This window comes from Komarekiella delphini-convector SJRDD-AB1, assembly GCF_014831675.1.
Taxonomy (GTDB): Bacteria; Cyanobacteriota; Cyanobacteriia; order Cyanobacteriales; family Nostocaceae; genus Komarekiella.
Genome location: NZ_VJXY01000032.1, coordinates 3,301 through 89,097 on the forward strand (window position 1 = coordinate 3,301; position 85,797 = coordinate 89,097).

Here is an 85,797-nt window from a genome sequence, read left to right on the forward strand (position 1 = left end):
TTTTGATTAGTCGGCTTGATGATATCTGGAGTATTTTGATTAGTCGGCTTGATGATATCTGGAGTATTTTGATTAGTCGGCTTGATGATATCTGGAGTATTTTGATTAGTCGGCTTGATGATATCTGGAGTATTTTGATTAGTCGGCTTGATGATATCTGTTGGTGTTGGCTCTTGTGTAGGCTGCCCCAATACTATTCGTGGGTGAATAGCAAAGCTGAAAGAAGAAGTGAAAAAGAGAAAATAAACTACGTTCGATATAAAATTGGATTTTTTAGATGACTTATGTTTCATTTTACCTTGTTCCTTGAGCATTTCATGTTTTGCAGTTAGTTTATCATTAAAATGAGATCTACTATTTTAAAAATATAAAAGTTACAGAATATATTTATATTTATTTCTAATCACATGATATTATCTTTTCTGCTAACAAATTACCTTTTTGCCAAACTCCACTCTTAGAAGAACCATTAGCAAATTCAAATACCCCGTATCCCTCACATTTACCATCTTTAAAATCCCCTCTATATTCATTACCATTTTTCCACCTTAATCTTCCTCGACCTTCAGGCTTATCGTTTACGTATTGACCTATATAATATTGATGTGAGATAGTTTCAGCCAGAAATGAATATCTTCCACAACCATCACGCTGACCGTTTTTTAATTCTCCATCATATCTATTACCGCTTTTAAATAGTAAAGTTCCCTTGCCAGTTAGTTTCTGATTCTGAACAAGATAGCCATGATATTTACTACCATCTATATGCATTGTGTATGCTTCGTCTGGTAATGCAGGTAAAGAGAATAAAGATGGTTCAGCATCGCAAGGTAGTTGAGTAAAGTTTTCGGTCGTTTTGATAGACAACAGAGTAAAAGAAGCTAACACAAGCATTCCTGCTCCTACTCCAGTTACAACTAAAACTTTTCTACGATATGGGAATTTCCACCAAGTTATTGACTTTGATAGTACTGGAGATATGGAATTCAGTGCTTGCAAAGCCTCGCTTGCTGTTTGATATCGCTGGCTAAAGTTGTAACGCACCATTTTGGTTAAAACATTAGCCAGTTTATTGCTGACATTTGCCTCATTTCGCCAAATTATTTCTCCATTGCTGGGGTCTTCTTGGAAATCTTTAGGTAATTTACCTGTCAAGGCTTGAATACCAATAACTCCCACTGCATAGATGTCACTACACAGTCTTGGTTTAGAATTAGCTTGCTCATTTGGCATATAACCATTTGAGCCAATAACAATAGTTGAAGTAACTTGACCTTGAATATTTGCTGCTAAACCTTTAATCTCTTTGACTGCTCCAAAGTCAATTAGTACAATCTTGCCATCCTCACGACGTCGCATCAAGTTTTGAGGCTTGATATCTCGATGGATGATATTTTGCTGATGAACCACAGCTAAAACTTCTAGAATTTCTTGCAAAAGTTTAATGACCTCGCCTTCACTCCATTTGTTACCAGGAATGATTTCTGCGGCCAAGTTATCCCCGTCTACAAATTCCTGTACTAAATAAAATTCGTCATTTTCCTCAAAATGAGCAAATAGTTTAGGAATTTGCTTACTAAGCTGACCTAAGCGGTATAAAAATTCTGCTTCACTCTCGAATAGTCGTCTAGCAACCAGCAAAACTTCCTGCTCGGATGTTTTTGGCTTAAGTTGTTTCACAACACATTTGGGATAGCTAGGCAAATCTAAATCTTCAGCTAAATAGGTGTCGCCAAACGCACCACTTCCCAAAAACCTTACAATTCTATAGCGTTTACGGATAACTGTGTATATTAGTCTATCAGCATCCATTTTATTCCAAAACCCTTAATTCTTCATTCTGCGTCTACTAACTGTAAAGTACCTGCATTACAGTTGAAGGCTTTCTTTGTAATCTTACGATCTAATTTAACTTCATAGAATTTGACTGGTTTTTCCTCTATATTTGCGTCAAGAAAAGGCTCTTGAATATAATTAAATTCACTTGTTGAAACAAACCTTTCTATCCTACCTGTTTTTGTTGGTTTCCATATAATCTCTTCATTGTTAACACTCGTTTTTGCATGTAAAAATACTCCAGCATATATTGTCGCTCCACCGGGAGTTCTATCCAAGCCCCCTGGCTCAACATTAATCCAACCTCTAGTTTCTGATACATCATCTAAAGCAGTGAAACTAATAGCTACTCGTACAGTATTAGGACAACTATCATTAGTTTTTAGAGTTAATTGATTGTAAAATTCCTTTTTTTGCCTCATTGTTTCTTTAATTTCTCTAACTTTTTGCCTATGATCACTAAATTTCTGGTTGTATAGCTTTTGTTTCTCAATTTTAAACTCTTCTTGTTGCTTTAGTTTATCAGCTTTTAGCTGAACATCCTGCTTAATTTTTTCAGTTTCCTGGCTCATTTTATTTGCATTTAAAGTAAGTATTGAACCAACAAGTGTTACTATTGCGCCTATTATCGCTACCTGTATTGTTGGCTCTTGCCACCAATGTTTTGGTTTATTGGAAGTTGAATCGGGATTAACCGGACTTGAATTTGGATTGGGATTAACCGAACTTGAATTTTTACTGGAATTAACCGGATTTGAATTTGGATTAGGATTAACCGAACTTGAATTTGGATTGGAAAATTTTAAACCCGAATAATTTGTCGATTCAAGTTCATAAATTTGAATATCAATAATTTCAATTTTTTGCGTTCCTAACACAATTTTACTGTTTAGTTTTAATGGTAATTCTTTACCAATAGCTAAGTCTTCATCATCCAATTTAGGAATATTAGTATCTCGCAAATTCTTAATAATAAATCTTCTTACTTGTTCGTCACAATATATTTTAACGTGTTCTTTTGATACACTACTGTCATTTATAACGATATCGCATACTACATTGTCACGACCAATAATAATGGCATGGTTATGTTTAGATACTTGTTGTTTAGAAATTTGCTGAGTTTTTAAGTTGCCAGTGCTAACGTCGTTCCACTGGAAGGTGATTGCCCACTGTAAAGTAGATACATTCATGATTATGTCCTTCTAACTCTTTGTAAATTAATACAAATTTTCAGAAGATGATTCCTGAAAAAACCTATATAAGAGTGAGCAACTTTTTACTTGATAATTGCACAATATTATGTTTGAGGTTTGCAATAAACATAGTATTTCTTATCATCACATAAAAAAAGGATAGGGGATGAAAAAAATAGTTATTATAAGTAAGACTTACGCACTGTACAAATTTTCTATGTTATGCATTCACGGAAATAAGTCGTTTCAGGCTTTGAGCAATTATCCTTTGAAAAATAGCGTAGGCGTAGCCCGCACTTCTCTACCAGAGGCTGCGCCTTAGTCTGTGAAGGCAGGCTTTGTTTGTATAGTCCTAGACTTTCAGTCTTAGGTGTTTTTTAGGGTAGACTTTTCAGCCCACCCCACAAACCTAGTTTGCAAATTAAGCAGTCACTATATAAGGCGAGTTAATCGCCGCTACACGGCCAGCATCTACTAAAGCTTGATACACCATTACCGCTACCTCAGCGCGTGTAGCATCGCGGGTAGGGTTGAGTTGTTTGAGGTTCGGGTGATTGACGATAATCTGCTTTTCTATAGCTTTTGCTACTTCATCTTTGGCATAATCAGGAATTTTTGCTTGGTCATCGAAAACTTTGATGCTGGTATTATTACCAGATAATCCTAGTCCATTGACTAGAGAGACTATAACTTGCACGCGCTGGATATTCTGGTTAGGGCGGAAGGTGTTATCGGGAAAACCAGAGAGAAATAAACCTTGATACGCCTGCTGAATTACCTTGAATGCCCAGAAATTATCTGGCACATCTTTGAATTTGCTTACAGCACGGTTTGATGATGGATTGAAAGCTTTTACAAGTAAGGCTGCATATTGCGATCGCGTCATTGTAGCATCAGGTTTAAATGTGCGATCGGGAAAACCGTTGACTATTCCCTGTTTAACTAATTCTCGAATAAATGCAACTGCCCAATGATTACCAATATCGCTTAAATCAATAGGACTGGGTATTGGCGTGGGTGTAGGGGTTGGTGCAGGTGTGGGTAGAGGTATGGGTACAAGTATCGGTGGTGTGGGTGTGGTAGATATCGGGGATGGTGTGGGTGTTGGTATGGTGGATATCGGGGATGGTGTTGGTGATGGTGTAGGAGTAGGTGCGGGTGTTGGTGTCAAGATAGGAACCGAACTATCTGCAAACTCTAAGTTTCCCGCAGCTTTAGCCGGATTTATTTGGTTTCCTACTAAAACCAGCTTATTAGAACTAGCATTTTGCAAATCAAATTTACCGTTATTGCGTAGGATGTTCCCGCCTGGATTATTGGTATTACCTAGATCAGGAAAGGCAGTTGCAATTATTGTTAGACCATCGTCAGTATTATTTTCGCTGAGATTATTACGTAACACCGGACGCGCACTACCTGAGATGACTATCCCAGAACGGTTTTCGTAAATTTTGTTTTCTAGAAGTGTGGGTGATGCTGTATCACTAATTGCTATGCCATAGCCTGTTTTGACGCAGATGTTCCCTTGAATTTGACCTTTGGAATTTCTAGCGATCGCAATTCCATTAGCTACATTCTCACTAAAAACATTACCTAGAATAACTGGGTTAGCATCACCTGTAGCAAATACTCCCTCACGCTTGCACTGGGTGAAGGTACAATTAGCTACTGTGGGAGCAGTTGATTCAATCCAAACACCACTACCACGACTAGCTAAATTTGTCACAGTTATCCCCCGCAGTTCGGCACTAGTCAGCAGTACAAAAGTAACGTTTTGACCGGCAAAAGTGCGGCTGAGGTAGTTACCACTACCTTCAATCACAATGCCTCTGCCTTTATTGGCTTCATTACCTACCACTGTTACACCAGATGGAACTGTTAGGGGAAAAACTTCACCACTGGCGGCATTGTAATTTCCTTCTGTCAGTTGAATTTTAGTGCCGAGTGTGGCAACTTTGAGAGCTTGCGTAATCGTTTTAAACGGAGCTTGTTGGCTACCAGAGTTGACATCACTCCCTGCTGATGGATTTACGTAAAATAATTGAGTCATATTTATACTGTCAAAAAATACATAGCCATCCTAGCGCTAACTGTTGAAGTAGGTAGCGATCGCTAAAATTAATTTGCAATATTAATTGAGGGCTGGGGACTAGAGTTGACTGTAGAGACGTTGCAGTGCAACGTCTCTACGAAACAATCGGTTTTTTCGCCCCTATCTTGAATACTGAATCGGTGTTTTAGGAGACGTAGCCCCGCAGCGAATTGGTTTGACCCTTGACTCAGCAATCATTACAAGACAATAGAAACTCTTGTAACAGCATTACCAGCTATGGCTTCGCTATATTAACAGTTAACGGTTAAAAGGAGTTGAAGAGATGGAAACTAAGCCAACTGACCCATCGCTAGCACTCACAGAAATTCCCCCTGGCTATCTCAACATTATGGGTTACGTTGATCAATCAGAAGTCAACGGGCCTGGTTGTCGTGCTGTTGTTTGGGTGCAGGGTTGTCCTCGTGAATGTCCTGGCTGCTTTAATCCTGACTCCTGGTCATTTGAGACTAACCAACTGATAGCTATTGATATCCTTGCAAAGAATATTCTCAGCAATCCCCACAATACAGGTTTGACATTTTCTGGTGGAGAACCCTTTTGGCAAGCGCCTGCATTAGCGTCTTTAGCTAAGAAAGTAAAAGCTGCGGGATTAAATATAATGTCTTTTACTGGATTTACCCTTGAGCAACTACAGTCTGAATCTGCACCGCCAGGTTCCCAAGCATTGTTAGAACAACTAGATATCCTGATTGATGGGCCTTTTGTACAAAATCTGGCCATTAATTCTCCCAATTCCCCTGTTTCTTCTAGCAATCAACGTGTTCATGTACTTAACCCAGCCTTCCAAGACCAAATTACCTGGGCAAGTGACCAGATAGAAGTTCACATCCTCAAGAATGGTGGCCGCATTGTTACTGGCTATCAAGGTGGGCTAGAGCTCACTTAGGAGGGAAGTAAAGGAGTGTAGGAGATATTTTTTGGAATATAAATATTAAGTTAATGGATGATAGATGCTATGCGCCATAGCCAGACCAAATAAGCTAGAGCTAATTGCTAAAACCGATCGGCATTTTCTCAACCTTTTGCTTTTTCTTACCAATGACTTGATATCATGTCAATCGCTATTTGGCTGTCCTTGACTCGTACCATGTAGTTTCATAAAACTATCAAAGGCATACCATGCTAATACGTACCAGGGAATAATTTCAAATTGCAGACCCCTAGCTATTAACTGCCTAGCAGCAAGAATACTAAGTCCTAGAGGAAACAGAAAGCGCAAATCAACTGCACCGTTTGTTGCTAGTTCGACTTTTTTATTTAGGTCTACAACTGCATTCGTGACGCCCATTGCTGCCTCAGAGTCGCTTTGGGTAATACCGCCGAAAATAAGCCCTATATCTTGTAGAGTGGCAAAAACATTTTCTAAACTGCCATCTTTCCCATCGTGGTTGATAAGAATACTACCATGATAAATATTAGTCCGTACCTGACTAATGTTCGGTTTTGCTTCTAATGCACTAGCAATGCGTTGCATTTCCTTCGCTTGACAATATGGTCGAGCAATTCTTATCCGTAGTCTACCTGGGGTATTGCTGACAATTTTTGTATGTATATGTTTGGCTGGAGTTTTTGTTGTTTTTGAGGTTGTTTGCTTTATAACTCTAGACATTTTGGTAAGATGACCGTGATTTATCAACACACAGCCGCCCTCCTGTAATTAGATTTTGAATTAATGACAAAGAAAAACTATTGAGGGAGCAGGGAAAGATGAGGGAGATACAGCAGATTTCAGGTAAGTGAAGTACATCAATAAAACCCGAAACCCTGTAGAGACGTTACATGTAACGTCTCTACATGTAACGTCTTTTACGCACCATTATCTGCTGTAGTGTCAACAGGGGTGCTAACAGTTTCAAAAGCTGGAGTTTGTTTGTCTTCAGCAATTTCTGCCTTGGCCTCGGCTACAATGTCTTCCCAAGTTTCGCCCAATTCTGCAAAAGCTCCTTTGCTCTTTTCGTAAGCAACAAGTCCGCCTTTGATCATTGACTTGGCTAGGGGTTTGCCAATTCCAGCGACAACGGGAACTATTACAGGGGCTAGTAGAACTGCTCCAATACCAGCTATAATTCCGACTGGGCCTGCATCTTCAACGAAATCAGTAATTTTAGGTGCCATTGTTAAATTTCCTCCTGTAAATTAGGAAAATTGTTGTAAAGCTTTGAAGCATACTCTGCTCAAGATGGTGATTTCATCTTGCTAGTGATGGAGTTGTGTTTGATGAAGGTTTAAGAATTGGACGCAGACCGTTTACTCCTGCAACTACTGTTGAGCCATTGTTAACTACTGTTGCTGCTAAGGGGTTAAGACCAAACACCACTGCGATCGCCATAGCGGCTAAATTAGGAATGGCAACAATACTGGTATTTTGGTGAATTAATTGCTTGGCTTTACGAGCTATCGCGATCGCTTCTAATAAACCATACAAGTCATTCTGCATTAACACCACGTCTGCTGTCTCGCGGGCAATATCAGAACTATTAGCGAAGGAGACTGAAACATCAGCATAAGCTAAAGCTGGTGAATCATTAATTCCATCACCTACAAATGCAACTGTTTTACCTTGTTCGTGTAGTTTGCGGACAACTGTTGCTTTTTGTTCGGGAAAAGCTTCTGCATGAGTATGCGTTGGCGGAATGCTCAGCTTAGCAGCTACAGCGTTAGCTGTTCGCTTGTTATCTCCGGTGAGCATGTGAACTTCCACACCTTCGACCGTCAACAATTGAGCAACTACTTTTTGACTTTCTGGACGGAGAACGTCACTATATTTTATCTTACCTTGAAGTTGCCCATTACTAGCTACATAAATCGCTGAACTTGCCCCTTTTTGATGACCATTTAATTGTTCCATTTCAACGCCTTGCTGACGCAAAAAGCGATCGCTGCCTACATAAACAATCTCTTTGTCAATCTCTGCTTGCACACCCAAACCCAGTTGGTAGTTCCACTTATCACGATTAGGAATTATCACCTGCTGTGCTTCGGCGTAGCGCATCACCGCCTCGGCTACTGGGTGTGTCAAACGTTGTTCAGCCGCCGCAGCTAATGCCAGCACCCGTGAGCTTGGCGTTGAGGAATTGAGACTCTCAACACCAACAACCGCCACTTCCCCTTTCGTCAGCGTCCCTGTCTTATCAAACACAATTGTGTCAACTGCTGCTAGTTGTTCTAGAGCGCGTCCACTACGGATGAGAATGCCGTGTTTTGCCGCATAAGTTAATGCTGCTAAAACTGTTGTTGGAATAGATACCCGAATTCCTGTACATAAGTCGAGAGTAAGGACGCTGGCTACTCGTGCTGGGTTGCGGGTTGTGGCAAACACTGCCCCACCTAGTAATAAAGTTGGTATAACAGCTTTTTCGGCAATTTTTGTAGCATAGTTCTCCATGCGCGTATCGTGAACAGGAGCTTCTTGCATTAACTTGATACTTTGTCCAGCACGGGTGTCATTACCTACCCGTTCCGCCAAGATATAAATCCGTCCCTCGCGCATTAAAGTGGAGGCAAAAACAGCTTGTCCCTTTTTTTTCAAAACTGGCATAGACTCGCCAGTGAGTTTTTGTTCATCCAGCAGTGCTTTACCCCGCAGGATACTACCATCAACTGGAACCTGTTCGCCGGGATAAACAATAACTGTATCACCGCGCCGCACTTCTTGCAGAGAAATTTGTTGCTTGATGCCATCGCGCTCAACCCAGACAAACTGTCCCAAGGAATTGAGTAAATCCAAAGTTTGCAATTGAGAAGAACGAGCAGTGCGATCGCGAATATTTTCGCCAATTTCAATTAAACTCAACATTAGCGATGGTGTGAGAAATTGACCTTGGACAGTAGTAATAGCGATCGCAATAAAATCCAAAAAGTCAATGTTTAGTTTGCGCTGCGTTGTGATGCCATCCAAAGCTCTTTGAAAAACAGGCAATGTGGCTAAGGCAATGGTTCCCACCACCATAATTGGTGGAATGGGCAACCCTAACGGCCCTCCCAGCAAAGCTAAACTGGTAGCCATAGCCGAAAGTTGCATACCAGGCCAGGATTTATTAGCATCGTCGTCTGCTGATGATGTATTAGCAGCAGGAGTTATTGCTACGTCATTCGCCGCTAGGATCAGATAACTCAAACGCGATCGCATTTTAGCATCTGCAACTAAATCGCATTTATAAGTAACGACTAGCGACGCTGCCACCGGATTTATCCGTACACTTGTAACCAGAGGATCGGCTTGAACTAATCCTTGCAGCCTGTGAGCGTAGTTTGTATCATGGCGTAGTCGGGGCACATGAAACCGTACTCTTCCCCGAATTGCATGGATGACACTGTAGGTAACTTGAGAAAGTTGCTGCTGGGAATGTCCATTGCTATCAGCTAGACGAACTTTCCCATTCCGTTCTCCTGCAATCTCGTGAGCAATTATAGTTGGGGGCGATGCTAATTGAACCGTAACTTTTGCCATTCCCTTCACTCATGTAGGTTTGTTACACTTGGTTTCTCTCCCGTCACGCAGATTAAGATAGCGCCAAGAGAGCAAAATAGCCCCAATCTTGCGGCGAGATTGGTTAGCTGATGGCAGTGCTGTTATATCAAATTCTGTTAGAGGCGTTCTCGCTTGCCATCCCTACTGTTACATCGCTGGCAGATTCAATTAGACTAGCTAAATGTGATACTGCCGTTTCCAAGACGCTTTGAACTTGCTTTTTGGAATCTTGGAGCATTCCAGTTTTATAAGTAATCACAATTGATACTGCATCTTTGTTAACGCGCTCACTTGTGACTACCGGATCTTCTTTGAGTAAAACCTCTAAACGTTGGATGTATTTTGGATTTGAAGCAATTTGAGGTACGCGAAACCGCACTCTTCCAGGAATCGCATGAACAATGTTATATGCAACTTTTGTAGGCTGTTGAGCTAGTTGACGAGCTTCCTGGAAATGGGTAACAAGCTCCGGCTGTGATTTTGTAGACTGTTGAGCTAGTTGACGAGCTTCTTGGGGATAGGTAATAAGCTCCGACTCTGAGTTTGAAATAGCTGGTTCTGCGATTGTTCGCTCAACCGCCACTTCTGCATCGCTAGCAGTCTGAAGAAGGTTAATCAAATGCCATCGCATCTCAATATCTGACATTACCCCTGGCATATAGGTAATGACAACAGATCCGGCAATAGGATTAATTTGCTCATTAATTACGCAAGGTTCAGCTTGCAGCAACTTTAGCAGGCGTTGCCGATATTTGGAATTTTCGCTAATTTGAGGTACATAAAATCCTACTTGTCCGGCAACTGCATAAGTAATGCTATAAACTACCTTGGTCGGTTGCGTGCAAGTATGAATGGTAGATTTTGGAACTGAGTATGATGTAGAGTCCTCCATTTTTTCCTCCAGTGTTCCTGATAGAACTCGTCTATAAAGGAAGGTTTGCCATCAAGGCTAAGGAATAAGACAGAGATGCAGGCTTTAAATCAGCCCATAAACTCGATATATCTAGAGTTTGTCCTTCCAAAACCGTTGTGGTTTTCATCGGTTTAGTTGACTGATTAACTGGCTCTGGAGATAGTTGCTGCTCTGTTATTTTAATGAGATTATTCGGCGGGTTCGTTTGCAAAGCCAACTCTATCAAACTCACCCAATGGGTTATGTTAATGTCACTAGGCTGATAAGCGATCGCGATCGATGCTGCATCACAATTCACACGCACACTCAACACATGGGCATCACTTTTCACTAACCTCTCTAGTCGCTTCGCGTAGGCACGATCTTCAGCAAGTCGAGGCACATTAAACCTGATACGTCCCTCAATTGCATGGACTACTCTATAAGCAATTTTTGCTAGTGCTGTAAAGCCAATATTTTTGTTAACAAAAACAGATTTGCTCTCCTCTTTTAATGAGGGTTGCGAAGCATTCTTATCCTCTCTTGCAGATTTACCCTTTCTATTTGATAAGGAAAATTGCCGAGGTATTGTATCAGTTGTTTGAGAAGTTTTGCTGATTTTTGCTCCTGAAATTTGCGGCTCTAGATAATCAATCACCCGACGGGTTGCATCTGCTGTAATCATGTAGACTGGAATCGCTGCTAAACCGCTGACTCCCATTCCTCCGGTTACTGCAAACCCTGTCATTAAGGGAATAAATGAAATAGACTGCTCTTTCCAAAAATCAAGGGATTTCCATGCAGCAAAGGCATCCATCTCACTGACAGACTCAGACAAAGCTTGAGGCTGGTGAATACCAAATTCTTGCAGTAGCTCCAACACCTGCGGCAATGACAGCTGATTTTCGTCATAAGTGACAATCATACTGCCCGTTTGCTGATTGATTACAACTTCCCTCACCCCACACTGTTGCTGTAAATGTTGGGATATACTTTCTAGTCTTGAGTTAAAACTATCTTCACTAGCGCGGATTCTTACACGCCCAGTTGTAGCATGAATGATTTGCAGTCCATCTGGAGATAGGTGTACTTGTGATTGTGCGACTGCTTCACTTGTATTCTGATTAACTTTTACTTCGTTGCTTTGGTGTTCAGAAGAAACTAAGTCAGAAGAGATTTTGGGCTGCGAACTTAACCCGTTGTGACTAACAGTATTGGTCATTTGCTCGATAGCTAACCCAAACCATAGGTTAACACTAGGTTAAATGTAGCCTAAGCTTGAATAGAAAGTATCATTCTTGAGAGCTATTCCGAATTAAGTATTGTTAACTACTCGTTGTTGGTATTCCTGTTCTGTGATCATATCGAGAGTACTCTCTAGGCGATCTACAAATACAACACCGTCAAGATGATCGTACTCATGTTGAAAGATACGAGCAACAAAATCAGTTAATTCTTGCTTTTGTAACTTGCCATTACGATCAGTGTATTCCACTTCAATTGCCTGATATCTGGGAATTAACCCCCTAATCCCTGGAACACTTAAACAACCTTCCCAACCTTTGACAACTTCAGTTGAATGAGCAATGATTTTAGGATTAATCATCGCAGTCGGTTCCATTTCCGGGGCATTGGGATATCTAGGATTAGGCCGAGAAGCGACAATCAATAAACGATAAGATTCTGCTACTTGAGGTGCAGCAATTCCTACACCGTTAGCCTTAGCAACGGTAGTAATTAAATCTTCAATTAATTTTTGAATGTGTTCATCTTGAATATTGTCAACCCCAACAGCTTTTTGACGCAGTATGGGATTGCCTAATTGAATAATTGGAACTAATTCAGCCATGAGAAGAACTCCTTTTGGTAATGGGGGGCTGCACTTCTCTACTTTGAGGCTGCACCCTAAGCGTAGCTATGCCGCAGGCTTTACGGCTCCGTGGCAGTTGAGTTTCGACTTCGCTCAATTGCCGCGTAGTCGAAACTCAGTGACCGAGGGCAGAGGGTCAGAGGAGAGAATAATTAATGACTTTTGACAGACGCGATTAATCGTGTCTCTACTCTTGACCTTTGTACAGACGCGATTAATCGCGTCTCTACTCTTGACATCAGCCCTCACGTTGTACTGGCAAAGGAGCCGGCCGGACTCCTAGTTGTGAACTTTGTCCATCGCGCTCTACTTGTATTTGCAACGTACTACCGATTTTGCTATTTTCTACGAGCTTTTGTACTTCCTCAATTTTTGTAACAGGCTGGTTATTAATGCTTTTAATTACATCACCAGATTGTAGTCCAGCGACAGATGCGGGCGATCGCGGTACAACAGCAACTACTAAAACGCCCTGATCAGCTCTAAGATTAAGGCGATCGCCAACTCTATTTTGGATTCTTTCTTTAACTTCTGGTGTCAGTGTCACCATCTGAACGCCTAAATAAGGATGCTCGACTTTGCCGTTAGCAATTAATTCCTGAGCAATTCTTTGCACTGTGTTGATGGGAATGGCAAATCCCAAGCCTTGAGCGCCTCGGATAATGGCTGTGTTCATCCCAATCGCCTGACCACGAGCATTTAACAGTGGCCCACCAGAGTTACCAGGGTTAATTGCAGCATCGGTTTGAATATAATCAACCCGCTTGTCGCTAGCACCGATATCGCTACCAGAGCGACCTGTAGCACTAATAATCCCAGAAGTAACGGTATTGTTTAAACCTAAAGGATTACCGATAGCAATTACTGCTTCTCCAGGTTGCAGTCCATCGGAGTTACCTACGGCTAAAGTTGGCAGATTATTGGCGTCAATGTTGATTACAGCTACATCAGTTACCGGGTCTTCACCCAGTACTTTGCCATCAAAAGTTCGGCCATCTTTGAGTGTAACGGTGACTCTATCAGCACCATCTACCACGTGTGAATTGGTCAAAATTTGACCTGAAGAATTAATAATCCATCCAGAGCCACTACCCCGTTCTACCCGTTGTCTAGGCTGTGATGGTACGCGTTCTCCAAAAAATCGCCGGAAAAATGGATCGTTAAATTCGTCTGGTACACGAGAAGTGATTGTTCTAGCAGAATCAATCCGAACTACCGCAGGCCCAACCTTTTGCACTACTGCAACTACAAAGTTGGGATCTCCAGAGGACGAGATAATTGCCGGGGGAGCAATTATCGGATTGGAGACAGTAGTATTTTGAGGCTGAGTATCGTTTTGTTGAGTCTCTAATGACTTGGTAGGTAGAAAAGAGCAGCTTCCCAAAAATACCACTGCTACCCCTTTTAGCAGCATCAATAAAACACTGTTGACTCTGCATTTGTACGGCAAATTCTTGGTATCAATATTTTTAGGCGTTAAGTAATAGTCTATGTTTTTCATGTATTTTTACTTCTCCGTGCTAGTCAGGGGGTGGTAGGATATTGCCTACCGGGTATATCCCAGAATAATTTCAAGTTGAAAGCTTGTTTTAGGTCTTGAGTGTCTCAATGCTAAATTGGTGCTTGCTCATATCTTCTATTGTGACGATTAGCAGCAAAGGTAGTAGATAATGGAAATTCCCATAGAAAGTCTGTGGAGTCAGGTATTAGAGCGTTTACAGCTAGAATTATCCCGACCCACCTTTGAAACTTGGATCAAAACTGCTAGTGCGGAGCGATTAGAAAATAATTGTTTAGTTATACGTACTCCTAACCCGTTTGCTCGCAATTGGTTACAAAAATATTACATCAATACAATCGCCCATGTAGTGCAAGATATTCTGGGGCATCCTGTGGAAATTTATATTACTGTTATCAAAGGGGATGAATCTCATCTTAGTACACAAGATGTTACCGAGTTGCCAGCTTCCAACAGTATTGCCCAGAGTGTTAATACAAACAAACAAAAAGCTACAGAATTAAATTCTAAGTACATATTTTCCCGATTTGTAGTTGGGGCTAACAACCGTATGGCCCATGCTGCGTCTTTAGCTGTTGCGGAATCTCCAGGTAGGGAATTTAATCCCTTATTTTTATGCGGTGGCGTAGGCTTAGGTAAAACTCATTTAATGCAGGCTATTGGTCACTATCGCTGTGAAATTTGTCCTGATTGCAAAATATTTTATGTTTCTACTGAGCAGTTTACTAATGATTTAATTACAGCAATCCGTAAGGATAGTATGCAAAGTTTTCGAGAGCATTACCGGGCTGCTGATGTTTTGTTAGTAGATGATATTCAGTTTTTAGAAGGTAAAGAATATACGCAAGAAGAATTTTTTCATACTTTTAATACTTTACACGAAGCTGGAAAACAAGTTGTAATAGCTTCTGACCGCCCTCCTAACCATATTCCTAGCTTACAAGAACGTCTTTGCTCTCGTTTCTCTATGGGGTTAATCGCAGATATTCAACCACCAGATTTAGAAACTAGAATGGCAATTTTACAAAAAAAATCTGAGTATGAAAATATTCGTCTTCCCAAAGATGTGATTGAGTATATTGCTTCTAACTATACCTCTAATATTCGAGAATTAGAGGGAGCTTTAATTCGGGCATTGGCCTATATTTCGATTTGGGGTTTACCCATGACTTTGGGAAATATCGCACCAGTTTTAGAGCCATCTAGTGAAAAAGTGGCAGCTACTCCAGAAGCAATTTTGAAAGTTGTGGCGGATACTTTTGATGTTTCAGTTGAAGACCTCAAAAGCAACTCACGCCGTCGAGAAATTAGCTGGGCACGTCAAATAGGAATGTATCTAATGCGGCAACATACGGCTCTAAGTTTGCCTAGAATTGGCGAAGAGTTTGGTGGTAAAGATCATACAACGGTAATCTACAGTTGTGATAAAATCACCCAACTTCGGGAAAGCGATCGCACCTTAGCACAAACACTACGTCAACTGAGCGATCGCATTAATATGACTAGTCGCTCCCAATAAGGGGACTAGGGAACTCTAGAAGCAGGGGAAGCAGGGGAAGTCGAGGGGCAGGGGAAGCAGGGGAAGCAGGGGAAGCAGGGGAAGCAGGGGAAGTCGAGGGGCAGGGGAAGCGAAAGAATAATTCTCTTTCCCCATTCCCCATTCCCCAGTCCCCATTCCCCAGTCCCCAGTCCCATAGTTTTTGATTTTTTATTTCACCGGAACTACTACAATTACTATTGATGCTAGATAATGGGAAAGCTTTGACATTTTCTTGCCAATCTAGCCCGGAAAAACAGACCTAACATTTATGCGAACTCACTATTGCGGCGAACTCCGAAAAGAACATATTGGAGAAACTGTTACCTTGTACGGATGGGTAGACCGTCGCCGCGATCATGGGGGTGTGATATTTTTAGATTTACGCGATCGCTCTGGAATCCTCCAAATTGTCAGCGATCCGCAACGCACCCCGGATTCCTACGAGCAGGCAAACGCCCTGCGAAATGAATACGTTGTTGAAATCACTGGTAGGGTAACGCAACGTCCTAAAGAATCTTTGAATACCCGCATACCTACAGGTGAAGTTGAAATCTACGCCGATAAAATTTTACTGCTCAACGGTGTCCGCAAACAGTTACCCTTTCAAGTTTCTACTGCTGACACCGAGACGGTGCGGGAAGACTTGCGACTGAAGTATCGTTATTTGGATTTGCGACGCGATCGCATGGCGCAAAACATACAACTACGTCATCAAATTGTCAAAGCCATGCGTCGCTATCTGGAAGATTTGGCAGGTTTCATTGAAGTCGAAACCCCAATCCTTACCCGTTCCACTCCTGAAGGTGCGCGGGACTATATTTTACCCAGTCGCGTTAACGCTGGTGAGTGGTTTGCCTTACCACAATCACCCCAGCTATTCAAACAATTACTGATGGTATCTGGCTTAGATAGATATTATCAGATTGCCCGCTGCTTCCGCGATGAAGATTTACGCGCCGATAGACAACCGGAATTCACTCAGTTAGACATGGAAATGAGTTTCATGTCCCAAGAAGAAATAATCGAACTAAATGAAAAGTTAGTTTGTCATATTTTCAAAACGGTTAAAGGCATTGAGTTACACCGCCCTTTCCCTCGTCTGACTTATGCTGAAGGGATGGAACGTTACGGCAGTGATAAACCAGATACTCGTTATGGATTGGAGTTAGTCAATGTCTCGGATGTGCTCAAAGACTCTGGTTTTAAAGTCTTTCGGGACGCCGTTGGTAATGGTGGTGTCGTCAAAATTTTACCAATTCCCAACGGTAATGATGTAATTTCTAACGTCCGCATCAAACCAGGCGGAGATTTATTCAAAGAAGCCAACGAAGCTGGTGCTAAAGGTTTAGCCTACATCCGGGTAAGGGATGATGGTGAAATCGATACTATTGGCGCTATTAAAGACAATTTGTCAGCAGAACAAAAACAGGAAATTTTACGCCGCACAGGTGCAAAAGCTGGACATCTGCTGTTATTTGGAGCTGGTGATACTGCTACAGTTAATAAAACCTTAGATAGACTGCGGCAAGTTATCGCAAAAGAGTTTAGGTTAATTGATCCAGAAAAAATCAACCTGCTCTGGATTACAGATTTTCCCATGTTTGAGTGGAATGCTGACGAAAAACGCCTAGAAGCACTGCACCATCCATTTACTGCACCGCATCCTGATGATTTGAGTGACTTGAAAACTGCACGCGCCCAAGCTTATGATTTAGTGCTCAACGGCATGGAAGTAGGCGGTGGAAGTCTGCGGATTTATCAAAGGGAAATTCAACAGCAGGTATTTGAAGCGATCGGTTTGTCTCCTGAAGAAGCACAAAATAAATTTGGCTTTCTCTTAGAAGCATTTGAATATGGTACACCGCCTCATGGTGGTATTGCCTACGGTTTAGATCGTTTGGTGATGCTATTAGCTGGAGAAGAATCTATTCGAGATGTAATTGCTTTTCCAAAGACGCAACAAGCACGGTGTTTATTAACTGACGCGCCTTCGGGAGTAGATGCCAAGCAATTGAAAGAACTGCATGTTGCTTCGACTTATAAACCAAAGTCTTAGCTTAGTCAAAGGGAATCTATTTTCAATCAATAGTAGGGTGGGCATTGCAATCCCCGCCCTTTCAAAGCGAACAAATGAACTAGTGATTTGTATCATCATAAGACCTCTTGCATGAATCAGATTTGAACAGCCGTAAGACCATTTATTTGTGAGGCTGCACCAAATTTTCTTAACTTTTTCTTTCTTTGTGTCCTACTCTGCGGGTTCGCTCTTAGCGTTCTCGTAGAGTAGCCGCTTTGCGTCTATGCGCCTTTGCGGTTTGTTCCTCTTTTCAAATATTCGTGCGGTCTATTGAATATTTGTGTGATTGGAAAAAATAGAGGAGCGATCGCTTATTCCTAGTTCTTTTATCCTTGGCAATTTCATAAGTTGAAGCGTAAGCTCAAGGATTCAGAATGGGGGTTAGATCCAGGATAAATCTAGGTAGCACATCTTCGCCAGAAAGCGTCGGTGGTTTGTCAACAGAGAAATTTAGAGTTTCTACATCAATAGAAGTCCGATAAATTTCAACTAAGGGTGTTTTAGGGTCAATCAGCCAGCCTAAGCGAGTGCCGTTAGCCTGATATTCTCGCATTTTTGAGCGCAATTTTGCTAAGGAATCAGTTTCAGAACGAAGTTCAATTACAAAATCTGGACACAATGGAGGAAAGCGCCGCCTTTGCTCAGAGGATAACACTTTCCAGCGTTCTAGTAGCACCCAGGAAGCATCAAAAGAACGATAAGCACCATTAGGCAAACGAAATTCAGTTGAAGAGTCAAAGACTTTTCCCAGCTTTGTTTCACGATTCCAAAAACCAAGTTGCAGGTTGATATCCGAATTCCTAATGCCGCTTTCGCCGCCAGTTGGGGGCATGATTATTAATTCTCCTTCAGCAGTTAGTTCCAATCGCCATTCTTCATTGGCTATGCAGAGTTGATAAAACTGCTCGTCTGTCAGTCCTACGGCTGGGGGTACATTCTGGGAGAGAGCTTTCATAGGCGTTTTGCCAATAGTGTTAATTTTATTATGAGCGAGGCTCCTAGTTTAAGGTGTTTTGGGGCGATCGCAGATTCACCAGATTTGTATGCAATATTAGAGCCTAATACAATTCAGCTAAGCATTTCTTCCTTCTCTTTGCGTCCTTTGCGGTTCGTTAAAAAATTGAATTTGACAAAAAATTTTAGCCTTAACTGAACCGTATTGTATTAGAGCCGGATGACTGTTCAGCTTTATCACTCTGCGGCGGACAGAAGAGAAAAAATAAAGAAGTGCATTATTTGAGTTTTTACTGCGTTCATTTACTTAAGTATCGTAACTTTTTTTGCTGCACGGAGGTTGCTACTGGTAAGAGACGGCATTTTTTACCTGAGACAACGTTGATTGATGCTGAGACTATGCCGTTATGATTAAATTTAGAGCTAAGTCAATCAATTTTGGATTGACTCCGACTACAAGGGTACGGAGTTTGAGGATTTTGGATTGACTCTAATAGGATTTGTTCCGCACACTCACTATGGACGGAGCATGTAGCTTGCTTCTTTGCAGGAGTACCAAAAAAATCTAAAATTTAAAATCTAAAATCTAAAATTGGAACGGTCAAACGCACTACACAATACCTCAAAGCTGAGGTTGGTGAAGGTAAATAATGGTAATAGTAGTTGTCGTAATTAACACTCTAATTTCGCTGATGCTACTTTATGCAGCTTGGCGAGTCTGGCAACTCAAGCGGCAGTTAGCATACATAGCAGATAGATTAATTGACTATGAACGTTGTAGCCATGCGGCACTCTATAAAGCACCCGAAAATATTTATATGAGCCAGCAGAATATTCATAACTTACGTCAGGGAAATCAAGGGCTACGGGTACAAATTCAACAAGTGCGACAAATTGTCAGTCTGCTATTTCTAGGACGCCAAGCTTGGCAGCGAAATTTTCCAAGAGTAAAGTTCACACCTGGAAAAAAGACAGTTGCAAAAAGAGTTTAATAAATAAAAGCAACATTTCTGGGTGATATATTGTCACGATAGATTAAATGAATAAAATCCTTTGGGTCTTGCAAGGAGAGAAAACCCACCTAAAATGAGTGTAAGGAGAGAAACAATAAGATGTCTAATAACCGTTCTGGAGTATTTATTGGCGGGTTGATGTTGGGAGCTACCATCGGTGCTTTAACCGGGTTGCTAGCAGCTCCACGTACAGGGCGTGAAACACGTAAATTATTGAAAAAATCTGCCAATGCTATCCCAGAATTGGCAGAAGATTTATCAACAAGTGTACAAATCCAAGCAGATCGTCTTTCTGCTAGCGCATTGCGAAACTGGGATGATACTTTAGATAGGTTAAAGGAAGCGATCGCAGCTGGTGTAGATGCTAGTCAGCGAGAAAGCCAAGTCTTAAAACGGCAAACAGCTGCACAAGACTCAGATCCGGTTCCCCAGCAATTAGAACGCTCATAGATGGCATAACTGTGATTGATCCCCTGTTTTGGTTGGGACTGTCTATCCTCTTAGTCGCTACCAGTTTGACTGCGGTTTTGGTAGCGGCGATACCAGCTTTGCAGGAGCTAGCACGCGCTGCTCGCAGTGCAGAAAAACTATTTGATACCCTCTCACGAGAATTACCACCTACTCTAGACGCTATCCGCATGACTGGCTTAGAAATCACTGACTTGACCGATGATGTCAGTGAAGGTGTCAAAAGCGCCGGTCAAGTCGTTAAACAAGTTGATCAAAGCCTCGATAGTGCAAAAAAACAAGCTCAAAATCTACAAGTAGGCACACGTAGCGTTTTTGTTGGCGTCAAAGCCGCTTGGAAAAATTTCACGCGCCAAAAACCTGCGAGGCGAACAGTAGAACGTCTGTCAATTAATGAGACACCGCTAACGTTGCGCGAACGAGAAGCGCTCAGACAAGAAAATCGCCGGACAAAAACAGAAGTTTACCGCACTGAGGACGGTTACAATGACCCTGCTAGCTGGGAAGCTAGTTTTGAGGACGAAGATTTACTTTCCAAGCCCACAGCCTCCGATGATTGGTATAACCAAGACTAGAAAGCATCAAGGGTACTGGCGACTGGCGACTGGCGAAAACTGTTTCCTAATTCTTAATCCTTAGTCCCAGCTTGTAGGTAGGTTATTGCAATGCCCACTCTACTTCTGCACCCCCAGTTCTTAATCCCCATCGCCCCTTATCTCCAGAGGGCCCCCACCTTGCCCAATCCCCAATCCCTAATCCCCATCCTTTTGCTTTGATCCCTTAGATTAGAGTAAAGTAAACAAGTGTAAAGAAGTATCACTTTTCCAGTACTCTTTTAAAACAACTTGTTCACTTCTACTGTTGATATTTGTATAAAAACGTCCATGCAGTCTTGTTTTTGGCGACGAATCCTGGTATCTATTGCGGTATTTTTCCTGGCTGGGTCAATTTGGGCTATGCATTCTCCCCCAGCTCTGGCGTATGACAATCCTGAATTACTACCTGACACCTTTACTCCAGTTGTAGACTTAGCTAAAACTCTTCCTGAATTGCAAGAAGAAAAGCTTGTCACAGATTTAGAGCAATTTGAAGCTGATACTGGCTGGAAATTACGAGTATTGACTCAGTATGACCGTACTCCAGGTCGGGCAGTCATCAAATATTGGGGTTTAGATGACAAAAGTATTTTATTAGTTGCCGATTCTCGCGGCGGTAACATCCTCAGCTTTAGTGTTGGCGATGCTGTTTATGAACTTTTACCTCGGACTTTCTGGATAGAATTGCAAACACGCTTTGGTAATTTGTACTTTGTACGAGAACAAGGTGAAGACCAAGCAATTTTGCAAGCCTTAGAATCGGTTAAAGGTTGTTTGCTAAAGGGTGGTTGTAATGTTGTTCCTGGGCTACCACGGGAGCAGTGGATTCTCACCCTGATTACCTCAATTATTGGTGGGGTAATTTGTGGATTTGCAGCTCAACCTCACCGTGAAGGACAAGTTTTTGCTTGGCAATGGGCTTTAATTTTCTCTCCTTTATGGGGAATATTATTTATTGCCTTCGGAATTGGGCCAGTGGTGACGCGTACGAGTGAATGGCTACCTCTAGTTCGCAATATCGCTGGTTTTCTGATTGGTGTTTTGGTTGCGTACCTATCTCCTATTTTCAGTCGGCCTTCTTCTAGTACTGAGTCCTGACTTAACAAAGTTCAGTTCGGCGGGAGCTGCCGCTCTGACTTCTCCCTGAGTCCTGAGTAAAAATAAAATAAAAATACTCAGCACTCAGTGCTCTCTGAAGCTGATAAGCTGAAAGCTGATATCTGAGAAGCTCAACAACAATGGAATGGCACGTAACTGATGCTCAAAGTTTAGCAATCATTGATAGTGAAATTGGTGATCATGTCTTTTCACCCGCAGAGTATGAGATTGTCCGGCGTGTGGTGTATGCCACAGCCGACTTTGAGTATAAGTCTTTGATTCGCTTTTCTGAGCGTGCCTTGCAAGCTGGTGCAGCAGCCTTAGCGGCGCGTACCACGATTGTGGTAGATGTACCGATGGTACAAGTAGGTATTGCATACGATATTCAAAATACCTTCGCCAATCCTGTGTATTGCAGCATGGAAGCTTTGACGCGTCCCCAAAAAGAAAAAACTCGTACAGCGTGGGGAATAGAAACCCTCGCTAAGCGTTATCCAGAGGGCATTTTTGTGGTAGGTCAAGCACAGACAGCACTGACAGCATTGGTTGATTTAATTGAAGCTGAGGAAATTAGACCCGCTTTGATAATTGCTACTCCAGTGGGATTTGTGAATGTGGATGCTGCTAAGACGTGCTTACAAGACTCTCTAGTACCTCACATTACAATAGACAGTCGCAAAGGTAATGCAGTTGTAGCAGCTGCAATTCTTGATGGATTGGTAGACTTGGCTTGGCAAGCCTACGGACAAGATGGAAATGGGAGGAATTGAAAAAGCAAGTAAGCGAACAGTGAAGAATTAATATCCATAATCTCCTTCGTTCCCCTGCTCCTCTGCCTCCCTGTCCCGCATTGGGGGTTCCTGCCGTAGACCTCTGCCCCTCTGCTCCTCTGAGCGGCGACGCCGACGCGGCCTTTCCTGCTGGTCTTCACGCAAGCGGCGACCGACTTCATTAAAGAAATCTCTTCGTAGATAAGGATAATCGCTGACCCAGAGGTTGCGATTGGGAAAGTATATATCGCTGAATTCTTCAATACTGCTCAAATCTGCGCGATTTGACATTAATACCATTTCTGCAACTTGACCGCGAGCAATGGCTTTGTGGGCAGGACGCAGTGGTGCGGTAAACTCAATGCTAAATCCTGTGTCATCACCTATCTCTAAGTTAATCTGTTTTTCTCGGTTTTCGACAATCACCAATTCGCCTTTGCTATTGACGGTTTCCTGTTTACCAATTAACTGGTCTGTAATCCACCAATCCAGTACTCGCCCACGGAAAAAGCCGCTGTACTTGTAACGGCGACATTGTGAATTCCGCATACTTGCCTGAAATACTGGATACCACAGCCAAAAAAAAGCGCTAATTACCCCCAACACAAATACTATTGAACCAAACTCAAGCCCAAACAAGGCTTTCACAAGTAGAATCACAACTACAGCAACTACAGAAATTAATAGCCGTTGCAAAAAATTTGAAAACTTCCCCCAGTAGTACTTGTACTGTAAACCAGTGGCAATGAGGGGGACGAGTTGTTCAAATTTCTGGCGAGTCAGTGGAACAAGCATGAGTGCTAAGGTTTAGAGTATCTTTTCTAATCCATATACTAACGACTTTAGCGCCAAGACTTTGCGAATCGCCAATAGTACTCCTGGCATATAGCAAGCGCGATCGCTCGTGTCATGTCGTAAAGTATAAATCTGACCTGCTGCGCCAAAAATCACTTCTTGATGGGCAACCAACCCCGGCAAGCGCACGCTGTGAATCCGAATGCCTTCGTCTGCCTGACTACCCCTGGCTCCTGGCAACTTCTCCGTTTCTTCCACAAGAGCCGGGTTAAAAGTTTTACCCAATTCTCCTAATAACTGTGCTGTTTGAATCGCCGTACCACTGGGAGCATCAGCTTTTTGATTATGATGCAGTTCAATAATTTCCACGTGGTCAAAATATTGGGAGGCTGCAATTGCTGCTTGTTGCAACAACACCATACCAATAGAGAAGTTAGGAATAATCAGGCATCCAGTACTAGCTTTATCGGCAAAGTCTGCCAAATCTTGAATTTGTTCGGGACTTAACCCCGTAGTGCCAACTACCGGACGAATCCCGTAGGCGATCGCACTACGAATATTGTCATAAACTGCATCAGGATGGGTAAAGTCTACAATTACCCCCGGAGGCGACTGTCTATCGCCAGCCACATACCCTAACATCGGTTCTAATTGATTGGTAATCGGCACTTCCAGCGGTTCGCTTAAACCAGCCAGTTCTCCAGCATCTTTATCTTGATGTTCCAGACTGTGGTCAATTGCACCCACTAGGTTCAAGTCAGGCGCTTGCGCCACCGCTTTAACCACCTCACGGCCCATCTTACCAGCAGCACCGTTGACAATAACTGGGATAGGAGCTTGATTCGTCATAGGTCGAGAAATACTTTTTGAGTCAACAAGGGAATTGTAGAGACTTTGGTGATCTAGTGGCTAGCTCCTCAAATTTCTGGTTCAATTCCGGCTGCTCTTAGTTGTGCAGCTAATCGTGCAGTTTTTTCCACTCCCCAAAGCAAGAGTTTGCCATTTTCATCCCACCACCTAAGCCAGTAACCTATTCTATTTTCCCTGTTTCCTTGCCACACTCCTAAAAATAACCCCATTTCGGCAATCCAATAAAGATGATTATTATCACAACTCCTGAGTTGATATTGCCCGGAACCATCCAACTGATAAACCTCTAAATCTCCTATTTTTGGCTCGAAAATTACATAATTGGGAACCTGGAGAACTTGTTCATAAAAAAACCACTTACCAGGAGGATAGGTAGGTTTGCTGGAATACTCGCCCCCTTCTGTATCAAAGAGAAATTCCATCACGATAGTAGGAATTTCACCTTGTAGTTGAGGAGTATAACTGCGTATCACTTCTTCGCTAGGAACTGTAATTACTGGTATATAAGCCCAATCTGGAGCTTTAATAATAAACTTTCGATTTAATGTTGCACATATACCATAGTTAGTGGTGGTTAACGCATTTGTTGGTAGCTTTCCAGCAATTTCTAAGCTTTCAGTTAACGCAGCAGCCAATGATGGCTGATTGATATTGTCCACTGGCTGATCATCCAATACAAAGTCATCTGGTAGCTTTTCCCAGGTTATTTCGTAATGTGGTGTAATGGCTAACATAGTTTGCTTTACTAGTTGAGTTTTTCATGCTTGGTGGTAAACTGCTCAAACACTGGCGACCACACATCATCAACCACTAATTCCCAGCCAGGGAGTAAGTCTGGGAGAGTCAGCACGTCACTGTTCTGCAATGTCACTTTTTCACCAGGACGGTAGACCTCTATAATTCTAGTTCTGGGGTCAATCAAAATTCCGATTTTAGTACGCAGGCTGATAAACTCCTGAATCTTCTGGCAGAGTTTATCGAGAGAATCAGTCTTAGATTTAACTTCGACCACTAAGTCAGGAACTAATTCTGCATAGTCTTCGGTGCAACGTTTAAGCCTATCTGCCTGAACAAATTATACATCAGGAGCGCGTAAGTTTGTGTTAGGCAGTCTAAAGCCAGCGCTGGAACCAGCTACATGTCCAAGTTTGCGCGGTCTAACCCAGTTACCCAAAAGTCGGGCAAACTCAGTTCCTACTTCTTCAGACTCATAACCTGATGGACTCATGACAACTATGTTTCCGTCAACCAATTCCATGCGATAGTCAGGATAAGCTGCCTGCATTTTCTCCAGGTCTTTGACACTTAGGGACATAAGACCTCCTGAAACATCTAAATCTATATTGGCATTTCTAGTAAAAGTCTAAAAGCCAAGGTAAGCTGTAGGCTACCCTGAGCAAAGGTATCTAAATTTATAACCTAGTAGCGTGACACACCTAAATTGTTGCAAAAAAATTGTAGGTTGGGTTTCCTGAAGTCAACCCAATATCGATAAGGGTGTTGGGTTGAGAGACGCGAAACCCAACCTATGTCTAATGTACAACTTTAGACTTGCGACGCTAGTAATTCGCGCAAGCAAACTACTAGTGTTATGGACGAAACAATTTTAAAGCGGTGGAGCTGGAAGCGGCTTCGCGGGGGCTGACAGCGGGTCTATGCCACCTGACCCTACTTTAAACTGACTCATCATGTCGTGGTCTTCGTGAACCATATTGTGGCAGTGGTACATATACTTTCCTATATTGGGTCTAAACTTGCCAATCACCCTTACTGTTTCGTTTTCACCAACGTAAAAGACATCTTTCAAACCACGCTCATAGGGCAAAGGCGGTTGACCATTACGGTCGAGGATTTGAGCATCAATGAGGTGAAGATGAACCGGATGAAACCACAAACCTGAGTTGTTGTGCAGTCTCCAAATTTCCACTTCTTCGAGTTGGGGATTAGCATCAACTCGGTTTCGGTTCCATCCATTACCGTTGATCACCCACAATCGATTATTCTGCTGGAATGTGAAGTCGCGCGATCGCACAGCTGAAGATTCTGGTAAGAATTGAATATTGCGTAGTGTGCTAGGAATAGAGCTATCATCGCTCTCTTGACGCACCACATCAAAGCGCATGATCTTATCTGTATTGCCAAAATTATCGTTATTAGCAGGCCCAAGATTTTGCAGTACTATCTGAGTCCCTAGAGAATACTTAGAAAAATCAATGAGCAACTCATAGCGCTCTGCCATCCCGATACGCATATCTTTAGTACTCACTGGTGCAGACAGCAACCCAGCATCAGTACCAATCACAGTCAAATTATCGCCCGTACTTAGAGCAAGTTTGTAAGAGCGGGAAACTGATGCATTTAAAATGCGGAAGCGATACTTGCGGTTTGCTACCTCCATGCGAGGCCAAGGAACGCCATTGACTGTAATCACATCGCCCATCAGACCGTGTTGAGCTTGATCATCAAAAACTTGTGAACCATCAGACGCGAATTTCTTATCGTGAATAATTAACGGGATATCATAATTATCTTTGGGAAGTGGCAGACTAAGCTCATTTTCATCTTGGACAATATACATCCCAGCCATCCCCATGTACACGTTTAGAGAAGTCTTACCGAGCGCGTGGTCGTGGTACCACAAAGTAGCGGCGGTGTTGTTGGGATATATGTAGTCTTTGTAGTACCTGTGAGGAATTAAATCTTCAGCGTAGCCATCGTACTGGGGTTGCGATGCCATTCCATGCAGGTGAACCGACATGGGTTTACCAATATTATTTATATACCGTACAATTGATTGCCGATTTCTACGTTGTTTAATTGTGGGGCCCGGAAATATACCGTTGTAGCCCCAAATCTCGGTATTTAGACCTGGCAGAATTTCGACAGTAGCCCTTTGCATCGTCAGCCTGTAATAATCCGTTGTTGCATCGCTACGTACAGGACTCAACACTGGCGGCTTACGGAAGAAAAGTGTAAACGGCTCGACTCTCTCATCGGTTCTCTGAGCATATCCGCGATGCTGAAGTACTACTGGTAGCAAAACACACCCACCTGCAAACGCTGCTAATTTCAGCGCTTCACGTCTGCTAATTCTCTTCATAGTATTATTCTCTATCTAAAAAATTATGTAAATCTGGCTTGTTTAATAGTAGGCAAAAAATTATTCCTGCACATTATGTCAGCTAAAAAAACTATTCCAGCAAAGGTTTTAGCTATTTTTCTTCTTGTGACAGCTTTGCTATATCTACCTAAATAAATTATTTCAAAAAATATATAACGGAACGCTAAACTTTGTTTAAGTAATAGTTATAAATGTTAATTACTGACATTAAAATTAAGTACAAAAAATTTTATTAATAGTTATATTTTTATCTTGATTTTTATTTGCTTATTATAGTCATTGTAACACTATGCGCTTAAAAGCTTTGGTAAATATGTAAATGTTATTTACCTCGTATAAGCGTAATTATTAACCTCTTAAGTATGAGGTATTTACTTATACCCTTAAAGCAAGTTTACGTTTTATTACCAAGCCGCAACTGATGAAAATTGCTGTAAAAATGCCTAGTGATTCTAATAGATGACCCGACTTATGTTTGTATGAGATGAAGGGAATAGAAAATGGGAATGGGAGAAAAGAAGAAAAGGAAGAATTGCTTTATCTTTTCCTAATAGTTAATATCTGATGCTCAATTTTTAATCTAAAATCTAAAATATAAAATTATACCAATTAAAAAAAAGAATGTGACAGATAGACCATGTAGAGAGGTTGCATTACAACGTTTCTAGCAAAGGATTTTTTGCAATCATTAATTGAATCGGTATAAAGAAGACTGAGAAAGGGTTTTAGTCCACAAAGCGTGGAGTTGGGCTATGAAGCCCAGAATTTGAATCGTAGGCAGACTATGGGTTTGACGACAATTTGACAGTAGCAAAAATGTGGGAATGACAAAGCTGGAAAGCACGGAGCTTTCAACTCGCTTTTCGGTAATAATTATGAATTATTTTGACTCTTTCCCATCAACGTTGCAATGATTTTGATCAGCGCTTCTGGTTCAATTGGCTTTGCTACATGCTGTTGAAATCCCGCTGCCAATGCTTGCTGCTGATTAAAATCTCCGGCGTAGGCAGTCAGGGCGATCGCGGGAATTTGCCCACCTTGTTCTGGCGGTAATGCTCTAATTTGTTGCATTAGCATATAGCCATCCATATTGGGCATTCCAATATCACTGAGCAATACATCGGGCTGATATTGTATTAATGTTGCAAATCCTTCGTCTGCGGTCGTGGCAGTTATTACCCTCGCTCCCGCCTGCTCCAGGACAAACGCCACAAACTCGCGGGAATCCATTTCATCATCAATGACTAAAACTTGAATTTCATTCAAATCAAGCGATGGCTCAGAAGCAGAATGATCGAGGTTAATGGCGGTAGGGACGGGAATCAACGGCAGTTTTACGGTAAAGGTTGCTCCTAACCCTTCACCAGGACTGTCTGCCTGAACTGTGCCACCGTGCAGTTCAACCAAATGACGGACGATCGCTAGACCTAATCCTAATCCCCCAAACTTGCGCGTCGTCGTGCCATCCTGCTGCCGGAAATAGTCAAACACAAATGGTAGAAAGTCAGGATGAATACCCTTGCCGGTGTCGCTAACGGTAATCTGAGCCTGGTTGCCCACCTGCTCTAAGCGTACCGCCACTCGCCCACCAGCGGCAGTAAATTTGACCGCGTTGGAAAGCAGATTCCAGAACACTTGCTGTAAACGAGTTGCATCGCCGGAAACCTGGCCAATTTCCGGGTCAAGGGTTGCTTCTACTGTAATGGACTTGGCTTCTGCTGCCAGATGCACCGTTTCGATCGCGGCTTTAATCGTCGCGGCTGGATTGACTGGACTTACATTTAGGCTAAGTTTACCTTGTAGAATGCGGGAAACATTTAGCAAATCTTCAATCAGTTCGGATTGTAATTTAGCGTTCCGTTCAATGGTGGCAAGCCCTTGAGCGGTCTTGGTTTTGTCCAGCTTGCCGTTTTGGAGAAGTTTTGACCAACCTAGAATCGGGTTCAGGGGCGATCGCAACTCATGTGAAAGTACTGCTAAAAACTCATCCTTGATGCGATTTGCCTGTCTTAACTGCTTTGCTTGCTGCTGGAGTGAAGCCGTCAGGTTTGCCCGTTCCAGAGCGATCGCGATCTGATCGCAAGTAGATTGCAACAGTTCAATTTCTGCTGGCGTGAAATCTGTCCGGGTGCGGCTGGCAAATGAGAGTGTGCCCAGTAACCGCCCTTGAGCAATCAGCGGTTGACCTGCATAAGCTGTAATGCCCATTGCACAAACGGCTTGAGCATTGGGATGGGGAGAGAGTTGGGCTTGACTGAGGACAATTTGCTGCCGCGATTGTGCTACTAATCCACAGAGATATTCACCAAAGTTGATCCACTTGATCGCCTGTGCTGCTTCCTCAGAAAGACCCTCATGGTTAACCAGATGTAGCATCTGCTGGCTGTCTTTTTCTTCCACCATAAAGTTGTAATAACAGTGCAACTCTAGTTGAGCGGAGAGCTTGCTGAATAGATTGTGCATCAGCGCGAGAGGCTGGTCTGTCGAAAGGAGATCGCGGGTGGCTTCATAAAGCAATTGCAGCCGCTCACCTGCCTGCCGTTGTGCGGTCTTGTCCTGTAAAATTTTGACAAATCCCTGCGGATGATCGGCTTCATCGAGCAGGGGCATCATCAACCCACTCGCCCAAAAGCGGCTCCCATCCTTACGGACATGCCAGCGTTCGTTTTCTGCCCGTCCTTGCGTCAGAGCAGTTTGCATTTCCCAATCGGGTCGTCCCTGTTCGTTATCTTCCGGTGTGAAGATCATTCGACCGGGGCAGCCGATCGCTTCGGCTTCTGTGTAGCCCAGAAGTCTCTCTGCGCCAGAATTCCAACTCGCAATGATGCCGTTAAAATCGAGGGTAAAGATCGCGTAATCTTTTGCACTCTCAAAAATCAGACGGAGCCGGGATTCATTCTGGGACAGGGCAAAGTTCGAGCGATCGCGCTCAAACACGATGCTAGCAACTTTGGTGCCAAACTCAGCCAGTTGGTATTCCCAATCGGTCGGCAGCCGAGCCTCGTTGAAGCACAGCATCAGCGATCCCAAGGGCAGATTATCGATGCCCAGCACGGGCGCAGAATAACATGCCCGAATGCCCTGAGCCACGCATAATTCTCGCCATTCTGGCGACCAGCGATCATCATTGGCAATGTCAGCGCAGGTCATGGGCTGACCGCGATACACTGCCTCGCCGCAGGTGCCGATGCACAGGTCATTAATCGGGGCATCTTTAAGCCCTTGACCAAAGGACGGCGGAAAGTCTGGGGTAATGGATCTCTTAAACCTCTGCCGTTGAGCATCAGTGAGCAAGAAGCAGGCGCGTGTGCCCGGATTTAGCCTGGACACTGAGTCACACAAAGCTGAGAGACATTCGTCCAAAGGTTGCCCCGATGCAGTCAACTCTAGCACTCGCTTCTGCTCGACCATTAGGAGTTCTGCCTGCTTGCGATGGGTGATGTCTTGCTGCACGGTCACAAAATAGGTGTTGCCCTCAATGTTCAAGGTAGAAACATAGGCTGCGGTGAGGAAGGAAGTGCCGTCTTTCTTGCGATTCCGCACTTCCCCAGACCAAACTTGCTCCTGTTGTAATGTGGTAATTACCTCGTTGACAAACTGTCGATTCTCATCTGGAGGCAAGTCATTCAGCACTACTGCCGGTTGACCCAGAAGTTCGCCCCGTTCATAGCCGAACATAGTATCGAATGCCGCATTGGTGAACTGAATGATGCCTGTCGCATCCATCCTAACTACGCTTTCAGTCATGCTTTCCAGCACCCGTGCTTGAATTCGCAGCGCTTCATCTGTCCGCTGACGCTCGCTGATGTCTTGGAAGATCAGTATAATTTCCTTGACGCGGCCACGCTCGTCATAAACCGGGGCAGCCGAGATACTAACGCCGATCCTGGAACAATCCAACTTACAGCGATAGGTTTCTACCCCAAAAAATGTCTCTCCCTTGGCAAGTGCCTCTCGCAGCCGGAGACATTCTTCCAGCTTGTCTGTTGGGACAATGGGGATGGGTTGTCCCAGCACTTCTGCTTCACTCCAGCCGAACAACCGCACCGCCGCAGGATTCCAGAGCCGGACTGTGCCATCCGGTTCAATGAGTGCGATCGCTAAAGGAGACGATTCAATTAACGTTTTCAGGGTTTGATGTGTTTGCTGTAGCTCCTGCTCTGCCCGTTGCCGTTCGCGGCGTTCTTGAGTTTCTCGCAATGCCCGTTGCACCGATGGCACTAGCCGCCCTAGCCGTTGCTTCAGCACATAATCTGTGGCTCCATTTTTGAGCGTTTCGATCGCCAATTCCTCGCCCAAACTACCGGAGACAAAAATAAATGGCACATCAGGACAAAGCTTGCGGGCAATTTCCAGCGCCGAGATGCCATCAAAATCAGGCAGCGCATAATCTGCCAAAATCAAGTCAAATTGATGAATTTCTAGCGCCGTCACAAACTTAGTGCGAGTTTCTACCCTCATCAGTTTGTAGTCGATGTTGCCATTTGATAGTGCGACTTGAACGATTTCTGCATCCAGTGGGTTATCTTCGAGCAAGAGAAACTGGAGTGATGCCATTATAGTGCCTGCTGTTTCGGTAGCGAAAAGTAGAACGTTGCGCCGCGATCAATTTCGCCTTCAGCCCAAGTGTAACCGCCATGCCGATGAATGATGCGCTGGACATTGGTAAGTCCTACCCCTGTTCCGGCAAACTCCTCTTGGGGATGCAGGCGTTGAAAAACTTGGAACGGTCGCTCGCGGTCTTTTATGTCGAACCCCGCCCCATTGTCTTGCACAAATAATACCACTTCATCAGAAGTCGGCGCTGCCGATGGTAATTTCGGCTTGTGAGCGATCGCAGGTGTATATAAGTTTGAGTCAAGCTTTTTCTGAAGCAGTTTACCAAAGCTATAGATGCAGCCCAAGGGCGATCGCAAGTCATGAGACATCGTAAAGGAAAATGCCTCCAGTTCTTGGTTGATGGCTTTGAGTTGAACTATGCGCTGTTTGACTCGCTGTTCTCAAGTCTCGTTCAGTTCACGCAGTGCTATTCGGCCTGTTTACGTACAGTATCACCCTGCAAATAAACGAACAATCCTTCTTCAGAAGTGTAAATATGGGTTTCCAGCCAAGTGTTAAGCATTGGTGTCAACTTAACGTGAAAATTATTTCCCGCAAGGAACTGAAGTTCCTTGCTAATAGTAAAAGTCATCTGAAGATGACTAAAAATATCCCCAAAAATCTTTAGTCTACTTCAGTAGACTTTAGCTTTTAGCCTGGAACTTTAGTTCCAGGCGGGTGACTATTTAAAACTCAGTATTCAACAAAAAAAGAGCCAGAAAATTAATTTTCTGACTCTTAGTTGGAGACAAAAGAATCATCAAATCAAGGCTGATGGTAACAACTAGATTCTCCCTAAGTTATGTAGCCCTAAAATAATGCCCGTTCCTAAGATATGACCAAAGGCGGTTGTTGCTAATAATGCAGGTACACCAAACCCACCAAGTGGATTGGGTAAGGGTAGGGCTGGTTCTGCATTAGGATACTTGATTGTGGATTTGCCAAAGGCAATAGCAGCGAGATTCGCTAGAATCATGATTATCCCAACTGTAGGACTCCATGATAGGGGTGTGGTTGCAGCAGCTAGTAAGGTCGAAGTTAACACCTGATTTGCTCCTGAAATTTATTAATGATTGAAAATATAATCTGAATATTTCAGAGCTTAATTCCAGAAAACTCCTAATTTTGCATTAATATTTAACAGTTATTCTAACTACTTAATACAACTAGCCTCCTACTCTAGCTTTTTCGCTGCTAGAGACTAATTGAGTCTTGCTTGCGATCGCCCATATAGTCCATCCTGAAAAAAGATGGGGGCAAAACCTTCATCAAGCGAGTTGGAGACTTGGACGCGTTAAAATAGAGAGTAGTGGGTAAACAGCCTCATTAATAGCAAATCTAAACATCAATTATCTGAGAAACGCTATAGTATATTTTTTTCAGATAATAAGAGTCATCGTATTAATTATTAGATAAGTTTAGAGCACTCAGACGCTTATGTAACTGCGTTAAGTCTATGCTGAACTGATTGGAGCTTTTATGTAATTGCAGCAAAGGATGGCTAAGAAAAGAACTAAGTTTTTATAATTGTACCGATTCAAAATCATAACTGATATTTATGCGATCGCATTAATTATCTAAATTTGACAATTTATAGCCAATAACTACTGTTATGGTTAGCTTAGATGCCAAAGTAAACTGAAAGCGCGATCGCTTTAAAGATAATTTACACTCAAAGTGATAACGATTAATTGCAGCTTCTGTTATGTCCTCAACTCTAGATTCTTTGCCACCTGCACTCACTAAAATTGTCCAGCGCTTTCAACGCGCTTCCGAACCTAAGCGACGCTATGAACAGCTAATCTGGTATGCTCAGAAGCTCAATGAGTTTCCAGAATCGGATAAAATACCCGAAAACAAAGTCCCTGGTTGCGTTTCTCAAGTTTATGTCACAGCATCTCTTGATGATGGCAAAGTTGCCTTTCAGGGCGATTCTGATTCCCAATTAACTAAAGGATTAGTCGGGCTGTTGGTTGAAGGATTGAATGGATTAACGCCAACTGAAATTGTCCAACTAACTCCAGATTTTATTCAAGCAACAGGTTTAAATGTCAGCCTAACACCTTCCCGCGCCAATGGATTTTACAATATTTTTAAAACTATGCAAAAAAAGGCGTTGGAATGTAAGTTAGATCTGCCAAACTAAACTTATTTCGTTAGGACTATCATTGGTCATTATAGCGTTTCTTAATCGGCTGAGGTACAATTTTCTTGGTGTTTATCCGTGTTCACACCGAAGTTGATCTCGGCAGAAGCCGCCGCTCCGACTTCTCTGTGTGGTTAATTATTTCTTCTTGTACTTCACTCAAGTGAGAACCGCTATAGTTAAATCAAAAATAACAAATAACAAATAACAAATAACAAATAACAAAATTTAATCTGATGTCTACCAACTTATTATCAACTTCTAATACTGTTGGCTTTGGTGGAGTAGTTCAAGAATATCTCTGGAACTGGGACAATCAGCAATTGCGCGTTGTTTATGAAACTCTTGGCAAAGGTTCACCACTATTGCTACTCCCAGCTTTCAGCACTGTTTCCACACGTTTAGAAATGGGTGAACTTGCCAGGTTATTAGCTCCGCACTTTCAAGTTGTAGCGGTTGATTGGCCTGGTTTTGGGGAATCTTCTCGACCCAGTTTAGATTATAACCCAGCTTTATATCACCAATTTTTAGCAGATTTTGTCAAATCTGTGTTTAATAATACCATTACAGTAATTGCCGCTGGTCATGCTGCTAGTTACGTGTTGCAACTAGTCCAAAGAGAGCCTGCTGTTTTTGAGCGGATTGTGTTGGTAGCTCCCACTTGGCGTGGGCCTTTACCAACAATGGGAGCAACTCAGCAGACAGCTGGCATGGTAAAAGAATTAGTGCGATCGCCTATTTTCGGTCAAGCTCTCTACAAACTCAATACCACTCCATCTTTTTTAAGTTTTATGTATCGCCGCCATGTCTTTACCGACGCGGCTAAACTTACACCCAACTTTATAGAGAAGAAGTGGCAAACAACTCAAAAACCAGGAGCGCGATTTGCTCCTGCTGCCTTTGTGACTGGTAATCTAGATGCTGTGCGCGAGCAATCTGATTTTCTGGCACTTGTGCGATCGTTATCCGTGCCGCTCATGGTAGTAATTGGAGAATCTAGCCCTCCCAAATCACGAGCAGAAATGGACGCTTTAGCAGCCTTGCCAGGAGTCAAAAGCGTCGTGGTTCCTGGTTCCTTGGGACTCCATGAAGAATACCCTGACGCTGTGCTAGAGGCAATTGGAGATTTTTTATTACCCTCATAAAATTAAATCCTGACACCAAAATTCAGATCGCTGGCAACACTCCTGGGCATAAAACTCTACAACCATGCCGTAAGAGTTATTTAACAAGGGAAAGCTTTTGCACCTGTAGATTCAGACATTTCAACATCTTGCTTGTACATTGCGTATGCTTGATGATACTCCATTGTGCGAGCAACTTCAGTAAGAAATTGGTCATCATATCCAGCTCGTTGCAATAGATAGAATCCTAGCTCCATTCCCGAACTGATACCTCCTGCTGTAACGATCCGACCTGCATCCACTACCCGCGCCCGACTCACCCGACACGCAGGTGCAATTTCTGCTAAGCGCTCGATAGGAACTTTGCCCATTAAAGAAGCTTCCAGTCGGTCTGGTTCCTTACGATTAGTAGCAGGTAAACCATTCAGCAATCCCATCTTGCCGTAAATCCAAGAACCTGTACACACACTTGTCAATAAGCAAGTTTCAGGTAAAGAATTAATAAATGCGTACAAGTTGCGGTTGTGTAGTTCTTGGCGTGTACCAAAGCCCCCTGGAATGAGGAAAGCATCCATTGCAGGCTGATCGTTAAATGAGTAGTTTGGCAGAACAGTAAATCCTGCTTGGGTTTGAACAGGACGCATACTTTCTGCAACCAGAAATACATCGAGTTCTGGATCAAAACGGCGAGCAACGGAAAATACTCCATAGGGAGCAGCAAAATCAATGACTTCAGCATCTTTGAAAACGTAAATGCCCAAGCGAAACCCGGTAATGCGATGAGTTGACATAAGCTAATTTTTTGTGTGAATTCTTAGTATTATTGAGCAGCGATAAGTTGTTCTAGTTCAGTAATTCTGGCTTGCAATACCGCCACTTCCTGTTCGGAATAGCGGACGGGAATATGTTGCGGACAATTCCAATCCCAGGCTTCAACTTGAAACAAAATTACTCGTTCAATCTCCGCTTCATAGTTGGGAACCTTCAGACGTTCTATTAGTTGGTCATCTTTCTCTATATACCTAGCTCGTCCCCAAATTTTCAATCGCTTGCGATCGCGATAATCCATTAAAAATAAGAAGGCTTTGTCGTTCTCTGAAAGATTGCCAACAGATACATACTGGACATTTCCTTTAAAGTCAGCAAATCCCAGGGTCTTGTCATCTAATACTTTTAAAAAACCAGGTTGTCCACCGCGAAACTGAATGTAAGGATAACCATTAGAACTGACAGTTCCCAAGTAGAAACCATCCATTTGAGCAATAAATTCTCCGATTTGTGGCGTGATAGTATCGTTATCGAGGCCATTTTTTTCAAATCGAGCGTAGGTTTGTCGGGAACCGCGTTGTTCTTGAGCTGCTTTGACGGCAGGAGTGAAGGCGAGTTGTGTAAATTTACGTGGCATAACTTCATCTTATGAGATAGCAATATGAGTCTAGTCAAGGGAGCATTTTCTAGAGCTTTACCATAGGGATGTAACCTGGTAATTGTTTGATTCGAGCCATCCAGTTTTGGATGTGAGGATAGGGGTCAAGGGCAATCTTGCCATCAGGTGCTAAAGCGACGTAGGGGAAAACTGCCACATCTGCGATGGTTGGTCGCTCGAACTCTAACCATTTGCGATCGCGCAAATGTTGATCGAGTTGTGTAAGAATGAATTCTGCTTTCTGGTTAGCTCGGTCGATATTAATGCTCGTGGCGTTGAACAAGTAGTATAGGCGAGCAGATTCAGGGCCCTGACGGACTTCGCCTGCGGCGGTAGATAACCAGCGCACAATCTGGCTAAGGGACACCGCATCTAAAGGAAGCCATTGCTCGCCGCCATAGCAACGAGCCAAATAAACCAAAATCGCTTGAGCGTCTGCAATAGTTATGTTGCCATCCACTAGTACAGGAACTTGACCAAATGAATTGAGCGATAAAAACTCAGATGATTTATGTTCTCCCTTCATCAAATCGACTTTAATCCACTCATATTCAAGATTTAAAAGTGATAGCAACAGAAGGGCTTTATAACTGTTACCAGATAATTCGTAACCGTAGAGCTTAATCATAGAGTTAGTCCTCAATCATGTGTAAATATGAACAGTTTGTTGATAATAAGTCACGTTTTAGTCCAAAGAAGAATGTAAGCATCCTTCATCATGACAAGTCAATTTGTTTAACAAACAGCATTGTTTTGTTTGCCGCAGTTCACAAAGATTCCTTACTTCAAACTGATAAATTTTTGTACCGTTCGTTCGGTATAGAAATACTGTACCGATTGTTCGGTATAATGTCAAGAGATAAAGTTTCGATTGGTGCAAATGCCAAAAGACACATACATTCCATGCCTGCTAAATCTGTTTCGACAATATGGTTACGATGGAGCTACCTTATCTAAGATCTCTCAACAGACAGGTCTAGGAAAAGCGAGCCTTTATCATCACTTTCCCGGTGGTAAAGACGACATGGTGAATGCCGTATTAAATTTTCTCGAAAGTTACTTGGAGGAACACATCCTACAGGCGCTTCGCAGTGAAGGAACTGCACTGACTCGATTGCAGAAAATGTGCGCTCAGCTCAGTGAGCTATATGAAGGTGGGCAACAACCGTGCCTGTTCGCCATATTGCTTATGGGTTCGGCACGAGACATCTTTCATACCAAAATACAAGCTCTATTACGTACATGGATTGATGAGATTGCAACTGTACTGATTGAGGCAGGATTAGACAAATCGCTGGCAAGACAGCGAGGGGAAGATGCAGTCATTGCAATTCAAGGCTCTCTAATACTGGCGCAAGGCTTAAACGATCTTGCTCCCTTTCAACGTGTAGTGAAACGATTACCGCAAGAACTTTGCCGAGATATAGATATATAACAGTGTTTCTAACTTAAACTACGCGGTTATTTTTCTGAAACCCGAATCAATGCCAAGTTCGCACAAAAATATAAAAAGTCTTATCATGGGTGATAATGATTATCCATAAGGTGAGACAAGAGGCATTTAGAGTATGGTGGCTGACGTAATTACACATTCAGTTCCCGTTACTGTTCTGACTGGCTATTTGGGAGCAGGTAAAACGACTCTCCTCAATCACATCCTCACCTACGAACACGGCAAAAAAGTTGCTGTGATTGTGAATGAATTTGGGGAAGTGGGCATTGATAATCAACTGGTTATCGATGCAGATGAAGAAATATTTGAGATGAACAACGGCTGCATCTGTTGTACAGTTCGCGGCGACTTAATTCGCATCATCGGCAATTTGATGAAGCGGCGCGATAAGTTTGACCATTTAGTAATAGAAACAACTGGAATAGCTGACCCTGCACCAGTGATTCAGACATTCTTTGTGGATGAAGATATGCAAAGCCAACTGTCTCTAGATGCTGTAGTGACAGTTGTGGATGCCAAGCACATCTGGCAGCACTGGGATGCGGACGAAGCACAAGAACAGATTGCCTTTGCCGATGTAATTTTACTTAATAAAACTGATTTAGTCGCACCAGAAGAGTTAGATGAATTAGAAAAACGGATTCGGGCGATGAATGCGATCGCTAAAATCTACCGTACTCGCAACTCTGAACTAGAAATGGATGCTTTGTTGGGTGTGAAAGCTTTTGATTTAGACCGCGCGTTGGAAATTGATCCGAATTTCTTAGGCGAAGATGCCCATGTACATGATGAAAGCGTCTTTTCTGTAGCGTTAGTGGACAAAGGTGAACTTGATGGGGAAAAATTAAACGCTTGGCTTTCTGAGTTACTGCGTACCCAAGGCCCAGATATCTTCAGAATGAAAGGTATCTTAAATATTGCTGGGGAAGATAATCGATTTGTGTTCCAAGGGGTACACATGATATTCGATGGTAGACCTGATCGCGCCTGGAAACCAAGCGAAACCCGTAAAAACGAACTAGTCTTTATCGGTCGCAACCTTGATGCAGACCAACTCAAACAAGATTTCCTCGCCTGTCTGGCGTAAATAGGGAATAGGGAACAGGGAACAGAAAAGAATTTTCCCATTCCCCATTCCCCATTGCCCAATCCTCAGTCCCCAATCCCCAGGAAATATGAACTCCACAACTAACAAATCTAAGGAATTTGAAGAACACTATTCGGGGACACTCTCAGATTATGTAACTGCGATCGCATGGTCGCCACAAGGTAAAACCCTAGCAGCAACTTCCGCAGCGGGGGAAGTAGTATTGTGGAACGATGGCGATTTAACAACTTTGCAGACTGGTGATGGTAAATCAGTTGATTGCGTTGCTTTTTCCCCAGACGGAAAATTTTTAGCGGTTGGGGGACAAGATGGACAGGTCAAAATTTGGCAGGACACTGAACTAATCGCCACTTTGAAAAATGCCCCTGCATGGGTTGACAAGCTAGCTTGGAGTCACACTGGTAATCAACTAGCTTTTAGTTTGGGGCGTTACGTGCAAGTGTGGGATGCAGATACTCGTGAGATTGTCGTGACGCTGAATTTTGAAAACTCGTCAGTCTTGGGTATTGATTGGCGCATTGATGGGCAATACCTAGCCATTAGCGGTTATCAGGGAGTCAAGATTTGGCACAGTCAAAATTGGGATGAAGAACCATACATCTTGGATATGCCCACTGTCAGTGTAGCTATGGCTTGGTCGCCCGATGGCAAATTTCTGGCTTCTGGCAATATGGATCGCAGCGTCACTGTCTTGGAATGGAACAACCCCGACCCTTGGGTGATGCGTGGCTTTCCTGGTAAAATTCGTCAACTAGCCTGGTCAGAAGCTACCACTAAACTGGGTGCGCCAATACTGGCATCTTCTAGTGTCGAAGGCATTGTAGTCTGGGAAAAGCTAGAGGATGATTCTTTGGGTTGGGAAGCGCGAGTCTTAACTAATCATGTGGGTGTCATCTGTGCGATCGCTTTTGCACCTAAAAGCTTCCTTCTCGCTTCGGCTGCTGCTGATGGTTGGTTGTGTTTGTGGAACAAAGCCAAGCAAGTATCCCAAGTGATCACAGGTGTTTCAGCTGGATTTTCTAGCTTAGCTTGGCATCCCCAAGGCAAGCTACTTGCCGCAGGTGGTGAAAATGGCGAATTACTTGTCTGGTCAAGGGTTTCGCGCGGTCAAGGATTCGGGCGAAGTTGAGTAATACTCAGTAATCAAGGTTGAATGTAGCCAATAAATTGGCTATGCTGTATCAACAATAGTATCTATGTGTCAATTATGAATATAGCCAAACTGATTTTGCTTGCCTGTCCTGTATTTCTCGCATCTATACTAATGGTAGCCAATCCGGCGATCGCATCCAGTCTGAAATCTGCACCTGCTACACAGATTATTACAGTAGCATCTACGCAGCAAATTACTGAATTTGCAACACCATTAGCTCAAGCATCCAATCCAATCATTGAGCAACTTGGATGCAACTGCGGTAATTGCACTCAAGCTAAATTTCAGCGGTTACAAGGCAAGCTACCATCTGCCAGTTTTTGATAAATTTACAAGTTATAAATACTATAAAGGCACAACAATGTTGTGCCTTTATCAATTTAAAATCTCACCGACGCTTCAAATATTTTAATTGTCGTAAAGTGTTTGCACTCAGAATTTTATGTCAGCCCTAATTAAAAAGAATAACTCATACCATTTCAAGAAATTTTTATTTTTGATACATAATCACTTTTCTTACTCCCCCTGCCTCCTCTGCTTGCCATCTGTATCAATCTTAAGGTGAAACGGTATCAGTCTCTTGTACCAGCGATCGCTTTCAAGCACACGCTTCGCGCCACAAATACCCACTGCTGTTCTCCGATAATTTGCTAATTGGTAGTTTTCTTAACTTCCATATGCCCACACGTGCTAAACCTACCGCTACAATTGCCTTAGATTCACGATTCGGCTAGCAAAATCACCTCATATGAACAATACATACTATCATCCCCACATTCCACACTTTAATCGCATAATCACAGTCAATTTGCAATATTTACCAGAATCACCACAATAGTGTAATTGCTGCTTCAGCAGGCGTTGAGAAAACCGCACTAAACTACTTACCAAAGGCACTAACCTCTGCATCACCCTCTTGCGACCTCTAGTTTTCTAGCCTGCAACGAGTAGCTAACATTTGGCGTAGCATAGACACCTTGTTAGTTGACAGCCTAACCCTGAACCTCTAGTATCTCGTTAAGTAAATATTAATAATGATTATCGTTTTTATACAATCAGCAGGAGTGGATGATGTCCAACAATCCATTAAGTAATTCCTTACGAGCTGCTCTTGTCGCCTTGACGATTGGATTTTTTGGGTGCGGAAATCAAGCTGCAAGCACCTCATTCACTCAAACCTCCACTAGCACAAACGATAATCTTCCCCAAGTAGTAGCAACGACAACTGTACTGTGTGACTTAACTAAACAAGTTGCTGGGGATACCATTAATCTCACCTGCTTGATTTCTCCTGGTGCAGACCCCCACCTTTATCAACCAAAATCGGAAGATCGCAAAGCTATTGAGCAAGCAAGTCTTATTCTCTATAATGGCTACAATTTTGAACCAGGTTTAATCAAAATAATTAAAGCATCTAAAAACCCTGCGCCGAAAATAGCCGTTGGTCAAGCTGCTGTGCCTAAGCCACAACGACTCCAGAAAGGTAGCAAGAAAGTTACTGATCCTCATCTTTGGCATAATACCAAGAATACTATCAGAATGGTAGAAGTAATTAACCGCAACCTGGGAAAATTAGAACCTAATGAAGCAAAAAATTATATTAGTAATGCCAGAAAAATCACTAATGAAATAACCCAAATGGATAGCTGGATTAAGTCAACAATTGCCAGTATTCCGCCTAAACAACGTAAATTAGTCACAACTCATGATGCAATGGGTTATTATGCCAAAGCGTATGGTCTTTCTTTAGCAGGGGCATTGGAAGGTATTAGCACTGCGGAAAAACCAACAGATGCACGAGTGAAAAATTTAGTTACAGGCATTAAACAAGCTAGAGTGCCAACAATTTTTGCAGAGACAACAACTAACCCCAAGTTGATTGAGTCTGTGGCCAGAGAGGCAAAAGTAAAAGTTTCTAACAGAAAATTGTATACTGATGCACTTGGTGAACCGGGAAGCGACGGAGAAACTTATCAAAAAATGATGATTGCTAATACACGCACAATTGTAGAAGGGCTAGGAGGGACGTACTTGATGTTTGAAGCCAAAGCTACTAAGTAGCCTAAATAGGGGAGCTAGTGGGTTGCTCTGGTCAAGAGAGTTGTAGCAAATGACGTCAACATAATTCGTAATTTGTAGTTATAACCAGTCTTAGCTCTAAACCCACCACTAATTGAAGATTACTAAATATGCAGATTTAGTAGTGGCTTACCCATTTAATTACAAATTACGTAAAGCCTGCGGCCGCGCTACGCTCTAAGCGTAGCGCGGCCGTAATACTCGACTTGATAATTGCAAGGATAATTTTCTTACTTGCTATTGTCGCACCTGATAAATTCCGCGCTGTCATTCCCACTTGCAAAGCAGCTAGTCTACCTATGATGAATTCGGGCGTTGCTGAATTTGAATATGAAGTTTAAAAATCAACTCTTATTAACTCTTAGAAGATGTCTGAGGTTGCGCCGTACAATACTCGCCTCTCGCCAAGAGGGGACGGCGATAGACGGAGATAGATAAGTTGCATCTTCATAGAGAAATGATATTACTCTCTGTGGCTCTGTCTTGGAAAGTCTGAGCGCCGGCTTCCGGCGAACAGAACTTTCCGCTGCGTGATACAAATTCATATTTTTACTCAGCAACGCCTGAATTCGTAACCTAGCCAACGCAGATAAAGCGTAAGAGGTAAGGAGGACTCAAATTTTGGGTGTTGCATAATTGCGGGATGATTTATTGCACGCAGAGAAAAGTTTGTAGCTTGCTTTCCTACGGAACGCTACGCGAACCCGCAAGGTGTAGCGACTACCCTGCGGAAACGTTAAAGGCGAACCGTCGATGCTCTGTTTCACTCCGAAAGGCGCAAAGCGTTGGCTCCCCCACTGCCAATGGCAAACGGTAGACGCACAGACGTAGAGAGAATAAAGAGTTTGATATTTCAATACATTAAATTTCATCCCCTGATTCGGCAACACCAAATTTTGTATTCATCCTTTCATTTTTAGCCACTACTGCAACATGCATTAAAATGCCATATTTAAGAGTAAAATTATGACGAAAGTCATAATAAACTCTATCAGTCTATGATGAAAGTATTAAATCAAATCTTAGACCTTTTTCAGATGTGGATAGTTAAGTTTAATTTGTATTATATTGATATTAAGCAAAAAATACACAGATTGCAAGATGCAATTAGATAACGGACGTGAGGTTAAGCAAAAAGCATATGAGATTTATATGAGATTTATATGAGATTTATAGCTTTCATTTTCTTAAATAAATAACTAAACTAAAAAAAGTTATAACTAAACTAATGAAGCTGTATCCATAAAATGCTCATAATTGGTATCCAATAGTTTCAAGACTTTTAGGATAATTAATGTTTAAACCCTTGTTTAATTGCCGAGTGGCTCTAACAAAACTTATCATAAGATGTCTGAAAAGTAAAAAAACTCTATCCATATCTCTCAAGTCATTTTCTCATTTTTGGGAGACGGAAACACAAGAAGTGAGAGGAATTTAAGTATTACTGAACACTTTTTGTACATCCTCTAAACCTTTTTTGTAGGCGATAATTTTAATGCTGACTCTACATTTTTTTGCTCTGCTATTGACACGCACATAATATAATCTTGGTCAATCAATATTTAGATGTATATTGCTAAAATTAAAAGCAATTGAGTCGGCAATTAAGCTATGCTTATTGATATAAGAAGCAAAATTTATAAACTACGGTAAAAAATAAAACGATTAAGCGAAACTATATCTTTTCATAACTTCGGTTTAATCTTAAAGTCTTAAACTCTTACACTGTTTGGTTTTTATAAGTATAGTATCAAGATATTTTCTTGATAAATTCGGTATTTACTCTTATTAGGATAAAGAGGTGGTAGTATCAAAAACTGGTGTAGAAGTTACCTAACCAAAAGGCAATGCAGATGTTGAAAATAAACTTTAAAATTTGTAACAACTCACCTACTAGCAGAGAGCGCAAGACTTTAATAGATGATTCATTGATATATATGATGATTTGATAGAGATATGTTATTTGACATAACTCTTGAATAATGTATTATTTGAAAGTCTTTGAATAAAATTTGTATGTTGCTTTTTGATAGATATAGATTTTTGTTAATATTTGCATAAAACTTGAATAAATAACAGATCTGTATAAAGAAAGAATAGTCAAATAACATAAAAATCTTTATTCAGGAGGGATGCATATGTACAATACTATTCGAGTGCTAGTGGCTGATAGAGATTCGCTAATGGGAGTTGCTATTCGTGCTACTTTGATTGCTGAAAAAGATTTGATCATAGTAGGTGAAGCAAACAATCCCGATAAAGTTCAAGAATTGGAGCGAAAGCTTCAGCCAGATCTGTTAATAATTGATCTAGATTCACCAAATTTTACACCACCTGAGCCAATACTCTATTTACATAAATCCTGTCCAAACTTAAAAATGCTCGCGCTGGCTAACTGTGGTGAATTTTATCCCTCTATTTTAAGAGTAGGCGGTATAGTAGGTTGTGTTTTGAAATCTGAAAAGCCACAAACGTTGGTTAGTGCTATTCGTACAGTGGCAAAAGGTAATACATGGTACAGTCAGAGCCTTTTAGAGGAGCTTGTTGCACAAGAAGAGAATGAACTAAATCAAGATGGAAAAGCCGCTTTGACAGAGCGAGAGCAACAAGTTCTCAGCATGATTGCACAAGGTTGGGATAATATTCGCATTGCTTGTGAGCTAAACCTTGGACACCAGACAGTGCGGAATTACATCAGCCGCATCTATGCTAAATTAGCAGTCAGTTCACGAGCTGAAGCGGTTGTGTGGGCTATGGAACATAGCCAAAAGAGTTCCAGAAAAGTACTAGAACCGAGATAACCATAGCATTGTAGAGTGTAATGCAAAAATCTGAAAAGCATTGTTGCAATCACTGAACTCTGTTTTGAAAAAGATAGTTACCCTATTAGAGTTGCAGTGGATGCTGTTGGCGAAGTCAAAAAACATCTTTAAACCTATTTAAGCCTTCTGCTTTCCAGGTGTTTGCCATAACAAATAGCTGTTGCCAGGTAGTTTAGGACATCAGCTGCTCATAAAACTCTGATATCAAGCGAAAAATCAGAGTAGTGGCTTACCCTGATGGTCTGTATCACTGCTGAGAGGCACAAGGCTTTGCGCCTCTGCTTGTGTCCCAAAGACATAAGGTAAGCGTTCTTTTAGAATGTTTGGATAGTAAGACCAAAAAGTTTTCTATTCTAATTCCTTGACTAAATTTAAAGTAGTACAATGATTCGACTTCTGCTTGTAGACGACCAAACGCTGTTTCGGCAAGGATTAGCATCTTTACTGTCACTAGAAGAAGACTTAGAAGTTATTGGTCAAGCTAGTCATGGCAAAGAAGCGATCGCTCTTACCGAACAACTCCAGCCCGATGTTATCCTCATGGATGTGCGGATGCCTATCTGCGATGGCGTGGTGGCAACGCGCGAAATACATCAACGTTTTCCCTGGATTAGAATTCTGGTATTCACAACTTTTGATGAAGACGAGTATATTTGGCAGTCTTTGCAAGCAGGCGCACTCGGCTATCTCCTGAAAAGTACTCCCGCAGCACAGTTGGCGGCGGCCATTCGCACCCTACACCAAGGCTACTGTCAACTTGGTTCAACGATCGCACATAAAGTCTTTGCTCAACTCAACCCTCCACCTGCTGTCAAACAAAACTCTTATCAGCAGCTTTTGAGTGAGCGGGAATTAGAAGTGTTAACCCTAGTTACTCAAGGTAAAAATAATCGAGAAATTGCCAGGGTGCTACATCTGAGCGAGGGAACGGTTAAGAACTATGTTAGTCAGATTCTAGCTCGATTGGGAGTACGCGATCGCACTCAGGCCGCTCTCTGGGCAAAGCAAAATATTTCCATTTAGAAAGAGTGAAAAACCAAATATTGATATCAATAACTTCGCCAAAAAAAGAGGGTATTGTTAGTGTGGCAATCCTGAAATGAAAACATAGAAAGCCGTCTCTTAAAAGGCTTAACCTCCCTTTATCCAGATTTTTGGTAGTCAACTAAAGTTGCATAACCAACACTACCTTCACGCTCTTGTCCTAAGATGCAAAATCCTGTGAACTATTATGAAACTTCATACACGTCTTTTCTCACCTGACCTGGTATGGTTCTTGCAATTTTCTCTCACTTTTTTTCAAAAGTACTGGGGTCAATGGGTTTTGCTCATCTTAGCAGTGCTATTCCAACTGGCCTTTGAGGTGCTTGTTCCCTTTGCTTATCAGTTGATCTTTGATCGCGCCATTGTTAATCGTGATGCTAATTTCCTTATACTCTTACTAAGCGGACTGGGCGTCGCTTTCATCATCCAATCCTTAGCTGGTCTTAGTCAGGATTATCTCAGTGCTCGAATAGGAGCAGGTGTTTTGAAAGATATACGCCTCAAAATGTTCAATCATTTGCAGCACCTATCCTTGGGTTTTTACACTCGCGTTCAAGCGGGCGAACTCATGTCTCGGTTCTCCAGCGATTTAGCTGACATCGAGAGAGCGATTGTCATTGATATCCCGATGGGCACTTTCAACATCCTTTTAATGGTTATTAGTACCCTGTTACTCTTCGTCGTCGAGTGGCGACTAGCTCTAGTCACTTTGGTCACGTTGTTCGTAGGCTTTATGGGGCCACACCTATTTGGGTTACGGGTTGCTAAGACCAGTTATAGACGCAGGCAAGACGAAGCAAAAGTTTTAAATATACTTCAAGAGAATATCAGTGCTCAACCTGTGATTAGGAACTTTGGATTGCAAAAGTTAGCGCTATTCCAATTTCGAGAGCAACTGATTGTCTTATTACACAGCAGCCTACGCAGTAACTTCTACAGTGTTCTACTAGGAAGGCTTTCAAACCTGAGCATTAACTTTCTTCAGTTATTAATCATTGGTTTTGGTGCTTTTTTAGCCATGCGTGGCTATCTGACAACAGGAGCGCTAGTCGGGTTTATCAGCCTTCTGTTGAACGTGAATATCGCAACTGATGGTTTGACTCAACAAGTGCCAGCCCTAATAAGGACTACAAGTGGGATGCTACGCATCAAAGAACTGCTGGCTGAGCAACCTGAAGTGACGGATTTAGCTGATGCATTACCACTATCACAGTTGGCAAAAGATATTCGCTTTGAAAATGTAACCTTTAACTATTACGGAACGCAGCCCATTCTGGACAAAATCAGTTTTACGATTCAAGTAGGTGAGTCTGTAGCTTTTGTCGGCCCTAGTGGCTCTGGCAAAAGTACAATCCTCAACCTACTCGTGCGGTTTTACGATCCTAACGAGGGTTCAGTCCTGTTTAATGGTTACGACCTGCGACAAGTCACTCAAGCATCGCTACGCGCACAAATAGGCACTGTTTTCCAAGAAACTTTCCTTTTCAACACCACAATTCGTGAAAACATCTGCCTGGGTAAGCCCGATGCAACCGATGTGGAAATCGAAGCAGCCGCAAAAGCAGCAGAAATCCATGACACGATCCGGCGTTTTCCTCAGGGATATGACACCGTAGTGGGTGAAAGAGGTGGGCAAATCTCAGGTGGTCAGCGGCAGCGAATTGCTATAGCGCGGGCAATCTTACGCAATCCAGCAATACTTATACTCGACGAGGCAACTTCGTCGCTAGATCCAGAGACGGAGTTAGCTATTAATACCACCCTAAGCAATTTAGCAATAGGTCGTACCGTCATCTCTGTAACTCATCGGCTTACTTCTGTTGTGAATTGCGATCGCATCTTCGTACTTGAAAGAGGAAAACTAATTGAACAGGGTACTCATAAAGAGTTACTTAAGCTTAGGAGTCTGTATTATCGACTTTGGTGTAAACAAAGGGGAGAATCTCAAGTTGGCGAAAACAGCCTGGAGCAGCCAAAATTGGGAGATTTCTCTCACTGACTGTGTAAGTGAGAAACTTCCAAAGAATAAATTATCGAAAAAAACTCAAAAAATGAAAATAATTTCTCTCTAAAACCGCATCAAAAATCTGCACTTATAGTGGCTTTCCTTCTGGTAATCTTTTAGGACTTTAGTATTTTTAATTATAGTTATACATAGTTATACAAAATAAATATATTATTCATCAAACTCTTGCTCTATTATAATGTTTTACGAAACGCATGATACAATTTAATTGCTATAAATTTTAATTAGACCTATTGCATAAGTCGAGATATATTAAATCGAACCACAGATGAACACTGATATTTATTAGTGTTCATCTGTGTTAATCTGTGATTATACCAATTCAATTAATGATTGCAACAAATCCTTTGATAAAGACGTTGCAATGCAACGTCTCTACATGTTCTGTCTGTCACATTCTTTTTTTTAATTGGTATTATTTTTGGTTTAATTCGGATTTTTGCAAGAAGTCTATTGAACTGTGATTTATTTCAATAACTTTTTCAGCGAATCATTTAATACTCAAAAAAGCGGTAAGGAGACGCTGCGAATGGCAGGATATTCTTACCGCTTTTAATAATTATCATTATTATTGACTGGATATTTTCTTTTTTGGAAGTTCCATTATGCTGCTATGTAACTTTCAAGTAAATCAATTCCAGTCTCAAACTTATCCAGACGCATGAATTCCTTTTGCATTTGCTCAATGTTCTTAATATAGCTTTTGTCGCTGGAAATCTGATTAATCAGTCTGGACAATTCCCGATGCTCGATCCACCTAAGATCGCCCCTTACACCCAAGCCATGATAAACTACCCTCGCCGCATTTCCGGGTTGATCGTTTCTGGCGGGGAGAACTATCATCGGGACACCAAGACAGATGCACTCTTTGATCGTATTCATCCCTCCATTGGTGATCATCATTGAACTTTTCCGCAGAACCGCCATTTGCGGAACCCACTTGCAGGCATACACATTATCTGGAATCTCTCCAAGATCTTCTACTTCGCAGGTGTTTCCGATATTGAGTACGAACTCATAGTCTTGTCGTTGCTGAAACGTCTTAAGGGCAACCCGGAAGAAGCGCTTGCTGGCAGGATACTCCCAACTGCGTGTGCCCAACGAGCAGTAGATCAGCGGTTTAGTGCCACTGAGGCGATCCATTTTGAAATCTTCATCTGCACGTGAGAGATCCACAACACACCCAAGATACTCAGCTCCAGGACGGGGTTCAAAGTCAAGCCTTTTCGGCATCAAGTAGTGTAAAGGAGACTTGAACATCGGGCCGTAATCCGAAAAACCTACTGTTAATCCCGTCGCACGCGCACGACTTCTCACAAATGCTCCTATCCCAAAGTAATATCTGAGGAAGTATTTCGGACGAAATGTTATAAACAATCTCGCTACAAAAGCCAACAACATCCAGTCCAACAGAACTATTAATGATGACCATGAGCTGCGAGCGGGAATAAATGATGAGTCTGAAGGGGGAATTTTTGAATTAATAAATCCAGCAAATGCCGTACCAACCCCAACATAAGGAACTCCAGATTCTATAGCTGCAATAGCAACAAATGAAATAATTGAATCAATGAGCACCAGACCTACATTGCACTCTTTGATAATCTTGATAGTGTCCTCAAGTATATTCGCCAAAATCTCAGTTTCACGGCGAGTCTGTGTAAGCATCCCTCCGAACCGCTTGGGAAATGGCCTCAAAAGCTTATATTGAAACCCTTGTTCTTCTATATATTTCTTGTAATGTTCTACTTGCTGGCTGTGAAGGGAGAGTTTTTCATCTCCTTCTGGTGGGAGAACAAACAGCACGTCCCATCCGCGTCTAGAAAAAGCCTTCGCCAATGCCATCATCGGCATGAACCCACCCCATTCAGGATATAAAGCAAACAATACAGATTTGTTTTCTTGCAGTATACGCTCCATCTTAATATGCTCCTGACAGTTCGCTCATTGTTTCTAAGGTGAGAAAAATTTAGAGATGCTGATAATTTGTCTAAGTATTTTTCAAGTAATATTTGAGAGCTACAACGCTAATTTAGCTTGTACTATCGCTTCTTTTATACCTGAGTACTAGTTCTTTTGAGGTTAATCAAGTAACTTGTGTAAAGTTTATATAGATTACTTTTTAAATTTTACTATCAACAAAATTCCAGTCTATATTTTTACTAATTTCCAAAGCTGAAGCTTCTTGGGATAAATATCCTCTAGCTTATATTTTTGCCCTTTCTCTAACTTCTTTCTAATTAATTCTACAGAAAGATTGTGATTGGGAAGATATAAAAATACATCGCTAAAACTATTAGAAATTTGAGGCACATTTAGCTCGTTTACCAACTGAAGCCGTACTTTTGGAGCAAGCAGATGGCTGAGAGATAGTTCATCACCTATACCATTTAGCTGACAGGAACTAATCAAAAGTGGGTTAGTAGATTTATTGATGATCTGAACCACTTGGGGAGTATAGATGTTAAGAGACTTATTCCACCAAGTATCTGCTTGAGAACTAATTACACAGGACAGGATTCCAGCAGAGATCAACGTGACTTTGATAAGCTGCCAAAGCTTCTGATGCCATTTAACAAAGGTTGAGGTAATTTGAGTGGTCAGGAGGTAACTAACAGCTAACTGAATACCCAAATAAAAAGGAATTAGATACCGAGGGTTTACTGATCGAATCCCCCCCCAAATTAAATCGGGTATTACTAAAGGCAACACTGGAACCACAATCAACGTTAAGACAAACAACCAAATCCGTTTTGAAGCTTTGCGACAGATAAAATAAATTGAATATCCTACCAAAACTAAGATAAAAGGAATCAAAAATAGCTGCACATATTCCAATGTAGTGTTATTAAAAGTTCGCTCGAAATCGTAGTTAAAATCAACAAAAAAATAGCTAATGCTAAGAGTCCACGCTGCAATTAATTCTAAAAGAGATATTTTAGTTTCAGATGTCCAGCTTGTTGTTTCATGAATTTGGGCTAACTGAATAATAACAACTAACAACCAGGGCATAAAAGCTAAAAGCCCTATTAAAGACGCAAGTAAATAGGCAGTAACCGTCTTGCTTAATCGGAAGCTTTCAGTTGCAACTACATAAATACCATGAGCAATTGCCACAAACGCAGAAAACAGAAATGTATACAATCCCAATGCTAGGGTTGCTGCGTACATTCCCCAGCTAAACTTCGTTTTTACTCGCATTGCTCGTAGCAATGTTGCGCTTGATAGTAAAATTGTCACAGTCCACAAACTATACTGCCGCGCTTCTTGTGCGTATAGTACATGGAATGGCAATACAGCTAACAGTGCAATTGCTACCCATCCCATCAGAGATGACTTAAATAATTCCAGACATAGCCAATAGAGACAGGGGAACGCTAACAAGCTAATTAAGGCAGACAAACTCCTCGTTACTGCGACTGAATTGCCAAACCATTGCACCCAAAACCGCGCAATCACGAAATATAAAGGTGAATGCTGAGGGACTTCCACTGCCAAAGATTTAATAGTATCTATTGAAGTTCTTTCAACAGCAGAAAGCTGATATTTATGTAAATCTTCAACACCAATTTCGCGTCCATCACAAACTTGCTTGGCCGCTTCTTGTTGTGTATAGCCAGAAATCCGTAATGAGGTAAAAGTCTCATCAAACCAGTAGACTTTTCGGTCAAGATTAACGAAGCGAAAAAATACACCCAATAACAATAGAACAATGACTAAAAACTTTAACCAGACAATCTGTTTGCGACTTACCATGCTGCCTCATAACCAAACTTATCAAAAGATGATTGGAAAAAGCCTGAAACTATCTGTTTTTGTTAGTAAACATGATGATACGAAGATGAAAAATCCCAAATGTGGAGAGTTTTTTTGGGATTTTCACCCACCTTGAAAGCGCTAGTTTTAGAAAAGTTGTCTTGAAAATACTTTTTCTATCGCCAAAGCTAGGCGCAAAAGCGATACCTCGGAGAATGGTGCTCCCACCAACATCAGACCGACTGGCAACCCTGAAGAAGTGAATCCCACAGGTAGAGAAATTGCACACAATCCAAGCATGTTTGCTAAACGTGTGTTTCGTAATGACAAGAGATTCTCTGCGGTGTACTTTTGACTATTTTGTTCTAAATCATTGATAATCGGTGGTACATTTGCCACAGTTGGCATAATAACAGCAGTATAATCATTCGTTCTCTGCAAATACTGCTTTTGAAGGTCTTTTAACCCCTGGTAAACTTGTTGAGCGTCACTATCCTGAATTTTTGCTCCTATATAAAATCTATCTAGTATGTCTTGTGAAATAGAGTTAGGATGAGCTTCTAAAAATTCCAGCCAATTTTTACTTGCCTCATAGTTAACAATATTACCTTTTGTATTAATAAGTTTTAGTGCTTGTTCAAACTCTGGAATATTGCCCTTTTTAATAAGTGCCCCTTGTGCTGCAATATTTTCTATAGAAGCATCCAAAATAGCCGCAACTTCAGAATCAGCATTGTCCCAGACAATATTTGTACATACTAGTAAACTTAAACCTTTACATCCAACATCCGAAAAATCAATCTTGTTAGTCTGAGCCATTACATGGTAAAGAATAGCTGCATCTTCAACGCAACGAGTAATAAAACCAACTGTATCTAATGTTTGACTTAGAGGAATAACACCTTCTGTTGAAATTAGCCCCGCAGTTGTTTTTAAACCAACTAAATTATTCCAAGCAGCGGGTGTTCGGATTGAGCCACCCGTGTCCGTTCCCATAGCGGCACAACATAGACCTTTTGCCACAGCAATAGCTGAACCTGATGAAGACCCACCAGGAACTCTTGCTTGCTCAGAACCAAAAGGATTTATTGGTGTCCCGAATGTAGGATTAATTCCTAGACCCGAAAAAGCCAATTCCGTCATATTGGTTTTACCAAGACAAATAAAGCCAGCATCAACAGATGTTTTGTAAGCTACTGCATCTTTTTGAGCAACTCTATCCAATAGAAGCTTCAACCCTGCACTTGTTGGTTTACCTTGGATATCAAAATTGTCTTTCCATACAAGGGGAATACCATCATAAAGTGAAAGTCGTGTGTTAGTAGTCGCCCTTTTATATGCGGCATCTGCTTGTTTTTTGGCTTGTTGCTCAAAAACCTCTATAAATATTTTTTTCTTCCCTGTTTCTTGATCAATTTTAGTTAAAAAATACTCAACTAATTCGCGTGGATCTATATTGCCATTATCAATACCGTATCCAATGACTTCCATAGTTGAATTTTCCCAAACTTGATCAATCATTATTAGTTACTCCATTAATAAACTTATTGCAAAAATCGGGATTTTAAAATTTTATCTGCGTTTCTTGGAAAGCTTGAAACGCAGATAGTAGTGAGAAAATTATCTGTTTAACAGTTGATAATCTGATTTATGTAAGAGGTCTAGTAAATAGCCAATTACCAACTACCTTACCATTCCATAATTGGTTGAGGAATAGTTTTATCAGAATTATCTTTTTCCAATTCAGATACAAGTTTTATAAATCTTTTTTGCTCTTTTCTTGGTAGACTATCTAGTCTTTTGACAAATAGAGACTCGTATCTAGCCAACTCTTTTTTTAGATAGTCAGGTGCTTTCTTTCCATAGAATTTAACAAACATGCGGTAGGTGTTGTAGTGGTTTTTATCCACATCATCTTTATAATCAGTAATATCATCATAAATATCAATAAGTACCTCTAAAGGCCACATAACATCAAAACACTTTTGATCAAAAGTCTTATTAGCCACTTGTACTAAAATTCCGTGCAGAGCACGTATATCAGAAGTGCGTAGCTCAGTAGCTTTGATAATATCTTCATAAGTTACATCTTTTTGAGATATTAACTGACTTTCTAATTCAAAGTATTTTCCCAAATTTTCTAATTCTTGTTCAATTAACGGATGATATAAGTTTTTTGTTTTAAGTACATCAATGATGATTTTATGCTTTTGATTCCAAGGGTTTTTGACTTCAGAAAATAATTCTTTTTCTTGAAGGGCTTCTACTGCCTCATCAACTTCATATACTAAAGCTTCCACAAACCCTAGAACTGGATAATAAGCAAAAAAATCTTTGTATGATAGTTCATAGAGCGGAAAATAAAGCGATGTAATTAAATCTAAAATCCGGGCAGACTTGTGCATACCCCAATAAGATACATAGGGGCGCATAACAACATTGCTAGTTAAAGTGGTCATATCTTATTTACCTCTTTTGGATACTAATCTAGTGGTAGGTTGATCTTCAATTAGCTAACTCTACGTTAAGCTCAAGTTGTTGACTAATATAATCGATAGTCTGTTGTACCGTCACAAGTTTTGTAGTTGCTTGATTAGAGATTTCAATATTGAATGTTTCCTCCAAAGCAACTATTAGTTCTAACGTATCTAAAGAATCCGCTCCTAAATCTCGGGTAAAATTTGCGATCGGAGTGACTTTTTCTGGTTCAATTCCCAATTTTTCTACAACAACATTTTGGACTTTTTCAAAAACCTTTACCTTCTTCAACTGGTTAGACTGAGTTATTGTTTTAATTTCCTCCATGAGTTGAGCTAATTCTTTCAAGATCATTAAAATACGCTGGTAGCGTGGAATATCTTCCTTATTTAAAGGAAAGCCATTGCGGGCTTGCAGCCATTGCTTACAAATCTGATATCGATAACAATCAATGCGAAAGTCCCAAACTTCTGGTGATGCTGTTGCAAAGCATGGATTTTTATGACTCTGTTTATTTGTCAGAGGCTCACTATTATTTAATAAAATAGAGTTATTCATGGCCGATTAGGAAGAATTTTCAAATGTTTAGGTTGTTTTACATTAGGTCTAAAAGTAGGATTGTAATGTGCCGCGACGCCTAATGTCTAAAGTTGCACAATGGAATGCACCTCCAAAGGGATTGAAGTGTAAAAAATTGCAAGGTATTGGTTTAAATCCCCAATCTTTTAAGGCTTGAATTGTTGGTTCTTGGGATTTTTCACAGATTACCCGTTCTTCATCTAGAACCAAAACATTCATACTTAACCACATACTACAAAGAGCAGCAGTTTCACTGAATAAACCTCCTTTAACAATAACTGGTTCTGGTGCAACTAATATGTCCCAAGATTTCAAAATTGATGGCAGTTTTTTAACGTCAATATATTTTGGGTTAATCATTACTTTTCCTGGTGCAAGAGGCACAAATGTAGTGTCAATATGCATAGGTTGTTTCGAGCGTGTCTCAATAGTATGAACGCGAAAATCATTTCCCAAATGACGTTGTAACCAGTTTATTCCAGCTTCGTTAGTTACATTACTTTTAGTTACGAAAATATCTCTGCCACAGCGGACAAAATCGGCAGCATCAAAAACAACTTCAGATTCGTTAATAACATAACGCATAGATTCTCCATCTTTAGGGACAGTATAGTTTTTGTCATATAGAGAATCTAGTAGCATAGGTCTAGGAGCAGAAGTCCATTTTGCACCTTGCTCAAAATATTCTTTAAATAAAGGGTAATAAGCATGACGTTCAAAATAACGGCATCTCCAGGACATAGGTGCTTCAATAATTTCATTTCCAATGACTAAAAAACAGTCTCGTGGGCAAGCTGAGCAGTTACCTTTAGATTTCCAGTTAGGAGTAGAAAAAGTCCGACTATAGTCAGTAAAACTAGGACGCCTAACCTTCACTCCTTCTGATTCAAGAATATGAATAAACTCATCTAATTCTTTTTGTGCTGGTGCAATGCCCCATCTCTGCGACACTTTACTTCCACCAACAAAGGAAAGAACATTGTAAAGTTTCTTAGGAATTCCTCCTAACAAAGATATGTGTTTAGGTGGATGAATAGCACCTTCTAATCTACCAACAACAATTTCTTCTAATGGATCCCATTCATTATATGAATTAACAACTAAGTTATCTGTATTTGCGTTTTGAAATTCTTCTTCGTAACTCTTATTTTCAATTGCTCTATTTGTTGTTTGTATACTGCTGAGTTCCATAACTATCTGCTCCAAAATTTTTACTTTGCTTAATAATCCAGAACTTAGGCAAAATCAGGACAAAACGTAGACGCAGAGCGGCTTGCCGCAGGCTACCACAAAGGACGCATTCGCGTAGCGTCTAGTAGAGAAGAACACAAAGGAATAAGAGTTTCAGAGAGTTCTTGCGTAAGTCCTATAATCTTTGCTGACAATGTTCTTAGTTTTGACGCTCTACCAGCTTGATATATAAATCATCACAAATGCCTATGATTCTATCGTTATAGATAACTTCTGTTACGGCAATCAGGTAAGGTTCATCTGCATTAACAAGTTCTTTAACTGTTACTCGAAATTGAACCTGATTTTTTTCCCTTTTTACTTCACCACGGAACTTTGTTGAGCTTTTTAGAGAGCTAAAAAATACTGGTTTACAGTTATTAAACTTAGTATGTAAACCTAGATAGTACATGTAGAAAAACACAACTTGATAGCAGCCCTCTATCAGCATTGTTCCTGGCATCACAGGATCATTTTTAAAGTGGGCGTTAAATACCCAATGCTCAGGGTCAATATCTACTTCACCTAAAACCTGCCCTAAACCCCATGCTCCCCCTTGAGGATCAACGTGTAAGATTCGATTAATCATCAGTAGTTTATCACTGGCAAGAGCGTAGGGCTTTTGCGGTTGATAGGCATCACCAAAGCAGATATTGAAATTTCCTTTTTGCAGAGCTTGAATATCTTCGTCGTTAAACTTGGTTTTATGGCATGTCAAGGGAGGTAAAAAATTCTGTTTTACAATAGTTTGTCTTGGAGAAGCATTATAGGCGGGTAGTCCTTTGGAATTATTGATATCTGCGTCTGAAAAATAACCTGAATTGGCATTAAGTCTGACTAAGGGTCGATTTTTGTGATAGCAGATATATTCGTATTGCAAGAGCAGATTGTTTTTGGCTTTTATAAGCTTATGGATATATACTTCCCCGCGTATTGTTTCACCTGGTGGGGGAAACTCATCTAGACATTCAGACTGGCAACTTAAAGCTCGATAGCGTAATTGCCCATCAAACATCATGTCACAGCCTATGTAAGCAAGAGCCAGCAGCATTGCATGGGAAGCCTCTAAGATCATCAATCCAGACAGGGTATTATGAGCCGCATAAAACGTATCTGGAGGAATATCATATTCCCACTCGACCATGCATGGTTGCAATTTACCACGCTCAGCTGTCATCTTGGTGACTCTGCTGATGAACATAAAAGGAGGCGAAGGTGTTCTAGTACGTATGGGACGTTTATCCATTTCTTGATAATAAGACCCTAGTACATTCGAGATTTTTCCGTCTACTATTTCTGTGATTTCTGCTAAATTCCAAATTATATTTTTTGGTTCGTGAATTATTTGATTGTCGTTTGTTGGAGTGGAGGGAAGAGTTGCAATAGTTTGATGTGATGCGGCAGGAAGAAACTCTGGATCTAAGTTTTCTGATTTAGCTTTGTCTATATTGGTTGTTAAACTAGAGCTAACTTTTTCATAAAATGCGTCTTGAATTTGTAGGAACAAATTTTGTAATTTTGCGTTCCATAAGTACTGTTTTTCTAGAATAATTTGTTTGCGATCGCGCATAATAGGCTGCATCCCCATCGAATAATTATCTGATAAAGCTCTTTCTGGCGTAAGCTTTACAACTTTAGGAATTTTTACAGTGCTAAATTGTTTGATATTATCGTCACTCAGAATAAGATCTCTCATTCTGGCACTACCGTTTAGCAGGGTTTTGAACACCCCTTTTTTACTTTCTGTTTGATGAGCAAATTGAGGATTTTGCTGGATTTCTTGATAATCTCCTTCACCCAAAATTAAATGAGTGTAGGAGTAATCATTACTAATCATATTAACAGCCCCAAATCGTTTGTTTTGTTGACTGGATAACTGCCATGATTGGACAGATTGCTGTTGATAAACTGGAATAAAGCGATGATAAAGGCATAGAGATGTTTTGATAATGCTTGCCATGCCTGATAGCACAAAGCTATTACCAACATTCTCTTTAACAGAACCCACATTTGTGTGCTCAAGAGAATACAGTGTATTCAAACCTACTTTTTCATCCTTATCTTGGGCAAATATTCCACCTTCATTCAATTCTATATAACCCACTTCGTTAGGGTTGACCTCGGCTGTTGCTAAAGACTTTCGTGTTGCTTGCCACACGCAGTCAGATACAACTTCATTTCCATTTCCTTGAATAATTGCTAGGGACTCTATCGTGGCGTAAATCTTATCTTGAGACTTTTGTGCATCTTCTTTTCGCTTCAGGACGATCGCACCTGCACCTTCACCAAATGTCAGTTGAGAATTATGCTGATTAAGTTGTTTTCGCAATTCTACGTTTTCCCAACTTGCTGCTTGATCGATAGCTCCCACTACCACAGCATCTACTGTGCCAAAGTCTAGTAGAAACTTAGCTATTTCAATTGCTTTATAAACAGAACTTTCTTGAGCTGATACTGTGAAAGCTGGCCCTGTAAAATCCCAGAGAGCTGCAATTCGACTAGCTACTAAATTGCCTATTCCTCCCGTTACTCCCTCTACATAAAGGCATGGCGACATACTATCTTTCAAAACAGATTCCAGTTGATTCACTTGGTCATCTGTTAATTGAATATTGAATTTCTGGAAACATTCCCGAAGATGCCAAGGCATGTTGAGCCTAGTAATATTGCGGTGAACTGTCAGATTCATTTCTGTAGCAATGATGACAGCTGTATTGCTAAAATCTTGATGTCGAGTGAAACCAGCATCACGCAGAGCTACATCAGCAACTTTCATCATGAACAGATGATCAAATAATACCGATCCCACTTCTTTAGGAGGTATTTTGAAAGCAATACAATCAAGAGCAAACTTATCTAGATAGGCTGCTTTGGGTGGAGCTTCAGTTAATGTCTCTTCGGCTCCTGACCAGCGTTCAGATGGTAAAGATTCCATCACTTCCCGATTCTCGAAAAGTGTATTTGCAAAAGCCTCAAGTCCTTCGACAGCACCAATATGTATGTGCATACCAACAATAGCTGGAATGCTTGGTTTGCTCTGGTTTGGCTTGGGTACAAGTGAAGTTGATTGAGTAGAAGCGGGGCTATACTCTCTCAAAATTAAATGAGCATTTGTACCGCCGAAACCGAATGCATTGATACCGGCTCTTTTAGGTTTATTTGTCTGCGGCCAGGGTGTATGCTCACAGACGATACTTGCAGAGGTTATTATTCCATTTTGAGTGGCGATCGCATTCTCAACGCCAATGGTAGCAGGGATAACCCCTTCTTTCATTGCCCAGATGACTTTAATCATGCTAGCCATAGCTGAAGCCGTCAGCATGTGACCTGTATGAGCTTTATTGGCTCCCAGCAACGGGATTTTATCTTTAGTTGCAAAGAATTCTTCTATGGAATTGAGTTCTGTTTGATCTCCTAAAGAAGTTCCAGTTGCATGGCATTCTATGTAATCTACTGGTTCCGACCCCTGATAAGCTCGTTTCAGCGCCAGATGTTGTCCCTTCTTCGAGGGACTGAGGATATGTTTCCCGCCACCATCATTGGATAGACCGATGTTTTCAATTACAGCATAGATGCGATCGCCATTTTTCTCTGCATCCGAGAGCCGCTTTAAGACAAACATGCCTACTCCTTCGCCGATTTTAATCCCTTCGGATGATTGATCGAAAGGAGCGCTATTTCCTTGGTCTGGAAAAGCATTCAGCACATTAAATCCGTGAATAATATTTAGGCGTTCTGAACCGCAAACTGCGCCAGCTAGCATCATATCTACCTGACCAGTATTCAGATAATAAGAAGCTAACTCCATGACATACAATGAACTGGAACAAGCAGAATCAATTGCGTAGCGAATTCCACCTAGTCCTAAACCGCTGCAAACAATACTAGCTGGTAAGCTAGCAGTTATAGCATTATCAGGAGAAATATTTAGTCCTAATGTTGGGTCATTAAAACGAAAATCTTGATAGTTGAGAAGCTCTTTGACAAAGTACTCTAAAGTCTTTAAGTGCATTGACGAAAAAAGCTTGCTAGAGTGCTCTGTTGCAAAAGAGAGATTGCCTAGAATTAGTCCACTTTTGTTTAATACCTCTTCATTATTAAGATAACCACTGTCTCTAAGAGCTTCTCTTGCTGCATATAAAGACCAGTGAAATATCCTATCTAGAGCGATTAGCTTTTCTGGATGAACTTTATAACCATAAGGGTCAAAGTTAAAATCCCGAATATAACCGTTTTTAGTGTAGCTAATCTTGTCTGGTATTCCCCGTTTTGGACTGTGGTATATCGATGGAGATCTACCCATATCTGCGATAGTTACCTCAGAAGTGACATCATTGCCACTCATTAACATCTGCCAAAATTCTTCAGGGCTTTCTGCTCCGGGAAATAAGCAACCAATTCCAACAATGGCAATCTCATTCATTTAAGCTTACACTCCTTTTTCCCAATACAGTGCTTGGAGATTTTTCATTAAGATATAACTAACTTCAAGCCAGCGAATATATATCTCTCCATGTTCGTTGTGAACAAAAATATTAGCTGTTAGCTTGCTCTTATTAAAAGAAATAATTTCAGTTGAAACATAAAAATCTCTATTAAAATCAAGAGATTGGAATTGCTCAACTTTTTCAAATCCCATCGGTAAACAAGTATTATCCAGTTGATAATAAGCCCAGATAAGGGCACTTTGTAACTGAACATCACCCAGGTAAGGATTAAACGAATTAACAGTGAATTGTCCCTGTTGTTTTGGACTAATAGCAGGCAAATTGCAGAGGGAAGTAATTTTGCGATCGCTAATATGTAAAACTTTCTTTATGCCTTGAAAGTTTTTCCCATGAAATAAACTACTTCCTTCCTGATAAGTTGTGTAGACTTTACCATCTGATTTAATATCTAGATTCTCGTAAATAGGCATGGAACCCCATTCTTTTTCAAAAAAGAGTGTTGCACCATAATGATAAAGCGAATTATTTTTATCTTTTGGTTGGCTGCTGATTTTTACTACAAAGCTATGTCCATTATCTTCAGTATTAGCAAGGTTTATGCGAGCCAAATATTCTTCCTGATATTGTTCATCAAAAACAATTCCTTTAAGTACTTTGAAGTTCTCAATAGCTCTAATTTTATAGTTTGGCAAAACATCTTCAGAAGACTTCACCATCCAGTTAACAGCACAAGTCGCTGGTAAAACAGCATTTTTGCCAATTACATGATCTTTGATGAATGGATTACCATTTTGCCGCATAATCCGTTTACTTTCTACCACATTTATTTGTTCTATCTGGTGATTACTAGGTAAGCTTAATTTTCCACTTACAAGAATTTGTTCTACAGCATGATCTTTGCCAATTCGTAATTCATTCCGACAGAACTTAGTGCCTATATCAACAGGAATAAGATCAATATTACTTTCTTGGTAAAATTTCTTAAGTGTTGGGCTGATCATTCCCCTATCCCATGGGCCCCAATTGATTGAAACGATCCGAATCTTGGGAAAGAGATGTTTAAAAGAGTAAGCAAATTTATTTAGAACATCATTAGCCAAAGCATAGTCTGTTTGACCTGCATTTCCAAAATACCCAGAGACAGAAGAAAATAAAATAACATCCTTGAGTTTCTCTAAATTAACAATAGAGAGTAAGTTCTCTAATCCCTTAATTTTAGGTTCAAATACTCGATTAAAGTCTTCTTCTGTCTTCTTCTCAATTCGTTTGTCAGCTATATTGCCAGCCCCATGAATAATACCCGTAATATTTTTAAAATGTTCAGGCAATTTTTCAATTTGCTTTGCTAAATCAAGTTCATGAGTAACATCTACACTCAGATAAATTGCTTCTCCACCATATTGCTTTATCTGCTTTAATGAATTTCTAATATCACGTTGTGATATCAAATCATGCAAAATTCTATCGACTTCAATGGGAGTAGGTTTCTTTCCCTGTTGGATGAAATCATTAATAATCAGCTTTTTGAGTTCTTTATCATCAGTAGAGTTATTCGCCCATTTAGGCTCATGAGGTTGTAATACAGTGCGTCCTAATAAAATGAATTTAGATTTATAGGCTTTAGCAAGTTCTGTTACACAATCAGCAGTAATTCCACGTCCACCGCCACTAACCAAAAATATGCTCTGAGAATTTGGAGTTTCCTCAAGGTAATTAATGTTATGAATGCGTTCTGTGGTCAGGGTAACTCGCTCTCCTGCTTGATTACGTCCAACTTCCAATAAGCCCAAATTAGTATCAGCTATTTCCTCCATAATAATGTTTGCAGCTTCCTCAATGTTGATACTGGATTCTAAATCAATATAACGACAATAAACATTTGCCCATTCGCGATTTAATGACTTGACTAACCCTGATAAACCACCACCTATAACGGCACAGGCTTGTTTTCCAGAAGTTCCCATCTCTCCATCAAGCTTGGTAACAGTTACAAAATAAGTATTACCACGATTGTTTTCACACGCATTATTCAAAGGTAATTTGAGATATTTAGCAATTAAAAAGACTAATTTAACTGTCTCTTTGTCTTGTTCTTGAAAAAGGTCATTGGAGGACAAAACGTTTTGAGCTAATGGATGCGTGTGAATGAATCCTCCAATCAAACCAAATTTTTCTTGAATTGTCTCTAGAGTTTCTTTGAGATGCAATTCTGTTGAATTATTTAGGTCGATTACATCAATATTTGTTTGAGCAACTGATTGATGAAAAGCTGAGTAGGTAGGGAGTTTTAGGATGACTGCTTTTTGTCCCTGCTGATGTAGCTTTTCTGCTACAGCAACTCCTACTCCCTCACCTCCCTCAGTAATTAACCAGATATGACCTTCAGACAGTTGCAACTTCCGTTTATCGGGTTGGCTCAGAATTTTTTTTTAACAGCCTGTCTTTCAATACCTTGTTCTTGATCAACATTGCCATTATTTGAAGGTTGCGTTGCTTGTTTCGACAAGTGTTCTTGTAGATAATCAACAATTTTAGCCAGTGTTCGCAAGTCTCTGAATAATTCTGGATCTACATCCATATCTGGGAATTCTTCATGCATAGCAGCGAAAATCTCTAACTGCTTGATAGAGTCAATCCCCAAATCTGCTTCTAAATCCATATTTAGATCCAGCATATCGACTGGATATCCAGTTTTATCGCTAACTACCTCTAGTAATCGATTGCTGAATCCACTCAAATCAACTGAAGTAGTTGGAGCATCTTCTTGAGGATGAACTGGTGCAGAAACACTCTCTACAACATCATTAGTTGGTTCTGGCGCAACAGTTGGAATACTAAGTGCAGAAACGCTCTCTACAGCATTATTAGTTGGTTCTGAGGTGATGACAACTTGCTGCAAGAAGGAGGGTTTAGGTGGTGTTGAAACGATTGGAGGAGTGGGAGCTACAGTTTCAACAGCGTTAGTTTTAGGTACAGAACCATTAGGTTTTTTGTTAACAGGAATATAAGTCAAATCATTAGAAACAGAAGGAACTTGAGGTAATTCCTCAGTTTTTTGCGGTGTAGCTACATTGTTTGCTAATTGGTTAACAGATGAATCTAAAGAACTTTGCAATTCTTGTTTTGGAGAAAGAGGAAGTGCAGCTTGAGTTTCGGAAGTTGCAGCATTCAGTTGCTTATTTAAAGAAACATCATCTAGTTTGTTGGATATATCTGTTGGTAATTCACTTGTACGAATCAAATTTAATTGATTCTGCAAATAACCTTCATGGTTGATATTGTAATTAAGCTGATTTCTTTGCAAAATTTGCAGTATTTGGTCAAAATTATGCATTGCTTTGGGTAGCGCAGCAGAATCTTGATATTTATCAAGCATTAATGCTTGATAATCAACAATTTTAGACAGTAGATCAATATACTTGCCTTGATTTTGATTGAATTGTTGATGCACTGTACTTAAGAAGTTTTGCTCTTGAATCTGAGCCAGAATATCAGTTTGATTGATTACAGGATATGCTGCTACAGAAAGGTTTTGAAGATTACGACTATCACCGTTACCAGAATGATTATTTTTTTCCATGTTAGCTATTTGTGTTGTTGCACTCATGATTATCTCCTGATTGTTTTTGATTCTCACACTTGGGATTAGAAACGTGATGGCGCTTGCTTATTGAGAAATTCATCTAAAAGCGATGTATCTTTTTCAAAAAGTGCTTTTTCTCTGAGTTCCTTAGTTTTAGGATTGAAATAAAAGCCACCATTCAAATTGACAGCTACGCTTCTTGCAGATTTGGGTTGCTCAATAGGTTTTGGTATTTGATAAGGGTCAATATCTTGAAGCACAAGACCACCTACCAAAAGCTGAACTATAGAACGGCGAAACTCGTATTCTGAACTATTTTGGGAACGCGGATTGAGAGCGATCGCTAAATGTTCTCGACCTTTAAGGATATCGCTCACAAAGTTGGTTAGTGTGTTTTTCGGCCCAATTTCAACAAACACATAACCTCCTTGATTATATATTGTTTCTATCGCTTGTTTAAAAGCAACTGGACTTAACAAGTGAGTTGCTAGGATTTTTTTAATATCATCTGCATTGTGAGGGTAAGGTTTACTAGTTACATTGGAATAAACAGGAATAGAAGGCGTTTTAAAGTTGGTTTGAGAAATTTCTCTAGCAAAAGGTTCAGCAGCATGTCTGACAAAATTCGTATGATACGCATTATCAACAGCCAGAAGAGTAGATTGAACTCCCTGCTTTTGTAATGTGTGGTACAACGTCTTGATTGATTGTTCTGCTCCGCCTAAAACTATCTGAGAATTGGAATTATAGTTGGTGATTTTGACATCAGAGTAATTAGCAATTAAAGCATTGACATCTACTTCATAAGCATTAACTGCTAGCATTGAACCCCTCTCTTTGACTGAGGAGTTTTCTGCCCTCATGGCGTGTCCTCTAGCTATGGCAAGTTGATAAAAATCTTGATCGCTGAGAACACCTGATGCCCAGAGAGCAGTAATTTCACCAAAACTATGCCCAATCACAAAGTCAGGTTTAAATCCAGCTTTTTGAAGTATTTTGTAAATTCCTACACTGATAGCTCCAATAGCTGGTTGTCCATGTTCAGTTTTCTGAATCTCATTTTTTTGTTTGATGATTGGATTTTCATCAAAGACCGAAGGAGGATAAATAATATCAGATAGAATAGACTGCTTCTGTTGATAGAACAGTTGATTCACCTCTGATAGAACTCTACGCATTTCTGGATAGTTTTTAGCAAAATCTATCCCCATATTCAAGTATTGTGAACCTTGTCCTGGGAATAAAGCTACAACTCTACCCTTCAAATCCATGCCAGTAGTTCGGTAGTAAATACCTTTAGGATGCTGCCAGTTATCCTTAGAGTTAGAACGAAATGTTGATAAAGATGCTTTCAATAATTCTATAGTTTGCTCTAATGATTCACTGACAAAACCAATTCTAGCTGAGTTGATCGGAATCTCTTTGTTTCTAGTATGCTTGAGGTATTGATAATAATCATTTTTGCCTGATTCCGATTTAAAAATATCTAATAAATCCTCACATTTTTTAATTAAAATGTTGCGATCGCCAGCATGTATGATCACAATATCAGGAACATTATGCATCCTATATACAGCATCGTGTTCTTGCTGATATTCTTCCACAATTACATGAAAGTTAGTACCTCCAAAACCAAAAGAACTAATTGCCGCCCGACGCTTAGAACCGTCAATAGGTTGAATCCAAGGTCTGGCTTCAGTATTTAAATAAAAACTACTGTTTTCTAGATCAAATTTGGGGTTTGGTTGAACAACATTAATTGTCGGAGGTAATATTTTATGATAAAGAGCCAAAGTTGTCTTAATTAAAGCAGCAGAACCAGCAGCAGTTCGGGTATGTCCAATCTGAGATTTTACGCTACCTAAAGCTACAGAGTAATTTGGAACTTGATTTTGCTTATATACATGACTAATACTTTGAAATTCACATATATCTCCAGCAACCGTTCCTGTTCCATGTGCTTCAACTAATTGAATTTGTTTAGGGCTGATTCCCGCTTTCTCATAAGCTCTATCTAAAGCTTTTACTTGCCCTTCAAACCTGGGAGCATAGATACTTTTTGCACGTCCATCGCTGGAAGTACCTATACCTTTAATTACACCATAAATTTTGTTATTATCTCTTTCCGCGTCTTCCAAACGTTTCAAAACTACCATCCCTACGCCATCACCGAGAACAATGCCATCAGATGATGCATCAAAAGGACGAGAACGGCCTTCTCTAGAAAGTGCTGGTGTTTTACTAAAACACATATAGGCGAAGATGGAATTATCAACATTAACTCCACCAGTTAATACTGCATCACAACTACCATCAGCTAACTCTGCGATCGCCATCTTGATTGCTGCTAAGCTACTAGCACAGGCTGCATCAATAGTGCAATTTGTCCCTCCCAAATCAAAGTGGCTAGTAATCCGACCGGCTACTACATTGCTTAGCAAACCAGGAAAACTACTTTCTCGCCAGCCTGCATATAAATCTTTCAATTTATCTACGATTGCAGTGACCATTTCATCAGGAAAACCAAAGTTTTTGATGACCTTTTCCCACTGGGGAGAATTATTTCTCGTCGTCAATGGAAAAGCAGTATTACCACACCCTCCAACTCCCAGAATAACTCCTGTTCTGTCACGAATTGCAGCCGTAGATTCATCTCGGTTATAACCAGCATCCGCTAAAGCCTGTTTAGCTATTAGCAATGCCATCAATTGTGTAGTACTAATTGACTCTAAGTTGATTGGTGGAATGCCAAATTCCATCGGATCAAATTTTACTTCTGGAATGAAAGCCCCGATTTTACTATATGTTTTATCAGGAGCAGAGGGATCTGAATCAAAATACTCATCAATACTCCAGTAACCTTCAAAACTTGGATCTTCATCAACTATTTCTTTAATGCAATTTTTTCTATTTAGAATATTGTCCCAAAAATCTCCAACTGTTTTTGCTTCCGGGAAAAGAGAACCAATGCCAACAATAGCAATAGGAGTATGATGATATATTTGCTTCATTACTATTCCTTCTTTTTATTTAATGAGTTGTTGAGATATTGTTTATTTATTTTTTGAATTTACCCAATTTAACAGTAAACAGTAAACAGTGAACAGTAAACAGTAAACAGTAAACAGTTATCAGTCAAGATAATTAAGTTTAAGTCCTACATTATACCGACGCTAACTTCCAACTGAAAACTAATAACCCAAAGCCGATTAGTAGCAGGCGCTATCTAGCGGGTTTAAATCCCCCACCATACGCCTTGATAACTATTTACTGTTTACTGTTCACTGTTTACTGTTCACTGTTAAAGATGGTTAAGCATAGGACTTGAGTTCACCACGCCTACGAACATCAAGTGTTGAACAATGGAAAGAACCTAAGAATGGATAATAATCTTCAAACTCACATACGATGGGTTTAAATCCCCAATCTTTTAGTGCTTTAATCATGTACTCTTGAGATTTTTCGACGACAACTCTTTCTTCGTCTATACTCAGTACGTTCATGTTTACCCAATGGCTGATAACATTTGTTCCATAAAGTGTCTTGGGAGTTCTGTTAGGCTCAGGTGCAATCAATATATCCCAAGATTTTAAGAAGTCAGGAAGTTTATTAACATCTAAGTTAACTGGATTTACTAATACCTTCCCTGGAGCAAGAGGAACCAAGGTTGTATCAATGTGTAATGCTTGTGGACAAAGGGAATCTACTACATGTATGCGGTAATCATCACCTAGATGACGTTGCAACCAATCTATACCAAAGCTATTGGTAACATGACTCTTCTGTACAACAATATCCCGACCAAAGCGCACAAAGTCCGCTGCATCAAAAGTAGGCTCAAACTCGTTGATTACATAGCGCATTTTTTCGCCAGGAGCCGGGAATTTGTAATCTTGGTCATAAAGTTCATCAAGTAGTTGTGGTTTAGGAACCGCAGTCCACTTAGCTCCTCCTTTAAAGTACTCTTTGAGTAGGGAACGATAAGCCCAAGCTTCAAAATAACGACCCCTATCGGCCATAGGAGCCTCAATAATTTCATTTCCAATAACTATGAATACGTCACGAGGATTTGCAGAACAGAAGCCATTGAGAATTTTCCAAGCAGGTGTGTTGAAGGATGCAGAATGGTTGAACAAATCAGGACGACGTACGACAACTCCTTCAGATTCGAGAATATGGACGAATTGTTTGAGGTTATTGGTAGCAGCTTCAACCATTCTCTTTGGATAAGGAAGCCGATATTGCTCTATCTGCTTGCTCATTTCATTCACTTCTTTATCCTGACCACCAGGTATCGTCACCTTATAGATAGTATGCCAGGATGGAACCATCGCCCCATCAACAACACCGACGATAACTTCTTCGAGGAGATCCCATTCATTGTAAGAACATACAGGAGATGTTTTATTAGTTTGAGCTGTAGTTGTAGCTGTATCCAAAGTACTCAAATTGTTTGTCATCGGTTTTCTCTTGAAATTAATAAGTAGTGCTGGAAATCTGTTACTCAACTATTCTGATTCTGTGCTTGATGAGATACTACGACCTTTCCCGATATCTACCCTATGCTGAAGATTAATATTTGATAGTCGCTAGGGGAGACTGGTTAGCCGGAGAGGCTATAAAGCCTTTTTCTACACAATATTTCAAGTAAGTTGAGAGTAAATCAGTATCAACTTTGTGGCAGAAAATATTAGCCTTTGAAAGAAATTCTTCTGCATTTGATGTGTCAATTATCACTGAAGTATCTATCAAATCTGGAGATAATTCTGAACCTGTGATCAGATCCGAAAATAGCAAGAGGTTAACAAAAGAAGAACTGTAAACCTTCCCTTCTTTGAAGACAGCATTATCTCTAAATAGAGATATATATTTTTCATAGGGAAGTATTTTGACTCTGTAGCCAACATCCACAATCAGATTGACAAAATCGTAAAATGATTTGCAATCTGGGTTAATAATGTGAAAAGTTTTACCGTAAGCCTCTGGATTAAGCGCTAAGTGAAGCGAAGATTCTGCCGCATAATCAACTGGCGTAATGTAAAAATAATCTTTTAAGAAAAAGAATAGCCCTGTGTCAACAATGGATTTGATAATACCATAATATATGCCTTTAATAGTTGTACCTGTAAGCGGATAGCAACCAGTTTTACTATCACCGAGAATATCGCCAAGTCTGACAATTACCCATTTGAGTCCTCGTTTTCCAGCCTCATGAATTCGCTGCTCTGCTTGCAGTTTAGTGTGTTCATAATTTTGATTATCAAAAGTCTGCCCAATATCCAGGTCGCTTTCTTTGAATACTAAACCTGGCTCCATAGTTTTACTACCTATAACACTATAGCTAGATGTATGAAGCATAGGAATTTTACCAGCTAAGCAAAATTCAATAACTTCTGAAGTGCCTTTGAGATTGACCTCAGCTAATTTTTCAAAACTAGCTACCATGTTAACGTTTGCAGCTACGTGAAAAACTTGATCAATCTTCTGGACAAGTTGAGAATAATCTTCAGTTGTTAACCCAAAGTGTTTATTGGTAATATCTCCAATTATAACATGAGTTCTTGATTCAAACTGGGAAAATATTTGATGTTGTGGATCGTAAACTGCAAGAATATCAACAATTCTTTGTTTAGCTTTTTGGATATTATCTGCTCTGACCAAGCAATATACATTTGCTTGTGTAGAAGCCAGGATTTCATATAGTAGTCTTCCCCCTACTACTCCTGTTACGCCTGTGATGAAAATGTTTTTGCAATCTATAAGATTCATAATCAATATTTAACTCAAATGTATACTTTCTAAAGTGCCGATGTTCAAACCACCGTCTAACTCAAATATTGCTCCGTTGAGATAATCTGTTTTACATGTGGCTAAAAATAGAACGACTTCAGCCACATCTTCAGAATTGCCAAAACGACCAGCAGGAATATAATCCAGCACTATCTTTTTTTTCATAGAAACAGAACGTTCGTCTTCCTCAGCCCGTTCCAACATATTGGTTTGAAAGATCCCAGGAGCGATCGCATTCACACACACGCCATAAGAACCTAGTTCCCTGGCCCAAGATTTAGAAGCGGCAATCATCCCAGCCTTGGAAGCAGAATAAGCAGAAGCAAAGGACGCTCCCCAAGTACCTGCCATCGAAGAAATATTAATAACACGTCCACTTTTTCTTTTAACCATGAACTTAGAGAAAAAGCTGGTGCAATTATAAGTTCCTATCAGATTGGTATCGATTATTTGCCGCGCTTTATCATGATATTCTGTCAATAAAACTGGAGTACGCCCAAAAATACCTGCATTGTTAACCAGAACAAAAATCTTATCCCCAAATAAATTAGTAATCTGCTCCCCAGCTTTTTGAACGCTTTGCAAATTACATATATCCATACCAAATAAGCCTAGTTTTTCCGAAGCTCCTACATAAGTCTGTAAGCTTTCTAACTTGTCTTCAGAAATATCTGTTGCTGCTACATAAAATCCTGCTGCCAACAATTGCAGAACAATTTGTTGTCCAAATCCCCCAGCTGCTCCGGTAACGACTGCTACTCTATCTTGATTAATCATTTGATAGTTACTGTCCATTTGATTAAGTTCAAAATATATTACTAATTTCTATATAAATCCTCAGTCATCTGTTTTTTGAAAGTCTTAGTAGTTCGTTAAATCAAAAATAGAGCTTTCACAAATAAAGTCAGACTGTTATATAAGCTCATTTATCCCTTATTTATCCCACCGTCTAAATCGAGTATTGCTCCGTTAAGATAATCAGTTTTACATGTGGCTAAAAATAGAACGACTTCAGCCACATCTTCAGGATTACCAAAACGACTACTGGGAATATAATCTAGCAATATCTTTCTTTTCAATGAAACAGAAGGATTTTGTTGCTCAGCACTTTCTAGGGTATTGGGATGGCAGCTACCTGGCGCGATCGCATTTACACACACACCATAAGAACCTAGTTCCCTAGCCCAAGATCTAGAAGCAGCAATCATTCCAGCCTTAGAAGCAGCATAAGCAGAGGCAAATGATGCTCCCCAAGTACCTGCAATAGAAGCAATGTTAATAATGCGTCCACTTTTCCTTTTGACCATGAACCTAGAGAAAAAACTGGTGCAATTATAAGTTCCTATCAGATTAGTATCGATAATTTCTCTGACTTGATCATGATGTTCTGACGACAAAATAGGAGTAGGTTCCAATATGTCTGCATTGTTAACTAAAACGAAAATTTGCTCTCCAAATAAATTAGTAATCTGCTCACCAGCTTTCTGAATGCTTTGCGAATTACATGCATCCATAAAAACTAAGCCGAGTCTCTCAAAAGACCCTAGATAAGTCTGCAAGTTTGCCAGCTTCTCTTCAGAAGCATCTGTTGCTGCTACATAAAATCCTGCTGCCAACAATTGCAGCACAATCTGATGTCCAAATCTGCCTGCTGCTCCAGTGACGACTGCTATTCTATCTTGACTTTTTATTTGATAGTTACTATGCATTTGATCAAATTCAAAATATGCATTGTTTACGACAATTGAGAAGCCATTTATTCAAAGATTATCTCTCAAAGCAATTAAAGTTATGTTTGCTATAGAGAAGAAAAAGGAGAAGATGAGGATTTCATTAGTTGCTTTTTTATGCTTACCAACGCAAACCTCATCTTGTCCTAAGAATCACTTCAAGAAAGTCAAGGTAATGAAAATTTTTTGAATGGTGCGTTATACTGTTGCACTTCTTACCTTATGCACTAAAGCGTATAAATGGCTTTAGTCTTGCCAATTATTCGTATTTTTGTCAAAGCTTACAAAAATTCGTTAATTCTGGCAATATCAGTCATAACTTCACCTATCCTCTCTCTAAAGAAAGTTACATCAGAATCATCCATGAGCAGATTACTAAAAAACCTAGAAACTGGGGAGAATTGGATGCCATAATTCCTAGCAAGCCGTGTAATTAAGATATCTCGCAGTTTGGTAGTTTCGTTGTAACCTTCTGCTTTAGTAAGTGGTGCTGACTCAGAATGGAAAACTAAAACACCAGGTACACCTTGAGCTACCATTGGTATTCCAACATTTTTTGCCGCGTCCACAAGAGACTGACCTATTTGCGTCAGGTAATTCGCCATTCTCTCATAACACGATGGGTCGTTTTCCAGCAACTCAATGGTTGCTAGTACAGCAGCTAATCCAAGTGGATAACCGTTGAATGTTCCGGCGTGGATAACTTTATTATCCGTATAGAGTTGCATAATTTCCTTCTTGCCGACAATGGCAGACATTGGTAGAGCACCTCCACCCATTGCCTTGGCAAAAACAGTAATATCAGGTGTTACACCTAACAGGGATTGTGCCCCGCCCAGAGCAACTCTAAAACCGGTAATCACTTCATCAAAGATAAGTGCTATATGATATTGATCGCAGAGTTCTCTGACCTTCTCTAAATATCCTGGTGCGGGTACTATTCCGCCTCCATTGATACAGATAGGCTCCATCAGAATAATGCCAATTTCATCACTACGATATAGCAATAGCTTTTCTAAAGCATCGATATTATTCCAAGGGATAAGGAAAGACTGCTCCTCCAAAATGTTAGGAGCACGTCCATCAGTACCCATGTAATCTCCTTCATATTCAATAGGAACAGGATACTCAGAAGATGTTGGCTTACCACCCATAATATTATCTGCATTACCGTGATAATGCCCTTGGAACCGGACAAATTTAGGCTTACCTGTATAGGCTCTGGCAAGCCTAATAGCATTTTGCACGGCTTCTGTGCCACTCAGCCCGAAACGTACCATTTCAGCACTAGGCACATGATGAATAATCTTTTCACAAACGCGTTCTTCCAAATCACATTGGTCTACGGAAAGTACTTTATTAATGTAGTAAATTAACTTTGCATTATATTCTTCATTTTGATGTCCGACAATTAAAGCACCAAATTTACAAAATAAATCAAGGTGTTCATTGTTATCCAAATCCCATACCCTTGAGCCTTTCCCTCTATTAAAAGGTATGATTGTATCTTTGCCTTCATACCGAAAGTTATAATGAACTCCTCCAGGTAAATATTTTTTTACCTGACTAGCTGCTTGTTGAGATTGAGGAAACTTAAGTTTTGGCATTGCTTATTACCTAACCTACTAAAATTTGAGCAAATAATTAGAAACGATTTATTTCAAAATAAGTCCCATCAAATCAAGGACTTTTGAGAAAAAGACAAGCCTTGATAATTGAATTAGTGCTGAGTTTTTTCAATTACATAAAGCCAGAAAAAGTAAGAATTATGGTGTTACTTTATAAGTTCCGTAACTATCAACATAATTTACCCCCAAACTGTTGAGTTGACGGATACGGAAGAGATAAGCAGCTCCTTTCATCAAATGGTAAGCAACATCAATAACATGACGGTTTTCTGGTTTCTCCAAGTAAGAATCCTTTACCCATTCATTGAATGCTCCCATTGCTGGGCCACACCATACTTGATAATCCATTTTTCTTTCTTGCATTCCAGCTTTAGCCCAAAAAGATGATTTTCCTAAATACCACCTAAAAATTAGGGCCATTTTTTTCTTGGGGTTTTCTGAAGCTTTCTGAATTTGACTAGGGTCACGCTCTTGGAAAAACTGAACAGTTTCATCCCACACCGTATCTAAATCTTTTTGAAACAACTGTTCTTCAATTTTTTTCCTTTCTAACGTCGGAATTTCATCGATAGAATCATATTGTCGATAAATTTCATAGAGTTTCTGGGCACGCATAGCAAAAAGTGTTCCTCTTTTGAGGACTTGTACTTTTACGCCCATTTCAAACATATCTGCGGCAGGAGCCATAGCAAAATCTACAATGTCTGCTTGGGCTAATGCGGCTTTGACAATTTCCGATGCTCCAGACTCTCTACAGGCTTGATTTACCGAACCAGTTACTATGTAGTCTGCTCCCATCGCAAAAGCAGCTAAAGCCGCTTGAGGTGTGCTTATTCCGCCTCCAGCTCCTACTCTAATGTTTTTTTCGTACTTGAATTCTTGTTGGATGCGGTTTCTAATCTCTTGAATCAAAGGCAGTAAACAAACAAGTGGTCTATTATCTGTATGTCCTGCTGAATCTGCTTCTACAGTAATATCACTAGCTACAGGAACTTTTTGAGCCAAAGCACTTTGCTCTGTAGTAATTAGACCTTTTGATACTAAATCTTGCAGTATCTTGTCTGGTGCTGGCTTCATGAAGACTTCTGCAACTTCTCTGCGAGAAATTTTAGCGATAATGTTATTTCTAGCTATAATCTCGCCATGACTACCCTGAGAGAGTCCAGCAGCACGATAATAAACGATATTAGGCGTTAAGTTCATAAAAGCAGACGCTTCTACCGTTTTTACTCCATACTTCAAATACAATTCCACACATTCTCTTTCCAAATTGGGTTCGGAAGGACTGTGAATAAGATTGAAAGCATAGGGAGCATCATGAAGAGTAGCTTGGAGGGTTGTGATAGCTTCTTCCACTCTCTTCAAAGGTAAACCTGCTGCCCCAAATGAGCTTAAATATCCTTTTCTACCTAGAGAAGTTACCAAATCAATCGAAGCAATACCATTAGCCATAGCCCCTGCTTGGTATGCATAATTTGTGCCGTGAGCTTTTTTAAAAGCATCACTACCAAGACACTCAGGATTAAAAGCTGGTATTAAACCTAAGCAATTGTAATCTCCTGTAGGCGAGATTTCTCCACCTGTTGCAAGCGCAATACTAGAACCAGTGTGCAATATATAGAATGGTGTGTCTATATCGTGTAAACAGTGCTCAATTTGCTTTGCATCTGTTTTGAGTAGATAATCTGCCCCTTTCCACTTTAAGGGCGTACAAGCAATATTTGTTTTAGGAAAAAGACCATTATCAATCATGAAGTTGCAGTTGTGTATTTGCAAGATGGCTCAGGCTAGAACAAGCACAACACTACCTTAATAAGACAATACAAAAATACTGTCAGTTATTAAGTGATATCAGCCAAATATTTGAAGCTGTGTACTATACGACGTTATTTTTCTTTCATGTCTTTTGCTACAAGTGCTAAACTTTTTATGTTCATTACAAAATTTGTTAACAGATATAATTGATACTACTTGCTCAACCATCATCGGCAAACGTTGAGGACGCTAAACTCTATGATGCTTGACATGTGGTAGTTGATTAAATGTCATAGAAGTATGATTAACCAAGTTTGAATGTCTGTATAGTTACACAAGTACCTTTTTGATTTGAACTGGTTCTGTTGCAAAAACTAATACTCGTCTGGTAAAAGTAAAACTTATGTCAATGATGTGCTCTCTGGTAACTCGTAAATGAACTCCAAACATTTATTTAAATAGCACCACTTTATCCGAAAAGCTTTAAAAGCTTGTCACAATAGAAGTTATAGAATAATTAATATAAATAAAAATATTGCTGATCTGAAAAAAGAAACAGACTTATCCGATGAGTGTAAATTCCAATGAGTCAAGTACTTGAATAAGTAGATCGAATCAGTTTATTGATTGATCAAATGATCGTGATCGCTCAAATCAGGATTGGGATTATAAATCATTTCATACAGTGGGAATCACACTCGTTGGTTATGAAACGATGTATATGATTGGCAAGGAACAGATTTATAGGAGCAAGTCAGATTTATTGATCAAGCATTGAAAGTGATTGTATAAAAGTTAACTTTATATAGTAGTTTTCGGATTCTTAAGAATTTTTTGCAACAATCCTCCGAAATTTAGTGCCAGAAAAATTGTTTCATGATAATATCACTTACATACTAAATTTTTTAAAAATTAGCTTTTCATTGTGGTGAAGTCTGTTAAAACATTTGGTTTCTAATGAAGGGTTTCAGAAAACCTAGCTAGCTAGCAAGGAATACTTAATGTTAATTATTGTGATAACGATTACCTTGTTTTTTGGGTGATATATGGTGCGTGTCTTCCAAGAACAGCTGGATTTCGTGAGCCTAATTATGAGGCCCTTTAATTGAGTACTCTATATTTTATTTCTTCTAAAACTGACAAAAAATGAATAAGTTAGGAGAAACATCATGTCAGAGACAACCATTATTAATAGCAAAGATATTCTTCATCAAATCAAGCTATCTTTCAAAATTACTGAAATAATTGAAGAAATTCTTTGCCGTCAAGTGATTGAGAGTGCTGCCGCTAGTGCTGGCATTGAAACGGAAACTGAGGAACTTCAGCAAGCAGCAGACCAATTTAGGCTAATAAACCGCCTGGAAAATGCTAATGAGACATTGGCATGGTTAGAAAAAAAAGGTCTTTCTGTAGATGATTTTGAAGAATTAGTTTATAACACAGTTATCTCTGGAAAGTTAGCTGCTCATTTGTTTCAAGATAAAGTTGAACCTTATTTCTTTGAAAATTACTTCGATTACATGTGTGTAGCGATTTATGAGCTAATTATAGATGATAAAGATTTGGCAATAGAACTGTTTTATATGATTCAGCAAGACGAGATGAGTTTCTCTGATGTAGCTCACAAATACATCCAAGATACAGAATTACGCCGCAAAGGAGGGTATCGAGGAATATTAACCCGAAATGATTTAAAACCGGAGATTTCTGCTGCTGTTTTTGCTGTTAAGCCACCGCATCTTCTTAAACCAATTGTTACCTCTTTGGGAGTACATCTAATTTTAGTTGAAGAAATTATTCGACCACAATTAGATCAAAAACTGTCTTCTAAAATTCTTTCTGATTTGTTTCATACCTGGCTAAAGCAACAAACTGAAAGATTAGAAGTTATTCATGAATTTGAAAGTCAAATTGAGGAGATTTGAGGATAAAATAATTTTTTTGAATATTATGTAGATATTCAATAAATATTTTCAATCAATGAATATTACTTGATTATGTCAATTGGTAATTTACAATTATGTCACATCATCAAGGAACCTCTAACGCCCAAAACTCAGTGCCTTTTAGGGGTAATTTTCTCAATGCGTTTCAGCGTAAACTGTTGCAAAAAAGTAGGCAAGAGGATTTACCTCAGTTTTACCGCCAGCGGATTGAAATTATGTTGTTGGCGGATGAGGGTAAATCTCAAACAGAGATTAGTCAAATTTTGGGATGTTGTCCAGCGACAGTACGCCATTGGACGCATATAGCTCGTGCTGGGATGGCACACCAATGGCAGGACTGTCCAATTGGTGGCCCTAAAACAGTGAATCAGGAATATTTGGAACGATTGAAAGAACTAGTAAGCCATAGCCCCCGTGATTACGGCTATCCTTTTACGCGTTGGACAGGGAATTGGCTGAATAAACATTTGTCGAAAGAATTTGGAATTGATTTGAGCGATCGCCATATCAATCGCTTGCTAAAACAGATGGGGTTGTCCTGTAAACCAAAGCCTAATAAAGAGAATAACATCTCTCCCCAGGCAAAAAATTCCAAAATCTTGATTTGCGATCTGGAATCGGAACAGATGCCGATTACTAGCGATTTTTTACCTGTTAATTCGGTGAAATTAAATACTAATTCAGACATTCATGGCGGAAAATCTATCCGAGCAATTAATTTCTTTGCAACAGCTCAGCCATACTTTAGGCTGTTCTCTTTCCGCAGAGGAATACCAACACTGTCTTAAACAAGTTAAAGATCTCAAGCCGAAAGTAGGAAAGTTCTGGCAAGGAGCTGAGGTTGCATCTGGCATTTATATCGTGATTGCTGGCAAAGTAAGGTTGCTCGATGAGGCAGATGAATTAATTGCCACTTTAGAGACGGGAGATTCTTTTGGCGAATTCACTTTGTTTCCAGAGGCATTCAAGCCTTACACAACAAGAGCTGCGATTAATCTGCATTTGTGCTTTGTTCCTAGTGAAGTGTTATTGCCATTGATGGCTAAGTATCCGCAAATCCAAGAGCAATTGTTAACTCAAGCGCGTAGACGCGATCGCGAAGCGTCTCGAAGAGAAGCGGCTTGTCGTCAGACATCGCGTAATTCTCTATTGGCTAGCTCTAATAACTCTTCAGTAGCGATCGCAGTTGAATCTGATAGATTGTCTGACAATGATAGTTCGTCAACGCCAGCGTTAGAGCCAAAGCCGCAGAAAAAAATTAGTAAAGCTTATATACCCACTCCCACACAAAGAATCGGGCATTTATGGCAAAGGGTGATTAGGCGCTATCCTTTTTTTGCCCAACAAAGTGCATCAGATTGTGGTGTAGCTTGTTTGGTGATGATATCTCGCTATTGGGGCAAACAATTTAGTATCAATCGCTTGCGTGATCTCGCCAATGTTAACCGTGACGGTGCATCCTTGCGTGGATTATCGGCAGCAGCAGAAAGTATCGGCTTTACTACCCGACCGATAAAAGCGAGTCTTGATCAGCTAGCGAAGCAAAAATTACCTGCAATTGTCCACTGGGAAGGAAAGCACTACATTGTTGTTCATGAAATCAGTCAGAAAAAGGTCGTTGTAGCAGACCCAGCCATTGGTCAACGCACTCTCAGTCACGCTGAATTTAAAGCTAATTGGACTGGCTACACATTACTACTACAACCCACAGTCTTGTTCAAAGATGCCCAAGAAACAACAACAACAACATGGCAATTCTTTGAATTAATGAAGCCTCATGGCTTAGTAATGTTGGAAATATTCATCGCTTCCGTGTTTATCCAGATATTTGGACTAATTACCCCACTATTTACCCAGTTGATTTTAGACAGAGTGGTTGTACAGCGATCAGAACTCACTTTAACAGCGGTGGGTTTAGGATTGGTGATGTTTAGCCTCTTTCGGGTAGCGATGATGGGGTTACGGCAGTATCTACTTGACCACACAGCTAACAGAGTCGATTTAGCGTTAATCGTTGGTTTTATTGGGCATACTCTGCGGCTACCCTTAAAATTCTTCGAGTCGCATTATGTGGGAGATATTGTCTCTCGCGTGCAAGAAAACCGTAAAATTCAACGCTTCCTTTCTGGTGAGGCTTTGTCTATTCTGCTGGACTTACTCACAGTCTTTATCTATGTAGGATTGATGTTTTGGTACAGTTGGAAAATGGCGTTATTGTCATTGGTAATTGTGCCGCCTTTTTTCTTACTAGCGTTAATTGCTACACCTTTTTTACAGAAGATTTCGCGGAAAATCTTTAATGCTTTTGCCAGTGAGAGTAGTTATCTAATTGAATTCTTAACTGGTATGCGGACAGTTAAAGCTACAGCAGTAGAACAAACAGTACGTTGGCATTGGGAGGAGTTACTAGATAAAGAGATAAAAACTAACTTTTCTGGGCAAATTATCAACAATCGTCTGCAAGTATTTAGCAATACAATTCAAGCGATGGCAACTACACTACTGCTATGGTTTGGAGCCCATTTGGTGATTCAAAATCAGTTGACTATTGGGCAACTGGTGGCATTTAATATGCTACTAGATAATATTATTGCACCCTTTCAAAGATTAACAGTCTTGTGGAATGAATTGCAGGAAGTAGTAATTGCAGTAGAACGCATTAATGATGTATTGGATGCAGAACCAGAGGAAGATTTAAACCAGCAATCACGGCAATCTTTACCACCAATTCAGGGTGAAATTTGCTTTAAAAACGTAACATTCCGCTATCATTCTGAAAGCGATATTAATGTCTTGGAAAATCTGAGTTTTATCCTAAAACCAGGACAAATGGTCGCCATAGTGGGACGCAGTGGTTCAGGAAAGACCACGATTTCTAAATTAGTTTTGGGTTTGTACCCGCCAACGGATGGCAAAGTATTGATTGATGGGCAGGATATTACCAGTATTTTCTTGTGTTCTTTACGTCAACAGGTGGGGGTTGTTGACCAAAACACCTTTTTGTTTGGCGGTACGATTCGGGAAAATATTAGTTTAGGACATCCTGATGTAACTTTGCCAGAGGTTATTGAAGCAGCAAAACTAGCGGGTGCTAATGAATTTATTAAAAACTTACCGATGGGTTATGAAACGCAGATTGGTGAAGGTGGGGGCTTGTTGTCTGGTGGACAACGCCAGCGAATTGCTATAGCTAGAGCCTTATTAGGTAATCCTCGGTTATTGATTTTGGATGAGGCAACTTCTCATCTTGATACAGAATCAGAAAGAATTATTCAAAAGAATTTTAATACAATTCTTAAAGGACGTACTGCTTTGGTTATTGCTCACCGTCTTTCAACTGTGCAGAATGCAGATGTGATTTTAGTGCTAGATAGAGGCATGTTGATTGAGAGTGGAACTCACTCAGAGTTGATGGCGAAGCGAGGGCATTACTTTTATCTCAATCAACAGCAGTTGAATATGGCAGTAGAGATGTAGGGTACTTTATCTCTACAACCCAAAATCCCAAATTGGCTCAGGAGAAATCATGCCAAATACATTGAATGGATCAGTTACTAGCAACATCCCTGATGATCAACAGCGCTCTCAAAATTTAAACTCTTCAGTTACAGCTACTTTAACTAATGATTGGTCTAATGTAACTAAAGAATCACTCGATAGCTTTCCTAAAGTTTGGACAAGAGGATTATTGTATTTTTTGGTAGTGTTTGTATCTATCGTTTTACCTTGGGCAATACTGTTTAAAGTGGATGAAACAGGTACAGCTAGAGGGCAACTTGAGCCTCAAGGAAACACAGTGAGACTAGATGCTGCTGTCGAAGGAATAGTTACAGCAATTCGAGTAAAAGAAGGTGATGTAGTTAAAGATGGGCAGACATTGTTAGTATTGGAATCAGAATTGGTTAATGCAGAATTACGGCAGGCAAAAGATAAATTAGAAGGTCAATTAAATCGGCGATCGCAGTCAAATTTATTAAAGAATCAATTAGCTGTAGCTTTAGCTACACAACGTCAACAAAATCAAGCTCAAGAGTTAGAAAAACTGGTGCAAATTGACCAGGCACGGCAAAGTTATCAAACTATTATGAATTCATATAATTTACAAAAAGAGGAAAAACTAGCTCAACTTAATCAGGCAAAAATGACTCTTGAGTATAATCAAAATGTAATTAAATTAGTAGAAAGTAGTTTAGTAAGTGCCCGAAAAGAAGTTGAAAGATTCAGTAAATTGAATCGCGAAGGAATTGTTTCAGAAATTCAAGTCGTAGACAAAGAAGATATAGCTAAAGACAAACAAAAAATATTTGAACAAAATAAGTCAGATATTGAACAAGCAAAGTTACGTTTTACCGAACAAAAAAGCAATTACCAACGTAGTATTCGGCAAGCGAAGGCAGATATTGACCAGGCCAGACTGCGATTAGAAGAACAAGAGAGGAGTTACCGAACTTTGACTCACTCAGGCAACTTGGCTGCACTAAAAAGTGAGGAACAACTGAAAAATTTGATAGCAGAAATTACTACACTTCAAGCAGAAATTGCTCAAACTAAAATTCAGATTAAATCATTGGAATTTCAGTTAAAACAAAGAATATTAAAAGCGCCTGTGAGTGGTACGGTGTTTAAGTTGCCAATTGAAAAAGCAGGGTCTTTGGTGCAGCCAGGTACAATGGTTTCGGAGATAGCGCCAATAAATTCGCCTTTAATAATACGGGCACAAATGCCAATAGATGAAAGTGGTTTTTTACAGAAAGGATTACCAGTTAAGTTAAAGTTTGATGCTTTTCCATTTCAAGATTATGGAGTAATAGAAGGAAAATTATTGGAAATATCTCCTACTACGATACAAATAGATACATCTAATGGTAAGGTATCAGCTTATGATTTAAAAGTTGCTTTGAATCAAAATTGTATTACTACAGCAAATAAGTGTGCTGATTTACGTCCTGGTGATACAGCGACGGTAGAAGTAATTGTGCGCCAACGCCGGATTATTGATTTTATTCTTGACCCATTTAAGAAATTACAGCAAGGAGGAGTAAAATTATAATCTGATATTGTCTTATTAAAGGTTATAAGGTTTACTCTATCTATTTACTAGTCTCTTTGTGACAATCATCAAATAATATTTTTTATTAAAACTTTTATGCACAATATTAAAATTAATCAAAATAGGTAAAGTGATGAATAGAAACATAAAAAAAGCTTTGTTTTTTATTGCTTTTACTTTGTTAAGCAATTATCTTTTGATAGCTCTTTACTTTGCAATAGGTGGAAAATGGGTCATGCCTAACGCACTAATTGTAACTGCGGTTTATATGTTTATACCTATGTTTATTGCTATCATCACTCAGAAATTAATTTACAGAGAATCTTTAAAATCTTTAGGGTTATCTTGGAAGTTAAATAAGTGGTTTTTGGTAGCATGGCTACTACCTTTGATAATTGTGCTTGCTACATTAGGCATTAGCTTACTATTTCCTGGCGTTGAATACTCTCCAACTACATCAGAGGCATTAGAGCGGATTAAATCTATAGTTACGCCAGAACAATTAAAACAAATCCAAAGCGATTTAGCTGCTATGCCAAGCTATGCCTTGATATTGACAAATATATTACAAGGTTTGATTGCAGGTGTGACAATTAATGCAGTTTTTGGTTTTGGTGAAGAATTAGGCTGGCGAGGACTTCTGCAAACAGAACTTAATTTTATGGGTTTCTGGAAGTCATCAGCAATTATCGGTCTAACTTGGGGAGTATGGCATGCTCCACTAGTTTTGCTAGGACATAATTATCCTCAGCATCCTCAAATTGGCGTGTTCATGATGACAATTTCGACTTTGTTGTTAGCACCAATATATAGTTATATCAGAATTAAATCAAAATCAGTTATTGCGGCAGCTATTATGCATGGCACAACTAATGCACTTGCTGGACTCCCTATTTCACTGATTAAGGGAGGAAACGATTTAACAATTGGGATGACTGGGTTAGCAGGACTGATTGCGATCGCGATCGTAATTATAGGTCTTTTCGCCTACGATTATTTCTTAGCTAAAGAGCCTGTAATATCGAAAGTAAAGGTTGCGCCATAACTTAATTAGGTTAGTCAGGATATGAGAACCCTGGTTTATTCAAAAAACCGGGGTTCTTAGCTTATACTCATACCATTTCACTAAAATCCTGGTAAAATTTACTCCCCCAGCTTGCCTAAATGTATCAACCTTAAAGTTAAACGGTATTAGAGGATGTTTGTAAATTCTAATTTATTAGGAATATTGCAGACATCACTGTATCAGTCTTGTCCAAAAAACTTTTTTCGGTGGTTTAATACCTTGTACGAATAGCACTAAGATAAGCATAAATTCTTGATTTAACTGGTTTTTGGGTGTAAAGCGTTGGGAATTAAGAACTCGGATACATCGCAAATTTATCAACTCCTACACTCTACCTCCAGCCTCTACAAAAATTTCAAAACATCCAACGAAAAGTCCTGATTTGAGGTAGTTCTAATCAATTAAGTAAAAATAGTCACCATGAGGCACGCTTAATGTCAACACCAACAGCAACGTCTTTACCTAGCTTTCGTCAATTTATTTTGGCAACACCATTTTATTTCCTGATTCCAGTGGGGTTTGGTTTGCTACCTTTGGTTTGGGATAAACAACTACTTTGGGAATTAGTCGGTTTGGGTATTGCTGCGTGGGTTTTTGCGCTCATACTCAGAGGGCCAGTAGCACTGATAGCAAACAAAAAAGCTAGTTCAACCGAAGTAGCTCAGCGGTGGGTGGTTCTCTCTTCAGGGCCAATAGAAGAGTTAATCAGATTATGTACGTTAACACTAGTAAGCAAGGACTTTATTTCTGCCTACTCAATTGGTCTAGGTTGGGGAGGAATTGAAGTAGCGTATGCTGTTTTAAGCGGATATTTAATTACCACACTTATCCATAAAAATGACGAAGAAGCTATCCAACTTAGAGAGTATCTTCAAGAACTTGGTATGCTAACGGAATCAGCACCTTTTTTGGGAATAATAGAGCGTTTTTCCGCTACTGCATTCCACATTGGTTTTACGCTTTTATTAGCAAAATGGTCTTTTTTCATTTTTCCTGGTTCTATCATTCATAGTAGCTTCAATCTAGGCACGTTTATGATGCTGCGGTATAACCCTATAGGTGTTCAAATAATCATTGCTGTAATGGGGATAGCATTTTTCTTATTGGGTTTATCAGTATTCATCCAACTCTGATGAATAACTGAATTACTGCTGAGTATTCGTCTATTTTATTAAATACAAACTCTTTAATTAGAAAAGCAAAAGTAGCATTTTAAAACAATGTATATGTTTTCTCAAGCTTGATTTAGCTAGGCTGAATCAAGCTTGAACTACTTTTTAGGAGATTTAAATTAATGGATACTTTTGGGATTACAAGAGACATGAATAATTCATAAATGTCTGAAATAGATGTTTGAAAATATTGATTTTAAGAGTTAAAAAATGAATACTTATTTTTGTCTGGATAAACTTTTAAACCAGACAATCCAATACTTTAGTTTTCAGGAGTATCTAAAAATGGCTTGCATCAAAATCAATAATCTAGCACCAGCTGGGTCTGATTTGTTCAAGGGTTCCGAAAGCTTTATGAATGAGCTAACTGAAGAAGAACTTGGGGTTTCAGGTGGTGCACGCGCTACTGTAACCGTAACTCTTACTTATACAGTGACCTTGACTCGGACTTACTCTTTGACCTGGACTCGCACTCGGACTTTCTAGTTACGTCTATAATTTTTTGAAAATTAAGGAGAATCTAAAATGGCTAGCATCAAAATCCACAATCTCAGACCAGCAGGTTCCGAATTATTCAAGGATTCAGAAAGCTTTCTTAATGAATTAACTGAGAGTGAGATTAGCACTGTAGAAGGTGGACTTGTTAGTTTCAGTCTTACTTATTCAGTGACAGTGACTCGGACTTACTCTCTGACCTGGACTCGCACTCGGACTTTCTAGTTGCGTCTCTAATTTTTTGCAAATTAAGCAGAATCTCCAGCTTATAGACTGTTCATCTAGCATTGGGTTAGCTGTAGTTTGTAAAACTACAGACTACAGCTACTCACAAATTTGTTAAGTTATGTTATCTACGAATTGAGCAACAGTTCCATACATTTCAAAGACATGATTGTTTCATTTGTGTCTTAATTATCAGCTTGAACAAGTTGATTTTTAAACTCTAATCACAGATACTTGTATTTAGACACCAATTCGGCAAAATTCAGCAATCTTAAATAGATAACGCCGTTTCTTCATAGAGGCGTGCTGTTTACCTCATCTATACTATTAATAAAATATCGATTTTTACAGGTATCTATTGTTGTTAAAAACGCGATAAGAGCTTATCTATACTTTTGAAGATCGAAACCTAGTGAAGGTTAAATTATGACATTTCGGTTAACCACTCAAAATGTTTTTGAGTATTTGTCCAAGCAAGGTATTTGCATAGATGAGGATTTGCAAGGAAGCACTGAACGGATCTCTGGTAAAAACTTCAATCTACTGATTACTTTACCTAATATAGCAATCCTAAATCAGTTATGAGAAAATGCTTAAAAGTACTAAAGTAGTAATTAGTACAAAAATATGGTTATGCAGGGATGTGGATACAATCATTAGAAGATTTTATTAAAGAAAGCCTAGATC

At 40.2% G+C, this 85,797-nt stretch carries 65 protein-coding genes and 2 pseudogenes; 27 read left to right on the forward strand and 40 right to left on the reverse strand.

What is annotated here, in order from left to right:
- The 5 genes and pseudogenes from FNW02_RS24160 to FNW02_RS24175 form a co-directional block, all read right to left on the reverse strand.
- A partial coding sequence (locus FNW02_RS24160) for a hypothetical protein (RefSeq protein WP_225225870.1) occupies positions 1 to 293 on the reverse strand: 293 nt, incomplete at its 3' end.
- 106 nt (positions 294 to 399) lie between these two features.
- Positions 400 to 894 (reverse strand): MORN repeat-containing protein, encoded by a 495-nt coding sequence (locus FNW02_RS38910; RefSeq protein ID WP_348535438.1) that lies wholly within the window; start codon positions 892 to 894, stop codon positions 400 to 402.
- A 78-nt stretch (positions 895 to 972) separates the two neighbouring features.
- Positions 973 to 1,812, reverse strand: a pseudogene (locus FNW02_RS38915) (protein kinase domain-containing protein); the annotation flags it as partial.
- 23 nt (positions 1,813 to 1,835) lie between these two features.
- Positions 1,836 to 3,029, reverse strand: coding sequence for an FHA domain-containing protein (locus tag FNW02_RS24170; protein ID WP_191760031.1), 1,194 nt, complete (start codon positions 3,027 to 3,029; stop codon positions 1,836 to 1,838).
- Between the two features lie 424 nt (positions 3,030 to 3,453).
- Positions 3,454 to 5,082, reverse strand: coding sequence for a DUF1565 domain-containing protein (locus FNW02_RS24175; protein ID WP_191760032.1), 1,629 nt, complete (start codon positions 5,080 to 5,082; stop codon positions 3,454 to 3,456).
- Positions 5,083 to 5,407: 325 nt separating this feature from the next.
- On the opposite strand from FNW02_RS24175, the gene FNW02_RS24180 reads away from it, so the two are divergent.
- Positions 5,408 to 6,031 carry a 4Fe-4S single cluster domain-containing protein gene (locus FNW02_RS24180; RefSeq protein ID WP_191760033.1) on the forward strand — a complete coding sequence of 208 codons (624 nt, stop codon included), beginning with the start codon at positions 5,408 to 5,410 and terminating at the stop codon, positions 6,029 to 6,031.
- A 168-nt stretch (positions 6,032 to 6,199) separates the two neighbouring features.
- Here the strand turns inward: FNW02_RS24180 and FNW02_RS24185 are convergent, their stop codons facing one another.
- From FNW02_RS24185 to FNW02_RS24220, 7 genes are all read right to left on the reverse strand, one after another.
- A complete protein-coding gene (locus FNW02_RS24185) occupies positions 6,200 to 6,784 on the reverse strand; it encodes an HMA2 domain-containing protein (RefSeq protein WP_348535437.1) in 585 nt (194 codons plus the stop codon).
- Between the two features lie 167 nt (positions 6,785 to 6,951).
- Positions 6,952 to 7,260, reverse strand: coding sequence for a DUF5132 domain-containing protein (locus tag FNW02_RS24190; protein WP_191760035.1), 309 nt, complete (start codon positions 7,258 to 7,260; stop codon positions 6,952 to 6,954).
- Positions 7,261 to 7,333: 73 nt separating this feature from the next.
- Positions 7,334 to 9,595 carry a heavy metal translocating P-type ATPase gene (locus FNW02_RS24195; protein WP_191760036.1) on the reverse strand — a complete coding sequence of 754 codons (2,262 nt, stop codon included), beginning with the start codon at positions 9,593 to 9,595 and terminating at the stop codon, positions 7,334 to 7,336.
- A 127-nt stretch (positions 9,596 to 9,722) separates the two neighbouring features.
- A complete protein-coding gene (locus FNW02_RS24200) occupies positions 9,723 to 10,508 on the reverse strand; it encodes an HMA2 domain-containing protein (RefSeq protein ID WP_191760037.1) in 786 nt (261 codons plus the stop codon).
- 31 nt (positions 10,509 to 10,539) lie between these two features.
- Entirely contained in the window at positions 10,540 to 11,730 is a 1,191-nt protein-coding gene (locus FNW02_RS24205; protein ID WP_191760038.1) for an HMA2 domain-containing protein, read from the reverse strand.
- A gap of 93 nt (positions 11,731 to 11,823) precedes the next feature.
- Entirely contained in the window at positions 11,824 to 12,357 is a 534-nt protein-coding gene (def, locus tag FNW02_RS24210) for a peptide deformylase (protein ID WP_191760039.1), read from the reverse strand.
- 259 nt (positions 12,358 to 12,616) lie between these two features.
- A complete protein-coding gene (locus FNW02_RS24220; RefSeq protein ID WP_191760041.1) occupies positions 12,617 to 13,879 on the reverse strand; it encodes an HhoA/HhoB/HtrA family serine endopeptidase in 1,263 nt (420 codons plus the stop codon).
- Positions 13,880 to 14,048: 169 nt separating this feature from the next.
- Here FNW02_RS24220 and dnaA point away from each other — a divergent pair, with 169 nt between their 5' ends.
- Both dnaA and aspS read left to right on the forward strand, forming a co-directional pair.
- The gene (dnaA, locus tag FNW02_RS24225; protein ID WP_191760042.1) at positions 14,049 to 15,416 is read left to right on the forward strand and encodes a chromosomal replication initiator protein DnaA; all 1,368 of its coding nucleotides are present in this window, start codon (positions 14,049 to 14,051) and stop codon (positions 15,414 to 15,416) included.
- 289 nt (positions 15,417 to 15,705) lie between these two features.
- On the forward strand, positions 15,706 to 17,493 hold the full coding sequence (aspS, locus tag FNW02_RS24230; RefSeq protein ID WP_191760043.1) for an aspartate--tRNA ligase: 1,788 nt from the start codon (positions 15,706 to 15,708) through the stop codon (positions 17,491 to 17,493).
- Between the two features lie 382 nt (positions 17,494 to 17,875).
- On the opposite strand, the gene FNW02_RS24235 is transcribed toward aspS, so the two are convergent.
- Positions 17,876 to 18,469 (reverse strand): Uma2 family endonuclease, encoded by a 594-nt coding sequence (locus tag FNW02_RS24235; protein ID WP_191760044.1) that lies wholly within the window; start codon positions 18,467 to 18,469, stop codon positions 17,876 to 17,878.
- A 649-nt stretch (positions 18,470 to 19,118) separates the two neighbouring features.
- Here FNW02_RS24235 and FNW02_RS24240 point away from each other — a divergent pair.
- The 5 genes from FNW02_RS24240 to FNW02_RS24260 all read left to right on the forward strand — a co-directional run bounded on the left by FNW02_RS24240 (position 19,119) and on the right by FNW02_RS24260 (position 22,413).
- A complete protein-coding gene (locus tag FNW02_RS24240; RefSeq protein ID WP_191760045.1) occupies positions 19,119 to 19,460 on the forward strand; it encodes a hypothetical protein in 342 nt (113 codons plus the stop codon).
- 120 nt (positions 19,461 to 19,580) lie between these two features.
- Positions 19,581 to 19,931, forward strand: coding sequence for a YtxH domain-containing protein (locus tag FNW02_RS24245; protein ID WP_191760046.1), 351 nt, complete (start codon positions 19,581 to 19,583; stop codon positions 19,929 to 19,931).
- 11 nt (positions 19,932 to 19,942) lie between these two features.
- A complete protein-coding gene (locus FNW02_RS24250; RefSeq protein ID WP_191760047.1) occupies positions 19,943 to 20,524 on the forward strand; it encodes a DUF948 domain-containing protein in 582 nt (193 codons plus the stop codon).
- 309 nt (positions 20,525 to 20,833) lie between these two features.
- Positions 20,834 to 21,643, forward strand: a complete 810-nt coding sequence (locus FNW02_RS24255; RefSeq protein WP_191760048.1) for a TPM domain-containing protein — start codon at positions 20,834 to 20,836, stop codon at positions 21,641 to 21,643.
- A gap of 140 nt (positions 21,644 to 21,783) precedes the next feature.
- Complete coding sequence (locus FNW02_RS24260; RefSeq protein ID WP_191760049.1) at positions 21,784 to 22,413, forward strand: precorrin-8X methylmutase; 630 nt, start codon at positions 21,784 to 21,786, stop codon at positions 22,411 to 22,413.
- A 27-nt stretch (positions 22,414 to 22,440) separates the two neighbouring features.
- Here FNW02_RS24260 and FNW02_RS24265 read toward each other — a convergent pair whose 3' ends face one another.
- The 8 genes and pseudogenes from FNW02_RS24265 to psaK form a co-directional block, all read right to left on the reverse strand.
- Entirely contained in the window at positions 22,441 to 23,208 is a 768-nt protein-coding gene (locus FNW02_RS24265; RefSeq protein WP_225225871.1) for a phosphate ABC transporter permease, read from the reverse strand.
- A 12-nt stretch (positions 23,209 to 23,220) separates the two neighbouring features.
- Entirely contained in the window at positions 23,221 to 24,057 is an 837-nt protein-coding gene (gene dapB / locus FNW02_RS24270) for a 4-hydroxy-tetrahydrodipicolinate reductase (RefSeq protein ID WP_191760050.1), read from the reverse strand.
- A gap of 68 nt (positions 24,058 to 24,125) precedes the next feature.
- Complete coding sequence (locus FNW02_RS24275; protein WP_191760051.1) at positions 24,126 to 24,812, reverse strand: Uma2 family endonuclease; 687 nt, start codon at positions 24,810 to 24,812, stop codon at positions 24,126 to 24,128.
- Between the two features lie 11 nt (positions 24,813 to 24,823).
- Positions 24,824 to 25,393 (reverse strand): annotated as a pseudogene (locus tag FNW02_RS24280) (Uma2 family endonuclease).
- Between the two features lie 291 nt (positions 25,394 to 25,684).
- Complete coding sequence (locus FNW02_RS24285; protein ID WP_191760052.1) at positions 25,685 to 27,178, reverse strand: multicopper oxidase family protein; 1,494 nt, start codon at positions 27,176 to 27,178, stop codon at positions 25,685 to 25,687.
- An 894-nt stretch (positions 27,179 to 28,072) separates the two neighbouring features.
- Entirely contained in the window at positions 28,073 to 31,756 is a 3,684-nt protein-coding gene (locus FNW02_RS24290) for a PAS domain S-box protein (protein ID WP_191760053.1), read from the reverse strand.
- Positions 31,756 to 32,127 carry a sensor histidine kinase gene (locus tag FNW02_RS24295; protein ID WP_191760054.1) on the reverse strand — a complete coding sequence of 124 codons (372 nt, stop codon included), beginning with the start codon at positions 32,125 to 32,127 and terminating at the stop codon, positions 31,756 to 31,758. The genes FNW02_RS24290 and FNW02_RS24295 overlap by 1 nt, the downstream gene beginning before the upstream one ends.
- Before the next feature lie 455 nt (positions 32,128 to 32,582).
- Positions 32,583 to 32,843 carry a photosystem I reaction center subunit PsaK gene (gene psaK / locus FNW02_RS24300; protein ID WP_191760055.1) on the reverse strand — a complete coding sequence of 87 codons (261 nt, stop codon included), beginning with the start codon at positions 32,841 to 32,843 and terminating at the stop codon, positions 32,583 to 32,585.
- Positions 32,844 to 33,503: 660 nt separating this feature from the next.
- On the opposite strand from psaK, the gene FNW02_RS24305 reads away from it, so the two are divergent.
- Together FNW02_RS24305 and FNW02_RS24310 are read left to right on the forward strand one after the other, a co-directional pair.
- A complete protein-coding gene (locus FNW02_RS24305; RefSeq protein ID WP_191760056.1) occupies positions 33,504 to 33,944 on the forward strand; it encodes a SufE family protein in 441 nt (146 codons plus the stop codon).
- A gap of 236 nt (positions 33,945 to 34,180) precedes the next feature.
- On the forward strand, positions 34,181 to 35,089 hold the full coding sequence (locus FNW02_RS24310) for an alpha/beta fold hydrolase (protein ID WP_191760057.1): 909 nt from the start codon (positions 34,181 to 34,183) through the stop codon (positions 35,087 to 35,089).
- An 80-nt stretch (positions 35,090 to 35,169) separates the two neighbouring features.
- On the opposite strand, the gene FNW02_RS24315 is transcribed toward FNW02_RS24310, so the two are convergent.
- From FNW02_RS24315 to FNW02_RS24325, 3 genes are read right to left on the reverse strand one after another with little or no spacing between them, the layout of a single operon-like run.
- Entirely contained in the window at positions 35,170 to 35,859 is a 690-nt protein-coding gene (locus FNW02_RS24315) for a DJ-1/PfpI family protein (protein WP_191760058.1), read from the reverse strand.
- A 29-nt stretch (positions 35,860 to 35,888) separates the two neighbouring features.
- A complete protein-coding gene (locus FNW02_RS24320) occupies positions 35,889 to 36,473 on the reverse strand; it encodes a pyridoxamine 5'-phosphate oxidase family protein (RefSeq protein ID WP_191760059.1) in 585 nt (194 codons plus the stop codon).
- A gap of 49 nt (positions 36,474 to 36,522) precedes the next feature.
- The gene (locus FNW02_RS24325; RefSeq protein ID WP_191760060.1) at positions 36,523 to 37,122 is read right to left on the reverse strand and encodes a glutathione S-transferase family protein; all 600 of its coding nucleotides are present in this window, start codon (positions 37,120 to 37,122) and stop codon (positions 36,523 to 36,525) included.
- Between the two features lie 252 nt (positions 37,123 to 37,374).
- On the opposite strand from FNW02_RS24325, the gene FNW02_RS24330 reads away from it, so the two are divergent.
- From FNW02_RS24330 to FNW02_RS24370, 8 genes are all read left to right on the forward strand, one after another.
- A complete protein-coding gene (locus FNW02_RS24330; protein WP_191760061.1) occupies positions 37,375 to 37,929 on the forward strand; it encodes a TetR/AcrR family transcriptional regulator in 555 nt (184 codons plus the stop codon).
- 133 nt (positions 37,930 to 38,062) lie between these two features.
- A complete protein-coding gene (locus tag FNW02_RS24335) occupies positions 38,063 to 39,034 on the forward strand; it encodes a CobW family GTP-binding protein (protein ID WP_191760062.1) in 972 nt (323 codons plus the stop codon).
- An 88-nt stretch (positions 39,035 to 39,122) separates the two neighbouring features.
- The gene (locus FNW02_RS24340; RefSeq protein ID WP_191760063.1) at positions 39,123 to 40,184 is read left to right on the forward strand and encodes a WD40 domain-containing protein; all 1,062 of its coding nucleotides are present in this window, start codon (positions 39,123 to 39,125) and stop codon (positions 40,182 to 40,184) included.
- Between the two features lie 78 nt (positions 40,185 to 40,262).
- Positions 40,263 to 40,532: a hypothetical protein gene (locus FNW02_RS24345; RefSeq protein WP_191760064.1), complete on the forward strand. Its 270-nt coding sequence runs from the start codon at positions 40,263 to 40,265 to the stop codon at positions 40,530 to 40,532.
- A gap of 744 nt (positions 40,533 to 41,276) precedes the next feature.
- A complete protein-coding gene (locus FNW02_RS24350; RefSeq protein ID WP_191760065.1) occupies positions 41,277 to 42,269 on the forward strand; it encodes a metal ABC transporter solute-binding protein, Zn/Mn family in 993 nt (330 codons plus the stop codon).
- Between the two features lie 2,156 nt (positions 42,270 to 44,425).
- Complete coding sequence (locus tag FNW02_RS24360) at positions 44,426 to 45,088, forward strand: LuxR C-terminal-related transcriptional regulator (protein WP_191760067.1); 663 nt, start codon at positions 44,426 to 44,428, stop codon at positions 45,086 to 45,088.
- Positions 45,089 to 45,493: 405 nt separating this feature from the next.
- Complete coding sequence (locus tag FNW02_RS24365) at positions 45,494 to 46,132, forward strand: response regulator (protein WP_191760068.1); 639 nt, start codon at positions 45,494 to 45,496, stop codon at positions 46,130 to 46,132.
- Positions 46,133 to 46,340: 208 nt separating this feature from the next.
- Entirely contained in the window at positions 46,341 to 48,152 is a 1,812-nt protein-coding gene (locus FNW02_RS24370) for an ABC transporter ATP-binding protein (protein WP_191760069.1), read from the forward strand.
- Between the two features lie 630 nt (positions 48,153 to 48,782).
- Here the strand turns inward: FNW02_RS24370 and FNW02_RS24375 are convergent.
- The 16 genes from FNW02_RS24375 to FNW02_RS24450 all read right to left on the reverse strand — a co-directional run bounded on the left by FNW02_RS24375 (position 48,783) and on the right by FNW02_RS24450 (position 75,153).
- A complete protein-coding gene (locus tag FNW02_RS24375) occupies positions 48,783 to 50,099 on the reverse strand; it encodes a glycosyltransferase (protein ID WP_191760070.1) in 1,317 nt (438 codons plus the stop codon).
- Between the two features lie 231 nt (positions 50,100 to 50,330).
- Positions 50,331 to 51,935, reverse strand: a complete 1,605-nt coding sequence (locus FNW02_RS24380) for a glycosyltransferase family 39 protein (protein WP_191760071.1) — start codon at positions 51,933 to 51,935, stop codon at positions 50,331 to 50,333.
- 147 nt (positions 51,936 to 52,082) lie between these two features.
- Positions 52,083 to 53,456 carry an amidase gene (locus tag FNW02_RS24385; protein WP_191760072.1) on the reverse strand — a complete coding sequence of 458 codons (1,374 nt, stop codon included), beginning with the start codon at positions 53,454 to 53,456 and terminating at the stop codon, positions 52,083 to 52,085.
- Between the two features lie 167 nt (positions 53,457 to 53,623).
- Complete coding sequence (locus FNW02_RS24390; protein WP_191760073.1) at positions 53,624 to 54,394, reverse strand: hypothetical protein; 771 nt, start codon at positions 54,392 to 54,394, stop codon at positions 53,624 to 53,626.
- A 46-nt stretch (positions 54,395 to 54,440) separates the two neighbouring features.
- Complete coding sequence (acpP, locus tag FNW02_RS24395; protein WP_191760092.1) at positions 54,441 to 54,704, reverse strand: acyl carrier protein; 264 nt, start codon at positions 54,702 to 54,704, stop codon at positions 54,441 to 54,443.
- Positions 54,705 to 55,019: 315 nt separating this feature from the next.
- The gene (locus FNW02_RS24400; RefSeq protein WP_191760074.1) at positions 55,020 to 56,183 is read right to left on the reverse strand and encodes an amidinotransferase; all 1,164 of its coding nucleotides are present in this window, start codon (positions 56,181 to 56,183) and stop codon (positions 55,020 to 55,022) included.
- 199 nt (positions 56,184 to 56,382) lie between these two features.
- On the reverse strand, positions 56,383 to 60,645 hold the full coding sequence (locus tag FNW02_RS24405) for a hotdog fold thioesterase (RefSeq protein WP_191760075.1): 4,263 nt from the start codon (positions 60,643 to 60,645) through the stop codon (positions 56,383 to 56,385).
- Positions 60,646 to 60,651: 6 nt separating this feature from the next.
- Complete coding sequence (locus FNW02_RS24410) at positions 60,652 to 63,066, reverse strand: SDR family NAD(P)-dependent oxidoreductase (protein WP_191760076.1); 2,415 nt, start codon at positions 63,064 to 63,066, stop codon at positions 60,652 to 60,654.
- A gap of 20 nt (positions 63,067 to 63,086) precedes the next feature.
- Positions 63,087 to 64,277, reverse strand: coding sequence for a phosphopantetheine-binding protein (locus tag FNW02_RS24415; protein ID WP_191760077.1), 1,191 nt, complete (start codon positions 64,275 to 64,277; stop codon positions 63,087 to 63,089).
- Between the two features lie 38 nt (positions 64,278 to 64,315).
- Positions 64,316 to 67,264: a type I polyketide synthase gene (locus tag FNW02_RS24420; protein WP_191760078.1), complete on the reverse strand. Its 2,949-nt coding sequence runs from the start codon at positions 67,262 to 67,264 to the stop codon at positions 64,316 to 64,318.
- Positions 67,265 to 67,564: 300 nt separating this feature from the next.
- On the reverse strand, positions 67,565 to 68,713 hold the full coding sequence (locus FNW02_RS24425) for an amidinotransferase (RefSeq protein ID WP_225225872.1): 1,149 nt from the start codon (positions 68,711 to 68,713) through the stop codon (positions 67,565 to 67,567).
- Between the two features lie 112 nt (positions 68,714 to 68,825).
- Complete coding sequence (locus tag FNW02_RS24430) at positions 68,826 to 70,022, reverse strand: SDR family oxidoreductase (RefSeq protein WP_191760079.1); 1,197 nt, start codon at positions 70,020 to 70,022, stop codon at positions 68,826 to 68,828.
- 9 nt (positions 70,023 to 70,031) lie between these two features.
- Positions 70,032 to 70,838, reverse strand: coding sequence for an SDR family NAD(P)-dependent oxidoreductase (locus FNW02_RS24435; RefSeq protein ID WP_225225873.1), 807 nt, complete (start codon positions 70,836 to 70,838; stop codon positions 70,032 to 70,034).
- Positions 70,839 to 70,969: 131 nt separating this feature from the next.
- On the reverse strand, positions 70,970 to 71,752 hold the full coding sequence (locus tag FNW02_RS24440) for an SDR family NAD(P)-dependent oxidoreductase (protein WP_191760080.1): 783 nt from the start codon (positions 71,750 to 71,752) through the stop codon (positions 70,970 to 70,972).
- 302 nt (positions 71,753 to 72,054) lie between these two features.
- Positions 72,055 to 73,380: an aspartate aminotransferase family protein gene (locus tag FNW02_RS24445; RefSeq protein WP_191760081.1), complete on the reverse strand. Its 1,326-nt coding sequence runs from the start codon at positions 73,378 to 73,380 to the stop codon at positions 72,055 to 72,057.
- A 159-nt stretch (positions 73,381 to 73,539) separates the two neighbouring features.
- Positions 73,540 to 75,153: a PfaD family polyunsaturated fatty acid/polyketide biosynthesis protein gene (locus tag FNW02_RS24450; protein ID WP_191760082.1), complete on the reverse strand. Its 1,614-nt coding sequence runs from the start codon at positions 75,151 to 75,153 to the stop codon at positions 73,540 to 73,542.
- Positions 75,154 to 76,325: 1,172 nt separating this feature from the next.
- Here FNW02_RS24450 and FNW02_RS24455 point away from each other — a divergent pair.
- The 9 genes from FNW02_RS24455 (at position 76,326) to FNW02_RS24495 (ending at position 85,695) form a co-directional block, all read left to right on the forward strand.
- On the forward strand, positions 76,326 to 77,081 hold the full coding sequence (locus FNW02_RS24455) for a peptidylprolyl isomerase (protein WP_191760083.1): 756 nt from the start codon (positions 76,326 to 76,328) through the stop codon (positions 77,079 to 77,081).
- Between the two features lie 95 nt (positions 77,082 to 77,176).
- On the forward strand, positions 77,177 to 77,890 hold the full coding sequence (locus FNW02_RS24460; protein ID WP_191760084.1) for a helix-turn-helix domain-containing protein: 714 nt from the start codon (positions 77,177 to 77,179) through the stop codon (positions 77,888 to 77,890).
- Positions 77,793 to 80,579, forward strand: a complete 2,787-nt coding sequence (locus FNW02_RS24465) for a peptidase domain-containing ABC transporter (protein WP_191760085.1) — start codon at positions 77,793 to 77,795, stop codon at positions 80,577 to 80,579. The genes FNW02_RS24460 and FNW02_RS24465 overlap by 98 nt, the downstream gene beginning before the upstream one ends.
- A gap of 49 nt (positions 80,580 to 80,628) precedes the next feature.
- Positions 80,629 to 82,152, forward strand: coding sequence for an HlyD family efflux transporter periplasmic adaptor subunit (locus FNW02_RS24470; RefSeq protein ID WP_191760086.1), 1,524 nt, complete (start codon positions 80,629 to 80,631; stop codon positions 82,150 to 82,152).
- Positions 82,153 to 82,387: 235 nt separating this feature from the next.
- Positions 82,388 to 83,197: a CPBP family intramembrane glutamic endopeptidase gene (locus FNW02_RS24475; protein WP_225225874.1), complete on the forward strand. Its 810-nt coding sequence runs from the start codon at positions 82,388 to 82,390 to the stop codon at positions 83,195 to 83,197.
- 455 nt (positions 83,198 to 83,652) lie between these two features.
- A complete protein-coding gene (locus FNW02_RS24480) occupies positions 83,653 to 84,351 on the forward strand; it encodes a YhfC family glutamic-type intramembrane protease (RefSeq protein ID WP_191760088.1) in 699 nt (232 codons plus the stop codon).
- A gap of 324 nt (positions 84,352 to 84,675) precedes the next feature.
- Positions 84,676 to 84,876, forward strand: a complete 201-nt coding sequence (locus FNW02_RS24485) for a hypothetical protein (protein ID WP_191760089.1) — start codon at positions 84,676 to 84,678, stop codon at positions 84,874 to 84,876.
- 39 nt (positions 84,877 to 84,915) lie between these two features.
- On the forward strand, positions 84,916 to 85,110 hold the full coding sequence (locus tag FNW02_RS24490; RefSeq protein WP_191760090.1) for a hypothetical protein: 195 nt from the start codon (positions 84,916 to 84,918) through the stop codon (positions 85,108 to 85,110).
- A 426-nt stretch (positions 85,111 to 85,536) separates the two neighbouring features.
- Positions 85,537 to 85,695, forward strand: a complete 159-nt coding sequence (locus FNW02_RS24495; RefSeq protein WP_191760091.1) for a hypothetical protein — start codon at positions 85,537 to 85,539, stop codon at positions 85,693 to 85,695.
- Positions 85,696 to 85,797: the final 102 nt, after the last annotated feature.

Excerpts from the sequence above, each read along its gene's own strand:
- FNW02_RS24490 (WP_191760090.1), top strand. The coding sequence starts at position 84,916 with ATGGCTAGCATCAAAATCCACAATCTCAGACCAGCAGGTTCCGAATTA.
- FNW02_RS24420 (WP_191760078.1), bottom strand. The coding sequence starts at position 67,264 with ATGAAGCAAATATATCATCATACTCCTATTGCTATTGTTGGCATTGGT.
- FNW02_RS24295 (WP_191760054.1), bottom strand. The coding sequence starts at position 32,127 with ATGTCTCATGACTTGCGATCGCCCTTGGGCTGCATCTATAGCTTTGGT.
- FNW02_RS24205 (WP_191760038.1), bottom strand. The coding sequence starts at position 11,730 with ATGACCAATACTGTTAGTCACAACGGGTTAAGTTCGCAGCCCAAAATC.
- FNW02_RS24320 (WP_191760059.1), bottom strand. The coding sequence starts at position 36,473 with ATGCCACGTAAATTTACACAACTCGCCTTCACTCCTGCCGTCAAAGCA.
- FNW02_RS24245 (WP_191760046.1), top strand. The coding sequence starts at position 19,581 with ATGTCTAATAACCGTTCTGGAGTATTTATTGGCGGGTTGATGTTGGGA.
- FNW02_RS24470 (WP_191760086.1), top strand. The coding sequence starts at position 80,629 with ATGCCAAATACATTGAATGGATCAGTTACTAGCAACATCCCTGATGAT.
- FNW02_RS24385 (WP_191760072.1), bottom strand. The coding sequence starts at position 53,456 with ATGATTGATCAAGTTTGGGAAAATTCAACTATGGAAGTCATTGGATAC.
- FNW02_RS24195 (WP_191760036.1), bottom strand. The coding sequence starts at position 9,595 with ATGGCAAAAGTTACGGTTCAATTAGCATCGCCCCCAACTATAATTGCT.
- FNW02_RS24260 (WP_191760049.1), top strand. The coding sequence starts at position 21,784 with ATGGAATGGCACGTAACTGATGCTCAAAGTTTAGCAATCATTGATAGT.
- FNW02_RS24275 (WP_191760051.1), bottom strand. The coding sequence starts at position 24,812 with ATGTTAGCCATTACACCACATTACGAAATAACCTGGGAAAAGCTACCA.
- FNW02_RS24480 (WP_191760088.1), top strand. The coding sequence starts at position 83,653 with ATGTCAACACCAACAGCAACGTCTTTACCTAGCTTTCGTCAATTTATT.
- FNW02_RS24460 (WP_191760084.1), top strand. The coding sequence starts at position 77,177 with ATGTCACATCATCAAGGAACCTCTAACGCCCAAAACTCAGTGCCTTTT.
- FNW02_RS24390 (WP_191760073.1), bottom strand. The coding sequence starts at position 54,394 with ATGACCACTTTAACTAGCAATGTTGTTATGCGCCCCTATGTATCTTAT.
- FNW02_RS24465 (WP_191760085.1), top strand. The coding sequence starts at position 77,793 with ATGGCGGAAAATCTATCCGAGCAATTAATTTCTTTGCAACAGCTCAGC.
- FNW02_RS24220 (WP_191760041.1), bottom strand. The coding sequence starts at position 13,879 with ATGAAAAACATAGACTATTACTTAACGCCTAAAAATATTGATACCAAG.
- FNW02_RS24305 (WP_191760056.1), top strand. The coding sequence starts at position 33,504 with ATGTCCTCAACTCTAGATTCTTTGCCACCTGCACTCACTAAAATTGTC.
- FNW02_RS24170 (WP_191760031.1), bottom strand. The coding sequence starts at position 3,029 with ATGAATGTATCTACTTTACAGTGGGCAATCACCTTCCAGTGGAACGAC.
- FNW02_RS24440 (WP_191760080.1), bottom strand. The coding sequence starts at position 71,752 with ATGCATAGTAACTATCAAATAAAAAGTCAAGATAGAATAGCAGTCGTC.
- FNW02_RS24430 (WP_191760079.1), bottom strand. The coding sequence starts at position 70,022 with ATGAATCTTATAGATTGCAAAAACATTTTCATCACAGGCGTAACAGGA.
- FNW02_RS24475 (WP_225225874.1), top strand. The coding sequence starts at position 82,388 with ATGCCTAACGCACTAATTGTAACTGCGGTTTATATGTTTATACCTATG.
- FNW02_RS24415 (WP_191760077.1), bottom strand. The coding sequence starts at position 64,277 with ATGAGTGCAACAACACAAATAGCTAACATGGAAAAAAATAATCATTCT.
- dnaA (WP_191760042.1), top strand. The coding sequence starts at position 14,049 with ATGGAAATTCCCATAGAAAGTCTGTGGAGTCAGGTATTAGAGCGTTTA.
- FNW02_RS24450 (WP_191760082.1), bottom strand. The coding sequence starts at position 75,153 with ATGATTGATAATGGTCTTTTTCCTAAAACAAATATTGCTTGTACGCCC.
- FNW02_RS24375 (WP_191760070.1), bottom strand. The coding sequence starts at position 50,099 with ATGGAGCGTATACTGCAAGAAAACAAATCTGTATTGTTTGCTTTATAT.
- FNW02_RS24310 (WP_191760057.1), top strand. The coding sequence starts at position 34,181 with ATGTCTACCAACTTATTATCAACTTCTAATACTGTTGGCTTTGGTGGA.
- FNW02_RS24345 (WP_191760064.1), top strand. The coding sequence starts at position 40,263 with ATGAATATAGCCAAACTGATTTTGCTTGCCTGTCCTGTATTTCTCGCA.
- FNW02_RS24495 (WP_191760091.1), top strand. The coding sequence starts at position 85,537 with ATGACATTTCGGTTAACCACTCAAAATGTTTTTGAGTATTTGTCCAAG.
- FNW02_RS24285 (WP_191760052.1), bottom strand. The coding sequence starts at position 27,178 with ATGAAGAGAATTAGCAGACGTGAAGCGCTGAAATTAGCAGCGTTTGCA.
- FNW02_RS24200 (WP_191760037.1), bottom strand. The coding sequence starts at position 10,508 with ATGGAGGACTCTACATCATACTCAGTTCCAAAATCTACCATTCATACT.
- FNW02_RS24290 (WP_191760053.1), bottom strand. The coding sequence starts at position 31,756 with ATGGCATCACTCCAGTTTCTCTTGCTCGAAGATAACCCACTGGATGCA.
- def (WP_191760039.1), bottom strand. The coding sequence starts at position 12,357 with ATGGCTGAATTAGTTCCAATTATTCAATTAGGCAATCCCATACTGCGT.
- FNW02_RS24175 (WP_191760032.1), bottom strand. The coding sequence starts at position 5,082 with ATGACTCAATTATTTTACGTAAATCCATCAGCAGGGAGTGATGTCAAC.
- FNW02_RS24485 (WP_191760089.1), top strand. The coding sequence starts at position 84,676 with ATGGCTTGCATCAAAATCAATAATCTAGCACCAGCTGGGTCTGATTTG.
- FNW02_RS24330 (WP_191760061.1), top strand. The coding sequence starts at position 37,375 with ATGCCAAAAGACACATACATTCCATGCCTGCTAAATCTGTTTCGACAA.
- FNW02_RS24455 (WP_191760083.1), top strand. The coding sequence starts at position 76,326 with ATGTCAGAGACAACCATTATTAATAGCAAAGATATTCTTCATCAAATC.
- FNW02_RS24360 (WP_191760067.1), top strand. The coding sequence starts at position 44,426 with ATGTACAATACTATTCGAGTGCTAGTGGCTGATAGAGATTCGCTAATG.
- FNW02_RS24380 (WP_191760071.1), bottom strand. The coding sequence starts at position 51,935 with ATGGTAAGTCGCAAACAGATTGTCTGGTTAAAGTTTTTAGTCATTGTT.
- dapB (WP_191760050.1), bottom strand. The coding sequence starts at position 24,057 with ATGACGAATCAAGCTCCTATCCCAGTTATTGTCAACGGTGCTGCTGGT.
- FNW02_RS24350 (WP_191760065.1), top strand. The coding sequence starts at position 41,277 with ATGATGTCCAACAATCCATTAAGTAATTCCTTACGAGCTGCTCTTGTC.
- FNW02_RS38910 (WP_348535438.1), bottom strand. The coding sequence starts at position 894 with ATGCTTGTGTTAGCTTCTTTTACTCTGTTGTCTATCAAAACGACCGAA.
- FNW02_RS24180 (WP_191760033.1), top strand. The coding sequence starts at position 5,408 with ATGGAAACTAAGCCAACTGACCCATCGCTAGCACTCACAGAAATTCCC.
- FNW02_RS24340 (WP_191760063.1), top strand. The coding sequence starts at position 39,123 with ATGAACTCCACAACTAACAAATCTAAGGAATTTGAAGAACACTATTCG.
- aspS (WP_191760043.1), top strand. The coding sequence starts at position 15,706 with ATGCGAACTCACTATTGCGGCGAACTCCGAAAAGAACATATTGGAGAA.
- FNW02_RS24365 (WP_191760068.1), top strand. The coding sequence starts at position 45,494 with ATGATTCGACTTCTGCTTGTAGACGACCAAACGCTGTTTCGGCAAGGA.
- FNW02_RS24370 (WP_191760069.1), top strand. The coding sequence starts at position 46,341 with ATGAAACTTCATACACGTCTTTTCTCACCTGACCTGGTATGGTTCTTG.
- FNW02_RS24325 (WP_191760060.1), bottom strand. The coding sequence starts at position 37,122 with ATGATTAAGCTCTACGGTTACGAATTATCTGGTAACAGTTATAAAGCC.
- FNW02_RS24265 (WP_225225871.1), bottom strand. The coding sequence starts at position 23,208 with ATGCTTGTTCCACTGACTCGCCAGAAATTTGAACAACTCGTCCCCCTC.
- FNW02_RS24425 (WP_225225872.1), bottom strand. The coding sequence starts at position 68,713 with ATGACAAACAATTTGAGTACTTTGGATACAGCTACAACTACAGCTCAA.
- FNW02_RS24190 (WP_191760035.1), bottom strand. The coding sequence starts at position 7,260 with ATGGCACCTAAAATTACTGATTTCGTTGAAGATGCAGGCCCAGTCGGA.
- FNW02_RS24435 (WP_225225873.1), bottom strand. The coding sequence starts at position 70,838 with ATGGACAGTAACTATCAAATGATTAATCAAGATAGAGTAGCAGTCGTT.
- FNW02_RS24400 (WP_191760074.1), bottom strand. The coding sequence starts at position 56,183 with ATGGAACTCAGCAGTATACAAACAACAAATAGAGCAATTGAAAATAAG.
- FNW02_RS24240 (WP_191760045.1), top strand. The coding sequence starts at position 19,119 with ATGGTAATAGTAGTTGTCGTAATTAACACTCTAATTTCGCTGATGCTA.
- FNW02_RS24335 (WP_191760062.1), top strand. The coding sequence starts at position 38,063 with ATGGTGGCTGACGTAATTACACATTCAGTTCCCGTTACTGTTCTGACT.
- FNW02_RS24445 (WP_191760081.1), bottom strand. The coding sequence starts at position 73,380 with ATGCCAAAACTTAAGTTTCCTCAATCTCAACAAGCAGCTAGTCAGGTA.
- FNW02_RS24405 (WP_191760075.1), bottom strand. The coding sequence starts at position 60,645 with ATGAATGAGATTGCCATTGTTGGAATTGGTTGCTTATTTCCCGGAGCA.
- FNW02_RS24315 (WP_191760058.1), bottom strand. The coding sequence starts at position 35,859 with ATGTCAACTCATCGCATTACCGGGTTTCGCTTGGGCATTTACGTTTTC.
- FNW02_RS24255 (WP_191760048.1), top strand. The coding sequence starts at position 20,834 with ATGCAGTCTTGTTTTTGGCGACGAATCCTGGTATCTATTGCGGTATTT.
- FNW02_RS24235 (WP_191760044.1), bottom strand. The coding sequence starts at position 18,469 with ATGAAAGCTCTCTCCCAGAATGTACCCCCAGCCGTAGGACTGACAGAC.